Here is a 104826-nt window from a genome sequence, read left to right as displayed (position 1 = left end):
ACGGTGCGCGAAAGCAGCATAAATACCTGCATCAACAAACTGCACGACCTCCAAGACAAAGAGCCAACTCCATGTGGCAGGTAGCCATCCGACGATTCCAAGACGCCCGCGTGCCGATGATGGTCGCACTTTTGTTGACGGCAACGCCCTTGTTTCAGACGGTTGAAGCGGGCGACCGCCCCAATATTCTCTGGCTTTCCGCAGAAGATATCAGTCCCCACATCGGTTGCTATGGTGACCCGCATGCCATCACGCCACGCATCGATCAACTCGCCAAGGAAGGCATTCGATACTCCAACGCGTTCACCACCGCCGGCGTTTGTGCCCCGTGTCGCAGCGGGATCATCACCGGGATGTATCAAACGACTCTTGGGACGCAGCACATGCGTTGCCAAGCGAAGCTTCCGAAGAGCATCCAGCCGTTCTCAACCTATTTGCGTGAGTCGGGATACTTTTGCACCAACAACTCCAAGCAGGATTATCAATTCGCGACTCCGGAAGGTTCGTGGGACCAGTCGTCCAACAAGGCTCACTGGCGGAATCGACCGGACCAGGACACGCCCTTTTTTGCTGTTTTCAACTTCACGGGCTGCCATGAATCTGGAATCGAGAATGATTGGAAATATAAGTCCGTCACCGAAGGCCTTTCCGAAAGTGAACGGCAGAACGCTTCCGAGCTCTCGACGTTCCCGCCGTACTATCCGGACACGCCAGCCACTCGTGAAGACTGGAAGCGAAACTATGAGCTGATCACGGCGCTCGATCATTGGGTGGCCGGGTTGCTCGACCAAATCCATGCTGACGGATTGGACGAAGACACCATCGTGTTCTTCTGGTCCGACCATGGCGTTGGGCTCCCGCGAGCGAAGCGTTGGCTCTACGACTCTGGCACGCACATCCCGTTGGTCATTCGTATCCCGGCCAAGTTTCGATCCAACGGCAAGGCCGCCGGGGTCGTCGATGAACGATTGGTGAGTTCGATCGACTTTGGCCCCACCGTCTTGAATCTAGCGGGGCTGGATGTTCCAGAACCCATGCAAGGCAAGCCGTTCCTGACCAGTCCTTTGAGCAAGCTGGAGGCCGTCGACCGAGACTACGTTTACGGTGCTCGCGATCGGATGGACGAACGTTATGACATCATTCGAATGGTGCGTGATCAGCGATACAAATACATCCGCAATTACGAACCGTTGAAGCCATACTTTCAATACATGAACACGCCCGAGAAAGGGCAGACGATGCGGTCGATTCGCGAGGCTGAGCAGGCCGGAACGTTGCCACAAGCAGCCATGCCTTTCTTCCGCGGAACGAAACCCACCGAAGAACTTTACGACCTTGAGAATGATCCTCATGAGATCCATAATCTCGCGTCGTCTTCTGACCACACGGAGGTGCTCCATCGCATGCGTGCGGCCCACGAGCAGTGGGTGACCCGCACCAAGGACTTGGGGCTCATCCCAGAGCCGATCCTCGCCGAACGTGCGAGCGAACTCGGAAGTCAGTACGCCGTCTTGCGGCAATCGGACGACAGCGAGCTCGCGAATCGTGTCGCCGCATCGGCTCTCGCCGCGTCCGAGGGCGCTGCAGCTCTTCCTAAAATGCGAGCCGCACTCGACGACAGAGATTCTGCGGTGCGTTATTGGGGCGCGACTGGGATCGGGAATGTTTTCGCTCGCGGCGAGATCGATAAGCTGCCGTATTTGTTGGATCTGCAAGAACGACTTGCCGACGAATCCGCGACGGTACGAGTCGCAGCGGCACGGGCGCTTTGCCATTCCGGCAATCCCGAAGCCACGAGCAAGGCCCTGTCAGTCCTGGCGGAGACATTGGCGGATGGAGCGCAGTGGGAGCGACTGCAAGCCGCCATCGTGCTCGACGAGATCGATGAGAAAGCGTTGCCGGTCATCGATTCGATGCAAGAAGCACTCAAGCCAAGGCGAAAGTTATACGCCGATGGCAAGTACACCGTCCGCGTGATCAACCGCGCTCTCAACGAACTGAACGGCACCAGCCACACGGTCAAATAACCGGCGTGATCGAAGGGCGGGGCGGGGCAAAAAATCGTTCTCGGGGCTTCCACCCCGAGCTACTGGTGCCGGCCCTGTCCGGGGCGAACGTTCCTGCATGGCTCCGGAGGAGTCCGCGTTCATAGCTCGGGGCGGAAAGCCCCGAGAGGACAATCAACAACCATCCAGCCGCCCCGGACGGGGCCGTCGAAATGTATTTCACGTCATTTCGGTTGTGGTCTCGTTGCTCCCGCGAGACTTCCGCCCAGGTAGCCCATTGGCAAGTACGCTCCGACCAAGTCCAGAACGATGAACCAGAGTGGGCCTCCGAAGCTCGCAGCCATCGTGATGCCGCCCAGCAAAAAGAACGCTCCAATGCCAAGTGCGAACTTCATCTTGTGGCTCGCAGCGATTTTGGCGGCAACGAATGCGCCGACGAGCGTGCCCAGTGCATGAGCCAGCCAAGGTGCGAAGAAGTTCGCTGGTTTGAGCAGTTTGAGGTCCTCGGCGAATTGGTCCATGTTCGACATGTCCACCCCGTCGGGGAGCGGAATCACCATCGGGCCGACGGTGACAATCGCCATGTTGAGCACGCTTCCCAGGAAGAGACCCGCGACGACAGCCAGGATGTTTCTCAGAATCGTGGGCACTCAGCGGCTCCGTCGATGCACTGGGCTGGGGCGATGTTCTGTTAACGCATGGCTTTCTGAAAAATGGCTTTCTGAAAACAAGTGTAATGCCTCGACCGAATCCCTATGACATGGTGGAGCCGCCCCGATCGATTGGCGCGGGCTCTCTCGGAGTCATCCCAGCACGTTCGTCCCGGGTGGGGCTGGCGTCAGCAACTGGTGGCGGAAGCCCCGAGGCGACTAATTCAAGTCCAAGGTCCCGTCGGGAAATCCGAGGAGGCCACCGTTGTCTTCTTCGGTATCCAGTGACAACGGGTCCCAAGCATAGTTCGCCAACGCCAAATCCGTCACATCAGCGAAGTGAGTTTCGCTACTAAGATTGCGGATCCAACCGGTGCGAAACAAGCCGTTTGAGTCAGTTGTTCCCTGGAAGGCTTCTCCGGCGAAGATGACCGTGACAGTGACGCCAGTAAGCACCGAGTCGTCTTGCGCACTTCGGATCTGAACGACCGACCGCCAGTCTCGCCCACGCCGTCTTGATTCGAAGTCGATCGAAGACACGTACATCGCAGTCTCCAACTGTTCCTGATCAACCACCACCGATGTGACCGCGGTTGCGGAGTCAGTGAATCCATCGTTAATCGATAGGCTGACGTTGAAACTGTCGATTGACGAGTAGGAGTGGTCGACCGTTGCGTCAGTGGTTGTCATCACAACGCCGTCACCAAAGTCCCACGTGTACGTGAGTTCTTGGTCATTGGTGGTGGTTCCATCGACATTGTCAAAGTCAACTGAAGCAGAAGCATCGAAGGAGATGGGGGCATCGATATAACCTTGGTACGGTCCGCCTGCGTTTGCTACGGGAGCGTCATTGACCTCGGCGACATCCGCTGATGTCGAATCGTTTGCCTGACCGCCGCGGTCGTCGGTGACCGTTAGCGACACACTGAAGCTACCACCATGTAGATAGATGTGTGAAATGGTTGGACTGGTCGTCTGCGCCGTATGTCCGTCGCCAAAGTCCCAAACAAAAGTCAGCGATCCACCGTCTGGATCGTACGAAGCGGATGCATCAAAGACGATCTCAGAGTCTTCGATGCCAGATTGCGAGATCCCAGCATCGGCGATTGGTAATTCATTGGGAACGCCGCCTTCGGCCCAACCAAGATTTTCAACGTGATTGTCGGGGCTGTCGGGATTGGGTGTTGGTGGGCTCGGCAATTGCAGTCCCTCCGGACTGGTCCAAGCTTTTCCTCCGTCAATCATTGCCTGACGGATCGCATAAACTCCGGCAGCGTCCTCAGCTGGACCGTTTGCGGCAATGTAAAGTGCAGCAAGACCGGCGGCATGCGGCGTTGCCATGCTGGTGCCACTGCTGAGAGCGTAGCCGCCATCTTTGTAGGTGGAATAAATATCAACACCGGGCAACATCAAATCGATTCCAAGACCCGGCGAATCGACCACATTGTTTGAGTCGTACCAAGACGAATAGTTTGGTGCGCCTTGATCATTACTGAAATTACTGAAGTCCGCGAATTCGTCGTCGGCGTAATTGCCAAAGTAGTCTGCGTATTGGGTTGACGGCCCGTGGCCACCAGGCATGCCATCCGTATCAGCGATTGCACTGATCGCAGCAACCTCCGGGTAGGCTGCGGGGATGGTGTCGTCGAACGTTCCAAATTGGAAGTCGGTTCCCAGAATGTCGCGATATTCATTTCCACTCGCGACAACGTAGACAACACCCTCGGAGACACTGTTTTTGATCGCCTGATGATAGGCCTGGCTTACGCCTTGGCCGCCCAGGCTCATGTTGGCGACATGGATGTCGTTGGTCGGATCGGGGTCGGTTCGCGTTGATGTAACCCAATCAATCCCTTTGATGATGTCCGACAGGTAACCTGATCCGCTCGCGTCAAGCACTTTGACGCCAAACAAATTTGCTCCCGGCGCGACCCCGACGACTCCGATGTTGTTGTCTAGTGCGGCTGCGGTTCCAGCGACATGAGTGCCGTGTCCATTGTCGTCGTTGAAATTGTTGTCCTGAAAGCTTCCCCGGTTTTGGCGACGACCTGAGGTCACCGTATAGAAATGAGTGCCTCCCGCAACGTTCAAGTCAGGATGAGATGTGTCGATGCCTGAGTCGATAATAGCGATGTTCACATCGACTCGATCGTCAACATTATCAATGTTGGCTAGTAAGCTGACATCAGCATCGATCCGATCAATTCCTGTCGGAGTGACTTGCGCAAATGCCTGCATGACCAGGTCTGCTTCAACCCGCTCGATTCGCGGGTTTCTAGCCAACGCGTCTCGCGCGGCTTGAGGGAGTTGAGCTGAAAATCCTTTCAATGCATTTTCGTAGACATGACCAAGCTGTCCGCCGTGCGCCTTTACCAGTCCTTTAGCGACCGCATTTGGGTTCGCCACCTCAGGAGCGAAAGTGACAATCACAGATTCCATGGCGGGAACAGGACGATCGTCGATGGGACCCGCCGCATCCAGCACAACTCTTTGTTCCAAGGTTTCGATCAACCAGCGCCGTTTGTTTTTCATCTTGCCAAGCTCAGAAAGGCTTTGAAATGGATTGGCTGATTGTAGGTGATGCACCCAGTTCAGGGTAGTTGAGTTCCCCTCTGTGCTTGGCGGGCAGTCATGCCGCTGGTGGTCGGCGTTGATCGAATCAAGCGTGACGAGCCAAATCGCCGAGTTTCAAAAGAGTCTGCAGGTCTTCCCGAAGGCGATGAAAACGCGGTTGAAGGAAATTGACTGTCTTCGAAGGACATCGCTCGAAATTAGATTGGGCAATTAAAGCTACATGTCCTAAACAACGGCAATTCATGCTAGGAACTGCGTGAAAGAACGATTGTTCAAGGTGTCATTCGCTCGGCGTGGTTGGATCAACGAGGAGTCAATACTTGCTGGCATATCGGCCACGAATTGAATTCTTTTTTGCTCTTGGAATCGTGCCATTTCCGATCACGAGCAACCGAATCAACCAAGATCAAGTTTTCCAGGCTTGCTATAGGTAAACTTGAACGCTAGCCTTCGCAGGGGGTCTGGTTGCACTCTTTGTGGTGGCCGGCTGGCTGGTGAGATTCGGTCGGTTGAACTTTACCTCTCGCGGTCACGCCGTTCCAAAACGCGACTGAACATACGAGGAGTCTGTTTTGGAGAGAGTGCTGGCCCACGAAAACTTTCACCGAAGTCACTTCATCATCTTTGAGATCTCCGCCATGAAATCTTTAGTGCAAGCGTTACCAACGATTTGTTTTGCGTTGCTTTTGGTTGGGGGCATGGCTTCCAAGGCCAAAGCTCAAACGCTCAGCGGAGCTGATGGGGAGGTCATTCGTGGGACACCGATCGTGCTGGGCAAGCAACTCTCAGGCTCCGTGACCTTCGCTGAAGATCTCAGCAATTGGATCTATCTTCGGGACGTTTGCAAGTTGAACACGGTACGTCTGTGTTGGGTTGACCCCTGGTACGAAATCGACGCTCAGTGGACGGTGGAGGAAGTGCTTCCTCACATCGACGTTTGTGTCGCCAACGCAACGCTTTCGGGGATGAACATCATCATCAACTACCACAATATCGATGAGCAAGGTGGTGGTCAGAACTTGGACTTTGCCCAATGCCGGGCGTTTTGGGAAGCTGTGGCACCACGCTATCAAGACAACCCGTTGGTGATCTATGAGATTTCCAATGAGCCGACCTTCAATATGAACGACTACTTGGAGACGTCATTCAAGTCCGCTTATCTCGATCTGTATAACGATGTACGCGACGCTGCACCGTTTCGACAAATCATCTTGTTCAGTTTCAGCACGATTGGGTACCCGCTCGACGAAGTGGTGCGAGGCTACGAGAACGAACTCGATTGGGAGTTCACTTCCATCGCATATCACATGTACGGAGGCAAGCGTGTTCGGACCAGCGACAACGTGACTGCGATGATGCGTGACGGGCATCGTGTGATTTGCACGGAGTGGAATTATCCGGGGACGTTCCGGTACGTCAGCAGCGTCGACGGTTATGAAGTCAATTCAGAAACTCTCGAGGCTTTAGGAAACGCTTGGGTCGACTGGCGAGATTGGGACGACACGACTCTGGACGAAATTGAGGAGATCTTAATTCCTGACGCGATGCTCAAGGGATATTGGTGGGGCGACAGCAGCGACTGCGAATCCACTGACGCGGTGGTTGGATCCATCTCGATTGCCATCCAAGGAACGGGACGTGGCGCGAAGCGAGCCGAGGCGACGGTTCTGATTTTGGACGGGTGCGGAGATCCTATCGCTAATGCGTTGGTAGAAGGCGAATTCCGCGGGTTCTTGCAAGGGCAACATTCGGTGATCACTGATGCTCAAGGGAGTATAACGTTGAATACCGAAAGCTTTAAAGGGAAGCTCGAGACGTTCGAATTCTGCGTGACCAATGTGACTGCGGACGGTTATCAGTTCGACGGTCAAGAGGTCAGCCAAACCTATTGAAGACGTCGTTCTCGCTGAAGTGTGCTTGCGCAAATCAATGTCTTCATCGAGAGGACACATGGATTTCGTCACTGAAAAATCCTGGGGAGATTGACCTCTACTCTCGACGAATCTCTGCGTTTGATCGCGAATGGATTTGCGAAGGCTCCGAACCGTGTATTTCATTCAGCGAGTTGCGTATGAAATTTCGTCGCGGCTTGAATTTCACAATAAGACGATTGGTAATCCGTTCGAAAAGCGAAGCGGGCTATGCGGAGGGCAGAGTGTTGCCATCCGTTTTCAGGTAGCGATTGTTCGCCGTGCGAGCAGTCGGGGCAGCTCTGGAATCAAAACGTTTTCGGGAAGAGGTTCTTCGACCCTCTCAGGTTCAGGCTTGTAATTTAATTCTTGATCCGAGGTAGCGTTCCCGAACACTGGCTACTGTCTTCTACCGCTCCGCGGTGGCTTCGTTGTGCCGACCAAAAGAAGTCGTGGGGGGGAACCGTGGGGCGCGCAGCGAACCTGAGGATCGGTTGGCCAAGCCTCGGGCCGGGGGTGGACCTGGCCAACTTGGGGCAGGTGATCCCCGACGGTCTCGTCTGGGACGAATGAGTCTGGCTCGCTCAGGAGGAGTCTGCGTCGATTGTTTCGGGTTGGGACCCCCGAAGAGGCTCATGGTGGGAAAGGGCAGGGCGGCCGCATCGCAGAGCTGGTGGATGACCAGACGTGTCACGGGGTGGGGCGATGATGGATGGGTTATCTTGCGCCCGCCGGGAAGAAAAGGAGCTCACACGTTATGTTGTCTGATTCATCGATGCCCGATCTGGGCGAATCAACTTTGCACTTCCCTCCTTTTGCCGCCGCACCCGTGCCCGCAGACTCGTCCGAACCAACCCAGAACGAATTGTTCGAAACCGATCCTCCCCCGTGGGAATTGACGGTCGGCGAAGACGTTCAGCTCGCGTCGATCGTGTTCGCTCGATCGCCACACGGGCCCTACGACTACCGAATCCCGGACGAATTGCTGGATGTCCTCCGCCCTGGGATGCGTGTGGGCGTGCCGCTGGGGCATCGGAAAAAGCCCACTCCGGGTTGGTGTGTGTCGATCAAGACCGGCAACGCGGCACAGCAAAAACTTCGCGACGTGGCCGAAGTCATCGACGACGAACCGCTGTGCGATGCGGCCCTGGTTCGCTTGGTGATGTTTATCGCTCACTACTACCAAGTTCCGGCAGGACAAGTCTTCGACACGTTGATTCCCGCCAGTGTTCGCGACAACGCGGGCACGCGAAAGACAACTTACTTTCGACCGGCACCGGGGCTGACCGAAGAACAGATTGCCAAACTGCCATCCAAGCAGCAGTCGGCGATGCGGTTTCTGATTGCTCAAGATCGGCCGATGACCGCGGCCGAAATCGCGATCATGGCTGAATGCACCGAAGACCCGATTCGGCGGTTGCGAAAGAAAGAGCTCTTGATCCCCGAAGTGCGACGAGAGCTCAGCCAAAACATCCGCATTCGGGCTCAGTCCAACGATGGCGAAGCCAGAAAAACGCATGAGCTGACGGCGCAACAAGAGAACGCGTTGTCTCGGATCAATTCAGCGGTCGACAGCGGCCGCGGGCGGACGTTGTTGCTGCACGGCGTGACCGGCAGTGGCAAAACGGAGGTCTACATTCAGGCGATCGAGCATGTTGTCAAACAAGCGGGATCGGCGATCGTGTTGGTGCCCGAGATCAGCCTCACGCCACAAACCCGTGGGCGATTCGAAGATCGTTTCCAGAACGTCGCGGTGTTGCACAGCCAAATGTCCGCATCGGAACGTCACTTCCATTGGCAGCGGATTCGTCGAGGAGAAGTCCAAGTCGTTATCGGGCCTCGCAGCGCCGTGTTTGCGCCGCTGCCGAACTTGGGACTAATCGTGATCGACGAGGAACACGACACCTCGTTCAAACAAGACAAGCAGCCTCGCTATCACGCTCGCAAGGTGGCTCACGCCCGAGCGATGGCACTGGGCATTCCATTGGTGCTGGGATCCGCGACGCCGTCGATGGAAGCTTGGCATGCGACGCAAACCGGGCACGCGGAACTGGTCACGATGTCGGAGCGGGTCGGCAATCGTCCGATGCCCGATGTTCAACTGGTGGACTTGCGAGTCAAAGAGGAACGCGGCAAGGGCGGCGCGATCAGCCGACCCTTGCACGCGGCGGTTTTGGAAACGTTGAAAGAAAATGGCCAAGCGATTCTGCTGCTCAACCGACGTGGTTACGCGACGACGATCCAGTGTCCCGCTTGCGGCACCGTGTGTGCGTGTCCCGATTGTGACATGCCGCTGACTCATCACCGTGACGGCGGCAAGGCAATGTGCCACTACTGCGACTACACGATCCCGACGCCGCCCTGGTGTCCGGCGTGTCGTTTCGATGGGATTCGCTACGGAGGTTTGGGCACGCAGAAATTGGAAATGGAAGCCAAGGCTCGCTTCCCCGATGCCCGCATTGCTCGGATGGACAGCGACACGATGAAGCGGGCTGGCAGTCACCAACGGGTGCTGTCGGAGTTTCGTGCCGGCGAGATCGATGTGTTGCTCGGCACGCAGATGATCGCGAAAGGTTTGGACTTTCCCAACGTGTTGTTGGTTGGCGTGATCAACGCGGACTCAGCGTTGCACTTCCCTGACTTCCGCGCCGCCGAACGAACGTTCCAGTTGGTCACCCAGGTCGCTGGGCGAACTGGCCGTGGCGATCGTGGCGGCCGAGTGATCGTGCAGACGTTCACGCCGGAGCACCCAGCGATTCAAGCCGCGGCGAGGCACGACTATTTGAAATTCGTCGAAGACGAAATGGTGAACCGCAAGAAGTTCAATTACCCGCCGCTGGGCAGCGTGGCGCGGATCATCATTCGCGGTCCACTGGAAGACAAAACCGAATCCGTGGCCGACGCAATTGTGGATCGCTTGGAGAAGGCTCGCGATTTACTCAATGCGGAGGTCCGTATTCTTGGTCCGGCACCACCACCGATCGTCAAGATCAGCGGCAAGTATCGTTTTCATTTGTTGCTTCAGGCCACGGAAGCAGCGGTCGTTGGCGAAGTCATCCGGCGAGGTTTGGCGGATTTTAAGGTCGATCCCAAAGAGGAAATTGAGTTCTTGGTCGATATTGATCCCGTCAATTTGATGTGATGTTGGTGTTAGCAGATTGGCTTTTTGATTTTTGAACCACGCAATCGTTGGTGCTTTGTTGCGATCACGGCTTCGATATGGTCTTTGCGGCTGGCCGTATGCGCAAATTGGCGCTTTCTAATTTTCACATTGCTTGACGTTTCCAAGGGGTGCTACTGACGAAGGTTGTTGAACTTCCTTCAGATGAGGGAGGGAATCTGCAACTCTCCTGCATAATTTGGAATCGACACATGGATGTGTTGCATTGTTTTGGGACAGCCGATCCGCTGTTCGATGTGGTCCAAGAAATTCGTCGTGATGGGTCCGAGCAAACCCTCTATCACTACGACGAATACAGCAACCATTACATCTTGATGTGGCAAGGTCATCCGCTCGGCACATTGACAATGTTGGCCGCCGCGAATGGTCGGTTGGATTGCGAAGACCATTACCCAACGGTCCTGTTGGATCATCATGGCGATGAATTATTCGCGTCGTGCAAATTGCGGATTCGACGTGGACCGAGCACGCCCATTGCAGCACTTCGAACGTTGGTGCGAGGTTCTTGGGCGCATCAATTGGCAAATGGGAATCGGATCTCAATCGCGAATGCTGATGTTCGTATGAAAGCCTTTTATCGACGGATGGGATTCACTTATCTGCCGGGCTTTGATTTCGTTCATCCAGAGTTGAAAACGCAGAGCATTGTGTTGTTGATGGCGGCCGATGCGAGGGGACGTTCGTATTGCCAGGACATGTTTGCCGAGCTCGCCAAACAATCGGATCAGCCCGCACTCGTTCAGATGTGTTGCGATTCGTTTGGTGAAACTGGTTCGCTATCAAGAGCCGACTCACTCGGATTGGCGGCGGTAGCATGAACGGCAAAATCCTTTCCTACTCGGCCGGTTCCACCTCGTTGGACCCTTTCAAGTTTCGTGTCATCGACGCACTGAAACCAACGGACAAGATGTCGCGTCTGGCGACCATCTTCCCAGACCTTCAGCCGTTCTTTGTTGATCCGTCTCAATCGTTGGTGGTCGATGCGTATCCGGCTGCTTTGGGTGGCATGGACGCGATGACTCGTGTCATCACATACCTGCATCCGCCCACCTGTATTCGTGCCTTGCGGTTGGCGACAGCAGAGAAGCGGCGGGTGGTGTTCATCGCTCAGCCTTTGGCGGGAGCAGATTTGTTGCTGCAGGCGATGGATACTCAAATGGATTGGCCAAGCGAATTGCTATGGGCGACAGGCGGCTACCCTCTGCCGGCCTCTTTGCAAAGTAGCATCGAAGCTTGGTTGGCCGAACGTGGTTGCCGGCTCACGGTTTTGCAGGCTTACGGAGTGGCCGAGTTGGATCACACGCTGATGGCGTCGATGCATCGTGATTCTGAGTCGCGTCCTATCTATCAATTAATCGATCCGCGATTGGAATTGGACGCGCGGGATGATGGCTGTTCGTTGAACAAGCACATTCGATTCCAAGGGACAAGAACAGCCAACCATGATCGCATCGAATCATGCGGAGGCGGCTATCGAATTCATGGCAATCCGTCGCTGTATTGTGACGGTGCTCTACGATGGCTCGATCAATGGCAACCGGGCGACTGGCGGAATTACACCGGCTATCTGAGCGATCGCGACGGAGTCGTTGCGTTGCAACAGCGTCGCGGTCGAGCCTCAAATACTGAGGTGGCGATCAACTGTTTGAGTTTGCCGGCGATGGCAGCTTTGCCACGCGGAGTGGCATGCATGCCGGTTGAGCACTTTGACTTTATGTCACAAGACGGCATGTCTTGGATGGAAAAGCCAAAGTGGAATCCGAGCTCGTTCAAGCAGCTTGTCGAGAGAACGAATACTCCGCAGGTCGCTGCAGCCGCTTGACCATCGACAAGAGGTTTCGAATCATTCGCCGGCGAAGGCCAGCCTTGTCGACGGATTTGATCAACATTGCGAAGTGCTTGAACGTCGCCCAGTTGGAGTATTCTTCTTTACCCAGAATTCGTGGGTCTTCGCCGAACCAATAGATCGGATAGCTGAATTCGGGTTCCTTAGTGGGTTCTGGGATGAAGCCGATCGTTCCGAGTCTTCGTTCGTTCAACGGACTGGCGGAAAACGAAACCATCTCGAAGTCGGATTGGTTGGGTGACTCCGCCAACGATGCGACTTGGTTGAACGTGATGAGGCTGAGCGACTTGGTGACTTGGTACCAGGGCCGGCGACACTGCTTGGTAAACTCGGTGACCGAATCGAGAAGCAAGTACTGAGATTGATCCGCCAAGTCGTCCGCTGAAATATCGAGCCACGCCAATTTTCCATCGCGAAATGCGTGGAAGGATTCGGCCGTCAGCGGCAGCACAATGCTGACTCCGCCGACCGTGTCTTCGAAGCGATCCAAGCGAATGCAACCTGGGTTTCGACGCCACAGGTCGACGTACCGTTGTTCGTAACGGAAGTAGACCTCGTCGATCGCTGAGTTCTTCTGCAACGCTTGTTGTTGATCTTGGGTCGTGCCCCACTTCTGAATTTGAACGCTGAAGTTTTCTCGCAGTTGTCGGACAACGTCGACGACGTCGGCTTCGTTGCGGCACATGCTGCCTTCGTCAAAGTTGCGATTGGTTCGGAATTTGTCCGCGACGGACCAGGGAAGTTCAGCGAAACCATCTTGGCCGGTGCCGGGATCGATTCGAACCAATTGGTCGGCCTGCATGCCCAATGCACCTGCGATTCGCCGCATCGTTCCGGTCGAAACATTTTGACCGGATTCGGCGAATTGGACCGTCCGAGATGAGACACCTGCCCGCATCGCAAGCTGCAACTGCGACAACCCTAAACTTTGGCGAGCTTGCTTGAGTTGAGCGTTGGCCTGAGCCATTCCAAAACCTATTTTCTTGTTGAAAAAACGAAGCCGTTTGCGCCCACTTTGCGCATCAGGAATTCTGCCGGCAGCTAACGTTTGATTACCAGTCGCTCCATCCGAGGCGAATCGTCATTCGCAATGCGATTACGGGGCATCGTCTCGCATGTGAGCGACTGGTTTTCAGAACTCCCTGCGAACTGGCCAGTAGAGGGGGGGCAACGGCCGTCGCGGGTCCATCAGTGTAACTTGGCTGACCGGCGAATCGAAGCCTATTCAAATGCTCTCGCGTCTTCAACGCTCCAATTGATCTCTGGCTGAGCCCAATTTTCGGGCTGGTGCGGAATTTTCTACGGCCACTATCTTTGGGTTGAGCTGTCTCGACAGGCTCCGCAGAGACGAAGGCATCATCTGCCTGACGCTTTTCATCGGCCCGTTGCAACGCAAGTGGACGCCGGCAACGAGGACACCGCAACGATCGGTGGATTTATGTTTCGAGCCGGAGTAACCTCCGCCCGAAACGTCGCGGTGAGTCCAACCGAACGACGTTCCGTTTCAGTCGTGTGGGACGGTTTGCTATTTGAATCAAACAACGCGCATCGGAAGTTGATTTTGTTCGTCAAGAAAATGCTCTTCCTCGCAATTGCCTTGGCAGCGTTTGCCTCTGTGTTGCGCCCGCCGAGTGTGCAATCTCAAGAACAAACAACCAGTTCAACGATCCGGCTGAGGGTTCTGAGCTACAACATTCACCACGGTCGGGGAACGGACGGGAAAATCGATCTGGATCGTTTGGCGAACGTCATCCGATCGGTGGATCCTGATTTGGTGGCGGTCCAAGAAGTGGATCAGAACACCCATCGAAACGGGATGGTCAAGCAAGTCGAAATACTTGCGGCTCGAACCGGTCTGCACGGAAAATTCGCGAAGCAGATTGACTACGACGGCGGCGAGTACGGGCAAGCGGTTCTGTCAAAGTATCCCATCAAATCGCTCGAAGTGCATTGGTTGCCCGGTGATCCTATTCGGGAACGCCGGATCGTCGGGGTGGCAGAAATTCAGCCCCACGAAACTCCGTTGCGTTTCGCGACGACGCATCTGCATCACGCGCGAGCCGACCTACGGGAGAAGCAAGCCACTGAACTCAATCGACTCTTGGCCAACGGAAATGCCCCGGTCATTGTTGCGGGTGACTTCAATGCGAAACCGGCTTCAATCGCCATGCAAACACTGCAAACGAAGTGGCGGATCGCGACATCCGATACGATGCTGACTTTCCCCGCTCGCTTGCCCAACCGACAACTCGACTATGTTGCGATGTATCCCGCAAACTCGTGGCGAATCGTCGAGTCTGAGGTCCTGAATGAGCCTGTCGCTTCGGATCACCGACCATTGCTGGTCGAGATTGAATTGGAAACGCATTCTGAGCCAATTCCCGAATAAAGGGCGTTCAATCGGGGGCAAGATGATGGAGTGCGATCGCGGGCAATTGAAAATTCCATCGCAACGCTGTTCCTGCGCGGTTTTGCTAGGATATCCGCCTCGGTACGTCAGCCACCCTGAAGGGATGAATTCACGATGCCCGCGTTTCATATTCAACGTTCCCAAACGATCGACGCTGATACACGCGATGTTTATGACGCGGTCAGAAACTATTCGACTTGGACCCGCTGGTCGCCTTGGTTGCAAGTCGATCCTGATGCGGAGGTAACCGTCAGCGATCCGTCAAATGAATTGGGAGCGACGTATCACTGGAAGGGTGAGTTGGTTGGCGAGGGGTCGATGACCCATCGCGGACTTCAGGCTCCGCAGAGTCGATCAGCAAACTCATCGGTGCAAGCCGACTTGGCGTTCATCAAGCCGTTTAAGTCGCAGTCCAAGGTGGAGTTCGAAATCCATCCCGTGATGACGGATGGTCTACCAGGCTCCAAAATCACCTGGCACATGCGAGGCAAGTTGCCGTGGTTTCTGTTTTGGATGCGATCGATGATGGAAACGTTCGTGGGCATGGACTACGAACGCGGGTTGCGGATGTTCAAACAGTTCGTCGAAACCGGTGAGGTGCTTTCAGAGCTTGAAATCAAAGGCGTTGTCAACGAACCCGATCGCATGATCATCGGCCAACGTGGTGGTTGCACGATGGACGACATCGGTTGTCACATGACTGAAACGTTGGAACGAGTCAAACCACACTACAACGCGGATGACGAACGCGTTCATGAATGGGCCAGCCTGTATCACACGACATCGGACCTTCGCAAACGATGGTTCGACTACACCGCGGGTTATTTGGCCGATGCTGGCACGCCCGTGCCGGAGGGCTGTGTTGCGGACACTGTTCCGGCCGGCAAGTTTCTATTGGTCCGGCACGTCGGTGACTACGCTCATCTTGGCAACGCGTGGTCGGGCGGGATTCAATACATCCGCTACAAAAAACTGAAGATGGCCAAAGCGATCGGGTGTGAGGTCTATCGCAACGATCCGGAAACAACCGAAACCAAAGATCTCATCACGGATGTTTACATCGCTTTGAAGTGATCGAGTAGCTTCGGGATTTCGACGCTGGCCGCACCACGAATCGTTTCGTCGAACGCACTCGAGGCGGGCGTGTCGTCCAAGTTGACTTCGATGCGGCGGCAGTGCGGGGGCGTTTGAGCCACGATGCCGGCGGCAGGATAGACGACGCCAGATGTTCCGATGGCGATGAACAGATCGGCTGTTGTTGCGGCCTTCTCTATTTGTGTCAGTCCGATTGGCATCTCGCCAAACCAGACAACATTGGGACGCAAGCAACCTCGCATGGCGTCGTTGTCGGGATCTTCCGGATGCGGTGTGTCGACGCTCAGGTCGCCGGTCCATTCGAAGATCTCTTCGGAATAAAAACAGCGAGCCTGCAGCAGTTGACCATGCATTGCCAGCACGTTTTGGCTGCCGGCACGTTGGTGGAGGTTGTCGATATTCTGAGTCACCAAGAGGAAATCGCCGCGACCATTGTCTAGATGGTCGCGTTCAAATTCGGCCAGAGCGACGTGCGCCGGGTTGGGTTGGATCTCAGGGTTCAGCAACGCTCGGCGTCGCTGGTTGTAGAACTCATGCACCAAATCGGGATTGCGTGCGAATCCTTGAGGCGTGGCGACTTCTTCAACGGCGTGCCCTTCCCACAATCCGTTGGCGTCGCGGAAGGTTGGGATGCCGGATTCAGCAGAGATTCCGGCGCCGGTGAGGATGAGAACGTTCATGGCAACGATAGAAAAGAATCAAAACCCGTGGCACGGTGGACCCCATCGTGAAATCAAGCCTTCGGTCGTTTCGCGACGATAAGCCTCTGATCTACCGACGACGTCGCTTCTTCTTTTCGCGTCGATCGGACTTCTTTTGATGTCTCAGAGGTGACTTCTTTGACTTTTTGCCAGACGTGCCTCGCTGGTCATCTTTCGCCGCGGAGTGGTTCTTGACGACTTCGAGGTACAGCTGTCGGTCTTGCAGATCGACCTTGCCGATTCGGACCGTCAGATGGTCACCCAGTCGGAACCGGTTGCCTGATTTGAAGCCCGTTAAACTTTGCCCGCGACGTTCGAATCGATATTGATCGCTGGGCAGTTCCGTGACCGGGATGAAACCGTCGACGGGAAGCTTCAGACAGCGAGCGTGAATGCCGTCGGCAAAGACGCGACTGATCACTGCCTCGAGCGTTTCGCCTTGTTTCTTTTTCAAGAAGTGAAGCAACTTCAGTTGGATCAATTCGCGTTCGGCTTGAGCGGCGTTGCGTTCGGCGTCGCTGCATTCGTGACCGAGTTTGACCAACTCCGCGAAGGATTCATCTGGTGTCGATTTCTTCTCAATCAGACGCTGCACCAAGCGGTGGACGCTGAGGTCGGGGTACCGGCGGATGGGGCTGGTGAAGTGACAGTAGTGTTCTTTGTCGAGCGCGTAGTGTCCTTCACGGTGTGGGCCGTAAACCGCTTTGCTCATGCTTTTCAGCACAGCGAAGTTGACGGCGTTTTCAAGCGTGGTGCCGGCGACCTTGTCCAAGACCGCTTGGATTTCAAAGCGGCTTTCGACGTTGTCAAAACCCAGCCCGAGGTCTTTGACAAAGCTGGTCAGTTGTCGCAGTTTGCGGCGTTCAGGCGGTGCGTGAATGCGGTGCAGGAAATTGAGTTCTTGATCATCCAGCCAAGTCGCAACGGCTTCGTTGCCCAGCAGCATGAACTCTTCGATGATCTGATGGCTTTCGGTGTTCTCGGTTTGGTAAGCACCTTTGACCTTGCCCGTTCGATCCAGTTCGAGCTTGATGTCCGGCATGTCCATCGACAGTGCGCCGTCTTTGAATCGACGCTTGCGAATTTGCATCGCGAGCGTGTGCATGTGCGTCAGCAGTTCGCAAATTGGATCTCCCCAGTCCTTCTGAAAGGCTTCGGGGGAGGCGAGGAACTGGTCGATTTGCTCGTAGTTGAATCGCTTGTCGCTGCGGATGGCAGCGTTGTGAACTTCGCTGTGAGTGATGGTCAGATCATCCAGCATTTCGATCTCGACCGTCTTCACCAAACGCATGCGTTCGGGCTGCAGTGAGGCGAGGTGGTTGCTGATGATTTCCGGGATCATCGGGATCACACGGTCGGGCAGATAGACGCTCGTTCCACGACGACGCGCTTCGACATCCAGTTTTCCACCAGGCGGAACAAAGTGGCTGACGTCGGCGATGTGCACCCACAGTCGCCATCGACCTTTTTCACGTTGTAGTGAGATCGCATCGTCGAAGTCACGTGCATCGAACGGGTCGATCGTGATCGTCAACATGTCGGTCAGGTCATTGCGGTCTGCCGGCACGACGTCGTCATCGAACGCATCGGCTTGCTCACGAGCTTCGTCCAAGACCTCTTCTGGGAATTCATCGGGCAGCGCGTATTGCCGCATGATCGTCAGGGTGTCGATCGCGGGGTTCTTGCTGCTTCCCAAGCGTTCGAGAATGACTGCTTCGCCACCGCCAGATTCTTCATCGGGGAAGTCGACAATCTCGACAAAGATCTTGTCGCCGTCTTGCAACGGCAACCCTCGCACGTCGCCGACGCTAACCGGAGCTTCGTAGTGCACACCGTCCAGATAGACGACGGGACCTTCGATCGTGTCGGACCCAGGTTGGTCGGGCAGGGGGGAGGAAAAGAACGTTCCGGTGAATTGACGACGTGCTCGCTGCAGCACCTCGACTACCTTGCCTTCAATCCCGCCTCGGCGACTCGGTTCGATCGTCACGGCGACCAGGTCACCTTCCAAGGCACCGGCGGTCATTCCCGGGGGAACGAAGACATCTTCGGGAACATCCGCGTCCGCATTGCCACCGCCGCTGGAGGGACGAACGAAACCGAAGCCGCCGCCCATGGCGCGTCGAAATGTCCCGCGAATTTGGTCGGTGGGACCACCAACGGCGGCTGCCGCGACGACCAAGTGGTTTCCGCCGTAGATCAATCGTCCTTCGAGGACCAATTGTTTGATCACCCGGCGGACTTCGCGATAGCCATCCGCGTCCAGTTCGAGAAGGGCGGCGATTTGTTTGGGTTTGCTGGGACGGTATTCCGCCGCGTGAACGAGTCGCAGAACGCGATCGATCAATTCTTGTGAGACTTGCATGGCCCCAGAATAGTCGACCGGGGCTCGTGCGGGGTAGGACGTGTTGTTCGCGGGTGTGGCTGATTTGATCTGAGGTTTTCAGCGTTCCGATTGGCGAGGTTCGTTTGAATCCAGCAAAGGAAGCTCGTCTTCCGAGCGTTGGTAGATCGCTTCTTTGAAATGAAGACGACAAACCGTTTGGTACCGTTCGTTGCCCCCAATTTGAACCTGCTCACCGTCACGAATGACCTGGCCGGATTCGCTCACTCGCAGCACCATGGTGGCTTTGCGACCGCAGTGGCAAATCGTTTTGAGTTCCGTCAGGGTGTCGGCCCAGGCCAGCAGGTGTTCGCTGCCTTCGAACAGATTGCCTTGGAAATCCGTTCGCAATCCATACGCCAGCACCGGAATGTCCAGGTCGTCGCAAACATCGCTGAGCTGTCGCACTTGGGTTCGAGTCAAAAACTGAGCCTCGTCGACCAGAACGCAGTGAAGCGGATTGGTGCGTGTTTCGTTACGAACCAGGTTCAGTAAGTTGTCGGACGTGTTGAATGAAACGGACTCCGATTCGATGCCAATTCGCGAGGCGACTTTGCCGCTGCCAAAACGGGTGTCGATCTCGGGAGACAGGATCAGCGTGTTCATCCCGCGTTCGCGATAGTTGTAGCTGGACTGCAGCAATACCGTGGATTTACCGGCATTCATCGTGGAATAGTAGAAATACAGCTTCGCCATGGCAGTGCGTTGAAATTCAGGGGCGAGAATCGAAGGCGGAGGGTCTTTGCCGAATGATTCGACAGTTTGCTAAAGTGCTGGCATGAGCATCACCAAACTTGCGCCGGCCGCTTTTGATTTGCATCAACCGTTCCCGCCATCGGGGGACCAACCAGCCGCGATCGCCAAATTGATCGAAGGCATCCAAAGCGGCAAGACCGCTCAAACGTTGCTGGGAGCCACCGGGACGGGGAAAACGTACACGATGGCCAACGTGATCGCGTCGGTCCAGCGACCCGCGTTGATTCTTAGCCACAACAAAACGTTGGCCGCTCAATTGTACGGGGAATTCAAAGAGTTCTTTCCCAACAACGCCGTCCACTATTTCGTCAGCTACTACGACTACTACCAACCCGAAGCCTACATTCCGCAGCGTGATGTTTACATCGAGAAAGATTCCTCGATCAACGAGGAAATCGATCGGCTGCGATTGGCAACCACCAGTTCCCTGGTCAGCCGTCGTGACGTCGTCATCGTGGCCTCAGTCAGCAGCATCTACGGCTTGGGATCCCCGGACGATTACCGGCAACTGGTCGTCGACCTTCATCAAGGCGAGCAAACCCGCCGCGATCACTTGCTGTTGAAATTTGTCGATCTGCAATATCAACGCAACGACATCCAATTCGAACGCGGCAAATTTCGTGTTCGCGGGGACTCGATCGAACTATGGCCCAGCTACGAAGAATTCGCTTATCGGATTGAGATGTGGGGCGACGAGATCGAAAAGATCTCACTGATCAAACCAACATCCGGCGAGACGATCAAAACGGTCGAGCATCTCTACATCTATCCGTGCAAGCACTTCGTGATGCCGGAAGATCGCATTCAGCGCGCGATCCGAATTCTTCGTGAAGAGTTGACTCAGCAATTGGAGATCTTTCAGTCGCAGGGGAAGTTGCTGGAGGCTCAGCGGTTATCGGCGCGGACCAAGTTCGACTTGGAAATGCTGGCCGAAGTCGGGCATTGTCCTGGCATCGAAAACTATTCCCGCCCGCTGTCTGGCAAAGAACCTGGGGCGACCCCAGACACGCTCTATGACTTCTTCCCCAAAGACTTCATCACGTTCGTTGATGAGTCGCACGTGACCGTGCCTCAAGTTCGCGCGATGTACGCGGGTGACCGGAGTCGGAAGATCACCTTGGTCGAACACGGGTTTCGTCTTCCGTGTGCACTCGATAACCGGCCATTGAAATTTGACGAATGGGAAGAACGAACCGGACAAATCTGCTTCGTCAGTGCGACGCCCAGCGACTACGAGTTGGAACGCACGGGCGGCGAAGTGGTGGAACAAATCATTCGGCCAACGGGATTGCTCGACCCGGAAGTCGAGATCGTTTCGGCTCGCGGACAAGTCACGCATTTGCTGGAGCAGGTTCGCATCCGTGCTGAGCGAGACGAACGTGTTCTGGTCACGGCGCTCACAAAGCGTTTGGCAGAGGATTTGGCAACCTATTTTCAAGAGCAAGGCGTCAAGTGCCGTTGGCTGCACAGCGAACTGAACGCTTTTGAACGAGTGGATTTGTTGCAGGAACTACGGGCCGGCCAGTTTGATTGTTTGGTTGGTGTGAACCTGCTTCGAGAAGGCTTGGACCTTCCCGAGGTTTCTTTGGTCGCGATTTTGGACGCGGACAAAGAAGGCTTCTTGCGGAGCGAAACGAGTTTGATCCAAACGATCGGCCGTGCGGCTCGGAACGCGAACTCACGTGTGATTCTGTACGCCGACAAAGTCACCGATTCCATGCAAATGGCGATGGACGAAACCGAACGTCGTCGCGTGATTCAGATGGAATACAACGCCAAGCATGGGATCGTGCCCAAGACGGTTCGCAAGTCGATCCGCAAAGGCATCGACACCGAGGCGGCCAGCCACAAGGAGTCGACTCGCAAGGCTCAGGACAGCGGCGAAGCGATTTACATCACGATCGAGTACGTCGACAAACTCGAGCAAGAGATGTTGGCCGCGGCGGAGGACCTGGAGTTCGAGCGAGCGGCGAGGCTGCGTGATCGTGTGTTGCAGCTGAAGGAGCACATCGGCAAACCACTATCCGAAGTGGAAATCGTCGACGAAAATCAGCGGGCAAATCAGGCGGCCGAGGACGCGGGCGCCGCGGTGCGAAGAAAAAGGGAGCCAGCAAAGGCACCAAAATCCCGCGGCCAAAACGCGGCTGAGTGCTCTCTGGGGCGAGGGATTCGCCTCGATTTCGATGTGCATTATTTCCAGCTGAAACCGAAGTTTTGGCGTCGCATCCGGTCGGTGACCGAACGTGTCACAGCCTTCCCTATCACTACAGGTGTTCAACTTTGACACCTGCAGAAAGGGAACACGATGTCCACTGCGATTTTGCCAGCGATCTCATCCGAGCCGTCCTCCAACTTGGATTTGGATGGATTTGCGATTCAACCCCGCCCGTATCAACACCGCATCATCCGGCGAACACTCAACGCGTTTGGGTGTGGCAAACCTGAGACTTGTTCTGAGTTCGACGGGGCAGGGCAGGGCGGTTCACGCCCAGCCAGCGTTCTGATTGAAAGTCCCACCGGAAGCGGTAAGACGGTGATGGGATTGGCCATCGCTGCGATCATGCAGCGTACATTCGGTATTCGAGTCGGTTGGGTCGCGATGCGGAGAAATCTGTTGGCCCAAGCTCAAGCGGAAAACGTTCGTCGACAGTTTGGACTCGACATGCATTTGATCAGCATGTTTGACAAGGAACCGCCGGATGTGGATTTGTTGGTGATCGACGAGGCACAACATGATGCGGCGACAAGCATGGCCAACTTGCATGGGCAAATTCAACCGCGATGGACGCTGGGATTGTCCGCGACGCCATATCGAACCGACCGTGTCAAACTGTGTTTCGAAAATGTGATTCGAGATGCGGGCATTGCTCACTTGATCGCGGATGGGTTTTTGAGCGCCTATCACCACTACACGATTGAGGAGTACACGCCACAGTCATTGGCTGACTTGTTGATCGATGAACCAGAGCGATGGGGGAAGTCGCTGGTGTTCTTTCACAAACAAACGGAGTGTGACGAACTGAAGTCGCGGTTGGACGAAGCGGGTATTCGCAGCGATGTGGTGACCGCGAAAACGAATCGCGATCGTCAGTTAGCCGACTTCATCGAAGGTCATACCGACGTGCTGATCAACATGGCGATCCTCACCGAAGGTTTTGATTGTCCGACGTTGAAGACCGTGTTCTGTCGGCCGAGCGGTCAGGGAACCACGATTCAAATGGCCGGACGTGGTCTTCGCAAATGCGAATCGGAACCGATCAAGCAGGTCGTTCAGTGTCGGCATACACGGCACCCAATGATGCGAACGGCGATCCCCGCCGAGCAGTATTTGTGGACCGAATACGGTTGGCGAAGCATCGCTGGCAACCGCCAGTTGGACGCGATGGCCATGGCTGCTCGTCAGCGAGTCGCAAAGGCCAACGTGAGTCTGCCGAAACTCATTGCCGCTCATCGGCCGCGTCGTCGTATGCACCGGTTGGCTCGCTAGCACCGGACTCGCAGTTCACGCATTCAATCGAATTTTTGACCCCATTCACGGAAACCAATCATGTCGACTTCATCAACGATCTCAAGCGAATCCCAAACCTCTCCTCGTTTCAGTTATGCACTGGCCAGCGTTGGCGACATCCAAGTCGGGGCTGTGCATCGTTCTCCCGGTGGCCGGATCAGTCTGCGTGAACTGGAAATTGATGGGCAGCCGGTTGTCGCCACTCGTCGGTTCTGGCGATCGTTCTTCACTCGGTTCGGAATCGCGGAAAACGTGTTCCGCTATTTCCGTCCTGACGAAGTCTTTTCGCGGATTCAGTCACAGCGAGACGATGTGACATTTCGCTACTGCATCGCTCGATCACCGAGTTCTTCGTCGAAGCGATCGGACCAATTGTTGGCCGTGACCAATCCCAATCGACCGATCATCCGCTACGACGACATTCGCAGTTTGCTAGATGGCAATGGAGGCGACGACATTCGGTACCACAACGGAGTTGTGACCAGTACGCATGCACCCCGCGGTGGCAGTCGTCAATTCGCGATCGGTGGTGATCAGTTCCGCGACCGGTTTTGTTTGGAGACTCCGGTCGATGGCTATGGGCATCCCCGACTGTTTCTGTCGATGCTGCGGTTGGTGTGCAGCAACGGAATGATCGGGCACGCCAAGGCATTCCGCAGCGATGTGCCGGTCGGCAAGAACATGGAACACTGCATTGTCCGGGCGATTGAATCGTTTGACAACGGCGACGGCTATGCGGCCCTGCGACAGCGATTCGAATCAAGTCAGACTTCATGGGCGTCGGTGCACGAGTGTCTTCGACTGAACGAGTTGCTAGAGTCCCTGCGTCGGGACAAGCAACTGACGCAGGATGGTTTGATTGGTCGGTTTCGTTCGCTCGCAGGAGACCTGAACGAGCTTTACGGCCTAGCAAATCTGGACGCGCTGAGTGACAAACGCCGCCGGATCTTACCTAGCAAGGCTCGGGTTTATGATTTGATCAATTACGCCAGTGAAGTGGCGACTCACCATTCGCACGCGGACGGTGCCAATCGGATCCAAGCTTGGTTGGGGTCGCTGGTGTCCGAAGAATACGACTTGGAGGGGACCGCCAATTCAGGGGGTGACTTTGACGCGTTCTTTGTCCCCAGCGACGACGGGCTGCCGGCGCAGAGCCGAAATTGATTCCAGAATGTGCGACTTCGACCGCCAACGCTGACTTCTTGCGATTGACGGCGGGATTCGAGAGTTAGTATCGAACGTTCATGAAATTTTCGTGTTCGATTCATTCTGTCGATTTGAGATCCCCCGTGACGAGATTATCGAACACCTGCCAGTTCGGTGAAATCTCGGAGGACGCCGGTGTGGTTTCGCATCGTTGCGTTTCGGATGCTCCTGACAACGTGCGTCTGATTCGCACGCTTGGGCACGGACGAGCTGCCACGGCCGAGTTGGTCGAGGCTTCGTGGGATGACGGCCGGAGTCAGTGTTTCGTCGAAAAGGTCTTCGCACCTGGCTTATTGACTCGCTGCATCTACCGATTGGCCTTTGCCGCACCCTTCGCTTATCAATCGAATCAGCACGCGATTTTGGCCTGTTTCTATCGCCGGCGAGTGGTCTCGCGGATGCTAGAGGCATCCGCAACTTGCGATGAACGCGAAAGTTCGGTTGATGTCGCGCTGCCTGCATACGTCCGCTACGATCGCAATCGCGATGCCTACGTTCTCGCCGCGAGTTTTGTCGAAGGTCGTGGTCCAATCCCAACCTGTGCCAATTCCAACCTGGTGGCTGCGGAAAACGAGATGGCTGGTTTGGTCGCCGAGATGAGGCGGGTTGAACGGCAATTGATCGATTTTGGGTTGGTGGGCTCCGGTTGGCAGGTTTCGCCGGGAGCCATGGTGTCGACCGCAAACCTATTGCTCTCGGAGCATCCGGGGCTGCGTGTTGTTCATTCAGATGGACCGGAAGCCGATTCGCCAAGAAGTCTTCGCCATACCATCATCGACTTGGAGTCCGGGATACCGGCAATTTTGGTCTGGCGGTATCTGTGGCAAAGCTGGCGTCGAGGGGCAGTCTTTCCCTTTGATGATTTGGATTCGCGGAAACTTCGAGCTTCCTGTGCCGAGTTGTGTGACCGGCTTGTTCTGAGAGGTGAACGGGATCTGGCCGCTGAACTGTCCGCTGATGTGGAAGCTTTGGTTGCCGTGGATGAGCAATGGAAAGCAGGAGAGATTGCACCAACTCGTCGGCCATGGACCTGGTTGTCAGCTCAACGACGAGCCCACTATCGGCGAACTTGCATTGATCGATGGCAGCAACAACGCGTGGTCGATCCAGAAAACGCGTCGGGCTTGGAGACCAGCTTTTGGTTTTTCGCATTGATGTGGATGCTGGGCCTGTGTCCGCCGAGCGTGTTGGGCCGATGGCTCCAGTCCTGCCTTGCAAACCAATCTCATCAGGAACGGGTCCGTCGATTTGCAACGGAAAGCCGTGTTCGATCCGCCTTCTGGACGAAATACCGACGCCGGCAGGTGAAAGCTCTGTGTGAACAGCAACGATGTTCCAGGCGAACCAGACCTACGTCGAGTTTAGGGTTCATCGGACACCGCTTGCTTCGTTATTCAACCACGGCAGGCGTGCATCGCTATTTGGTCGATCCAAGTCGACGTGCCCGCCGAAATTGTCAGATACGAGCTTTGCTGTTCCGCGGGAGCTATCAAATTGCCGTTGGACGCAAGGCGTTCCGAGCGACGACCCGACGCTGGCAGTCCCGCAAATGGTTGACTGAAGAAGAAGCAAAGAGCCTTCATTCCCAGTTCAGTGGGCCCCAACTAGCAGTCTATTCACGCGGTTTGGGAATGCACCTGGCCATCAAGTTTCTCTACCCGTTGATCACCCCTTTGAAGGTCGGCGGAATCGCGATGGCTTTGACTGGCGGTAGTGTCTGGTTTGCCGTGTTGCCGATCATGATCCTGCCTGCGGCGAGAACTCTTGTCACGCTTTTTAGTTTGCTAGCAAATCGATCTCATGATGTCCCGCATCGGCATGCCCTTTGTGTTGGGGCGATTCCCGTGGTTGGTTCGGCTGCGTTCATCGTCCAGATGTGGACCGCAAACCCCGCCGTCTCAAGATTTTTGTTACGGGACTTTGCGTCCCGGTTTGCAAGGAAAATCCCAATCTACGGTGGCCCCGACTCTCGCACCGAGCATGCCGTGCTCGCAATCGGAGAGCGGTTGCTTCGTTTGGTCGCCCAATTCCATCCAACCTCGAATGAAGTATCCGCATCAATGGCAATGAAGAACGATTCGGACGATGTTCAAACATCACTCGTCAAAGAGCAATCGCGTTGGATGCGGTGGCCATACCAAAAGGTGATACGAGATTCGCTGTTGGTGACCGGCGTTGGCTGTGGTGGCTTGTGGGCGACGAACTACCTGCTGAGTGATTCGCTACCGGAGCAATGGTTGACCGGCGAAAATGGGGCTCTTGAGTCTGCTCAGTTGATGGTGCTGATCTGTACGGCAATCGCCGGTTGTTTGGCGTTGCTTCGGGTGAAATCTTCAAGCTGGCAAAGTATCGCGGTCGCCCTGGTTTGCGTCGCGGTTGCGGGAGCGGCTCGAGAAGTTCCATCTGCTGTGAGCCAGGCAAGCCTGTCCGATGGTGCCCATCAAACCGCTGATAGCGTGGGCTTCGCGATTTCCGCTACCTGGAAGCATGGGGTCATTGCCGTTGCAGTTTGCATTTGGCTGTCGCGTGTCGCATACGCCTGGCTCAAATTCCCAGAGGATCGCAAATTGTGGTTCTCGCCGACGTTCGTTTGGCCCGCCATTCCATTTGCGGCTTGCTTCGTTTTGGCCGAATTGTTTGAGCGATCGAAGTGGGTGACTGCGGAGGAAACCGTTGAGGTGTTTGGTTACACCATGATGATGACTGTCGCGATTTGGATGATCCGAAATGCGGATACCCTTCAAAACTGGCTTTCCGAAGAAGCGGTTTGCGAGGCACTGTCACCTGTTGTGCCCACTTTGAGAGAAACGGAATGCTTAGATGAAGGAATGAAACGTGCAGCATAGAGGGCAGATTTCGGTCTGGATTCTGATTTGCTAGTTGAGTATGGTCCGGCGGACACTTGGAAGGGGAACCGCCCCCCAACTCAACCCAATCATGGATGGCGAAATCACATGGCGACCGTTGTCTGCACCCGTTGGTTGGACGCGTTCCCAGCATCGTATGTCACAGTGTTGAGGAACGCCGTAGCGGCTAATTTGAACCGTCCTCACCGTTTTGTCTGCGTCACCGACAACGTGGTTGGATTGACCGACGGTGTCGAAGGAATCCAAATGCCGGATCTGGGAATCCCATTGCAACGCCGGCGAAAAGGTTGCTGGCCCAAGCTGTCGATTCTGGCACCGGGCGTTCTACCCGCAGATGAGCCAACGCTGTATTTAGATCTCGACGTGGTGGTTAACCAGAACCTCGACGGGTTCTTTGATCGTTTGGAGGCTGAGCGAGGCTTTCATGCATTGCGAGAGTGGAATCCGACGCTATGGAATCTGGCTCCATTGAGGATGCGACCCGATCGAGGCGTTCAAGGGTCAATCCTGGGTTTTTATCCCGGTGAACAAGCCGAGCTGTTCCATCGATTCAACGAGAATCAATCCGAATGCTTCGAGCGTTTTCCACTGGACCAAGACTTCTTAACCGAGCACGTCGACGATGTTCGCTATTGGCCGTTTGAATGGACCGCTAGCTTCAAATGGCATTGCCTGAAGTACTACCCATTCAATCAGATTTTTCCTGAGATCAAGCGTCCGGCAAAAGCGAAGGTCGTGGTATTCCACGGCAATCCTCGGCCAATCGATGTGGTGCCTCAAGGCGATTACTACTGGGGAACCAAACGCAAATTCGGTCGTGGTCCCGTCGATTGGGTTCGTGACTATTGGTTGCGGCACGATGTCAGTTGCGTGGAGAATCGTTGGTGGCAAAAGTCATCGCAACATCACCAGACAGAGTCTCAGGCTGTTCTGTGAAGGATTCGGCTGGCCAAATGCCTGGCTGCGTTCAGGTTCGAGGCGTCGTTCCGCGAATGTCTCGTGTGATGATTCACATCGAGTAGCACGAACGATCATTCAAAGAGAATGCAACACAGGTATGTGCTCCGCGTCGGGGTGGTATCGCCGGTGCCCATTGTGAAAGCTAGACGGAACGATTGTTCTTCCAGGGCGATGTTCTACGTTTGGGCCTGGCTTACTTTCGGTTTGGAAGGTAGCTAAAACAGCAGGATTGAATTGCACCTCGTAGAGAAACAACATGATCGGACAAATGATCGCTGACTCGGGTCGGCTTTGTATGGGATACACCAAACGACTGATGACCGGAGTGACTCAGGAGCAGTTCGCTCGTTTCGCCGTGGTTGGCGACACTGTCATCGAGTCCAATCATCCAGCGTTCATCCTTGGGCATTTATCGCAGTATCCTTGGCAAGTGGTTGAGCAAGTCGGTGCCGACGCCTCGGCGGTGAAGCCTTCTGACAAATACGATGCATTGTTCTCGAAGAATGCAAAGTGTTTGGACGATCCCAACGGCACCCTGTATCCGCCGATGGAAGAAGTTGTGGAGAAGTTCTTTGCGTCGCACGAAGCTGCGATCGAGGCATTGCTGAATGCTGACGATGCGGTTTTTTCGTCGCCGAACCCGACCGAGCATCTTCGCGAGAAGTTCAGCACCGTTGGATCGCTGCATGGTTTCTATCTAAGCGGCCACATGATGCTTCATATCGGACAGTTCAGCGCATGGCGACGTGCGATGGGGCTCGGGCCAGCATAGGTTGGGCCTGGCATAGGTTTGTCCCGGTAACTCACGCTCATTAAACAAAAAGGGGCTCGGTGGTTTCTCATCGAGCCCTTTTTGTTTGGAATGATCAGATTGGCATTACGACAGTGGTCGCACGTCCCAAATGTCGTCCGCGTATTGCTGGATCGTTCGGTCGCTGCTGAACCACCCGCTGCCTGCGGTATTCAGGATGCTCATCTGATTCCAGTGATCAACATCTTGGTAGGCCTTGCCTACTTCGCCTTGAGCGTCGATGTACGCACGAAGGTCGGCGATGGTGACCCAAGGATCCTGAGGGTTACGCAATCCGCTGGTCAACAAATCAAACAAGCCTGGATTGTCAGGGTTGAAGTGTCCGCTTTCCAACAGGTTCATGATGCGAACGATGTCCTCATCAGCAGCAATGATTTCGTTGGGACGATAGTCCTTCTTCAATTCGGCGACTTCGGATGCGTCCAAGCCGAACAAGAAAAAGTTCTCGGCACCCGCGTTTTCGCGGATTTCGATGTTGGCTCCATCGAGCGTGCCGATCGTCAACGCACCGTTCATCATGAACTTCATGTTGCCCGTGCCAGAAGCTTCTTTACCGGCGGTTGAAATTTGCTCCGACAACTCGGTTGCCGGGCAGATCACTTCCATCGACGAAACGCGGTAGTTCGGGAAGAACACCACTTTCAACAGGTCGTTGGCTGCGGGGTGATTGTTGACCTTTTTGGCAACATCGTTGATCAGCTTCACGATCAACTTCGCAACGTGGTAGCCGGGGGCTGCTTTCCCACCGATCAAGACACAGCGTGGAACCATGCCCGCGGTTTCACCACGCAGAATGCGATCGTACAGGTGCACGATATGCAGCACGTTCAACAGTTGACGCTTGTACTCGTGAATTCGTTTGACTTGAACGTCGAACATGAACGACGTATCGAAACGAACGCCGGTTTCGGCGACGACCAAATCAGACAAGCGAGCTTTGTTTTGTTGCTTGACTTCAATCCACTTCTTGCGGAAGTCGGCGTCGGCTGCATGCGGAGCCAACTCTTTGATCTTGGTCAGGTCTTTCTGCCAACCTTCGCCGATGGTTTCGTTGAGAAGATCACGCAGGCCTGGGTTGCAGTGCGACAACCAACGACGTTGGGTCACGCCGTTTGTTTTATTGTTGAACTTGCGAGGCCACAGCGTGTTGAAGTGTTTGAACAGCCCTGATTCCAACAATTGCGTGTGCAAACCAGCAACACCGTTGACCGAGAAACTTCCGACGATGGCCAAGTACGCCATTCGGATGTGTGGGTTGTCGCCTTCTTCAATCAGTGACATTTCGCGACGCATTGCAACGTCACCAGGCCACTGCTGGTCGACCAGTTTCAAGAACCGAGCGTTGATCTCGTAAATGATATCGAGCAGACGTGGCAGCAGGCGGCTGAACAAACCGACCGACCATCGTTCCAAGGCTTCCGGAAGCAATGTGTGGTTGGTGTACGCCATGCAGCGTGTGACCACGTCCCAAGCGTCGTCCCATTCCAGTCCATGCTCATCCATCAACAATCGCATGAGTTCAGGAACGGCACAGGCGGGGTGCGTGTCATTGAGCTGGAAGCAGTTCTTGCGTCCAAAGTCGCTGAAGTCTTCGCCGTGCTGTTCCACCCAACGAGCGATCACGTCTTGCAAGGAAGACGAAACGAGGAAGTACTGTTGTTTCAGACGCAGCTCCTTGCCGTTTTCGCTGGCGTCGTTGGGGTACAACACCATGGAGATTTGCTCGGCGTCGTTCTTGGCCGCGACGGCTTCGGGGTACGAGCCCGCGTTGAACTCGCTGAGGTTGAAGACGTCGGTCGTCGATGCTTTCCACAGACGCAGCGTGTTGACCGTGTCGTTGCGATACCCAGGGACGGGCATGTCGAATGGGACGGCAAGAACATCGTGCGAGTCAACCAAGCGAGGACGCAGCGTTCCGTGTTCGTCGTAGTAGTTCTCGGTGCGACCGTAGAAGCGAACGCGACGCGTGTCTTCGGGGCGTTTGATTTCCCATGGGTTGCCGTCACGCAACCAACGGTCGGGATCCTCGACTTGTCGTCCGTCTTCGATGTGTTGGTGGAACATCCCGTATTCGTAACGGATGCCGTAGCCAACCACTGGAAGCTGCAGGTTCGCACAACTGTCCAGGAAACATGCGGCCAAACGACCGAGGCCACCGTTGCCCAACCCAGCATCAAGTTCCTTGTCAGCGACTTCTTCCATCCCGACGCTGTAGGCTCGCAAAGCTTTGCGGACGTCTTCGTCCAAGTCGAGGTTTTCGACGGCGTTGGTGAGTGACCGGCCGATCAAGAATTCAAGTGACAGATAGTAAACCTTGCGATCGTCGCTCTGGCAGGTTTTCTTCCAGGTCTCCAGCCAGATCGGTACCAAGCGATCACGTACCGTGATCGCCAGAGCTTGGTAAAGGTATTCGCTGTTTTGTTTGTCCGTCGAGTCGCCTGTGAAGTCGTGTCCTAGCGTGATTGTCAGGTGACGAGCTAGTTCCGATGACAAATCAAGGTGTGGAAACGAGGTGTCGGTCGGAGAAGCATTCGGCGGAGCGGAAAGCGTGTTGGACATCGATTTTCAACGTTTCAAGGACGAGACTAGAAGCCGGGAGTATATCGGTGCGATAAGGGAGAGCCAATCTAGATCGGCACCTTGTACGCTGCACTTGAATCACGCCGTTGCATGCTCCTTACTCGCTAAAATAGGCGAGATGGGGTGTGTCTAAGGCCTTAGAGGAGCGGATCATTCCCCAGGGTTCCTGCAATGTCTTTCGCGTCGACAGCGGAAACCACATCTCGCGACGTGATTTTTAGTCAGATTGGAGCCAAAGTTTTTTTGACTTTTCGAGATTCCGCTGAAAAATCATCGCCCAGTTTGCTCGTCACTTTCGAAATCAAGACGTCCCGCTCGGAGGCGAAGCTGTTCGTCGGCTCGTCCGCGTGCGCATCGGTGGTGCGCAAATCCGGCCAAGAAACAGAGCTACGTCCGTCTTACGATTTGCGACGACGCATGTGAGGCAACCGGCGGCCTTGCGTTTGGGCTGTCGCGAGTTGCGTTTTGAGTTCGTCCAGAGTCAGTGGGCTGACGGGAATGGTCATCAATTCTTGCGGGTCGATCTCGCTGATCAGATTCCGTTTCCCGATCTTTTCCACTTCGTCTTCCAGAGCACTCAACCAAGGCGGAAGATCGAGTCCAACGCCAACGGGAGTACGCGAAAGTTCGTTGGCTTCTGCTTCGAGTTGTTCGAACGCGGCGCTAAAGCGGTCCGCTTCCGCATCGCTCATGGCGGGTTCGACAAGTGATCGCATTCGGTCGATCGTCATCGGTTGGACGAATCGTTCTTCGATACGATCGGCGATGGTTGGCATTCGCATGGAATGCCGACGTTGCAATTCGCGAAGCTTTTGGACGTAGAGTTCGGCTTCAGCTGCAATGCGTTCGTTGAGGCTTTCACGCCAACCCAAAGACGTTTGATCGAGGCCCATTCGCACGAGGACTTCGTGGGTCCACATGATCGGTTTCAAATTCCAAGCGACGCGTTCGTATCGAGTCCGCAGACGCAAGAAATCGAGGAACGTGTAGATCAGTTCGCCGCGATCGCTCTGTGTCGTTGTGCTGTTGTAGTCTTGGTATTCCGCGTGGTGATCAAGCAACGATTCGAAGACCAGCGTGATCCAACGCGAGGCTTCGTTGATCTTGATCTTGCCAATTTCGAGATCGCGAAAAAGTTGGGTGTCTTCCAGCAGGTCATCACCATCGGTCATCGCTCGTTCCAGCCAGGACGAGACATCTTGGTGCAGCACCGCGCGAACGTTGCTCAGTTGCAAGAAACCTTGGGTGAAGATTGGGTCGCCGTAAAGCTTGATGAACTCGACCAAACGTTCCCATTTCGCTGGATCACTGACGGCTTCGAGCGGTGACAGGCGAAGCGTTTGGCTGTGCGCGAGCCAACTGCCAAGCATCGTTTCGGTCAGTCGTTCCAACAACGGAATCAACCGATCAGCAATCGCGTCTTGGTCCGTGACGCTGAGTTCTCGCGTGGCGGATTGAGGTTCGGCCGGAGCAGGGGAGGGCGGTTCGCCGGCCGTGGCATGCAGAACGGCTTCGGCGATCGAGCCAACCAACGATCGATACCCGGCACGATACAAACCGTCAAACTCAGTGACAGCACCGGCACCGATTGGATGCCGTTGTTCCATTTGGCGAGCGGTTTCAATCAGCCGGCAGGTTTCTGCGAACAAGCCGCGACGTGGCAACCAGTGCAGCAGGTGCCGGAGCACTCGTTCTCGCAACCGGGTCACATAAATCTTGACCGGGTCACCGCCACGAGAAAGCGGGATGTAAAGCAAGCTGCGATTGAGGACCGCTTCGATGAAGGTCGGGAACCGCTCACGGGCTCGTTCGGAGTCGCCAGCGATGAGAGCGGAGAACAACTCAATCGCGCCAGCGTCATCTTCGGCAAATTCTTCGCCCACGTCCTCAGGCAGTTTGCCTTGCAGAGCTCCGAGAGCACTGGCGATCAATCGTCTCGCGTCCGCCATTTCCACCGCGGTGGTGATGACTCGTTCCATCAGGCTGTCGCGAAGAACTCGGCGGCGATCGTAGATTCGCATGGAATCTTTGTCTGTGCCAGCCGGTTTGATTTTGTAGGCTCGGACATCGCCAAGCAATTCGAGCAATCCGATTCGGTTGGCAACTGCTCGGCGAGCCCATGCGGACAACGCTTCGATCTGTTGTTGTCGGCGCTGGGGGGCGGGCGAGTCGGCTGGATCGGTCGACTCCGTCGCGGCGTGAATTTCGGTGAGTGCGACGTCGGCACCAACCGCCCACATGCGAGCCAACGACTGCAGGAAGTCGAGACGGCTGGCCAGTCGTTTCACTTCGGCTTCGAGTTCATCGACACTGCTGCTGTCGCTGCTGGTGTCAAAGATCGAACCTTCGTTTCCGTCATCGGTCGTGTCGCGATAGCTGACGTTTTCATACGCCGCATCAAACAGTCCCGCTTCTTCATCTTCTTCTGGTGATCCGAATGGATCTTCGTTGGCTTCGGCCAACTCTTGTTCCCAGTTGTCGCGATGTCGATCACGGGGTTCATCGTCGCCAACTTCGAAGCGTGGTGCAGACCAAAACGATTCCGCGTTGGCTTCGAGGTAGTCAAAGAATTTGTTGACGCGTGGCCAGAGCTCGTAAGAGTCCTCTCGCATGTGATCGCGAAGTTGCAGCAACCAGCGTTCGGTCAGACGAGGCAACGAGTTCGCTCCGCTGCGAAGTCCAACTCGATCGGCTTGGCACAACCAGTGGATCAACAGAGCTTGAGCGGGAATGAAGTCTTTGCGTTCCAGCAGTGCCGAGATCACCAGCATGTAAGCTCGTGGTGAATCGAACAAATCCGCGTGAGGTGCCCAGAACGCGATATCGCCTCGTTGGGCACCGCCACGATGCCACAACCGCAAGGCTTGTGCGACCAAACGAGCGGACTCGTATGATTCCCAAGGATCTGTTGCTTCGACGGATTCGACCGTGTGTGCCGCGAAAGTTCGCCACCACTGGGCGACTTCACGGTACTGACGGTCCATTCGTTCGTAGGCGGCTTCGTCATCGCGAGCGGCCGCTTCGCTCCACACGCGAGCGATGTAACCAAACAGGTTTTCGATGATGTACAGCAACTCATCGAGTCGGCTGTCGTGGATCGAATTTTCAATCCCCGGATACAGACTGAAATTGCCGGTGAAGCCCAGGATGTCCCACGGGTCCATCAATGCACCGCACTCGATCGCGCGGCGGATCAAATCAAACGTTTGCTCGGGAACTTCCACAGCGTCGGGGAAGCGATCCGTACGCAGGGCACGCAGACCCAATGTCATCCCGCAGTCGATGCGGCACATCAAGCGGGCGGAGGTGGCCGGAACCACGTCGGCTTGCTTGGTCGCCGAATCGGGATATCCCAAGCGAGCGTAGATGCGAGCGAGTTGAACGTGTTGCAACTGGATGGCACGACGGCGTGCCAGAGCGGCGTTCAAATTTTGACGAGCGGCACCGAAGGCTTGATGTCGCGTTTTCACTTCGTCGAGCAAGCGTTGGCCGTGCTCGCCACCAATCTGAGATATCCGCCAGTTGTAAAACTCATCGCGGAAGTTGGCGATCGGAACCATCAGCGATCGAAGCGTCACATCGCTGCTGTAACAACCGGGCCCCCAACCGGAGATGCCCGATGCCATCAACATCGTGCCGGCCAAGACCGAAGCGGCTTCTTCAAGCAGTTCGTCACGCGGGAGTTCTGGCGTTTCATTGACTCGTGCGAGCAACGAATCCAGGGTCACGCTGCGAAGGATGAACCGGTCGTAGCGTCCATCGGCATCGATCGCATGTTCATCCCATCCGCCGAAGTGATAGTTCGGTCGGCGATTGACCGGATGGTCAAAGTCATACGCTCGTGGGTCCAAGCAAAGCTCACGCAGTTGGTTTGGATCCATTGCCGCAGAACGCAGGATGTCCTCGGGAGCTTCTTCGATCGCTCGCACCGCACGCTCGATCAATTCGCGATACGGTCCGGCGGTGATGCCAGCACCTTGGACCATTTGCGGGATCGGTCGAACGAATTCGTGAGCGTAAGGTTGGCACGCACGATTTTCGAGGACTGCGACTGGGCGGTAGCCGACATAGTCGTTCAGCGTGCCGATGATTTGACGCAAGCGAGCGGATTCGTCGTCCACGCTGCCGATGGATTCGTCTTCACCGATTTGCTGCACCATGACTTCGGCACAACGTCCCAGGAAGAAACCGTTGAAGAGCAGTTCCGGAGGTTGGTGGAACAGCAGGTCGCGATGGAAATCCAAGTAGGCCGGCAAGAGTCCCGACCAAAGGAGATTGATCAAACCGAGGGCGCGATCAACGTTTGCAAACGCGGGCGAGCTTTTCTGCAGCGACTGGGCGGCTTCTTCCAACCAGTCTCGCATGATCAAGAATGGAGGCGGCCCATTGAGGACATCTCCGCCGGAAGCTTCGTCATGAACTTGGTTCCAGGCTGAGAACACCGCGGTCGGTGCGGGGCCGGACGAGAAGTTCAGGTATCCGATGAGGGCTTGGAGTGCCGTGCGGACGTCTTGCGAAGGCGGCGACCAGGCTGCGGCGGCCAATTGATGGTCGGGCAGGTTGCCGTTGGGTTCGCGGGACGGTGAGGCAGGCATCAAGGGAACCGAAGATAGTTGGAAGGCGGGACGCTTGGCGGGGGCGACGTCATTGTGGAGGACGTGCCGGTTATGTCGAGGGGCACGGGAAAACGCTTGGCTTTCCCGGCCACTCCCCAAAACGCATTCAGCTCTTCTTTTTTGCCTTCTTAGCCGATTTCTTGACCGACTTTTTCGCGGTCTTTTTGACAGACTTCTTGACCGATTTTTTTGGTCGGCTTTTTTGACTGCCTTCTTGGTCGTTGCTTTGGCTTTGACAGCCTTTTTAACGCTCTTCTTGGCCGCTTTCTTCACCGACTTCTTAGCGGATTTCTTCTTGGATTGAGCGGGCTGAGTCTTGGCTTTCTTGCTGGCCTTTTTAGCTGCCTTCTTGGTTGTTTTCTTTGCGGTCTTTTTCGAGGCGGGAGTTCCGCCACCGAAAGCGGCTTCAAAGCCCTCGGCGTACTTTTCGTTGGTGCCTGTGCGCAGAATCGTCATGAATTTGAAAAGGTGGAAAGGAAACAGATGGGTGAATGAATTGAGATCCTCCGCGAGTGTCGCGGAGGTAGCGATCGCGAGGCTGGATCAGCCCGCGTGAATGCTCTTGTATCGGGATTTAGGCGAATCGTCGTCGGCGTCTTCGCCCATGCGTTCACGACGATTGCGTTCGTAGGTGTCAAAGTTGCCTTCGCACCAAACCACTTTGCCGTCGCCTTCGAAAGCAAGGATATGGGTTGCAAGGCGATCGAGGAACCAGCGGTCGTGCGACGTCACAACAACGCAACCCGCAAAGTTCGCGATTGCTTCTTCGAGAGCACGCAATGTGTCGACGTCGAGGTCGTTCGTTGGTTCGTCCAGCAGCAACACATTGCAGCCTTTGCGAAGCAGCGACGCCAAGTGAACTCGGTTGCGTTCACCACCGGAGAGCACACCGACTTTCTTTTCTTGGTCGGGGCCTTTGAAGTTGAATCGCGAAACGTAGGTGCGAGCGTGCATGACACGGCCGCCCATTTCGAACGAATCGTGACCGCCACTGATCTCTTGATAGATCGTTTTGTTCGGATCCAGTTTGTCGCGAGATTGATCGACGTAACCGAGGTCGACGGTTTCACCGATTTTGATTTCGCCGCTGTCGACTGGTTCTTGTCCGGTCAGCATCTTGAACAAAGTCGTCTTGCCCGCACCGTTGGGGCCGATGATGCCGACGATCCCGCCGGGCGGCAAACGGAAGTTCATGTCGGTCATCAGTGTCTTTTCGCCAAACGCTTTGTTGACGTGCTGAGCTTCGATGACCAACGAGCCGAGGTGTTTGCCCGATGGGATTTGGATTTCCAAATCGTCGGGACGATCCTCGAACTGTTCGGCCGACATTTGTTCGTAGGATTTGATCCGGGCCTTCGATTTGGCTTGGCGAGCCTTGGGGCTCATCCGGATCCATTCCAATTCGCGAGCCAAGTTCTTTTCGCGAGCCTTTTGTTGGCGTTCTTCCAGAGCCATTCGTTTGGCACGGTTTTCCAACCACGCGCTGTAGTTGCCTTCGAACGGGATGCCGCGGCCGCGATCGACTTCGAGGATCCACTGGGCCACGTTGTCCAGGAAGTAACGATCGTGAGTGACCGCCACAACGGTGCCTTGGTAGTTGGCCAAGTGTTGTTCCAACCACGAAACGGATTCGGCATCGAGGTGGTTGGTCGGTTCGTCGAGCAGCAGCAAGTCGGGTTGGCGAATGAGCAACTGGCAAAGTGCGACGCGGCGTTTTTCGCCACCGGACAGGTTGGTGATCTCAGCGTCTTTGGGTGGCAAGTTCATGACCGCCATCGACATTTCGACGAAGCGATCAAGTTCCCACAGGTTGTTGGCGTCGATGATGTCTTGCAACGTCGCCATCTCATCGCAGAGTTTTTGCATCTCGTCGTCGTCGGTGACTTCACCGAGCAAACCGCTGATTTCGTTGTAGCGGTCCACAATGGCTTGGCGTTCCGCGACGGCCTCTTGAACGTTTTCAAAAACGGTCTTGGTCGGATCGAGCGGTGGCTCTTGTTCGAGGTAGCCGACCGTGAAGCCTTTGCCCAATCGGGCGGTGCCTTCGAACTCGGTGTCCATGCCCGCCATGATTTTCAGCAGGGTGGATTTACCGGCACCGTTGGGGCCGAGCACACCGATCTTTGCACCGGGGTAAAAGGCGAGGTTGACGTTCTCGAGGATCTTGCGTTGACCGTGTTTTTTGGTCAGGTCGATGATTTGGTAAATGAATTGACCGGCCATGTTTTCGCTTGGAGGGCTGAAGGTGGAGGCGGAGAATACGGTTGCAGTTGTTTGAATTGCAAAGTGAATGAATGCGAGTGGATGCCGTGGCGGGCATCACTCCCATTCGATCGTCGCTGGCGGTTTGCTGCTGATGTCGTAGCAGACTCGGTTGACGCCTTTGACTTCGTTGATGATTCGGGTGCTGATGCGAGCCAGCAGTTCGTAGGGCAGGTGACTCCAGTCCGCGGTCATGAAGTCGTCTGTGTTGACGCAGCGAACCGCGACGGCGTTGTCGTAGGTGCGGGCATCGCCCATCACACCGACGCTTTGCACCGGCAGCAAAACCGCGAACGCTTGGCTGGTGTCTCGGTACAGTCCCGCGTTTTCGATTTCTTCGACCACGATCGCATCGGCTTCTCGAAGCACCGCCAATTTGTCTCGGGTGATTTCACCCAGGCAACGCACGGCCAATCCGGGGCCGGGGAAAGGGTGACGCCAAACGAGTTGTTCGGGCAGGCCCAGTTCCAAACCAAGGCGACGCACTTCGTCTTTGAATAAGTCTCGCAGAGGTTCGATCAATTCAAACCCCAATTCTTCAGGAAGTCCGCCGACATTGTGGTGCAGCTTGATCGTGGCGGCCGGGCCGTCTTTGTCGGCACCGCTTTCGATCACGTCGGGGTACAGCGTTCCTTGAGCCAAGAAGTGTGCGTCTTCGATTCTCGCGGCTTCGTCTTTGAAGCATTCGATGAAGGCGTGGCCAATGCGGCGACGTTTCTCTTGCGGTTCATCGATGCCCGCCAGGTCGGCCAGGAATCGGTCTTCGGCTTCGACGACGTGCAGGTCGGTCTTGAAGTGGTTGCTGAACTCTTCCAAGACGATCTGTTGTTCGTTCTTACGAAGCAGACCGTTGTCGACCAAGATGCAAGACAGTTGTGGCCCGATGGCTTTGTAGAGCAACGCGGCGACGACCGATGAGTCGACTCCGCCGGACAGGCCGCAGATGACGCGTTTGTCGCCGACTTGTTTTCGAATGGATTCGATTGCTGCATCGGCGAAGTCGCCGAGTTTCCAACTGCCATCGCAACCGCAGACGTCGATGACAAAGTTGCGAAGGATTTGGCCACCGTGTGGCGTGTGCGTGACTTCCGGGTGGAATTGCATTCCAAACACGGGACGTTCGTTGTGGCGAATCGCGGCGTAGGGGCAAGTCGATGTCTTGGCCATCGCGGTGAACTGATCGGCGATCTGTGAGACCTGGTCACCGTGGCTCATCCAGACTTGTTCGGATTCTTGCATGCCGCGGAAGATTGAATCGCGATCGACGAAGTCGCACATCGCTCGGCCATACTCGCGGCTGGGGGTGTTGTCGACTTTGCCGCCGAGGGCTTGGCAGGCGAGCTGCATCCCGTAGCAGATGCCGAGGACGGGGATACCCAGGTCGAACAATCCTTCGTCGCACTTCGGGGCACCTTCTTCGTAAACGCTGTTGGGGCCGCCCGAGAGGATGATGCCCTTGGGAGCCAGTTCCGCGATGCGTTCGGCGGAGATGTCATGGCGAACGATTTGGCAATACACATTTTGTTCGCGAACGCGGCGGGCGATCAGTTGCGCGTATTGCGATCCAAAATCGAGGACCAAGATGCGTTGGTCGGTCAGCCAAGTGGTTTCAGCGATGGCGGGCGAGGTGGTGTTCGCAGAAGAGGTCATCGTGTTCTTGCCGGATATTGCGGGAAAGGCCAATGCGGCAGTGTAAAAGAGCAAGGGGGAAACGGGGAAGGGCCAAGCGAGCCGGCAGTCGCGTTCGAGTGCGAAGATTGCGGCGGAGCAGGGCAGGGGAGGCCCGGATGGCGAGGGCGGCGTGATGCCGGTTGCGAGTGTTCGTTGAGGCAACGACCGCACGGCGAGTGAGTCTTTTTCGGGAAGAACTGCGTTTGTGGTCTATGATGGAGTGATTGGCAGATACTCGAACAAAGATGTTGGTGACGATGATTCAGGTCGTTTCAAAGGGGATTTCGATCGTTTCAAAGTGGAACGTTCGCCGCCCGGCCCTCCGCGCTTTCGCGGCGGTGACGTTGCTTGCTGGGACGGCACTGGTGTCCTTTTCCGGTGGAATCGCTCCGGCTGTTGGGCAAGAAACCAATCCGCGAAGGGTCGCCAAACCGCTGGATGCGAGATCGCGAACGATTGTTCAGTCGGTCGATATGCAGGTGAAGCGAGCCGGTGCCGCGTATGCCGGCGGCGACTACGAGACGTCGGGTGAGGCACTTCGAAAAGCGATCAAGCAGATCGAGGTAGCCGGCAATGCCGAGTCATCCGAGCTGCACGATGCATTGCTGCCGATGATGCGCCGAATCGTCAACGCTCGCGCGATGCTGGAACTGGAAGGAGTCACGCTGCCGCCATTCCGAATTCCGCAACGACCCAAGGCGACGACCGAGCCAATGGCCGAATCATCGTCGGATCCGTCGGATCAGCCCAGTACCGATGGCGTCAGTTTTGTCTCGGAGGTCGCACCGATTTTGGTCGACAAATGTGGCAGCTGTCACATTCGCGGCAGCAAAGGTGGATTCGCGATGCCGACGTTTGCCAAGTTGATGGAAGGGCCCCCCGAGGGAGTCGTAGTTTTTCCCGGTGATGTGATTGCCAGTCGATTGATTGAAACGATCGAAACCGGCGACATGCCTCGCGGCGGAGGAAAAGTCAGCAAGGAACAATTGGACACGTTGAAGCAGTGGGTCACGCAAGGTGCCAAGTTTGATGGCCCTGATCCCACCGCGATGCTGACCAGCTTGAAAAGCGGCGAGGCAACTCCCGACACGCCAGCGACACCAGAACCCGATCAGCCGACGATGGTCGGCAAGCCAACCGGCAATGAAACCGTTTCGTTCTCGAAGGACGTGGCACCGCTGTTGGTGGAGAACTGTACCGGGTGTCACTTGGACGCGATGCAGACTCGCGGCGGTTTACGAATGGACACGCTCGCTCAAATGCTTCGAGGCGGCGACAGCGGATCCGTGATGAAACCTGGTGATGGCGAAGCAAGCCTGCTCGTTCAAAAACTTCGCGGCAGCGCTGGCGATCGAATGCCCGCAGGTGGACGTCCGCCTCTTTCTGACAATGACATCCAACTGATTTCGACGTGGATCAGCGAAGGTGCCAAGGTGGATGAAGCTCTCGTGCAAACGCCGATGAAGGTTGTCACCGCTCAGGCTTGGTTGTCCGCGGCGGCATCCTCCGAGGTCAGTCAGCGGCGAGCGGAGATTGCGGAAGATGAATTCCGGTTGGCGGGGGCTGATGTCAATCGATTGCAAAATCACCAAAGCGACCACTTCGCAGTTTGGGGGGAAGTCTCGCCGGCGACGCTCGAAACGGTAGCGGAGTCGGCAGAAGCCGCTCTCCAACAGGCTCGCAAGTTTTTGCCCAAGGCCGATGGCTCGCCGGAGGATTTCTTCCATGGCAAAGCTTCGATCTATGTTTTGCCAAAGCGGTATGACTACAGCGAGTTTGCGAAAATGGTCGAGGGCCGTAGCGTGCCCGCCGAGTGGCTGTCTCATTGGAAGTACGACGGCATCCGTGCTTACGTCGCGGTCGTCGCATCGGAACGTGCGAGCGAAGAAGAAATTGCCGAGCGGGTTGTGGCTCCGGTTGCCAGCCTTGCGGTGGTCAGTCGCGGCGAAGGTGTGCCACGATGGTTTGCTCAAGGACTCGGGACCGCGATTTCGGGTGGGGAGTCCAAACGCGATCGAAATGCGAACATGCGACGGCAGGCCGAATTGGTCACCGCGGTGGGCAGCTTGAAGTCAGGCAAGGATTTCCTCAATGGAAAGTTGCCGCCCGAGCGAGCCGACCGGATGGCGGTTGCGATCGCGGAGTCCTTGCTGTCTCGGCAGAATCGACGGGGCTTTGACGCCGTGCTGCGAAACCTGCAATCGGGCCAGCCATTCCCGCAGGCTTTTCAGGCGGGGATGAACATGACTCCGATTGCCTACGTGGATGCTTGGCTGCAATGGGTCAAATGAATTGGTAAGTTTTCGGCCATGACCGAATCACACGCTTCTTCCGTTTCAACCGAATTGCCCGCCGAGGCTGGTGCCGCTGATTTACCGGTGGCCGTCGCGGCACTGTATTGCTTCACTCCATTGCCGCAATTTGAATCGCTGCGGGAGCCGTTCCGTCAGCGAATGTCGGACGAGGGTATTCGTGGCTCGTTGTTGCTCGCCGGCGAAGGTATCAACGGAACGATCGCGGGGCCTCGGAAGTTGATGGAGCCATTCGTTGAGTGGCTTCGGTCGATGGAGCTTGATGACAAAGCCACTCCTTTTCGAGGAATGGATGTCAAATGGTCGTACTGCGAAGAGATCCCGTTTCGCAAAACCAAGGTTCGGCTGAAACGCGAGATCGTGACGATGGGCGTGTCGAGCATCGATCCGCTGCGATCGGTTGGCACCTACATCGAGCCCCAGGATTGGAATGCGTTGGTCGATGATCCCGATGTCACGCTGATCGATACGCGAAACGATTACGAAATCGAGATCGGCACGTTCGAGGGTGCTGTCAACCCTCACACGGAATCCTTTCGCGAATTCCCCAAGTTTGTCGAAGAGAACTTGGATCCGAAGAAGCACCCCAAAGTCGCGATGTTTTGCACCGGGGGGATCCGGTGCGAAAAGTCGACCGCATATTTGAAGGAACGCGGATTCGAAGAGGTGTACCACCTGCGCGGCGGGATTCTGAATTATTTGGAAAAGATGCCCGAAGAGGAATCTCGTTGGCAGGGCGAATGTTTTGTGTTCGACAATCGCGTCGCGGTCGATCACCAGTTGCAGGCCGGGGCGTATGAGTTGTGCCACGGATGTGGATGGCCATTGACCCCGGAAATGAAGCAGCATTCCGATTACGAACGTGGCGTGGCTTGTTCACGTTGTGCCGCGGAAGTGACCGACGAACAACGAAAACGTCGACGGATGCGTCAACAACAGCTCGACCAGGGCGTATAATCAGTCGGCCGATCCGGCTCCGTGGTTCTGCTGTTTGGTTGGCAGGTGCATTGGGGTTGGTCGCCGAAGGTGAAATCTGCCGGTGAATCGGCTCTTCTCATTTCTCTTGATTCTTCTGAGTTCATTTTGTCGCGTTCACTCATTGGCTCGATTGCCGCTTTGGTTTTGGCCGTTCCCGCTTCGGCACACCCAGGGCATGGCAGCACGGAAGGTTTGACTCACTACGCCGCGGAACCCGCTCACGTCGTTCCGATGTTGGCCTCGTTTGCCGCCAGCGGATTGCTGTTGGCAGCCGGATGGTTTGCGATCGGGCGGTTGAATCAGTCACAAACCGGCACCGCGGCACAGCCAATTCGCGTGGAAGACCAGTCGCCACGTCGTGCTAGCCGCACGCGATGAGCCAGTCTGAAGCGATGAATGCTGACGCGAAAGGTGCTTCGTCATGGGCCGCGATCGATGAGTCCGCAGCCTTGGATCGCTTTCTCGAACTGACCCGAATTTCCGGCAAGAGTGGCGATGAAGCCGCCATTTCGTCCGCGATTCAGAAAATGTTGGTTCGCGCGGGAGTGGATCCGGACTGGATTCAGTCCGATGACGCTGGGACGAAGACCCGTTTGGATGGCAACGCGGGCAATTTGATTGTCACGTTGCCGGGCGACGATTCGTTGCCGCGGACGTTGCTTTCCGCACACATGGACACTGTTCCAATTTGTGTCGGATCCAACCCTCTGATTCGCGATGACGACGAATTAGGCCGAATTGTCGTGGCTGATGGGCCAACGGGCTTGGGTGCCGATGACCGCAGCGGTTGTGCGGTGATTCTCAGTGCGATCGTCGAGCGATTGTCGCGTCAGGCAAAGAATCCCAATTTAAGACTGGCTCCGGCCGCGATCACGTTCTTGATTCAGGAAGAGGTTGGTTTGGAAGGTGCGCGTCATTTGGACGTGTCTAAAGTCGGCCGTGTTGACCGAGCCTTCAACTTCGACGGCGGAGCACTCGACAAAATTCGTCATGGAGCAATCGGTGGCGAACGGATTCAGGTGACCATCCACGGGCATGCCGCTCATGCCGGTGTGGCTCCCGAGAAAGGCGTCAGCGCCATTGTGATTGCATCCGAAGCGATCAGCAGTCTGCATCGCAACGGCTGGTTGGGGCTGGTTGAAAAGGACGGGCGTCGCGGGACCGCGAATGTCGGTGTGTTTCAGGGTGGCGATGCGACAAATGTGATCACGCCAGAAGTTCAGTTGCGGGCCGAGGCTCGCAGCCACGATGCCGAGTTTCGTGCCGAAATCGTGTCTCAGATGCGAGCTGCGATCGAAAATGCGGTTCAGTCGGTGAAGGACGTCCAGGGCCGGGCAGGCAGCTTTGAGTTCAGCAGCCGAGTCGATTATGAGGCGTTTCGATTGGCGGAGGATCACCCGTCTGTGCTGGCGGCGACGGACCTGATCTCGCAGTTGGGGCGTTCTCCACAGTGTGAAGTCGCCAATGGCGGTTTGGACGCGAATTGGTTGATGCTGCACGGCATCGAAGCGGTCACATTGGGGTGTGGTCAGGCGTCCATCCATACGGTGGATGAGTACTTGATGGTGGATGAGTTCTTGGACGCTTGTCGATTGGCAGCTGAGTTGATCGCTCCTGTTTGAGGAATGCGTTGATCGCTTTTTTTATTCAAACGACCGTGTGACGTCCATTCGAAGGTGAAGCTATCAAAATCGTGGCGTCAGAGCCTTCAATGCACTAGGTTCAACACACGTGGCGACTTACAATTCGTCAAGTAGTCTGTAAGAGGCGTTTAAGTTCGTCGGTCGGATGTGTTCTCGGTTACAAGTTCTCGGTCACAAATCGTTTGTCAGGTTCATGGCGCCCCGGAGTGAAGTTCGCTGAGCAGACCCATGTCGGGATGCGACGTGCGAACAATCAAGATTCATCGGCGGTTTTAATCGCTGAGTCCGCCGAACGTCTGAACCAACGTGGGCACCTGTTCGTCGTCGCTGACGGAATGGGAGCCCACGCGGCCGGTGAGTTGGCATCGCAGATTGCCAGTGAACGCATTTCGATGCACTACTACCAATCGCGAGAAGAGGCTCCTGAGCACGCGATTTCTGAGGCCGTGCATCTGGCCAATGCCGCGATTTACGAACGCGGACAAAGTAATCCTGAGTTCCTGAACATGGGAACGACCGCCAGTTCGCTGGTTCTGGTCAACGGTGCCGCTTATGTGGCACACGTCGGAGATTCGCGAGTTTATCGCCTGCGGCGAGGCGTGCTGGAGCAGTTGACGTTTGATCACTCGCTGGTTTGGGAGATGCAAGCCAGCGGAAAAGTTCACAGCGACAGTGTCTTCAGCAAGTCGATTCCCAAGAATGTGATCACTCGGTCGTTGGGGCCCTCTCCTGAGGTGTTGGTTGATTTGGAGGGGCCGTTTGATCTGGAGGTCGGCGATCGCTTCATGGTGTGCAGCGATGGGCTGACTGGGCAAATCGAAGACGACGAATTGGCCGTTCTGCTGGATTCGCTCGATGTCGATAAAGCGGCACGGGTGATGATCGATCTGGCCAATCTGCGGGGCGGTCCAGACAACATCACTTTGATCGTTGTCGAAGTTGATGATGAGCATTTAACTCAGAACAATGGAGCACCTCGAAAGTCCCGCTCTCTGGGAGCGGATGAGGTTTCCTCGCGGGCGTTGATTGCGACCACCGCGTTCTGTTGGACGGGAGCGGTCGGTTTTGGATTGGCGGCAGCTTTGGTCAGTCCGCGGTTCGTGGGCTCGGCAATCGTCGCATTCATACTGGGGTCGATCTCAGCCGCGGTATGGGCGAGCGGTGTGTTCAAGCCGAATGAACGCAGGCGGCCACTGAAAACGCGTCGTGTTCGAGACCGGAGTTCGGCAGGTGGCTCGTCACCTGTTCCTGGGATGCCCGGCATGCCTGGGGCAGGGCAGGGTGGTTCAGGCGATCCGGCGGGGAGCGGTGGTCCTTGGGATTCGGGTGAATCGCTCGATATCGGAAGCGGAGAAACCGCGTTGGGGACCGGGCCTTACCGCCGATTCAGGGCCAATTCGCATGAAGCGTTCTTGCTTCGCATGGACGATGTGATCACCCAGCTTCGCCAGACTTCTGAAGAGCGAAATTGGATGTTGGATTGGCAGGATGTCGACCAGTTGTTGCAACAAGCCCGCCAGGCCACAAAGGAACAGGCCTGGGGGACAGCCGTGTCATCGTATTGCGATGCGACTTTGGCAGCGATGGAGCAGTTGCGGAAGCATCAAGACGATTCGGCAAGCGACACGGTTGTCGATCTGTAGCCGGTTGGGTTCGTATCCAATGGCCGTCCGAGCGTCGTTCCGTTTAGTTGGTAGCTGAGCCGGATTTTTTGATATCCGCGCGTCTCTCTCATTTGCAAGGCTTTCTGATGAAAGTGCTTGCGTATCGATTGGCAGCGGTGGTTTCCGCCCGGCACTCGCAGGGTTCTGGGATCGAATCTTTGTCGGGAGTCCTACTCGTGACGCTTCACTTCTTGGAAGAAGTGTTTCCCAGGACTGGTGGTACCAAAAACGTGCCGTCTTGAGAGGCGGGAGCCGTGCGTGTCGCCGCTTTGGATGACAGGCTTTGGTCGGGAGCGTCGTCGCGGAAGCAGTTTTCGACGTCCAGCGCACTCGTCATCGGCTCGACACCGGAGGTGTCGAGTTCGGACAATTGTTCAACGAAACCGAGGATGTCCGTGATTTGCGGACCAAAATCGGTTTGCTCCTGCTCCGTAAGCTGAAGTCGAGCCAGTCGAGCCAATTTTTGGATGTCGACCGAACCACCGCTGCCGTTGCCGGAACTGGACATCAGGACTTTTTGCTGCCGCTGACGTCAAATGGTTTGGTTTTCACCGTTTTGCGAACGACACCGCTGCGGATGCACTGCGTGCAAACTCGCATCGATTTATTGGTGCCGTTTGGCAATGTCACGTGAACTTTTTGCAAGTTGGGGACAAATTTACGGCGGGTACAGCCGGTGATCTTGGTACCGACACCGCCCAAGTACTTCGCTTTACCCCGGGTTTCGATACGGTTGCCCATTTGGACTTTTTTGCCGCACGCTTCGCACTGTCGTGCCATCTGATTCTCCGCCACCGCTCGCGGTGATTGTCATGAATGTGGTTTGAGACGGTCAAAATCCCTGGTTTCAGGGAGAAGCCCCGCAGGATAGCGGGTGGAACGTTTTATTGAAAGCAGGATTTTCAGATGCGGGGCGTGTTCGGAGTGGGAAGCGTCAAAGTTTGCCCAGCTGGAACGTTGAGAGCGACCCGCAGATGAGGATCAATAGGCGCGTTGCGCACCTCGCGGGCGGTTTCTAAGTCGTTTTGTGCACCGGTTGAGGACAGATCCCGCTAACCCACCGATGAATTCTCCCGACGACATGATGGATTGCTTTCAACTCACTCGAAATTTCTCGAGGTGATTGATTCGAATTCCGAAGCGATTGCCTGAAAGTTTCGATGTGCCATCGGCGGCAGGCAGCGTGTGCGTTGAAAGAGCGATGGACTGCGTTTGTTTCATCGTTGAGAGCGAGAGATCGGCCCTCCCTAATTGTGGGGGCACAGCTTCCCGTTCGAACAGCATCCATTTTGAATCTTGGTGACACGAAACGACCCAATTGGATTGGGATATCAACGGAGAAAGCAATGAAGCTTAGTAAACTAGCTCTGATCGCAGCGGTTGCATGCGGCGTTAATGCCACGAACCTGACCGGCGCTTCAGCAAATGATATTGGATTGGTCTCTTGCACCTCATCGCTTTGCGATTGTGGTGAGCCCGTGTGTGGTTGTGAGCCTGTTGGCGGCTGCGACACCGGTTGCGAGAACGAAGTGACTTGCGGTTGCGAAACCATTGGTTGCTTGGGTGATTGTGGATGCGACTCAGGCTGCGACAGCGGTTGTGATTCGCTCTGCGGCGGTGGCCTCGGAAGCTGCTTGCCCGGTATGGGCGACTGCTGCTTGGACGACCCTTACACACTGTTCGGCGACGTCTGCGGCATCGAAGTCGGCGGATGGGCGTCGATCGGCTACCACACAAAGGCATTGCCTTTGTTCAACAGCCGTCCCGACAACGTTCAGTTGCAACAAGCATGGTTGTACGCTGAAAAAGCCATCGACACTTCGTGTGGATTCGACATCGGTGGACGTATTGATTACGTCTACGGTACCGACGGACCCGACACGCAAGCGTTCGGAATCGACAACGGTCACTGGGACAACGACTGGGACAACGGCGGCGACTACGGTCACGCAATCCCTCAGTTGTATACTGAAATGGGCTACGGCGACCTGTCGGTCAAAGTGGGTAAATTTTTCACGACCATTGGTTTTGAAGTCGTTGCCGCTCCGGACAACTTCTTCTACAGCCACGCTTACACGATGTACAACAGCGAGCCCTTCACCCACACCGGTGCTTTGGCAACGTACGACGTTTCGGATGACCTGAGCGTATTCGGTGGATACACGGTGGGTTGGGACAGCGGTTTTGAAGACAACGGCGACAGCTACCTCGGTGGTTTCTCGGCTGGTTTGACGGATGACTTGACCCTGACCTACGCCACGACCGTTGGTCGATTCAACGAGCGTCAAGGCGTTGCTGGCGGAGCCGAACGAGGATACATGCACTCGATCGTTGCTGATTACGCTGTGAGCGACAACTTGCAGTACATCATTCAGTCGGACGTACTGGATAGCGAAGATGCTGCTGGTGCAACCGTTCGCGACACGTTCGGCATCAACCAGTACTTGATCTACAACATCAATGACTGCTTGTCCTTGGGTGGCCGCTTCGAGTGGTACCAAAACGAAGGCGTCTTCGATGACGGCAACAACACCGGGAGCGACGTTTACGCTCTGACGACCGGTATCAACTACCGTCCTCACGCCAACGTCTTGATTCGTCCCGAAGTTCGTTGGGACTGGGTCGATGGCGACACCACCGGAATCTTGGAAAATGATGACGACGATCAAACCACCTTCGGTTTCGATACGATCTTCACCTTCTAAGCTGCCCCGAACGAAGATTTCGTGAGATCCAAGAGGCCGGTTCACCGCAGAAATGCGATGAGCCGGCTTTTTTTCGTTTGCGTTCAAGATTTCAAAGAGCATGACCGACGGCTTCAGACTCGCCGGATCAACCTCCTAACCCGCAAAGTTTAACGCGGGGCCGGATTTTCCGGTGATTCGGGTTGGGGTTTCTATGGCGTTGGTCTCAATTACAACGCGCCGCGGCGACGATACATCCCAGCAAGGAATCGCCTCTACTTGGCGGTCGACACGGTTGACTGGTTTGCTGCCATGGAAGGTGGCAGTCACTGTGGACGCGGCGAATCCATTTGAAATCGATCAGGGACGAGCAAGATGAAATCGAAACGAGCTGCTTTGTGGTTGGCCCTCGGTGGCTTGGTTGGATTGGGAAGCCTCAATGGCGTTTCTGCCGCCGACCGATTCGTGGCTGACGCAAGCTATCAAGGTGGAATGGCCACCAGTCAGTCCGAAGTTGTCCCCGTGGGGCACTTCAACGCCAGTTGTGATGAATCGTGTGACACGTTTCCCGAAATGGAATGTGGTTGCGGCGAACTGACCTGCGATGGTGGTTGTGGGGACATGGGAGGCGGCCTGTTCGACGATGGTGGCTGCGGCATGTTCGATTGCGATCTCGGCGATCCGTTCACCCTGTTCGGCGAAGCCTGTGGCTACACCGTCGGCGGCTGGGTTCAAATGGGCTACCACAGCAAAGCGTTGCCTTTGTTCAACAACCGCCCCGACGAAGCCAACTTGCATCAAGCTTGGTTCTACGCCGAAAAAGCGATCGACACCTCGGACGGGTTCGATTTCGGCGGACGCATTGACTACGTCTACGGCATCGATGCTCAGGACACGCAAGCGTTCGGCATCGACAATGGTCACTGGGACACCGGTTGGGATCGCGGCGAGTATGGCAGTGCGTTGCCACAGGTCTACGGCGAAGTGGGCTACGGAGACCTGTCGGTGAAGTTTGGCCGCTTCTTCACGATCATTGGTTACGAAGTCGTTGCCGCTCCAGACAACTTCTTCTACAGCCACGCTTACACGATGTACAACAGCGAGCCCTTCACCCACACCGGTGCATTGGCGACTTACAACGCTGGCGAAGACCTGACTCTCTACGGTGGTTACACCTTGGGCTGGGACAGCGGATTCGAAGACAACGGCGACTCGTTCTTGGGCGGTGTTTCGTTGGCCATGAGTGACGACGTCACCGTGACCTACGCAACGGTTGCGGGACGTTTTGCAGATGAGCCAGCCGGCACCACATCGCAAGGCTACATGCACTCGATCGTCACCGACATCGCGTTGACCGATCAACTGCAGTATGTCCTGCAGTCAGATTACTTGGACGCCGAAGACGGCAACGGTGGCAACTTCAAAGAGACCTACGGTCTGAACAACTACCTGATCTACACGGTCAGCGATTGTTTGGCCTTGGGCAGCCGCTTTGAGTGGTATGACGCCGACGCGGGTGTGTTCGATGGTGGCAACGTTGACGTCTACGCGTTGACCTTGGGTGCCAACGTCAAACCGCACGCCAACGTCTTGATCCGTCCCGAAATTCGCTGGGATTGGGCAGACGGAGCCGACGTGACCGGTATCTTGGAAAACGACGAAGACGAACAAACCACGTTCGGTATCGACACGATCTTCTTGTTCTAAGAAACGGACTATTCAAGAGAGAAGCTTGATCTCGCCGGTGCCATGCGAACCGGCGAGATCTTTGCGTTGACAGGCAGTTGCTCGTTGAAATCAGACTGTGACTTCGACGCTCAAGCTGTCGCTGCCAGAGTATCGCTGGCGGATGGGAGCAATGATCGCTTCCATGAACTCGTCGACCTGTTGGGGAGCTCGCCCCACGTAAGCGTGCGGATCAATCGCAGCTTCCAAGTCGATGCCGGCGAAGTTCTCGTCGCCTTTGAGACGTTCCAGCAGATCGTTGTCGCCAGCGTTCTGTTTGACTTCCAGTGCCGCGGCTTGGCTGTGCACGCGAATTTGCTCGTGCAAATCTTGACGGTCACCGCCCGCAGCGACCGCTTGCATCAAGATGTTCTCGGTCGCCATGAACGGCAGTTCGGCGCCCAAGTTTTTCGCGATCGTGGCTGGGTAGACGACCATCCCGTCGGCAACGTTTTGCATCAACACGAGTGCCGCGTCGATCGCCAAGAACGCTTGCGGGATGACCAAGCGGCGGTTGGCGCTGTCGTCGAGCGTACGTTCCATCCACTGAGTCGCCGCGGTCATCGCGGGGCTGCTTTGCAGGCTCATGACAAACCGACCGAGAGCGCAGATTCGCTCGCTCCGCATCGGGTTGCGTTTGTAGGCCATCGCCGAGCTGCCGATTTGCTTCTTCTCAAACGGCTCTTCGACTTCTTTGCGGCCGGCTAGCAAGCGGATGTCGGTGGCGATCTTGTGCAGGCTTTGCCCGATTCCGGACAGGGCGTCGAGCAATTGAGCGTCGACTTTGCGAGGGTAGGTTTGTCCGGTGACGGCGTAGACAGAATCGAACGAGAGCTTTTCTGCGATACGTTTTTCGAGAGCTCGAACTTTGTCTTGATCGCCAGAGAACAACTCGAGGAAGCTGGCTTGGGTTCCCGTGGTGCCCTTGGCCGAGCGGGCTCGCAGCGTTTCGAGACGATGTTCGATCGCTTCGAGATCAAGAACCAGGTCGTAGATCCACAAGCATGCTCGCTTTCCGACCGTGGTGGGCTGAGCCGGTTGAAAGTGGGTGAAGGCGAGGCAGGGCAGGTCGCGGTGCTCGGCAGCGAATTTTGCCATTTGGTCGATCGTGGCCGCCAAGCGTTTGGCCGTGAGCTCAAGAGCTTCGCGAATTAGCAGCAGGTCGGCGTTGTCGGTCACAAAGCAACTGGTCGCGCCGAGGTGGATGATCCCACGGGCGTCCGGGCATTGGTCCCCGTATGCGTGCACATGAGCCATCACATCGTGGCGAAGTTCGCGTTCGTATTTGGCCGCCGCATCCAGATTTAAATTATTTTCGAACGACTTCAGCTGTTCGATTTGGGCATCGGTGATCGCGATTCCGAGTTCTTGTTCGGCCTCCGCGAGTGCAATCCAGACCTTTCGCCAGGATGCGAATCGCCGCTGGGGGCCCCAGTGAAACGCCATTTCTCGTGACGCGTAACGCTCAATCAGGGGGTTTTGGTACGGAGTTTCCTGCGTTTCGGTCATTTTGGTCTCTTGCAAGGGCACAAATCAGGCGATGGATGGTGACATCGGCATTTCGGCCCGAAATGGAAGGGTTTACGATATCGGCCGGCTGAGCCAGTCGCGCAGAGACGCGGGCTCGGATGGATTCCGATGATTTCAGACGGATCTTGAATGAATTTTCAACGGGTGCAAGTGGCGGACAAACGAGTGATCAATCCCACGCGAATATATTTTTCCAACTTCGACGGTCGAACACAGGCTCGCCGCGTCGCGGTGCTCCATGTGATGACAGCCGTTCTGGCCGTGTGTTTGATTGGATCACATTTGGTCGCTCAAGATGCGGCACCCGCAAAGGAAGCTGGGCCCGCAAAGAAAGCTGGAGCAGAGCAGGGCGATGCCAAACCAGTTTTGATGACGGCGTTGAAGTTGTTGCCCGATACAGCGGCCGGCGTGGTGCGTATTCCCAACCTGACTGTGCTGTGTGATTCGTGGAAGAAGACAACACTGTCTGGCATCACGGATGACCCTTCGATGAAGCCATTGATCGATGCCAATTTTGGCAGCCAAGGTGCCGTGTGGGAAAAGCTCGGCGACAAGGTCGGCTTGCGTCCAAAAGAACTGTACGAGATCGCGACTGGAGAAGTGATTGCGGTTTGGTTGCCCTTTGAAAACGACAACCGTCGACCTTCTTCGGTTTGTGTTGTGGCCGACATTCGCGGAAAGCACGCGGAAGCGGAAGATGTCTTGAAGCGAGTTGATCAAGATCTGAAAGCCGACGGCGCAACCCGCACCGATGTCACTCATGCGGGCGAGACCGTTCGCGTTTACCGACCAAAGACGCGACCTGGGCAACTGAAGATCGAACAAGTTGTTGTCTCGCTCACCAAAGATCGCGTGATCGCATCGGATCGTGATTCGGTGGTGTTGGAGATCCTGGACGCGATTGCAAACGATGGCCGCGAAGATTCCTTGGACAAGGCACCTTTGCTGCGAACCGTTTGGAAGCAGGCTCTGTCGCGTAGTGAAATCGAAACGGAAGGTTCGCAGGTTGAATGGTTCGTTAAACCGTTGACGATGGGCCGGATCATTCGCGACGTTGCCAAAGTGGATCGTGGCAACAAGGTTCGCATTTTGAATCTATTGGAAAACCAAGGGTTCGATGCCTTGCAAGCGGCCGGTGGTATCGCGGTCGTGGGTCAGGGCAAGTTCGACTTGCTGCATCGTGGTTACGTGCATGCTCCACCCGTGACCGACAAACCCAGTCGCTATCGTTTGGCGGCTCGGATGCTGCAATTTCCTAACACTCCGCTGGATGAGATTCCGGCATGGGTTCCCGCGAACACAGCCAGCCTCACGCGAGTGAACTGGAAGATCGAAGAAGCGTTTTGGGCGGTGGAGACTTTGGTCGACGAAGCCTTCGACAACGAAATTTTTCGGCCCAGCATTGAAGGCATCCGCGACGACGAGGAAGGGCCGCAAATTGATATTGAGAACAATGTTCTGCCAAACCTTTCCGAACACCTGTTGTTGCTGACTGACAACACGTTGCCCGCGACGGTGGATTCGGAACGCGTCTTGGTGGCGATCGAAGTCCGTGATGCGGATGCAATTGGAACGGCGGTTCGCAAAGCGATGGAAGTCGAACCGGATGTTTTCAAAGTCGACACGGTTCCAGGGATTGAGATTTGGCAAGTCAAACACGGCAGCGGCGACGATGAACTGGATGATGAGTTTTTCGATGATCTCGGCTTCGAGGAAGAGATCGATGAACAACAGACTCCGCTGTTGAACACATGGGCCATCGCGATGGTCCCTGCGGGCAAGGGTTCCAAGAAGCCACACCTGGTGTTTAGTAGCCACGTGGAGTGGTTGGTCGATGTCGCGAAGCGAATGCAAACTGGACAGGGCGACAAGCTCGCAGACCTGGATGAAGTCAAAGAACTGCTGGAAATGACCAGCGAGATGGGAGCCGATGAAGTGGCTTTTCAACGCGTGGTGCGTCTGCGTCAGTCGTTGCGAGCGAAGTACGAACTTCAACGCCAAGGTGAGTTGAAGAACAGTGATTCGGTTCTTGCTTCTTTGGTCCGGCGAATGCTCGAAGGCGACGAGCCCAAAGCGGACGAACCCATCGAGCGTTTGAACGTCAGCAAATGGCCAGCGTTCAGCGAGGTCGAGAAGTACTTCCGCAACGCGTTCGGATTTGTCGAAACCACCGAAACCGGTTGGAACCTCAACGGGTTCCTGCTGAAGTGAGCTAACCCTTCGGGGTGCGAGAGTAGAACAGTTGTCCTCAACTGTTCCGTCGGGCAGGCCTCAACGGCCAAGCGTCATCGCAACCAAGTCCACATCAACCGGATCGTTGTCTCAGCCGATGGCGGGATCGGCGATTTCGTTTTCTGCGAAACCTTTCGCTCTCAGCAGGCACGCGTCGCATTGGCCGCAGGGACGCATCTCGTCGCTGCTGCCTTGTGGATCGTAACAGGACAGCGTTTGGGAGTAGTCCACTCCGAGCTCGATGCCGCGCTGGATGATCTCGGCTTTCGTCCAGTGCAACAGAGGCGTGTGAATGGTGAGCGAGTGCGCGTCTTCCACACCTGCTTTGGTGGCCAAGCGTGCCATCGTTTGAAATGCGTCAATGAACTCTGGACGGCAATCCGGGTAGCCGCTGTAGTCGAGCGCGTTGACGCCGATGAAGATGTCTCGTGAGCCCAACGTTTCTGCAACCGCTAAGGCGTAGGACAGAAAGATTGTGTTGCGTGCTGGGACGTAGGTCACCGGAATGTCGCCCGCAATTTTGTCAACGTGATCCGATTTGGGGACGGCGATGGACGAGTCCACCAGGGCGGACCCGCCAAGCTGCGCCAAGTCGATGTCGATCACGCGGTGTGACACCACGCCCATCAAACTGGCTTGCTTCGCCGCGCGGTCGAGTTCGCCGTCATGGCGTTGGCCGTACCGAAAACTGATCGCGTGGACTTCGAATCCTTTGTCGCGGGCGATGGCGACGCAGGTGGCGCTGTCCAGTCCACCGGACAGCAACACAACCGCTTTGCCAGCGTCTTGCGAGGTGGAATTGGATTGAGGTTGTGAGGTCGAATTCACGAGTCGCCCTTCCAGAGTTTGCGTCCGATCGATGGGGTGTAGTTGGTCCAGTTACCATCCGCGGCGATGTCGGAATCAATGATCGAAGAGTACGAGGCAAGCTTGGCATCGAGGTTGTCGATGTGATGCAACGCAACCGCTTCGAGCGTGACCGGAATCTTGGGACTGCCGTATTCCAGCACGCCGTGGTGACTGACGATCAAGTGTTCCAATTGATGCCGCAGTCCGGTGGAAAACTTTTGGCCGGTGGTGGCTTCGGTTTCCGCGATCTTTTCGCCCAAGCGTTGGACGCCGATGACGATGTGCCCAACGAGTTGCCCCCGATCGGTGTAGCTGATCTCGCCGCTGGCTCGAAGTTCGTCGATCTTCCCCAGATCGTGCAGGAAGGCTCCCATCAACAACAGGTCCGTGTCGACCTTGGCATATCGCGGTGAGATCAGTCGGACCAATTCCATCATGTTGACGGTGTGTTCGAGCAGTCCGCCTGGATAAGCGTGATGGTTGGAGACCGCTGCGGCGGCTTGTCGAAACGATTGAACGAACGATTCGTCGTTCAGGTAAGACTGGGCCAACGCATGCAGGGCGGGCTGGGAGATCGTGGCCAGCAATTCTCTCAGACGCGTGAAGTTGTTGTCGGCTTGGGTCGCGTCGAACCGATCAAAATCACTTTGGTCCACTTCTGCGGGATCCATGCGTTGGATCTCGGTCAGGATGACTTGCAGCGATCCGTTGTGGATTTGGGTGCGGCCGGTGCAGTGGATGTAGTCCCCGCGGTCGAACGTGTCGAAGGTGGTTTCGTCCGCGTTCCACATCATTCCGACGATCGTGCCGGATCGGTCGGACAACTTCAGCAGGATGTACTTGCCACCCTGACGATTGACTCGCAGTTGTTTGTCAGCAGCTTGGAACGGCTGGGCCAACGTCATTCCGTCGGCGAGATCATGGATAGCGGTTCGTGACACGGGCTCGTCGCGGGTAGAAGGCGATTAGATGTTCAGAGCGGGTAGATGTTCAGGGCAGGGCGGTGGTCTTCGCCCAATCCAGCGGCCAATCGTATCAAGACCCGGAATGGATTCCATGGGGACAGATTTCCGTGGCGGAAGAGTTGTTGGGCGATGGGCCAGTGTTTACCCTGCAGGGTTGGATTCTGCCGAACGAGTCGGGCGGGGCGGCCTGCCAGCCGGTCAAACGCATCGACGACAGGTGGAATGCATTGGATTCCCATCGCAACCCGGCATTTCATGACCGATTCACCGCCCGCACCTGATTCACCCCCTGAGTTTTTGGATCCCCCAGAAGCAGCTGGCGAATTGGGCCGATTGGGGCCGTATCGTGTGATCAAGTTGCTCGGTCAGGGCGGCATGGGGCATGTCTACCGAGCGCAAGACACTCGGTTGCAACGCACCGTGGCTCTCAAGGTGATGAACGAGCGATTCGCGAAATCGCCGAACAGTCGCAAGCGGATCGTCGAGGAAGCTCGCTCGATGGCCGCGGTTCATCATGACAATGTCGCGACGCTGTTCGAGGTTGGCCAACGCAATGGCACACCTTTCTTGGCGATGGAGTTGTTGCAGGGAGGAACGTTGGAGGAGCTGCTGCAATCCGGTCGCCAATTCAGCTCAGAGGAAGTGATCGCGATCGCAGATCAAGTCGCCTTGGGTTTGGAAGCCGCTCACGATCGAGGGATCATTCACCGAGACATCAAACCGGCAAACCTGTGGATTCAATCGCCTTCCGAACGCGTCAAGATTTTGGACTTTGGTTTGGCGGTCGCTGGATCGGCGGTGCAAGGTTTGGCTCGCGGTGACAGCGTCGTCGGCACACCGGGTTACTTGTCGCCCGAACAAGCTCGCAACGAAACGGTCGATGAACGCACCGATCTCTATTCGCTCGGTGTTGTGATGTATGAGATGTGTGCGGGGAAGGTTCCGTTGCTGGCGTCCAACACGCCCTCACAACTCGTCAACATTCTCTGCCGTGAACCGTTGACTCTTTCCCAACGAAAGCAAAACGGTGAACCAGTCGATGTGCCCGAACCGCTCGAACGACTGATCATGAGGTTGTTGTCCAAGGAACCCGGGCAGCGATACGAAACAGCGGGGCACTTTCGCAAAGCACTGATGGCAGTGTCGGAGCAAATTCAACAATCCAAACAAGCAGGCTTGGCGATCGAAGTCGATCCGACGTCGAGCAACGGTTCGTCGGTGGCAGAGGGCTCTCAGTCGACTGCGACGACGAAGACGACCAGCGGTGGAGGAAACAAGGCATTGTTTGCCGTCGCCGGGTTGGCCGTTGTCGCACTGATTGCCGGCGGAGTGTGGTGGGGGCTAAGCGACAAAGCTTCGAAGAGCACGCCGATGGAATCAGTGAAGTCGGCTTCGACGGCTGACGCTGCACCCTCGGTACTGGCTGCTGAACTGGGAGCGTTGCAGCTAACGGGAAAGGTCATTGCTGATTCCGAGATTCCCGTTGGCGAAATGGCCAGGTTTCGGTTGCAGTTGACCAACCAAGCCGACTCGCGTGAAAACGATCCGCGAGTTCGTTATTCGCAAGCGGGGCAGGTCGCTCGCATCACGACCTATTTGCAACAAGAAGGGCAGCTCAAGCGCAAGGCTCCCGCGTTTCCCCGATCCTTTTCGCCAAGGCAGTTGCCGGCGCCGGGCGAGACCCAATCGATCGAGGTTCAGTTCTTGACCAACAACTTGGCCCAGGAGCGTTTTGATGTGATCTTCGAACTGCAATCGCCGGCGGGGGCACACGTTGACTCGATGACATCTCAATTCGAAGTCACCGAAAATTTGCAGTCCGGCGATCTGTTGGGGTTTGAAACCATTCGAACGCGTGCCGGAAAAGGTGCGGACACATATGTTCGCAAAGGAAGCGAGGAGGACTTTGGAAAGCAGCCCGCCGTCGTTGCTCATCGAGATGGAGCGAACGGCAAAGATGTGTTGGCGATCGCTTTTCTGAGGTTTGATCTGACGCAGTTGGCTCCGCCGTCTGGGGCCGGGGATGATTCGGCAAGCTCTGTTCTGCAGCGAATCGATCGTTCCGCTTTGTTGCTGAGCATGGCTCCGAATTCGCACCCCGGTGCGGGACAGATTTTGGTCCACGGTTGGCCATCGGATTTGAGGACCCCCGGTGGCATCGGCCCGCTGGATTGGAGCGAAACCGGAGAAGGGGCTCTCTCGTTTGAGGCCAGTCCCGTGGCAAATGGCCTGAGCGATTTGGTCCCGCTCGGTAAGTTGCAGTTCGATAATTCGGGGGAAGGTTTGAAGGACCAGCCCGACGGAATCCGCTTCGTTTCCAGAGCGTTGGATGATTTTTTGCGATCGTCTCCCGGTGTCGTCACGCTGGTGTTGTCGCAGGAAGGATGGTTGGGAAATAGCACCCGCTTCAACTCCCGAGACCGTTCGCCTGAATTGGCCCCCGGTTTGGCGGTTCGCTGGAAAACAGATTGAGCGGAAGCCGTTTTCCCGAAAGTGGATATGTCCTTGGCAGCCGAATTTAGCGACAAGATGCGGGGTTTCGGGGGTCTGTGAGGCTACTTGGTGACATGGCTGAGTTAGAATGCGGGGATGAATCCTCCGGCCGTTTCCCATCCCAACACTTCGACCGACGCTGATGCTTCGGCTCGCGAAGAGCTATCGAAGTCAGCGAATGCGGGCGATCTGGCAGCATCATCGCTGACCGGCTCATCGGAGGTGCGGCTCAGCCGATCTCGGCAGACATGGACCGGAGCGGGCAGCGCCGCCGGGTTTGTGCTGCGTTATTTGCCGCCGATGCGTCGGTTGCTGACGGATGTATTGGGCAGTGAATCGGATGCGGATCGGGCGTTGGCTATTCTGATTTCGCATTTGGTCAAAGCCGGGTATTCCGGTCACGCGAAGGGCCGATTGCGGGACTTTTTGATTCTCGGGCTCCGCTCGGCCGCGAAAGCTCGGGTAACCGAGATCGAGGCCAAGGCGAAAAAAGCCGGCGAATCGGTCGCTCCGCGTGAATTGGATCTGGATTCCGCGAAAACAGAATCACGCAAGTGGCTCAGTTATTGGCGAGAAGGATTGCTGCAGAGGACTTGGCGGGCTCTCGAGCGTGAGCAGCATCGTGAAAGAACGCGGGCTCACCGAATTGAATCAGGTGAAGTCGATTCGGGCGATGCTGGTGTGGTCGCTATCGAGCCAGTCAACGACTTGGTTCACGACGTGATGCGAATGGTCGCGGACCATTCTGGTGAATCGTCCGAGGTGATTGCTGGTCGGGTCGCTGAGTTGGCTGAACGCAGCGTATCCGCCTCCGAGGTGAAGCGGCAGTTGCCGATCGCTCGGTCTCTGTTTGCTCAATTGTTGGCCGATGAGATCTCGTTGACGCTCGAAAACGCTGATGCGAAAGCAATCCAAGCCGAAATCGGCAAACTCGGACTGCAAAAGGCGTTTTCTGGTTTGCAGGTGAAGGCCTGAAGCCGGTCTGGTTCGGCGTTCACATGTGAAAGTCCGTGCGTTGGAAATGTCGCCGCTTTCTCGGTCGATCATCCTCCTAACTTGAGTCGAATTCTTCACTTTCGACGAAAAAGAAGTTTTGATACCGTCGGGCTTGGGGAGCACCGGGAAGGTGCTGCCATGAGATGAGTACGCTCGAGCCCGAAGGAACGACCGGCGATGCAGTTATTGATGCGCTACCGAGATTTGGTGTTGCCGATTGGCATCATCATGTGTTTGGTGGTGATTCTCGTGCCGCTGCCGCCGTTCCTGATGGACTTGCTGTTGGCAACCAACATCACCGTGGGTGTGATCGTGTTGCTGACGACAGTGTACGTCTCCACTCCGCTGGATTTCAGCATTTTCCCGTCGTTGTTGTTGGCCACGACGCTCGCCCGTTTGGTGCTGAACGTCGCCACAACGCGATTGATTTTGACCAGTACCGAGTCCGGCAGTGGCGGTGCCGCTGGCGGTGTGATCCAAGGTTTCGGTGAATTTGTCGCCGGGGACAGGATCGAAATCGGGATCATTATCTTTGTGATCATCGTGTTGATTCAGTTCATCGTGATCACCAAGGGTGCGACTCGGATCAGTGAAGTTGCCGCCCGATTCGCGTTGGACGGGATGCCAGGTCGCCAGATGGCGATCGATGCCGACATGAACGCGGGTTTGATTGACGAAAAGGAAGCCCAGCGTCGCCGTGAAGAGATCGCCAACCAAGCCGACTTTTACGGGGCGATGGATGGTGCCAGTAAGTTTGTTCGCGGGGATGCCATCGCTGGCATCGTGATCACGTTGGTCAACGTGGCCGGTGGTCTGTACATCGGCGTCATGCGGTACGGAATGACCGTTTCCGAAGCTGCGGAGCTATTTACCAAACTGACCATCGGTGACGGTTTGGTCAGTCAGGTGCCCGCGCTGTTGATCTCGTTGGCCGCGGGTTTGTTGGTCACCCGGAGTGCTCGCAAAGCCAGTTTGCCTGAGCAGTTCTTGCAGCAGTTGTTCAGCAATCCAAAAGCACTCGCTGTTGCCGGCGGCTTTCTTTCGTTGTTGATTTTGACCAGCTTGCCAGCACTGCCGATGGCGACACTGGGAGCCAGTTGCATCGGTTTGGCCGTGGTCATGAACCGGCAAAACAAACAAGACGAACAAGACGAGTTGGACGCCGAAGAGGCCGAACAGGCTGCCGCGTCCGCACCGGCCGAAAAGCGGGTCGAGGATTACTTGAACGTGGACCCGATGGAATTGGCCATCGGTCTGGGATTGTTGTCGTTGGCTGACCCGAACCGTGGCGGCGATCTGATGCAGCGGATCACGGGTGTCCGACATTCAATCGCGGGCGACATCGGTGTGGTGCTGCCCAAGGTGCGGATTCGCGACGACATGAATCTGCACGATTACGAATACGAAATCCGAATCGCCGGAAACCCACTGACCAAACAACGTGTCCTGCCGGATCGCTTGTTGGCAATCGACAGCGGACACACGACGGGTGTGATTGATGGGGAACCGACGAAAGATCCAACGTTTGGCGAACCAGCGGTTTGGATCGATCCGATCCGCCGCGAACAAGCCGCGATTTATGGTTACACAACGGTCGAGCCCGGTGCGGTCTTGGCAACTCACTTGCAAGAGTTGGCTCGCCGTCATGCGGACGAATTGTTGACCCGCGATGCAACGAAGCATTTGATCGACGAATTGAAAGACGCGGCTCCGGCTGTCGTGGAGGAATTGATTCCAGGCATGCTGAAGATCAGCGATGTCCAACAAGTCCTGCAGACGTTGCTTCGCGAAGATGTGCCGATTCGACAATTGGCCATCATCTTGGAGACTCTGGGCGATCATGCGGGGCGGACGAAGGATCCGATTTGGCTCAGCGAATATGTTCGTCACCGTTTGGCGAGAACGATCAGCACACGCTACCGCGACGAATTGGGCCAACTGCATGTGGTGGCGCTCGACCCAGCGATGGAAGACCGCATTGCGGCAGGAATCGAACATACCGAGCGAGGACTTTTTGTTCGGATGAGTCCTCAAGCAGTGGACTCGACTTGCGACAAAATCTCCCAAGCCGTTAAGAAACTAATCACGTTGGGACATACCCCGATCATTTTGGTCAGTCCTCGGATTCGTCCGGGACTTCGCCAGATCATCGCAGGATCGATGCCCCGCGTTCGTGTGTTGTCGTACAACGAGATCACACAAGACACAAAAATCCAGTCACACGGCGTGGTGAGTGATTGATGCATATCCGAACTTTTCGAGCAGCGAATCTGCAAGCAGCCCTTGCAGACATCCGAGAGCAAATGGGCCCGGAAGCTTCCGTGCTTCATACGCGGCAGGTCCGCAATGGCTGGATGGGCTGGCTTGGCCGGACTCATGTGGAAGTCACTGCGGGATTGCACAGTGGTCCTGCGGATGGAACTTCGCACGATGCTTCCGGCAGTCGCGTTCCAGCAAACTACGCGGACGAACCGCTACAGCCCGCTGATGTCCGTTCGGTCAATTCCGTGGCGGCATCCTCCGGTTATGGCACGTCGCCAACGGGGACACCTAATCTCAACGCCGGCACAATCAATCCCGGCGGAGTACCCGTTTCCCCGGGGCAGAATCCTGTTGACGCGGCGTATCACAACTATGACCCGTCACACCAACTGTCGTCAGGCACCGGGAATTCTGGTCCTGCCAACGCAAGCCATGGGGCAGGGCAGGGCGGTTTCTATGGTGCGGGCTACGCATCTGGAGAGCTGAGTCCTGCGGATTCGCTTTCGTTGCGGTTACTTCAAGCTGGAGTGGAAGAAGCCACCGCTCGCAGATGGATGGCTTCGGCGTCCAGCTTTGCAGCGGGAATCGCGAATTCTGAATCTGCGGTGCAGTCGGACCAGCGTTGGATGGAACATCTGCAGCGAGCAGTGGCACGAGAGCTGAACTTGTGTGGACCAATTCGAACTCAGCCTGGCGACCGTCATGTGGTCGCGTTGGTTGGACCGACAGGCGTTGGCAAGACCACCACGGTAGCCAAGCTGGCGGCAGGTTTCCGCATCGAAGCTCGTCGGCGGGTTGGTTTGCTAACGATTGACACATACCGAATCGCGGCGGTCCAGCAGCTGAAGGCTTACGCCGAGATCATGGACTTGCCAATGCAAGTTGTTGAGAAACCCGAACAGATGGAAACGGCGCTGAGTGCACTGGGGGATGTCGATCTGGTTTTGATCGATACCGCCGGCCGCAGCCCGCGAAGTGATGCCCGCATCGAACAGCTCTCTGAGTTTCTGCGAGCGGCACATCCAGACGAAACACACTTGGTTCTCAGTGCGACCAGTTCGGGTGAAAACATTCGAACGACGCTAGAAGGTTTCGCCCCAGTGCGAGCCAACGCGGTCACGCTGACCAAGCTTGATGAGACACCTTGTATGGCATCTGTGTTGGCTGCGTTGACGGGGCGTGATCGCATCGTCGCGCCGCCGCTGAGCTATCTGACCAATGGTCAGCAAGTCCCCGATGACATCGCCGTGGCTGACGCTTCGGGTCTGGTGGCACAATTGTTGCCGCACATGCCTACGGCTGGATTGGGGGAGATGGGATTTGAAACAATGGACGGGTACGAATCTTTGCACTACGGCGAGGCGGCCTAATTTCGAAAAGTTTGACTGAAGTATCAACGGGAAGCTGACCGATACTCTGAACTGCGACGGCACGTGATCGACGAAAGTCACTTGAGACTTTTTTTGAAGTGTCCGTTTAACGAGTTTGGGATAGAAGAATTCGACCCGTTTTTATTTTCTGGCCTGCCTCCACTGTTTGGACGGTGACGTGACCCGATCATTGGCTCTATCGCTTGGATCATTCGCCATGGGACTGGTTGTCCTTCGCGGAATCTGGCATGGAGAGATGGCCGGAGATGTTGCTTCGGAAGCGATCGGGACTCTGATCGTTTTCATGGGCATCGGAGGTTTGGCAGGTGCCATTGCGGATCAGTTGATCCGAGACGGAGTGGAAGACTTGTATCGCAAACGAGTGAAGTGGTTTCAGGAAGGTGTCGCCGAAACGGCATCGGAAGAAACCGAAAACCAAACCAAGTGACGGCGGACTGTTGACGGCACGGATGCTGATTGACTCGCACGTTCAAACACACCAAGACTTATTTCATTGCTAGTGACGGACACGCAGCGGATTTCCGATGCGGACATGAAGTTAGCAATCAGTGATCATCACGGAGGATTCTATGCCGGCTACCGCAACTGCTGACGACCCGATCTTGAAGGTATGGACTTCTTTCAAATCCACCACGAAAGATGCGCCTGATTACGAGCCGCTGCGGAATCAGTTGGTCGAACGTTACATGCAATTGGTTCGCTACAACGGCGAACGCATTTGGCAACGTCTGCCCGACGGCGTGGAGCTGGATGACTTGATCAGTGCCGGCATGTTCGGCCTGATGGACGCCATCGACGCCTACGACACTGAACGCGGCGTGAAGTTCGAAACGTTCTGCGTGCCCCGTATTCGTGGGGCGATGCTCGATGAGCTTCGTAAAATGGACTGGGTGCCACGTCTGGTCCGCAGTAAAGCCAGCAAGCTGGCCACCGCGACGAAGACCTTGGAAGCTCGTTTTGGTCGTGCACCAACCGTCCAAGAATTGTCGGCTCACATGGAGATCGACATCAAAGAAGTTGAAAAGATGCAGAGCGAAGCCAACGCCGTCGGCGTCGTCTCGCTGAACAAGAAGTGGTACGAAACGGACAGCTACAAAGACGTCCGTGAGATCGATATCCTGGAAGACAAGAAGGGTGAAGACCCCACTCGTCGCGTCCAGAAAAACGATCTGATGCGTTTGGTCACCAAAGGGTTGAACCGCAACGAGCGTCTGATCATCATTCTGTACTACTACGAAGAACTGACGATGAAAGAGATCGGGGCCACGTTGGACCTGTCAGAATCTCGCGTCAGCCAAATGCACACCGCTATCGTTAATCGTTTGCAACAGCAACTCGGCGTTCGTCGCCTAGAGTTCGGGGCTTAAGACCTTTCATGCGTATCGCCCATGTGATCACCCGAATGATCATTGGCGGTGCGCAAGAAAACACGCTGCACAACTGCCAGGACCTCGTTCACCTTCATGGGGACGAGGTCTTGCTCGTTACCGGGCCCGCTGTTGGACCGGAAGGAGACTTGCTCTCCAAACGTGTTCGCACCAACGAGGATGACATTGATGATTCGGCGAACGAAGCGAAGGGCAGGGCAGGGCGGTTCGATCTGGACGGACTGCCAATTGAATTGATTGATTCGCTGCGTCGGGCAATTCATCCGGTTCATGACTGGAATGCCTCGCGTGATCTGCGGCGGACTCTGCTGGACTTTGATCCGGATGTCGTTCACACGCACAGTGCAAAAGGTGGGCTGCTAGGCCGGCATGTGGGATGGGGGCTGAAGCGAACCTCCACTGGCAAACGTCCCGTTGTCGTCCACACGGTTCACGGTGCGCCGTTTCATAAGTACCAATACAAGATGGCTCATGACTTCTTTGTCCGTTGTGAACGATGGGCCGCTTCGCGTTGCCACAAGCTGATTTCCGTTGCCGACGCGATGACGGATCTGATGGTGGATGCGGGCGTCGCACCTCGCGAAAAGTTTGTGACGATTCACAGCGGAATGAATGTCGATCCATTCGTTCATGCGGTGGATCACCGCGAGGCTGTTCGACAAAGATACGGTCTGCGAGACGAGCATGTTGTGGTGGGCAAGATTGCTCGACTGTTTCATTTGAAAGGTCACGCTGACTTGGTTCCTGCAGCCAAGTTGGTTGCGGATCGGCATCCCAACGTTCGGTTTCTGTTGGTCGGAGATGGGATCCTGAGAGCAGAGCTGGAACAGCAAATCGAGTCGCTGGGATTGAAGGAACACTTCATCTTCACCGGCTTGGTTCCTCCGACAGAGGTTCCTGCCATGATTGGTGCGATGGACATCCTGGTTCACGCGTCCTACCGAGAAGGACTGGCTCGAGCGTTGCCTCAGGCATTGATCGCTGGGCGGCCGGCGATCAGCTATGACATCGATGGAGCTCGAGAAGTCGTGATCGATGACCAAACGGGGTATTTGGTTGGGGCAGGGCAGGTCGCTGATTTGGCGGACCGAATGATCCGTTTGGTTGGCGATCAAGAGCTTCGCCAGCGAATGGGCCAGGAAGGGCGATCTCGATTCACCGACCTGTTCCGGCACGAAACGATGACTCGACGGATCCGCGAGCTGTATGCGGATCTGATCTCTACCCACTGAGTGGGGCTTTGCCTCGAGCGGTCCCGCATTGGACGCTGGGTTGGTGAACCGATAGGAGGGCAGGGTAGTGGCGAGTTGAGACGCCGTTTCCCATGGCGGTATCCCGCCTCCCGCCAGGCGATTTACGGGGCCGGGCACACGTCTTTCGGCTGTGGGGGCGGTTGGACTATCATGCGAGGCCACAAAATCGTTTTGATCGTTCAACTCGATCGTCCCGTTTCCGACAAAGCCCCAGCCGCTCGATGTCTAAATCACGCGACTTTCTAGGTCCTTACCGACTTGCTCGTCTGATCCGTATTGGATCGACCGCCGAAGTTTGGGAAGCGATTGATGAAGGGGATCAAAAGCGATATGCGCTGAAGATTTTGCGGCAGTCGATGTCGAACGATAAAGCTGAGCTGGCATCGCTCAAACACGAGTACAACGTTGGCAAAACGCTTAACAGCCCTCGGATCATCAAGATGATCGATCACCGTGTCGAAAACGGCCGCCCGTTTTTGGTGTTGGAATTGTTCAGTGAAATGAACATGAAGCAGGCGCTTCGCAAGGGCCCGGAATCGCTGGCCTACATGCTCGACAAAATCGTCGAGCAAGCTGCCGAGGGCCTCTACTACATGCACACGAAGAATTGGATCCACCGCGATATCAAACCAGACAATTATCTGGTTTCTCATACCGGTGAGACCAAGCTGATTGACTTCACAATCACCGAACCGAAGCGAACCGGTTTGAGCAAGATGTTCTACAAGGCAAAGAACATCCAGGGCACACGCAGTTACATGGCTCCCGAGCAAATTCGCGGGAAGCTTTGCGACGAACGCAGTGACATTTATTCGTTCGGTTGCGTGCTGTTCGAAGCCTGCACAGGCAAGCCACCATACACCGGACAGACTCCCAACGATCTGCTGTCGAAACACTTGTCGGCATCGATCCCAAGTCCAATCGTCCACAACGACAACGTGACCAAGGATTTTGCGGACTTGGTCAAAAGCATGATGGCGAAGTCGCCCGACGCTCGGCCGCCATCGGTTTGGGAATTCTTAAAAGTCTTCCGCAACATCGAAGTTTGGCGGAAACGTCCTCGTCGACCGGAAGTGACCATCTTTGATGATGACACCTCCATGAAGTCGCCTGAGGACATGATTAAACGCCCCGAACCTACCAGCGACGAAGAAGAGGAAAATTAAGCGATGGCCGGACCCGGATTAGAATTCGAAAATGAGATCGCGGATCTGGAGGAGCAAATCGCTTCGCTGGAACGGAACACTGATCGCAGTGAAGAAATTGACTCAGCGATTCGATCGTTGCGTTTGGCGCGTGTTGCCAAACTGAAAGAGACGTACTCATCGTTGGACCCTTGGCAAACGGTCCAAGTGGCTCGTCATAAAAACCGTCCTTACACGCGTGATTACCTCAACTTAGCGTTTGACGAATTTGTCGAATTGCACGGTGACAAGCACTTTGGCGACGACCGCGCGATGCTGTCGGGCTTCGCGAAACTGGATCGATTCAAGGTCATGGTGATCGGTCACCAAAAAGGTAGGACCTACAAGGAACGTGCGGCTTGTCACTTTGGTTGCGCTCATCCGGAAGGTTATCGCAAGGCCATGGTGAAAATGAAAATGGCCGAGAAATATCGCTTGCCGGTCATTTGTTTCATTGACACGCCGGGAGCGTATCCAGGGATCGGTGCCGAGGAACGTGGGCAGGCGCAAGTGATCGCCGAAAGCATGTTCATGATGAGTGATCTGAAAACGCCGGTCATCTGCGTCGTGATTGGCGAAGGCGGGTCTGGTGGTGCTCTCGGGATCGGTGTCGGCGATCGAGTCGCGGTTTTGCAGCACGCTTACTACAGCGTCATCAGCCCGGAAGGCTGTGCCGGCATTCTGTGGAAGAGTCACGAACACGCGCCCAAAGCGGCCGCCGCTCTTCGGTTCACGAGCGACCATTTGTTGCGTCTCGGTGTCGTCGATGATGTCCTCGAAGAACCGCTCGGTGGCGCTCATCGTGACCACCATCAAATGGCGACTCGGATGAAGACTTATCTGTCGCGGCAGCTGTCTGAATTGGAAGAGATGCCGGTCGATCAAATGCTCGAGCAACGCTACGAAAAATTCCGCCGGCTCGGAGTCTTCTTGGAAGAAAGCTGAGGCCGACACGAGTGGAAGTTTCGGTCGCCGAGAGAACATCTCGGTGACCGGATGTTGGCTGGGACGGTCGGATGCAAATGGGACTCGCACGGCGAATCAGGGCGGATTTCGACCGCCCCGCAACGTCCGATAATGCCCCTTATGTTGTATTCGAGGTGCGTAAAACACGTGTTTCAGGCGTTTTCTGCGTCTGGGCTTTGGTTTCGTGACGCTCGGGATCGCTGGGTGCTGGCAATCTGAAGGATGCCCCGCCCCGATCGTTCGCCGTCTTCGCGAATCCGAGATCGCGATCGTTTCACTGACGCTCGGTCGTCGCCAAGCGGAAGATCAGCGGGCGGTCAGCGACGCGGCGTTTGCCACTGCGGCGTCGCGGATTGACGCCATGTCGGAGCCTGCTGTTGTGAGCCCGCGGCGGAGTTGAAATCCGGGTTGGACGTCGGTGTTGGGCTTCCGCCAAAGCCACTAAATGGCGGCTGTGATCGCGCGGCATTTTGGGCTTGTTCAAAGCCGTTTTGCGGCGCGAAATTGTTCGCCGGTTGAACGTTCGAATGCGACCAATTTGGATTTGCGTTCGGTGCGACCTGAGATTGCGAGAGCCAGGATCCTTCCGAGCCCGATGGCTCGCCCAGTTCTTCGTCGCTGAACTGATCCAGATACGGGCGAACGACGCTGTCCAGTTCTGGTGGCATGATCGAATTGGACTCGGCGAGGACACGAGCGATCAGGCGGCCGCTTTCGCTGGCGACGATCGCTCGCTGAGTTCTTTCACCAAAAAGTGTGACCGCGAAGAGCGTGATGATCGTGCACAAGAGTGCTCCTTTGGCGAGTCCAAACAGAGCTCCGATCTGGCGGTCGAATTCTTTCAGTCGCATTCGGTCGATCATTCCGCTGACCATTCGCAGCGCGACCCAGATGACGAACGACGTCCCGACGAACAGGATGAACATTGCCAGGAATTGATTCCAAGGCGGCGCAGCATGAATGTTCTGACTGAATGGTTCGCGATAGTGGTACGCGACGCAATAGCTGACAACGATGGAAGCGATCGAGGCGAGTTGCCATGCAAATCCGCGAATCGCGCCCAACAAGGTTGCGCCGACCAGGATGACCGTCATCAGAATGTCGTAAGTCTGCATGAGCGCAATTTCACCGCTGCAACGGATTCGGACCGTTTTGACGCTTGTAGCAAAATGGAAGGGGCAGGGCGAACAGCAATTTTTTTGGGGAGCCGGTGGCGGGCATCCGGCGATGGGGCCTCGTCTGGGGCAGGGGCTCGATTGGCGGATCAAAAATTTCCGGTGGCGGGCGGGGGCCTGAATTTGGTAACGCCAATGGTTCTCGGTGCGCGACCGCCCTGCTCCGCCCTCGTAGTTTGGGGCCTTTGTGGTTTGGCGGTTGGTGTCTCGGGAAAATTTTGTCGGACCGCCCTTCCCCGCCCGTCGCCTCCTTCCCGTTCGCGTTTCATTGGCTGGCTTCAAAACCCATATCTCGACGAGCACCGTTGTCGGATGCGCCTATGGATATTGGGGCGTGTTCGACCAAGGCATGTCGATGGAGAGTGCGCTGCTGGCCGGTGGGCTGTGCAGCGTTTCGGGGATGTTGCCGGATTTGGACAGCGATTCTGGCGTGCCGCTTCGCGAAACGAGTCTGTTTTTGGCGGCGGTCGTACCGATGCTGATGATCGATCGTTGGCGAGACTTGGGGCTGTCACACGAAGCGATGGCGCTGGCGGCGATGATCGTTTACATCGCGATTCGATTTGTTGCCGTGGAGGGATTCCGCAAGTTCACGGTTCACCGAGGCATGTGGCACAGCATCCCCGCGGCGCTGGTCGCGGGACTGATCGCATACATGGCGATGCCATGCGCCAGCGAAGCGGTTCGGGTCTACAAATCCTGCGCTGTGCTGGTTGGTTTCTTGACCCATTTGATCTTGGATGAGATTTGGTCCTTGGATTTCAGCCGTGGCTCGATGCGAGTGAAGAAATCGTTTGGCACGGCGTTGAAATTCTTTGGCAGCAGTCCGCTGGCCAACATCTTCGTTTGGGGTCAGCTCGGGCTGTTCACGTATTTGGCCTGGGGCGATCACGAAATTTTGGACCGGCTTCGCCAGCGTGTGCGAATGGATCGCGATCGCTATGCGGTTCCCAGCCAGGATGAGATCAATCCGGACTACACCAATCCGTCGTTGTTCGCACCGTGGGAATCTCGTGAGCCGCCACAGTGGCAACCGCGAGTGACATCACCGCAGGAGTCGCCTTCCAACTTTGGTTTGCCGTCACAGGTTCAACCTGGCGCGACGCAGCCCGGCGCGCTTCAGCCGGGAATGGGGCAAAGAGTTGCTCGACCGAATTGGCCCCCTGCCCTGCCCCAGCGATAATCGCCTCTCACCTCTAAACGTGCGTCACAGTTCCAAGATGATTGTGACCGGACCATCGTTTGTCAGCGACACCGCCATGTCAGCGGCGAAGATTCCGCATGGGACCGACAATCCCGTTTTGCGAAGTTCACTGACATAGTGCTCGTAAAGCTCGTTCGCACGATCCGGTGGCGCGGCGTCAGTGAACGCGGGCCGGCGTCCTTTCCGGCAATCGGCCAACAACGTGAACTGGCTGATCGCGAGCACGTCACCACCGGCATCGATTACATTGCGATTCATCTTGCCGTTTTCGTCCGCAAAGATCCGAAGTCCAGCGGTCTTGTCGGCCAAGGCGGACGCGGTTGCTTCCGTGTCTTCGTGACCGATGCCAATCAAAGCCACCAATCCTCGCTCGATCTGACCAACGATTTTGCCATCCACAGAAACGCTGGCTTGTCGGCTGCGTTGCAAAACAATTTTCATGGGCCGGTTCGTGATCCAGGTCGTGACGAGATGGGCTAAATTGGTGGCTGGACGCACACGCGGTGCATCACTGATTTGATGGAAAGGATCGTATGACGTTTCTGTTCACTTGCCCACACTGCCAATCGCAAACCGAGGTGGAAGATGAATACAGCGGTCGCACGGGCGACTGTGTCGTATGCGGTCGCGAAATCACGATGCCCGAGTTCGCTGGCTCGCGGCGGATGGGAAATCGGCCTGGCAAACGCAACAAATCGGCGATTTGGTTTGTCGCGGCCGGATTGGCGTTGCTGCTGGTCGGAGCCGGTTTGATCGCGGCGATCCAGGTTGGCAGCCGGACGGCCAAGAAAATACGCACGGGCCGCCAGCGTTTAAGCAGCATCAAAAACCTGGAGACGATCGCGACGGCACTGAATGCGTACGCTGCCGATCATGGCGTCTACCCTGCCCCGTACACGGTGGATGCCGCAGGGCGGAAGCTGCACTCGTGGCGGGTGACCATTCTGCCGTATCTGGGTGAGGACGGTTTGTACAACCAGATCGACAAGGATGTTCCCTGGAATGAGGGCGAAAACCAAATGCTTCTCTACAGCCAAACGCCGTCGGTCTATCGGCATCCGGAGAGCAACAGTTGGGGCACGGGCACGGTCTATCACTTGGTGACTGGTGCCGGGACGTTATTCCCTAGTACCGGACCGTTGGGACCTCGGCAGGTGACCGATGGCGCGACGAAGACGATCCTGCTGGCCGAGGGCCAGATGAACAGCATGACCGAATCGTGGATGGAGCCCTATGACTTGGATGTTGGGTCGATCGGCGGCCTCATCAACCCGCCTTCGGGAAAGGGACTCGGGGGAGCAACCGATGGTGGCGTCTGTGTCGCGACGGTGGAAGGCAGCGGGTACTTTTTGCCGGATACAACGCCACCGTTGACCGTCCAAGCGTTGATCACTCCGTCGGGAGGTGAGCCCCTATCGGACGATGTGCTGGACGAATGGGCGTCCACTCAACCTTGAGACGAGCGTTTGAGAGCTGGCACGCGTCCATAAAAAAACGGCGAGGTTTGAACCTCGCCGTGATGTTGAATTGGCAACGACTCGAGTTGTTGCCTTGTGAATCGTCGATGCGAATCAGAACTTGCGTGGTGACACGCGGCCTTGGACTCGCGAAGGCAAGCCTTGGATTCGCAGGAAGCCTTCGGCGTCGTCTTGGTTGTACGAGCCGCCGCCTTCCATGGTCGCGATTTCTTCGTCGTACAAGCTGTTCGGGCTGGTTCGCGAAGACACCATGATGTTGCCTTTGTAGAGTTGCAACGTGACTTCGCCGGTGACGGGACGTTGAGCCGTTTCGATGAACGACATCAGTGCGTCCATCTTGGGCGTGTACCAGAAACCGTAGTAAACCAATTCAGCGACTTCGGGAGCCATGCGGTCGCGAAGGTGCATCAGGTCGCGGTCCATGGTGAGTTGCTCGATGTACATCAACGCGTCGTACAACACGGTCATGCCGGGCGACTCGTAGACACCACGGCTCTTCATGCCGACGAAACGATTTTCCACCATGTCGATGCGACCGACACCGTTGCGTCCAGCGATGTCGTTGAGTTGTTCGACCATTTCCAAAGCGTTGACGGCTTTTCCGTTCAACGTCTTGGGCACACCGGACTCAAAGCCGATCGTGACTTCTTCTGGTTTGTCGGGAGCGTCTTGTGGTGACACGCCCATTCCGAATTCGACCAGCTCCACGCCGTTGACGTCGAGTTCTTCGAGCTTGCCTGCTTCGTAGGAAATGTGCAGGACGTTTTCATCGCTGCTGTATGGCTTCGCAGTCGAGGCTTTGACTGGAATTCGCTTCACGTCGCAGTACTCGATCAATTCCGTTCGGCCTGGGAAAGCGTCGCGGAAAGATTTGATTCGCCAAGGAGCGATCATTTCGATGTTGGGATCAAGAGCTTCGGCAGCCAATTGGAAACGGCATTGGTCGTTGCCCTTGCCGGTTGCTCCGTGAGCGTAGGCGGTTGCACCGACTTCGCGAGCGACTTCCAGGCAAACCTTGCTGATCAACGGGCGAGCAATCGAGGTTCCCAGCAGATAGATTTGTTCGTACTTGGCTTGCCACGCCAACACGGGGAAAGCAAAATCGCGGCAGAGTTCTTCACGAACGTCCACCAAACGAGAGGACTTGGCCCCGCAGGTACGAGCCTTCTCCATGATGGCATCGCGATCCTCACAAGGCTGCCCAAGGTCCACGTAGACGCAGTGAACTTCGTAGCCTTGGTCCTGGAGCCAGCCCAGAATGACGGACGTATCGAGACCACCGGAATAGGCCAGCACACAACTTTTCATCTCAGATCTGCATCCAAATGCGGGGGAATCGGCTATGTTTGAAGGCCTCGCATTTAAGTTGTCCGGTGCGAAACACGCAAGGACGGTCAGAAGGATCCTGGCCGGAAAGTCAAGCAGAACGCTATGAACCAACCCTCCAATCAACCCCCCTCCCCAGCCCTGCTGCAGATTCTGCAGGACCTCGCTTCGGGGCAAACCGACGTGGAAGCCGCGGCGGAATCTATCCAGGCCAGCTCGATCGGGGCGGGTACGGACATGCAAACGATTCCCGGTGCAACGGTCGATTTGGGGCGTCTTACCCGCTGTGGATTTGGCGAAGTGATCTACGGTGAGGGGAAATCGACCGATCTGATGACCCAGATCGTGCAAACTCAGGTCGCTGTCGGCCAAGGGTGTTTGATCACGCGAATCGACGCGACCGCGGCGGCTCAGTTGCGGCGAGTTTTCGATAACACTCGGTACAACCCCTCCGCCCGCACGCTGAGAATTGGCTGCGGGGATGAAAATTTGGACCCAATCGGTATCGAAGGCCACTCCACTCATGTTGCCGTCGTCACTGCGGGCAGCACCGATGCTCACGTGGCGGAAGAAGCCGCTGAGACCTTGTCCTGGATGGGGGTCGCTTGCGAACGCATCGACGACATCGGAGTCGCCGGGCCTCAACGTTTGTTGGCCGCGGTTCCTCGATTGCGAGCGGCCGCCGCCATTGTGGTGGTCGCAGGAATGGAAGGCGCTCTGCCGGCGGCGTTGGCCGGACACGTGGCCACTCCCGTGATCGCCGTTCCCGCCAGCACCGGTTACGGAGCCAATTTTGCCGGCCTGACCCCATTGATGGGCATGCTGACGTCGTGTGCCGCGAATGTTGCGGTGGTCAACATCGATGCGGGATTCAAAGGCGGCTACTTCGCTGGTTTGATCGCCAGCGGAATTGCCAATGCGAAAACAGAGGCGGCTTCGTCAGAAGAAGCCTGATGGCGGTTCGCGATCAGCCTTTGACGCCACGATAGAGAATCTCTTGTCGTTGGACTTTGTGGGCCAAGCACAACTCGGCGATGTCGTTTTGGTGACCGACCACAATGACGATGTCGTTGGCTTCCAAAATCAAGTTGCCGCTGGGATTCATCTGGATTGGATCCTCGCCACGCTTCACACCGACAATGAGAAAACCTCGATTGCCGCGAACTTGAATATCGGCAAGCGGTTTGCCAACCAGTGGGGAGCTTCGGGTTAGTCGCAGTTCTTCCAAGTTCAATCCGATCGCGGAAAGCTCTTCGCTGATCCCATGCGACAGGCCATAGGATTCCAAAACAGCGGACGCGGTGGGGCGAACAAGCAACTGAGTGACTCGCATTGCGCCGATGGTTGCTGCCATCACGACGTGGTTGGCGCCGCAGCGAATCAGTTTCTTTTGAGCGGAATGGTTTTCGGCTCGCGAAACGATTTCGACTTTTTCGGCCAGGTCTCTCGCCGTGACACAGATGAAAGCGTTGGCGGCATCGTCGGGCAGCAATGTTGCTAAGCCGCGAGCGTGTTGGATTCCGGCCGCCAGTAGAACGTCTTCGTCGGTGGCGTTGCCGACCATGGCCAGCATTCCCGCCTGTTGAGCTTCCTCGACTCGTGCCGTGTTTTCATCGATCACCACAAACGGTTGCCCAAGCTCCTGAAGTTCTTCGGCCACGCGGACTCCCATTCGTCCATATCCACAAACGATCGTGTGTGCGCGAAGTTTGGCAATGCCTTGGCTCATTTTTCGATTCCTCAACAGGCTCTGTAGTTCGCCATCGACTAAAAATTGAATGAATCCACCGACGGTGTAAATCGCAGCTCCATAACCCAACACGATGATCGCGATCGTCAGCGTTCTCAGTGCCGGTGTATCGACGGGTTTGACTTCGCCATAGCCGACACCAAAGATCGTGATCACAACCATGTAGATTGCGTCGCTAGCGGACCATCCCATTTGGATATAAGCGACGATCGCGATCGCACAAATCAGCGAAAACACGCCCAAGCCGAGCAGAATTCGACGGAGCGGAGTGGGCTGCATAACAAACGAAAGTTGCGACGAGACAAACGTTGAGTTGAGTGGTTCGTGAAGCCACGCGACTCATGAATCTGGATCCAGTTTAGCGTCGCGAAATTTGCGCGCCGTTTGCATTTTATCTGCTTTGATTGATACGTTGATCGTGACGTGAGGAACGTTCGGTAAACCGACTTCGCGGTCACTGCCAGTGCGACAATCAATCAACCTGCGAGCTTGAAATGCCATCCATTGAGACACAGTCTACCAGCCCGCCGCCGCTGCGGATTCCGCATCGCGAATCGTCGGCTCACAAAGGCAATTTTGGTCGCGTTCTGTTGATCGGCGGCTCTCGTGGTATGGCGGGATCGATCGCATTGTCATCGATCGCGGCGTTGCACACTGGATCAGGCTTGGTGGCGGCAGCGGTTCCCGATTGCATTTTGGATTGTGTCGCCGGTTTCCATCCGGCGCTGATGACAATTGGGCTGCGAGATGACGGCGAGAAGCTCGCCGATTCTGCGTGGCAATCGCTGGAGGATCGACTATCAGCCCAAGCAGCCATTGGTTGTGGACCTGGAATGACCACGGGATCAGGTGGTGCAACGATCGTGGAGGGGCTGCTCACGAAAAAGGATTTGCCATTGGTTCTGGATGCGGACGCGTTGAACATCATCGCTCAAAACAATTGGTTTTCGGACGGTCGGTTCGAAAGGGGCGAAGACGATGCCGCTTGCGTGTTGACGCCTCACCCTGGTGAGTTGCAGCGTTTGACCGGAGCACCCGCGAAAGATGTCGACGCTCAAGTGGAAGCCGCTGCCGAGTTAGCGTGTCGGTTGGGTTTGACCATCGTTGTGAAAGGTGGACCGTCACACGTCGCGTATCAAAGTGGGAACGGAGCCAAGCAGGTTTGGCAGAACACGACGGGCAATCCAGGAATGGCCACGGCGGGCTGTGGTGACGTGCTGACCGGCATCGTGACGTCGTTGCTCGGGCAAGGCTTGAGCGGTCCCGATGCGGCGAGGTTGGGGGTATGGATTCATGGTCGCTGTGGTGATGAGGCGGCAGCCCGATTCAGTCATGCGGGCATGACTTCGCTGCACGCATTGGAGGCGTTGGCCTCGGTCGCGGATGAGATGACTCAGCCCGCGAACGGAAGCCACTGAATCAAAGATTGCCCACCACCATGGGATCTGACGAAATCGAGGTGAATCAGGCATACTGAGCAAAATCAGCCCGTTTCCTTTTGTCTCTCCCCAGCCCTGCTCCGTTTGAATGACTTCCCTGATCCACTTGAGCGACCTTGCGGGCGACTCCGACCTGCATCAATCGCTTCAGGGTGGCGCGGTCAGTATCGGCAACTTTGACGGGGTTCATTTGGGACACCGTGCTTTGCTCGAACGTGTCCGGTGGCACGCTCAGCGGGTTGGCGGCAAAGCAATCGCGATCGTGATGGACCCGCACCCGGCGTCGGTGCTGCGGCCGCACGGGGCGCCTCCTAGTTTGACCAGCCTGGCTCGTCGAGCTGAGCTGATGTCCAGTTCCGGGATCGATCATTTGCTGGTTTGCGAGGCCACTCGCGATTTTTTGAATCAAACCGCTGAAGAGTTCTTTCAGCGTTTGATCGTGGAACAGTTGTCAGCCAAGGCCATCATCGAAGGCCCAAATTTCTTCTTTGGCCGCGATCGAGCCGGCAACACAACGCGCTTGAAAGAGTTGGCTGCGGAGCGTCAGATTGACGTCGAGATTGTGGTTCCATCGGTTCGCGACGAACGCATGGTCAGCAGTTCACGCATCCGGGAAGCGATCGCATCAGGCGATATCGTTTTGGCGAACCAAATGCTCGGCAGCCGTTATCGTTTGACCGGAGTGGTGACGACCGGTGAACAGCGCGGCCGCACGTTGGGATTTCCCACCGCGAATTTGGGCGGTGTGAAGACGTTGCTTCCCGAGCACGGTGTTTATGCGGCTCTGACATGTGGGGAAGGATGTGAAGGCCCGACCAATCATCCCACGGCAGTTCACATTGGCCCGAACCCAACGTTCAACGATCACCAGGAGACAAAGATCGAAGCTCACCTGCTCGACTATGATGGCGATCTTTATGGAAAGTCGTTGTCGCTGACTTTGGTGAGTCAAGTTCGGGGCGTGATTAAGTTCGCCGATGCGTCCGCCTTGAAACAACAACTGCAAATCGATTTACAAACCGTTCGTGAAACGGTTTCATCTCTTCAATCTCGTTCTTGAAAGAAAGACCCGCTCGTGGGAGTTAACTGGAAAGCATTTGTTGATCAAATTCAACATTACCAATCGTTCGTTTTGGTCAGCCACATTCGTCCCGATTGCGATGCACTGGGCAGCGAACTAGGAATGGCGGAAGTCCTGCGAGCGATTGGCAAGGATGTTCGTATCATCAATGCTCACAGGACTCCTCAGGCTTTGTCGTTTTTGGATCCCGCTGGCAACATCGAAGTGCTGGGTGATTCGGTTGAGGCCGAAGACGTGAAAGCGGACTGCATTATGATTCTTGACACCAGCGCCTGGGCTCAGCTTGGTGACATGGGCGACGTCATCCGTGCGTCGCGAGCCGACAAAATGGTGCTCGATCACCATGTTGGTGAAGATGAATTGGGCGCGCGGATGTACAAGGATTATCAGTCCGAAGCGACAGGTCATTTGGTCGTTCAAGCCGCCGATGCGCTGAATGTTCCACTGACGCGAACGATGGCGACGCCTTTGTTTGCTGCCATTGCGACTGACACCGGATGGTTCCGGTTCCCAAGTGTTACTTCGGACACGTATCGAACGATTGCTCGGTTGATCGATGCGGGGGTTGTTCCCAGCGAGGTGTACGGCGATCTGTATGAGCGTGACACGCTCGGCCGATTAAAACTTCGCGGATTGATCCTTTCTCGAACGATCACCGAGATGGATGGAGCGTTGGTTTACACATCCGTCAACAAAGAGGATTTCGAGTTGTGCGGCGCTCAACCGAATGACACCGAAGACGCAATTAATTTGACGCTGGCCATTCGCGGCACCCAAGCCGCCGTGATCTTCGTCGGACAAGTGCGGGGTGGTTTCAAATTGAGCTTTCGAAGTCGTTGCGGCTTGGATTGCAACGAGGTTGCTCGCCAATTTGGCGGCGGTGGGCACAAAGCCGCCGCGGGAGCGTTTTTGGAAGGCACCTTGGATGATGTCCAAGGTCGAGTTCTACCAGTCGTTCGAGACGCACTCGCCGCCGCGCTGGGGTAAACTGGCATCCGGGCCGATCCAACTGTCGCATCACTGTCGAAGAACGGTTGGGAGAAAGTGTCAGGTGCCTTTTGCCGGAGCGGCCTGCTGCGTGCTTTGCATAAGAGGCATGTGACACTTTTTTTTGCTCATTGCCGGGTGATGAACCGCGGGAGTTTCGATGACCGGACGTCGGATAGTGTGTCCTCGCTGCAAAACAACGTTGCAGATTCCTGCGACGATGGACGCGGGAAAAGTGAAGTGCCCGAAGTGTGAGTTGATGCTCGCTGTTCGAGCCCCGGCCGGTTCCACAGTCCCGATCAACGTGCCTCCGGAAAACCTGTTCGACAGCTTGCCTGGCTATGGCGCGTCTCAGGCAACGCCACCGGCTTCGGTCTTTCGACCCTCGGGACCGGTCACCGTTTATGAGCCGCCGAAGCCTTCCAGAAAATCAAAGGGGGGCGGTTCAAACGCTGCTCTCAAAATCATCGGGACCTTGGTTGGACTCGGTGTGTTGAGCATCGTTCTGTGTGCCGGCGGGATCTTTGCCGTTGGGTACCTGGGATCGCGTCACAGCGGTTGGACGACCGTGAGTTACAAAGGCTACACCGTTAACATGCCGGCTGGCGAAGACCGGAGAGACAAGTCGCAACAGTTCCCCGGCACGACGGTTCACGAGCTCACCGGCCGGCGGAAAGAAACCGGTTCTCAGTACTCGTTGGTGGTGGCTGATTTGCCGGCGGCAATCGATCCAAGCATTCCGATTGCAGAATTGTTGCGAGACATGAGAATCCGTCTTTCGAATTCTCGTCCCGTTACCCGGTCCGGAGTGGATGGAATGGCGGGGACCATGCAATCAGGCGTGGGCGGTATCGAAGGGTCGGACTGCGAAATCTTTGTTCACAATCGAAATCTCGTGGTCGTGATGTATTCGCCGTACTCCGAGATCCAAGATTTAGTTGGCGGCAAACGCGAGCCGCGGTCCCACGAAAGTGAACTCGACAAGCCGTCGGAGTTCTTTGACTCGTTGCAGTTCAAGTGACTTCCCGCTCAAGTGAATCCTCGCGTGAGTCGGGAATTTCGATTTGCAAAACATGAGAGAAGGCATCTCCGCGAGAGCCTTAAGCTTGCGTCTCGCTGCGTGATAGCTCGCTAATATCAGTTCCGGTGGCCGGTAAGATCATTCGGAAACGAGCTCCGCCACTTGCCGCGTCATCGACGGTCAACGTGCCTCCATGCTCACGCAGCACTTTTGCACTGACGGGCAATCCGAGGCCGGTTCCACGAGCACCTTTTTTGGACTCAAACAGCGAGAAGATCTGTTCGCGGTCTTCTTCGGGAACGCCTTCGCCGTCGTCTTCCACGTCGACGATCCAGCCCTGGGCCGCATCGTAAAACGTTTTCACTAGCACCGTCTTGGTGGCGGCATCGATCGCGTTGGTGACCAAGTTCAGCACGGCTCGGTGAATCGCTTCGCTATCAAAGGTGGCGATCGGCAACGTCGAATCTAGGTCAGAAGCGAGTTCAATTTCGCTCTGCCCTGCCCTGCTCTGCATGAGTTCGACCACGTCGCTCACAACTTCGTTAAGGTTGCCATCTTGTAGTTCCGGTTCGCGTTCTTTTGAGAACGTCAGCATGTCAAGCACAAGGTTGCTGATTCGTTCTTGGTTGCGATCAACGATGGACCAACCTCGACGGATCGCATCGGTGTCATCTTTCTGCAGTCCCGATTCGATCAGATAGCTTCCGCCTCGGACGCCTTGCAGGATGTTTTTGATGTGGTGTGAAAGCGTGGCGATCGTTTGGCCCATCGCAGCCAAACGTTCGCCCTGCAACAGAGCCGAGTAGTAGAACGTGTCTTCAATAGCGAGTGCGGCTTGGTGTCCAACAGCGGTAATCAATCGAAGGTGTTCGTCATGGAATCGTGTCGCGCCACCTTTCCGAACCAGTTCTCCAGGTGTGGTGTAGGTGTCGACGTAAAGCATGCCAACGATTTCGTATCGACCCTGCAACGGAACGCAGAGGGCTTCGCGAACTCCGCCTTGAACAATCGACGCGGCGGAATCAAACCGTTCGTCATCAAGTGCGTCGTTTGTGCGAACGCCCTGTTTGTGTTGCAGCACGTAATCCAAAATCGTATGGCTGATTTGGATACGGTCTTGCGGTTTGGACGAAGGTTTTTGTTTCGTTGCATCAGTCGCCGATTCCCGATCGCAGCGTGCGGCCGGCGTCAGTCGTTTGGATTCCGGGTCGCGAAGCATGATGCATCCGCGATCAGCCTCGACCCAGTCAAAGACCAACTTGAGGACGCGATCCAAAACCTCGTCTAGGTCGTCAGTCCGTCCGACCGCGATCGCGGTCAAATACATGACTTCCAGCGAGCGGTCTGCATCGAGTCGACCGATGACCGGCGGCCCGTGGAATTGACCATGTGTATCCGAATCCGATGCCGAGGAATCGACCTCCTGGTCGCGAGACGGCGCTGGTTGATTCTCGATGGGTGGCGGGATTGGTGGCGGCAGAGTCGTCGGCGAGGTCGCGGGTTTATCGGTTGATGGGCTGTTGGATGAAGAGCCACCCGGTGTGTATGGCGAGACGACGCCTTCGCGAGACAGCGAAGAAACGATGTTGCTGGCATCGCCTCCGCGGACTTGGCGAACGATGTCGACGCCGTGAGCCGCATCGAGAGCAGACACGTTGCCGGTGCCGGTAAAAATCAGCAGCGTCGAACCGATTTCCACCCGATCGCCACTGGTCAGAACGTGGCGTGTGATCTTGCGATTGTTGACGAGTGTGCCGTTGCTGCTGCCCAGGTCGACCAGTTCGTAACGACGTCCGGTGCCGTCACCGCGAATTTCGGCGTGGCTTCGCGAAGCCTCGTTGTCGAGCAACTGCACATTGTTGCTGGATTCACGTCCCAGTCGCGTGACCGTCGGTGCGAGCTGGAAGTGTTTTCCTTGGTCACGTCCTCGAATGACGAACAACGAAGCCATACAAAAAATCAACGCGGGGCGAGAACGAGTTTCACGGACAGATTCTAAGTCTAGTTCACACAAGATAACTTGCCGCGAGACGTTCTGTTTGGCTACCGTCCGCTTCAGGTCCCTTTCTGCGGGGATCGGTTTTTGTTCGAAAGGAAGCTTTTTCACCGCATGCTAGGCTCGGCGATTCCCATCGAGCGACGCTGGCCCTCACCTTGGGTGTCTCGAGGTGCTTGGTTAGGGGTGTGCGCGTGCTGGATCTTGCTGGCGGGTTGTAAAACCACCGCTCCGGTCCACGTTTGGCAACCGCCACAGTTGGCTGCCGAACCGGCTGGAGTCGCTTTCATGGGCATCTCTGGGCCTGATGAGTGGGCTGATCCGATCGAGGAGGCTCTGTTAGCGGAACAACCCTTGCGTTGGCGATTGATCGCGGCGGAGCAATTGGAAAGCCCATCGAACATTCGGCTCGTTTCGGGTTTCGAAGAAGAACCCAACGATGTGGCGGTCAGTGCAGCCGCTCGACGCGAAGGATTGCGTTATCTGTTGCACGGTGAAATTTTGCAGGCAACCGGACATGAGGATCGCGACGACAAAGTCAGCCTGTCATGGCGATTGACTGGATTGCATCCCGATGCGGAATCGGCCGGGATGCCGGTTTCAGTCGACGAGGCACTGATTTCGCAACGGTACCCGCATCTATTGAACATTCCCGATGTGGCCGAACGAACACGCCGCGCGGTGGTGCTGGAAACAAAACGGCTGCTCACCGCCAGCGTCGATCGACAACAAGTGACTTTGGCTTCGCCAAGGTTGTCTCCGGGCAGTCGAGCGATTCGACGTGGCAACGAGTTGGCTCGATCAGGCAATTGGCCGGCTGCGGAACAGCGTTGGCAGCAGGTTTTAGAATCGCATCCACGCAGTGCAGCAGCACTCATCAACGCGTCGATCGCCGCAGCGGCACGGCAAGACTTCACTGTGGCAAAGGAGCGAGTGACCGAAGCGGTTCGCTGGTCGGCGTTCTCGCCCATGAACAAGTCGCTCGCAGAAGAGACGTTGTTTTGGATCGAGATGCGTCAGCGGGACTATCACAACGCGTTTGATCTGCCACCGCCGCCGGAAGGTTGGCTGATTTCCCGGGGCGATTAGGGCATCGCGAACTGTCGCTCGGTGGTTCTCTAATGAGATGGGTGGATTCACGTTGGAGACCAACGTGCTGCAGGTTGACATGTCACGGTTGCGGAATTCACTCGACTCGTTTGGCGACTCGGAGTTTGGCGCTGCGGCTGCGTGGGTTTGCTTGGACTTCTTCGTCAGTTGGTCGCAGCGGTTTCTTCGTCAGGATTTCCCATCGGTGATCTTCTCGGAAAGCATTTTTGACAATGCGATCTTCCAAAGAGTGAAAGCTGATCACCGCGACTCGGCCACCGGGTGCGATCCACTCGGGAGCGGATTGCAAGGTCCGTGTCAGTCCACCGAGCTCGTCGTTGACCGCGATCCGCAATGCCTGAAACGTTCGCGTCGCGGGATGAATGTCGTGATTGCGTGAACGAGGCACACAGCGACGACAGATCTCCACCAACTCACCAACCTTGGTCACCGGATTGCGTTCGCGGGCTCGCAAGAAGATCTGTTTGGCGATGCGGCGGCTGAATCGTTCTTCGCCAAATTGATAGATCGCGTCGGCGATTTCTTTTTCGCTGTGTTGTTGCAGCCACCGGTACGCTGGCACTCCGTTTTCCGGATCGAACCGAAGGTCCAGCTCCGCGTCATCAATCGTGAATGTGAAGCCACGATTCCGATCGGCGAGCTGATCACTGGACAGACCGAGGTCCAGTACCAACGCATCAGCGTGCGTCAGATCCAGTGCGTCAAGCGCCTTGGGCGAGCTTTCATAGCTGCCAAGAAACAGCTCGATTCGTGGATCGTTTTTGATCCAAGATTTTTGCTCGTCACGACGAACGACGGCGGGGTCACGATCAATCGCGATCACACGCGGCGTGTCGGAAGTGGAGCCCGCGTCGGCCAAAACCTCGGCCAACAAACGTGTGTGCCCACCGCCACCGTAGGTGCCATCGATGATCGTGGTCGGGTTGATTTCTCGAACCCATTGCACGATCTCATTCGGCATCACGCTGACGTGTTCTGTCTCCGCGGCGGATGAACCGGCGGAGGCTGACTCAGAGTCTTGGTTGGTTTGGTCCAGTGGTTGCGACGCCGTCACGCGGTCTCCGCCTTGATTTGTGATAGCGATTTTGAGCAATGCAAGGCGGTTTCAATTTGGCCGTGAATCTTCTTCAGTCGTTCCGCGTCGCCACCGCCGACTTCCGCCGCGACCCAGCCTTCAAACTTGATCTCAGCGAGTGCCTTTCGGACGCTCGCCCAATCGATATCGCCTTCGGTAACGTCGGTGAAGCGACCCTTTTCACGCGAAAAGCCTTTGATGTCCAGCTTGCCGATGCGATGTCCCAAAGTCTTCACCCACTCGGCCACATCGCCGTACTTCCAGTGGTTGCCAAGATCGAATTGGACACCGATCCAAGATGTGTTGAACGAGTCGACGAAATCTGCCAGTGGTTGAGCCGATTGCTTTTCGTCTCCACCGTGATCGTAGAGGAAGTGGTTCCAAACATTCTCGATCAAGATTTTGACGCCGAGCTTTTCGGCGAGCGGAACGGCGCGATCAAGAGCTTCGAAAGCTCGTTGGCGGACTTCTTCGGCCGTGCCGTCTTTGCCATGCCCCGGAACGATTAGGAAAGTGTTGGCGCCCAAGTCGGCGGTCTGCTGCAGCGACTCTTCGAGTAACTGTTGAGCTTTCTTGCGAGTTGCTGCATCGGGACTCGTGTGTGTTGTTCCCCAGTGATAGCCACCGACGGTTCCGTCGATCGTCAAACCGGTTTCCGCCGACGCGGCGACCATCGCTTTGACGTCCATACCAGGTGACGTGTTGGGTTCGACGCCTTCGAAGCCGGCGTCTTTGGCGATTCGAAACCGTTCGATCCAAGGGTTGGCTGCGTCGGACTTACCGGCCCGGATCATGCCGGCTTTCAGAGACTGCTTCAGGTAGCCGCCGCTGGTTTCCGATGTTGCTTCGCTCGTTTCGGCTGCCCAAAGTGCCCTGCCCTTCCCCAGCAATCCATTGGCGTCGGTGCTCAGTGGCGAGGGGCTGACTTGGTGGGCCAAGTACGCGGCGTAACCAACGGCGGAAGTGATTCCGAGGCGGCGGAGGAATTGGCGGCGGTTGCTGAGCGATCGGGTAGGTTGGTCAGGACGCATTGGGAGGGCACCAGGAAGGAAAGAGTCAAAGAGCTTCAAGTCAACAATGCTTCGGGAACACGTTGCAATCGACCGTTCTGATCTATCACCGCCAATGTCACGGTCGCTTGCACGAGCACCTCGTCGCCGCGGCGAATCTCATATTCATGGATGATTTTGGCCGCGGTGATTTTGGCGATTTTCGTCACGATATCGATTTCATCATCATAACGTGCGGAGGCACGATAGCGACAATCGATGTGGACCACCACGACATACAGGCCCGCTTCTTCCACTTCGCGGTACCGGCCCCCCGATGATCGAAGGAACTCCGTCCGTCCGATTTCGAAATATCGCAAGTAATTTGAATGGTGAACCAGGCCCATCGGATCACATTCGTCGTAGCGAACTCGCAAACGGAACACATGTTGCGGCAAATCAGTCGTCATTGCAGGCGTCTTTGGGTTGCGGCGGAATGCCGTAAAGAAATCGTTGTCAAAACAGGCGGTTGCAAGTTGCCAAAGTTTAGCCGTCAATGGTTGATCGGCGAACCTCGTGTCTTCGATCTTCGTTTCCGCAGAATCTCTTGTTAAGGATCGTGTCTTGAATCAGCCCGACTCAACCTTGTCGTCAACATCGAAGGGGTTTGACCCCGAGCAGGATGCCGCCGCCGCGATTGAGATGGCGGCTGATCTCTTGCGAGAGTCGCGGGCATTGCAGACACCACAGGAACGTCGCCAGCAATCTGAACTGGACCGGATGATCGGCCACGATGCCGACAAAGCCACTTTGGTTGAGATGACCGATCAAGCGTTCCGGACACACACGCCGGCCCGTGTGGCGGACCAGATGACCCACTTGTTGGATCTGCAGGGTATTCCGCGATTCTTCAGTCCTGTTGAACAGGCCATGCTGAAAGGGTTCCAATCCTTTGGCGAGTATCTACCCGGCGTGGCGGTGCCGTTGGTCAAAGAAAAGATGCGTCGTGAAACGGCCAATGTGATTCTGCCGGCGGAACCAGATCTATTGACTCCGCACTTGGCATCGCGTCAGCGTCACGGCGTCGCGATGAATGTCAACTTGCTCGGCGAAGCATTGCTGGGTGACGACGAAACACGAAGGCGGATGCAGTCGTTCTATGAATTGCTCCGCATGCCCGAGGTGCGATGTATCTCGGTCAAGCTCACCACGCTTTACAGCCAAGTGTCTCCGCTGGCACGAGAGCACACGATTCGGATGGTCGCCGACCGTTTGGAACGGCTCTATCGCAACGCCAACCACATGGACGATGGATCCAAGGCGAAAGACAAATTCGTGTACTTGGACATGGAAGAGTACAGCGATTTGTATCTGACCGCGGACGTGCTTCGCGAGACTCTAGAACGCGACGATTTGGAATCCGTTCAAGCCGGGATTGCGTTGCAAGCCTACGTCCCGGATTCCTGTTTGGTGATGCGAGACCTGATTGAATGGTCGACCAAGCGAGTCGCCGGTGGTGGTGCTCCATTGACGATCCGATTGGTCAAAGGCGCAAACCTTGAAATGGAACGCGTGCATGCTTCGGTTGGTGGATGGCCGCTGGCTCCGTACACGAACAAGCATGACACGGATGCGAACTTCAAACGCATGCTATGGGAGCTGATCACAGCCGCAGCAGATGGAAACATTCGCGTCGGGGTCGCCTCGCACAACTTGTTCGATGTGGCGCTCGCCATGATTTGGACCCAGCGATCAGGAGCATCCGACTCGGTCCAGTTTGAAATGCTGGAAGGCATGGCGAATCATCAGCGTCGCGCATTGACCGAACGCGATGCGGCGATGTTGTTGTACGCACCGGCGTGTACAAAATCCGATTTCTTGCACGCGATCACTTATCTGATTCGCCGCTTGGATGAAAACACCGGTGCCGAGAACTTCCTGCGTCACGCGTATCGCTTGCAGCCGGACACACCTGACTTTGAATTGTTGGCGGGGCGATTCAAGGATGCGTTGATGGATTGCAAAACGGTTTCGGTGCAGCCTCGACGAACACAGAACCGGTACCAAACTCCCGTGCAGCCACCCGCGGCGGAACACTGGACGAAGTTCGTCAACGAACCCGACACCGATTGGTCGTTGCCCCACAATTCGAAGTGGGCACAGGAAACACTGGATCGTTGGAAACCACTTTGCGACGAGCAGGCAACTTGCGTGACGCCGGTGCTGGTCGGTTTGCCCGATGCGGAATCGCTCGATGGAGATGATCGCGTTTCAGCAGAATGGTTCACCACCGACGATGTTTCGCGTCCTGGCGTTGTGACTTGTCGGTACAAGAAGGCAACTTCGCCCGCGGTTGAATCAGCCGTCAAAGCATCCAGTGAATCGACCTGGGCGGCGGATCTATCGGTTGATGAGCGTTTTGCCATCCTGCGGTCGGTGGCGCAATTGGCTCGCGAAAGACGTGGGGATTGGATCGGCAGCATGGTGGCCGGAGCAGGCAAAACGGTTGCTGAGGCGGATCCAGAAGTCAGCGAAGCGATTGACTTCCTGGAGTTCTATCCGCTGACCATGAAGGCTTGGGACGAGTGCGATGGGATCCGGTGTGAACCACGCGGTGTCGTCGCCGTCATCACGCCATGGAACTTCCCTTTGGCGATCGCATGTGGCGGAATTGCAGCCGCGATCGCTGCGGGCAACCCGGTGGTCGTCAAGCCATCGATGCAAACGTTGTTGCCGGCTTGGTTGATGTGCCAAGCGTTTTGGGACGCGGGAGTTCCACGCGACGCATTGCAGTTTGTCATCTGTGACGATGAAGTTGCCGAAGAATGGTTGGTCAAGAATCCGATCGTTGACACCGTCATTTTGACCGGTGGCACATCAACCGCAAAACGAATGCTGGACGTGCGACCGGATCTTCACTTGCTGGCCGAAACGGGCGGCAAGAACGTGACGGTCGTGACCGCGATGGCGGATCGCGACTTGGCGATCAAGCATGTGTTGCACTCGGCGTTTGGACACAGCGGCCAAAAGTGCAGTGCCACGTCGCTGTTGTTGCTCGAGAACGAAGTGTTCGATGATCCGGAATTCCGAGAAATCTTGGCCGACGCGGTTCGAAGCCTACCGGTCGGTTCCGCTTGGGATTTGCATACACGCGTGACGCCTTTGGTGGATCCACCAACGGACAAGCTGCGACGTGGTTTGCAAGAACTCGAGGGTGGCGAATCTTGGTTGGTGATGTCCGAGCACGTCGATGGCAATCCAACGTTGTACCGTCCGGGCGTCAAATGGGACGTGCAACCAGGCAGCTTCACTCACACGACCGAGTTGTTTGGTCCGGTGATGGGCGTGATGCGATTTGGTCGGCTGGAAGAAGCGATCGAGATCGTGCGTTCAACCGGGTATGGACTGACGAGCGGACTGGAAAGCTTGGACGATCGAGAAATCAAACTGTGGCGAGAATCCATTCCGGCCGGCAACCTTTACATCAACCGTCCGACAACCGGTGCGATCGTGTTGCGACAACCGTTTGGTGGAGTTGGTTTGTCCGCTTACGGACCCGGCATCAAAGCCGGTGGTCCCAACTACGTGCTCGCTCTCTCTCGCGTCACGCACGTCAACGACTGGCAACCGCCGACGGATGAGGTGGAGGCTTCGCACGATCAGCTCGATCGCATGCGAGATTGGATCGAGCGTGGTCGTTACTCTGACGAGATGTTGGGCGATGGTCAGAAGTTCCGGATCGAACGAGCGATCACGTCGCAAGAGATCGCCAACGCAACTGATTTCGCGTTGGAGCACGACACCTATCAATTGATCGGTCAAGACAACATTCGTCGTTATCGATCCGTCGATGGCATGACGATTCGAATCGAGAAGGGTGACGACATCGCCGACGCGATCGTGGCGATTTCAGCCGCGGTTTGTGTGGGCACTCAGTTCACTCTTTCTCTGTCGCCCGAGCTGGATCGGTCCAAGTCGGCGATGCTGGAAACCACCGCCGATTGGTTGCCAGGATTGATTGATCCGATCGAAGAATCTGTTGAGCAGTTGGTCGAGCGAATCGAAGGCGGCGGTGTCAGCCGGATGCGTACGCTGACTCCCGCGAAAGAATCGATTCGTCGAGCTTGCGGGCGAAACTTCATCACGGTCATTGATGAACCGGTTGTGGATCATGGTCGCATCGAATGTCTGCGGTACTTGAACGAGCAATCGATCTCGCACGACTACCACCGCTATGGCAACTTGGGGCGTCGCTCCGCAGCGTTGTCGAAACCCGCGGAGGAATGAAAAGCGGATGAGTGGATCAAGCGTCGCACTGGACCGACAGTGCGAAGGATTGACATGGAAGTTTCGCGTGCGGGTGACTCCCAAAGCCAAGAAGGCTTCGGTGGGTGGGCTGCATGACGGAGCGTTGAAAGTGTCGGTCCACGCGGTTCCGGAAGGCGGCAAGGCAAACAAAGCGGTCATCGCATCGCTCGCGAAATGGTTGGGCGTTAGCAAGAACCGTGTCGCCATCACCGCCGGCGACACGTCTCGGTTGAAGATGGTCCAAGTCGAGTTCAATTCGACGGGCGAGATGGATGATGCCGAGGCGAAGTTAAAAAAAGAGTTGGCCTGATTTCGCGAAGGTGTTTCCTGCCTCGCACTGCACGGAATCGGGGCTCCTGTCCGGTTCTGAATTTTTCTAGGCTGGTTTCTCGCTAGTACCTGTAGCCGACGGAGGCTCTCCGTCGGCACGAACGCAACCAATCGCAGCAAGCGATTGTGCTCCCCAGCAGGGACGAGACAATGAGCTTGTCGATGTCTGTTATCCGTGACTTGCCAGCGTCTTTCTGCTCGGATGGGATTGCTGTGTCGACCCTTCGGGCTTCGGTGAGCGGAACGATGCTGATTGACGCCATGACACCTTGGCTCTTTCGTCCTTTAGCCGCGGCGGCTAATGATGATCACGGGGCAGTCGGACTCGAGAGCGACCTTGCGGGTGAAGTCACCGAACAGTTTTCGGCGGGGGCCCAGTCGCTGAGCCCCGAGAATGATCAGTCCCGCTGAGCCGGCTCGATCGACGATTGTTTTGATTGGATCATTGCTCAGCACCACTTCGCGTTCACAAACTCTGCCAGCGTTGACGCGCGAGGTTCGATCCAGCTCTTTGCGGATGCGTTTTTGATCGGCACGAAGCGTATCGGTGGGGATCACTCGCAGAAACTTGACTTGCCTTTGTTGCTCACGAGAGAGACTGCTGAGCAATCGTGTGAGCAAGTAGTCGTGGCCGCCGCGTCCACCAACGGGTACGAGGATTTGCTGGCTTTGGTCGAGCTGCCAATCTTTGGGAGCACGAAGCACAACGACGTCACTGGATAGTTGGCCGAGCAAGCCTTCCAGCGGCGTGTCGCGTGCTTCTGGAGTGATTTCGCTCAAGCCCAACAGCACCGATTGGCATTGATGCAATTTGGCGACGCGGGCGATTTCCATCATCGGTTCCGCGGAAACTGTGGTTAGCGTCTCGCAGCGAATACCGAGACTTGCCGAAGCGTGCAGAACCTCGTTCATCACCGAATGAAGCTGTGCCGAGGGGCGGTGATTGACAACCGGATCCCAGTCATGAGGTGCGACGACGACGGTTTGCACCAGCACGCGCCCGAGTGCGGCGGGAACCAAAGTATCCGCTAGCGCAATCATGGCGCGTGCGTTGTTGGGATTCGCGATCGGTACGAGAACCAATGGCGAATTGCCACGCAGTCGCGAAAGTTCGGGATTGCTGGCGATGTTGGACACATCGGTCAGGCGTGCTCGGCGAGCAAACAAGGACAGGAACAGAACGCCGCCTATCGCGATCCACATGACCGCGATGATTCCGGCTTCGGGCACCGCGATGCCTTGGAAAATCGCCAAGGCCAAACAAGCCAAACCGCCAACGACAGGAACGGCTGGGTAACCGGGGACTCGGAACGGTGGCGGTGTCAGCTCGCTGCGTTGACGAACCAAAATCGCCAACCAATGAGCAATCGCGAATGTCACCAAAAAGATCAAGCTCGATGCCGCACCCGCCGCCGCGATGTCCGGCAGAAGCTGAATCAGCAAGCACACCAAACCGGTCGTTACCAAGACCGAGATCCAAGGGGAACCGGATCCGGCGGCCAAGCGACTCAGTGCGTTTGGAAGTGTGTTGTCCCGCGACATCGCGAGAGCAATTCTCGATGCAGCAAACAGGTTGGCTTGCAGAGCCGAGAACATCGAGAGGACCGCCGCGATCAACACCAACCAGTAACCTGACGTGCCGAGGTAATGCCGCGCGGCCAAAGCGACCACGGCTTCGGGATCCGATGCAGCCAATTCGCGAATGCTTTGGGACTCATCGGTACCGACGGTGGAAAGCACAAACAGGAGTGGTAAATAAATCAGCAACGCGATGATCAGCGACAACAACATTGCTCGTGGGATGTTCTTGCTCGGCTCGCGAACTTCACCGCCGACCGCCGCAATCAAGTCGAATCCTTGCAAAGCGATGAAACTGTATCCCATCGCTTGTACCAAGCCGCCCCAACCAGATCCGAGAAACGGACGTAGCTCAGCGGTGGTTTTGGAAACGGGTTGCCCGGTCAGCACCCAAAATCCGCCGATGATCAAAACCGAGAAGACAGCCACTTTGGCGACGTTGATCCAAGCTCCTCCGCCGGACGTTCGAAACGTCATCAGGCCGCCGATGCCGACGGTCGTCGCAAGCGAAACGACCGGGACGCTCCAAGGTTCGCCAAGCCAATGCGGGACCGAACCTTGAGTCGCGAACAATTCGCTCAGCAGCAGCGTCGCGAAACTTCCGAAGCCGATCGCGTAAAGAACGGAGGCAACGATCGATGCAAACCAAACGACCCAGCCCACCGTGAAGGCGGATTCAACCGAAAGGACTTTGCGGCTGAAGGTGTAAGTCCCGCCAGACTCGGGGAACTTGGATGCCATCTCGGCGAAGCTGAGAGCGGTCAGAATCGCGATGACGCCATTGAGACCAAACGCCAAGATTGCGGATGGACCCGTCGTCGCAAACGCGACTCCGGCCAGTGCGAGGATACCGCCACCCACGATCGCACCGACGCCGACGCTGGTGGCTCCAAACAAACCGAGGTGGCGATTAGCGGCGATGATGCGATCCGTCGATGGAAAAGAGATTCAATCGGCGAGGTCCGACAGCAGTGAACGCACGACCGCCCTGCCCTGCTCTGACCTCGCTCCAACCAACGTTTGTAGCAAGAATTGGTTGGCGAACCAACGAGGTGAGCTGGGCAAATGGATCGATGCGAGTCCGCGATCAGGTTTTGGCGGAGACCGTTCGCAGGTGCAGTTCGTTGAGTTGATCCGCATCCACTTCGCCAGGAGCACCCGTCATCATGTCGGCGGCCTTTTGCGTTTTGGGGAACGCAATGACTTCGCGGATGTTCTCGAGGCCAGCGAACAGCATCACCCAGCGATCGACGCCCAACGCGATCCCGCCGTGTGGAGGTGCACCGAAACGCAATGCGTCGAGCAAGAACCCAAAGCGATCGCGAGCGGTTTCTTCGTCCATGCCGAGCAGTTCAAACACTTGCGATTGAACCTTGCTGTCATGAATCCGAATCGTTCCACCACCAGCTTCCGATCCGTTGATGACCAAGTCATAGGCTTGGGCACGGCACTTCTCAGGCGACTCTTTCAGAAGTGGCAAGTCTTCTTCGAGTGGAGCGGTGAAGGGGTGGTGCATGGCGACATAGCGACCGGCTTCTTCGTCCTTTTCGAACATTGGGAACTCGGTCACCCAACTGCAGTTCAGCTCACCTTCTTCGTAGAGCTTCAGTTCCACAGCCAAACGTTTACGAAGTCCGGAAAGGCCTTTGCAGGTGACTTCCCAGGTGTCGGCCAAGAACATCAGCAAGTCTCCAGGTTCGCCGCCCATCAGTTCTTTGATTTCAGCCAAGTGTTCCGGCTCAAAGTTCTTCGCGATCGGGCTCCACAGTGTTCCGTCATCTTCGACGCGGAACCAAGCCAAGCCCTTGGCACCGAAGTCTTGTTGCACAAACGCGGTCAACTCATCGATCTGCCGTCGCGAGAACTTGAGGGCGGCGTCTTTGACGTTGATGCCACGGACGAAGTTGCCAGCGTCTGCGGTTCCGCGGAAGACTCGGAAGTCGGTCTTCGCAGCCACCGAAGTGACGTCGACGATTTCCAAACCAAAACGCAAATCGGGAGCATCGGAACCAAAGCGACGCATGGCTTCTTCGTAGGTCATGCGAGGCAGTGGCAGTGAAATGTCTTTGCCCAAAACTTGTTTGGCTGTTTTGGCGACCAAGCCATCGATCAATCCGATGATGTCTTCCGAGTCGACAAAAGACATTTCCAAATCGAGTTGCGTGAACTCGGGCTGGCGGTCGGCTCGCAAGTCTTCGTCGCGGAAACACTTGGCGACTTGGACGTAGCGGTCAAAACCGGCGACCATCAAGATTTGTTTGTAAAGCTGCGGCGACTGAGGCAACGCGTAGAAGTTGCTCGGATGCACGCGGCTGGGGACCAGGTAATCGCGAGCTCCTTCGGGTGTGCTGCGGCCGAGGATGGGCGTTTCGACGTCGATGAAATCGTGCTCGGCGAAGTAGTCTCGCATGCACTTGATGATTTCGCTGCGACGGATCAGGGCCTGCTGCATTTCTTTGCGGCGAAGGTCCAGGAAGCGATACTTCAGACGCAAGTCTTCGCCGGGCAGATCGGATTGGCCGGGCGTGAAGGGAGGCGTTTCGGAGGCCGAAAGGATCTCGAAGTGTTCGCTGCGAACTTCGATTTCACCGGTTTCCAGTTTCGCGTTGGTTTTGCCTTCCAATCGATCCGCCACCACGCCGCGGATCAAGATCACGCTTTCATTGGGCACGTGGCCGGCTTGTTTGATCAGCGATTCGTTGGCTTCGGGTGGCCCGATGACGACCTGGGTCAGTCCGTAACGATCCCGCAAATCGATGAAAACGGCTCCGCCATGGTCTCGTTTGCTGTCCACCCATCCGCACAGGGTCACGGGGGAGCCGACGTCAGATTTGCGAAGCGCGCCGCAGGTGTGGGTTCGTAACACGGGTCGAAATCAAAGGGTTCGAGGGGAAGAAAGCTACGGGACGATCCATCAGGGGTTGGTGGAAGGTTCCGAATTTCGCGAAAACGAACCGCAAAGGATACGCGATCGTCGCTCATTCGTAAGTGGGACGATTTTCCATCCAACCCCAAATTGCCAGGCGGGATCGCCAATCGGCGATGAATTCGTTTTCTCGGCCGCTATCGCAGGTGGCGGTTGAGGTGCTGGCACGCCATGGAGTTGAGCAGCAGGGCGAGTTCTGGGTCATAGCGATGCCCCTCGTCTCGCATGAAAGCATGCTCGCCGTTGAACTCGTGCCAGGAAAAACTGACGCCGGCCGCGGTCATCGCGTCGTAAATCATTCGCCGTCCTTCGGCGGGAATGTGTGGGTCTTGCCGGCCCCAGATCATCAGCATCTCGGCCTCAATCTCAGGTATGCGATCGAGACTGTTGTCGTTCATCCCTTTGCCGAGACTTCGTTTGTGAATGTCGGTCGCATAGAAGCAGACTCCGGCATCGACTTCCTCATTCATCGCCGCACGAAATGCCAAGTGCCCGCCCAGGCAGATGCCGACCGTGCCGACTTTTCCGGTGCAGCCTTCGTCACCGCCGAAGAAGTCGATGACGGATCGAGCGTCGGCATCGTAGGCGGTAATTTCCTTTTCGATCTTCAAGCGGTTGCCGCGGTCGGTGCCCTCTTTGTCGTAGGCGAACGACTCGCCCAGTTCGGTGAACTCGTGATAGACATCCGGAACGGCGACCAGCAAACCGTGTCCCGCCAGCACGGCTGCGGTACGGGCGATCGGAGCCGTCATTTGGTAGATCTCGCTGTAGAGAATCACACCGGGATAACGGCCGGAGCCGTCCGGACGAAACAAATGCGTCCGCATCGGACCGGTGGGCGTTTCGAGATCGACGAAGGAGGGAGCTTGGATTCGCATGCTGAGTCGGGACGGTGTCAAATCAGTGAGTGGCACAGCGAAGGGTTCGCCGAAAACCAGGATTGCGACACGTTTTACCAGCTCGATGAAGACGAAGGGAATCGCTTGTTGCGCCCGATTGGCATCGAGCGGTGCCGTGACGAAGCAGACGCCGGAAAATTAGGCATGACGATTGCATCACGCTGCTTATCGGGCGATTCGGTTTTCGGTTCAAATTCTCTATCAGGAGTGATGCGGTGCGTGGTTGGTTGATGTTTGGATGTTTGTTGTTTGTCGGTCCGTTGGTGGCTCAAGAGGGATCGACGGCGGTCTCCGTTGAGTCGGAAAGCGATAGCGAAATGGTTGCGGAAGTGGAAAACGCAATCGTCAAGCAAATCAACGACTACCGCAAAAAGAAGGAGCTCAGTCAACTGGAAGTGAACGACGAGCTGCAGGCGACCGCGAAGAAATTCGCGGAGTTTATGGCGGAGTCGGGCAAGTATGGCCACCGCGCGGATGGCAACACGCCCGCCGAGCGTGCGAAGGCGGCTGGATACGAGTACTGCGTCGTTCGAGAGAACATTGCTTATCGTACTAACACCGGCGAAGTCACCGCGAAGAGTTTGATTGACATCTTCGTTCAGGGATGGATCGATTCACCGCCGCACCATGAGAACATCGTGGCCAAACACATCACGCAAACAGGGGCCGCTGTCGCGACGGCCGATCAAACGACCTATTACGCCGTCCATTTATTTGGCCGTCCCAAATCGGCTCAGATCGAAATTTCGGTGTTGAACCGATCAGGCAAGGTCCAGACTCTTTCGATCGAAACCAATGAAAGTGTCGATGAAATCGAGATGCCGCCTCGAACCACCGTCAGCATGAAACGCTGTTTTCCAACCACGTTTCGAGTCGATGGTCTGGAAGCGAAAAAAGTGGATGAATCAGTGGAATTGATTCTGACCAAGAAAGGCTGGGAAGTGGCCGATTGAACCACCGCCCTGCCCTGCCCGGATACGGCTTCAAGCAATCGGCTCAGTCGCCCTCATCGCGTTGCGGTCGTCGAGTCGCGTGACGCGAACGGTTTGGCAGCTGTTGTGTCGGTAGGACCTGTATCCGACGGAGGCTCTCCGTCGGCATGATCGCAATCCGGGGCGGTCGCCCGGCGGCTGATACGGAGAGTGCCACTCCCATCAGCCGGAACTCGCTACGTCTGGTTTTGAATCGCGGGTCCTGAGCCTGCTAGCGGCGTTTCTTGTTGCCGGGCTTCTTCGACGGTGGCCGTTTGCGGTCTTTGGGCAGCGGGGCGGCTTCTTCTTCCGGCGTTCCCAATCGCTCGCGGAGTCGATCCGCCATCGTTTTGGGTTTGCCGTCGGAGCTTTTCTTTCCATTGGCACCCGCCGAATTGTTGACTTTGCCATCGACGGTTCCGCCCCCCGCGGCTGCGCCCTGCAGGGTTGCGGGGTCGAAGTGAGGTTTGGACGGCAGCGTTTTCTTGACCAAGATCCGCTCGCCGATTCCCCACAGACTGCTGGTGATGAAGTAGATGCACAGACCAGCTGGCACTCGGAAGAAGAACAGACCCATGACCAAGGTCATGTAGTTCATCATCTTCTGCGTCATCGCGGTTTGCTCGTCCGTTGCCGGTGGCATGAACATCTTTTGTTGAGCCAGGAACAACGAGACCACGATCATTGGCAGGATGTTGAAGTACGGGCCCAACCAACCGGTGCCGCGGCCTCCCAAGTAGTCCCACATCCAGTCGCCCCAGTAATACATCATGTCGGGAGCGGCCAGGTTTGACGCCCAAGTCGTCCAGGATGCAAACGCGGCTTGTCGCAGTTCGATGTCGACCGACAGAGTTCGGTACAGGCCGATGAAGATCGGCAACTGCAGGAACATGGGGGCACAGCCAGCCATCGGATTGAACCCGACGCGCTGTTGCAGTTCCCGCTGGGCTCGGACACGAGCTTCCATGTCGTCTTTGTGCTTCTCGGCGATCTTCTTCAGTTCAGGGGCCAACTCTTGCATGCGTTGAGCGTTGATCGCCGCTTTTCGCGAAAGCGGGAACATCAGGCCACGAACGCACAGCGTCAGCAGCACGATTGCCAACGCGTAGTTGCCGACGTTGGAGAACAGGTGCAACAACCCGCCCAGAGGTTTGGCGACGAACGAGAACCAACCGTAGTAGATGCAATCGCCCAAACCGTAGGCTTCCATCACGTCGGGCTGTTTGGGGCCAGCGAACAATCGGAGTGATTGTTTGAGCGACGATCCCGGGGGCACGTCGGCGATGGCACTGTCGAGATAGAAGCTGGCGTTGACCGCGCGTTCTTTGTTGTCGGGAACCGCAGTTGGGTCAGCGATAATATTCGCGGCGGCACGACGGAATGTCTTGAGTGACTCTTGGCCTTCCGGTGGCAACATCGCGACGGTGAAGTATTGAGCGTCGACACCGATGTAACTCAGGTTGCGAGCCGGCGGTGCGGAATCGGGAGCGAACAGTGTTTGGTCATCCGCTTCGGATTCGTTCTTCGCCCGTTTCAGCAAAGCGTAACCGGAGACCAGTTCGTGACCTTCGGCGGTGGTCTTGTAGACGATGTCGCGAGCGGCCGAGCCACCCCAGTTGGGACTGATCTTGTTGCTGTACCACCAGCCTTCCAGGGTGATGCCATTGGCACCTTCAATGCGATATGCGAGTTCCTGTGCTTCCTCGGCCCGGTTGTCGATCTGCACATCCATGTCCAGCGAGTAGCTGTCTGGTTTCAGCGAGTAGGTCCGTTGCAGTCCAACTGATTTACCCGATACCGGCTTCATCTCAGAGTCGGACAACTGCAGTTGATAGGAAACCTTGTCTGCTTCTTGTGACGCATCCCAAATCAGATCGCCCGTGTCGACCATGCCTTCGATGGTCTTCTCGCCAGATTGAATTTCGCGGCGACCGACACGTCCAACCGTCAAAAGACATGACAGTCGCGAGAGGTTGCCTTCGACTTCATCGTCGCCACCGTGTTCGGCCAATCGAACCAAATCCAGCGGATGTTCGGTCAGCGTGGTCTTGAAGTCGATCGATTTTTCGTTCCGCAGAACCGTGACGGTTGCGGATTCGCCTGGTTTGGTTTCCAGCATCGATTCGCGAAGCATGGACAGGTTGTTGACGTTGGTATCGTTGAACCCGGTGATGATGTCGCCAGGTTTCAGTCCGCCTTGTACACCGGCGGCGGTTGCTAAATCCGCGGGCGTTCCCGGTCCGACCACGTTGACCCGGATCCCGAGGTCCGTCGCGGTCGGGTTGGCGGCCAAGTACCCGAGGTAGCCGGAGCGAACGTCGACGCGCCGGTATTTCAGACGCCCGTTCTCTTTGCGTTCGGTCAGTTCAATTCGCTCAATGCCACCGCCGCGACTGTTCAGCGTCACCAGCATCACGTAGCCGCTGGTCGGGTCCATCGAGCCGAGGGTCGACCAAGTTGGCGAGCTGGGACGCTCAACCGCATCTGTTTCTTTGGAGGTCGCTTCCCCGTCACCTTCGCCGGCCTCGGGCGCATCCGTGTCGGCAACCAGGTCCTCGGCTGGTTCAGCGGTTTCGCCGTCGACTTCCGCGACCGCGTCTTCCTCCGGTGGCAGTGGTGGCGCGAACATGGTCCGAAGGGACATGTAGATCAGGAAAAACGCCATCGACGAGAGGATGAACGAAAATAGTCGGCGTTCCACTGAACTGTCGGCCAATCAGAAGGGAGGCGGGTGGGGAAGCCCGCTATTCTTGCCGCGCAACGCGTTCTTGAAAAGCCAAACTCAATGTGCGGGATAGCCTGGAGGCCCAAAAACGCAAGCTCAAGCCGTCAAAGGCAGGGGCGTTTCGCACAATCGTTTCAAATACGCCTGAAGATCCGCCTCGGAAACGCCCTGTTCAGAGCGATCCAGGACAATCCAGGGCCGAGCCTTGCGGATCACGCCTTTTTCTAGGAATTCGCCGAAGAGACGCAGTTGCAGGTGCCCTTCTCGACGCAAATCGGTTGTGAACGGTGCGTCAGTGGGTGCCAGCAGCACGGCGATGGAGCCGGTTTCGCCGTGTAATTGAACGGTTGAAATCGGCGGGCTGCCGTCGCCCAACGTGTCGCCCTGGTCGAAGATCACGCCGCAATCACCCAAGGCGGTGAGGTCCAGCGTTGGATGCGTGTCGAGCAGCAACGTCTGAATCGACAGCGTGGGTTCGATGACCAGTCGAGTTTCCGTGGCTTCCACCACTCGCAAAGCCAGTCGCAATGAGTACTGGCTGTCGGCCTGAGGAAGGGTCACGTTCCAAACGTCGCCCCGGACGGATTGTTCCGTGGCGACGGGAAGCGTGTCGTCGCCAACTGGCAACAAGTTCACGTGCAAGGAACCATCGGGATCGCCGAAGCTGATTCCCTTGCTACCGCCCGCGGTGTGGCAAACCCAGTCGTGCCCATCCGCATTCCAGTGCGCGGTGAAGCACTGGCCTGCGGTTTGGTCACAAGCGGAGCCGGGAGCCGACGCCGCGAAATCTTGAAATTGCCACATGGGGATCAGCTCGATTGCTTGCTTAGCTTTTGTATTCGGCGCCGAAGAACTCTTTGCTGCCTTCCACGTCCGCTTTGATTGTACGCGAGCCTTCCTGCCAGTTGGCTGGGCAGACTTCGCCATTGGTTTCAAAGTACTGGAGGGCTTTGACCATTCGCAGTGCTTCGTCGACGCTGCGGCCCAGTGGCAAGTCGTTGACGACTTGGTGACGCACAACGCCTTCTTGGTCGATCAAGAACAAACCACGCAGAGCCACGCCGCCGTCGAGCAGCACGTCGTAGTCACGCGAAATTTGCTTGTTCAAGTCGGCGACCAATGGGTATTCGGTTTTGCCGATGCCGCCTTCGTTGCGCGCCGTGTTGGTCCATGCCAAGTGCGTGAAGTGGCTGTCGATCGAGACGCCGACGATTTCCACGCCGAGGTCTTGGAATTCCTTGGCTCGGTCGCTGAAGGCGATGATTTCGGTTGGGCAAACGAACGTGAAGTCGAGAGGCCAGAAGAACAACAGGACGTACTTGCCCTTGTAGTCCGACAACTTGAAGTCGTCTTTGAATGTGCCGTCGGGCATGACAGCGGTGGCGGTGAAATCAGGGGCTTTTTGGGTGACCAAAACACTCATTGTGATATTTGCTTTTAAAAGAGAGTGAAACGTGGTTGTGAAAGTTGAACGAGATCAGTCGCGAAGATTCGAATCGAACACGCGAACTTCGGCCCAATTGGGTTTTTGACGCTCGATGAATTCCAGGTGACGAGGTGCTGTTTGATAAGCGTCATGGGCGGCGCGGTCTTCGAAGACCGTGTGCAGCACCACATCGAAGTCCATGTTGACCGGGCGGTCGTAGTCGGGCTCGCAGCGTCCCACGGCGAAGCCCACCAAACCGGGATGGTCGTTCAAGTAGGTTTGGCAATCATCCAGCAACGCGTTGATGGTTTCGTCGCTACGGTCTTTGGTCGTGAAGAAGACTTGGTGGGCGAGTCGAGGCATGGTGCTCACGAAGGATCGAAAAGGGGGCAGAAACACCGCTTCGTAGACAGGCGACGAAGCCGGTGTGGCCGGAATCAAGATGGCTCGTCGGTGATTCTAGCCGCCGCATCAATTGGCTTGAACCGGTCGCCCGCCCGCCGTCGAAGGTCGCCGCGGCGTGTACAAGCAGCAATCCTGCGGGCAGACATCGTGCCAGGGGCCCAGTTCGCCCAAGGCGGGTTTTTCGTTTGATTTCCCGAGCCGTTCTTGGACCAATCCGCAGATCATTTCGACGAAATCCGGGTGTGTTCCCGCCGACGAGGCTCGTGCCATTTTGATCCCGCGTTCTTGGCAAAGCTGGGCGGCTTCCTCGTCCAAGTCAAACAGGACCTCCATGTGGTCGCTGACAAATCCGATCGGCAGGATCACCAGCGATTCCAATTTCTTAGCGTCGTCCATCTCCGCGATTGCGTCCAACACGTCCGGTTCCAGCCAAGGCTGCGATGGTGGGCCGCTGCGACTTTGGTAAACCAGATCCCAATCCACCGCACCGCAAGCATCAGCCACCAAACGGCACGACTCTCGGAGTTGCTTTTCGTAGTCGCAATTGTCGGCCATGCCCATCGGGATGCTGTGAGCGGTGAATAGCACCTTGGTTTCGGCTGGCGATGCGTCGATGGTTTGGGCCGCTTTAGTAACGTTGTCCGCCATCGCGGCGATGAAACCAGGATGGTTGAATCCCATACGGACTTTCTCGACCAGCGGTGCTCCCTCGCCAACTTCTTCACGAGCCTGAATGATATTTTCGCGATACTGGCGACATCCGCTGTAGCAGCTGAACATGCTGGTGAAAAATGCCAGCGATCGCTTCTTGCCATCCGTCTTCATTTGACGAAGCGTGTCGGTAAAGTATGGATCCCAGTTCCGATTGCCCCAATAGATCGGCAAGTCGATTCCGTTGGCGTCAAATCGTTTTTGCAGTGCCGCGATGAGCTGACGGTTTTGCTCGTTGATGGGGCTGACGCCGCCGAAGTGTTTGTAGTGCTCGGCGACTTCCAGCATCCGCTCACGCGGCACGTTCTTGCCTCGCAAAACGTTTTCGAGGAACGGCATCACATCGTCCTGCCCCTCTGGACCACCAAAGGAAACCAGCAAAAACGAATCGTAAGGAGGCAGTTCACTCATGGCGGGAAGTCAAGAAGGCGGCGGTTGGATGAGATGTGCGATGTCCTTCCAAGGCTATCGAACCTGATTCAGATGGCCGTAGGAAGTCGCCAGCATAGGTTTCGACGGCCTTGGAAAGCCATCGTACGGAGTGATCAACCATCGTGCGGTTTGGCCTGAGAAGGTAGTACGACTCAGTAGATGTCTTGCGGCGGAAGGTTGTCCGCGTCTAAGTCATCTTCGGTGATGATTCGGAAACCTTTTTCCGTCAACGTTTTCATCGCCAAGTCAATATTCTCGACCATGATCGCGACCGCTGGTTTGCCGTGTGGACGCATGAACAGCGGGTACGCCTGAATGATGTTCAGCTCAGCCTGCAGCAACGCCGTGCAAACTCGAAGCAAAGGTTGGGGACCTTCGGGGAGCTCAACGCCAACCAGATCGGACTCGATGATAGCCAGCCCGGCTCGCTCGAGAATCTCTCGGCCGCGGTCCGCATCGCTGATGAGAAAGCGAACGAACGCACATTCCGCCGCGTCATTGATCGACAGGGCCACAATTCGAATCCCAGTCCCCTCGAATCGCCGAACGACCTCGAGCAATTGCCCGACCCGGTTCTCGAGAAAAATGGTGAATTGACGAATCGCAGGAAAATCGCGACCGCGCATGGTTTCGAATTGCGTGTCTGCACCGGCACCAAAGCTCATGCTCGCAATCTCTTGTTAGCGTCAAAAGGCATAATCGCGGGAGTCTACCGGTCGGTTCAGCACACGGCAAACCGTCTGGCCGCACGATTTGATGCGGGATTCCGCAGGGATGCAAGCATTTTCGGAGACGAATCGGATTGAAATGACGAGGCGTGGTGATCGCTAAGTGACCGCAGTGGTGCGAGATCGGGTGGTGCAGTCGCGTGAGGTCTGCCATGCAGCCTTAAGCGGCGGAGGTGGCGCGCCGTTTGCCTCCGTTGATGGTGTTTTCAACTTCGGTCCGCGGCAGTCGCGGGCGCTCAACAACATCAAACAAAAGGTTCACCCCATGAAATTCCTCCATCGCCAACAACCAATTCTTCGTTCTTTGGTCGCGACCGCTGCTGTCTCGTTCCCGCTTGCCTGTGCGCCTGTTGCCATGGGGCAAACCGGGGACTTTGACGCCGAAGACCGCGGCAGCAAAGTCGAAGACGACGCTTGGTACGACATCTCGGAATGGTTCGACGGCAACGACTACAACCCAACGGACGAGGCAATTGGACGTTGGGATGACGAGGTCTTTTCCTATGAAGATGCTCGCACGAGCAGCGACTCAGACAACGACCAACTGATCATTCCCGCCGATACTTTTTATGGCGAGGACTACAACGAGAGCTATGTGTCGTACGAGGATCGTGATGAAGACGGCACGTACGAGCGATCGACCCGGTACATCGATAGCGACGGTGATTCCCTGAACGACGCCTACGTCACCTACGACGACGAAGATGGCGATGGTTTGTATGAAAACTATGACTACTCAGAGCTGGGCAGCACGTCCAAGAACGCCGTTCCTCCATCCAAGATCGCCCAGTCCGTCAAAGACGGTTTGAGTGGGAAACGCCACGAAGTGAAGGGCACGGTTCGCGATATCAAAACCGTTCAACGAGGCAACGAATACTCGATGATGATGCAGGTCAAATCGCAAGACGGGAAAGACATCTGGATCGATCTCGGCGGACATGCAACAGGAGTTCAGCTCTTCGAAGATGACGAGGCCACCTTCTACGGACCGATGGTAAAACGAGGCGACAAGACAGTGCTGGTGGCGACCGCAATCGATCTGCCGAAGCATGGGATGTACAAGGTGGAACGGTCTGGCAGTCGGTACACCGGTGAAGTTCAGTCAACCAAAACCGCCAAGGTCCGCGGGAAAGAACACTTGGTTGTCAAGTTGAAAACCGAGAGCGACAAGATGATGACCGTCGACATGGGCCTCGCATCGAAGGCGAAAAAGCCGAGTGAGGGCGACGAAGTCACCGTCACCGGGGTTCCGGTCAAAATCGGAGATCGAGTCATCCTGATCGCCGACAAAAAGCAAAGCTGATCGAAAACGTCTTCCGATCGCCGCAGAATAGGTTCACGCCTCTAAGTTGCTGAGTCTGCCTATAGGCCTGTTTTGCGGCGTCATCAACCGGGTTAAGGCCTCAGTGGTAGGTCCGCATGTTTTGATACGCGGCCTACCGCTCTCTCGTGACGCCTCCATTCGTTTTATTCGACTCGGGTGGCGTGGTTGGAATTCAGCGTTTTTCGCGGTGAAAAGCAATCACCGCGGTATCGGCATTCAGGTTGGGATCGTTGTCGGGTTCAATGCGTTGACCTCGGTCAACATCCCAAAAGACTTCTTCGTCGATCACGACGTTCAGTTGGCTCAAGAGGTCGCGAACGTCGGCGATCGTGGGGAAGCGTCGGTTGGGCGTGTTGTGCCAATCGAAGTCAAACTCGCCGGGTGCTTTCGGCGATCGCCCATGTGTCACGTAGTGATCTCTGAGTTGGCGATACGCAAAGTTCGGAAAGCTGATGATGGCGTGTCGGCCGACCCGCAGCATCTCGTTCAGCAGTTCCACCACGTTCTCGACGGCTTGCAAAGTCGCGTTGAGGATCACGTAGTCGAACTGGTCGTCGATGAACGCGGGCAGTCCGTGGTTGAGGTCGTAGTCGATCACGTCGATGCCTCGCATCGCGGTTGCCAGAAGGTTCTCCTGAGCCACCTCGACTCCCATCAGTCGATGCGCCGTTGCTGCCGGCGCTGGTGTGCGATGTCGATCGCGAATTGCGGCAAGCAGTTGTCCGTTGCCGCAACCGAGGTCCAGCACGCTGGATCCGGCGGGAATGATCTCCAAGATTGATTCTTCGTCCACGTTCAGCGTGATGTCCGATGGGACCGCGGGGTGCGTTTCCGTGTCCCTCAATCGTTCACGGATCAAAGGTCCATAAGTCGCAATGTCTTTCGCGATTAAGAATGCGTCGTGGCCAGCGTTGGTGGTGATTT

At 56.3% G+C, this 104826-nt stretch carries 76 protein-coding genes; 42 read left to right on the top strand and 34 right to left on the bottom strand.

Annotated features, from left to right (window positions below; translation table 11 throughout):
* Window positions 1-71 precede the first annotated feature (71 nt).
* Window positions 72-2027 (top strand): sulfatase family protein, encoded by a 1956-nt coding sequence (locus RE6C_RS17685; protein WP_008658689.1) that lies wholly within the window; start codon window positions 72-74, stop codon window positions 2025-2027.
* A 203-nt stretch (window positions 2028-2230) separates the two neighbouring features.
* On the opposite strand, the gene RE6C_RS17680 is transcribed toward RE6C_RS17685, so the two are convergent.
* Together RE6C_RS17680 and RE6C_RS33350 are read right to left on the bottom strand one after the other, a co-directional pair.
* A complete protein-coding gene (locus RE6C_RS17680) occupies window positions 2231-2656 on the bottom strand; it encodes a hypothetical protein (RefSeq protein ID WP_008658688.1) in 426 nt (141 codons plus the stop codon).
* A gap of 219 nt (window positions 2657-2875) precedes the next feature.
* On the bottom strand, window positions 2876-5188 hold the full coding sequence (locus RE6C_RS33350; protein ID WP_315852357.1) for a S8 family serine peptidase: 2313 nt from the start codon (window positions 5186-5188) through the stop codon (window positions 2876-2878).
* 680 nt (window positions 5189-5868) lie between these two features.
* On the opposite strand from RE6C_RS33350, the gene RE6C_RS17670 reads away from it, so the two are divergent.
* The 4 genes from RE6C_RS17670 to RE6C_RS17655 all read left to right on the top strand — a co-directional run bounded on the left by RE6C_RS17670 (window position 5869) and on the right by RE6C_RS17655 (window position 12143).
* On the top strand, window positions 5869-7122 hold the full coding sequence (locus tag RE6C_RS17670; protein WP_236618306.1) for a cellulase family glycosylhydrolase: 1254 nt from the start codon (window positions 5869-5871) through the stop codon (window positions 7120-7122).
* Window positions 7123-7897: 775 nt separating this feature from the next.
* Window positions 7898-10282, top strand: coding sequence for a replication restart helicase PriA (gene priA, locus RE6C_RS17665; protein ID WP_008658679.1), 2385 nt, complete (start codon window positions 7898-7900; stop codon window positions 10280-10282).
* A gap of 230 nt (window positions 10283-10512) precedes the next feature.
* On the top strand, window positions 10513-11139 hold the full coding sequence (locus tag RE6C_RS17660) for a hypothetical protein (protein ID WP_008658677.1): 627 nt from the start codon (window positions 10513-10515) through the stop codon (window positions 11137-11139).
* Window positions 11136-12143 carry a hypothetical protein gene (locus tag RE6C_RS17655; RefSeq protein ID WP_008658674.1) on the top strand — a complete coding sequence of 336 codons (1008 nt, stop codon included), beginning with the start codon at window positions 11136-11138 and terminating at the stop codon, window positions 12141-12143. Before RE6C_RS17660 ends, RE6C_RS17655 begins: the two co-directional genes overlap by 4 nt.
* On the opposite strand, the gene RE6C_RS17650 is transcribed toward RE6C_RS17655, so the two are convergent.
* A complete protein-coding gene (locus RE6C_RS17650) occupies window positions 12091-13134 on the bottom strand; it encodes a helix-turn-helix domain-containing protein (protein WP_008658673.1) in 1044 nt (347 codons plus the stop codon). The genes RE6C_RS17655 and RE6C_RS17650 overlap by 53 nt on opposite strands.
* Before the next feature lie 510 nt (window positions 13135-13644).
* Here RE6C_RS17650 and RE6C_RS17645 point away from each other — a divergent pair.
* Both RE6C_RS17645 and RE6C_RS17640 read left to right on the top strand, forming a co-directional pair.
* On the top strand, window positions 13645-14556 hold the full coding sequence (locus RE6C_RS17645; protein WP_236618305.1) for an endonuclease/exonuclease/phosphatase family protein: 912 nt from the start codon (window positions 13645-13647) through the stop codon (window positions 14554-14556).
* 135 nt (window positions 14557-14691) lie between these two features.
* Window positions 14692-15651, top strand: coding sequence for a GyrI-like domain-containing protein (locus tag RE6C_RS17640; protein WP_008658671.1), 960 nt, complete (start codon window positions 14692-14694; stop codon window positions 15649-15651).
* Here the strand turns inward: RE6C_RS17640 and RE6C_RS17635 are convergent.
* The 3 genes from RE6C_RS17635 to RE6C_RS17625 form a co-directional block, all read right to left on the bottom strand.
* Window positions 15633-16352 carry an SIR2 family NAD-dependent protein deacylase gene (locus RE6C_RS17635; RefSeq protein ID WP_008658669.1) on the bottom strand — a complete coding sequence of 240 codons (720 nt, stop codon included), beginning with the start codon at window positions 16350-16352 and terminating at the stop codon, window positions 15633-15635. The two genes, RE6C_RS17640 and RE6C_RS17635, sit on opposite strands and share 19 nt — an antisense overlap.
* 91 nt (window positions 16353-16443) lie before the next feature.
* Window positions 16444-18738, bottom strand: coding sequence for a ribonuclease R family protein (locus RE6C_RS17630; protein ID WP_008658667.1), 2295 nt, complete (start codon window positions 18736-18738; stop codon window positions 16444-16446).
* A gap of 78 nt (window positions 18739-18816) precedes the next feature.
* Window positions 18817-19452: a thymidine kinase gene (locus RE6C_RS17625; protein ID WP_008658666.1), complete on the bottom strand. Its 636-nt coding sequence runs from the start codon at window positions 19450-19452 to the stop codon at window positions 18817-18819.
* An 82-nt stretch (window positions 19453-19534) separates the two neighbouring features.
* On the opposite strand from RE6C_RS17625, the gene uvrB reads away from it, so the two are divergent.
* The 6 genes from uvrB to RE6C_RS17595 all read left to right on the top strand — a co-directional run bounded on the left by uvrB (window position 19535) and on the right by RE6C_RS17595 (window position 28825).
* Window positions 19535-21796, top strand: a complete 2262-nt coding sequence (gene uvrB / locus RE6C_RS17620) for an excinuclease ABC subunit UvrB (protein ID WP_008658665.1) — start codon at window positions 19535-19537, stop codon at window positions 21794-21796.
* A 21-nt stretch (window positions 21797-21817) separates the two neighbouring features.
* Window positions 21818-22999: a DEAD/DEAH box helicase gene (locus RE6C_RS17615; RefSeq protein ID WP_008658664.1), complete on the top strand. Its 1182-nt coding sequence runs from the start codon at window positions 21818-21820 to the stop codon at window positions 22997-22999.
* A gap of 60 nt (window positions 23000-23059) precedes the next feature.
* Entirely contained in the window at window positions 23060-24184 is a 1125-nt protein-coding gene (locus RE6C_RS17610) for a DUF932 domain-containing protein (protein ID WP_008658663.1), read from the top strand.
* Window positions 24185-24309: 125 nt separating this feature from the next.
* Window positions 24310-27072: a hypothetical protein gene (locus tag RE6C_RS17605; protein WP_236618304.1), complete on the top strand. Its 2763-nt coding sequence runs from the start codon at window positions 24310-24312 to the stop codon at window positions 27070-27072.
* Between the two features lie 108 nt (window positions 27073-27180).
* The gene (locus RE6C_RS17600; protein WP_008658660.1) at window positions 27181-28029 is read left to right on the top strand and encodes a glycosyl transferase; all 849 of its coding nucleotides are present in this window, start codon (window positions 27181-27183) and stop codon (window positions 28027-28029) included.
* Window positions 28030-28309: 280 nt separating this feature from the next.
* Window positions 28310-28825 (top strand): DinB family protein, encoded by a 516-nt coding sequence (locus RE6C_RS17595; RefSeq protein WP_039962391.1) that lies wholly within the window; start codon window positions 28310-28312, stop codon window positions 28823-28825.
* A 105-nt stretch (window positions 28826-28930) separates the two neighbouring features.
* On the opposite strand, the gene RE6C_RS17590 is transcribed toward RE6C_RS17595, so the two are convergent.
* From RE6C_RS17590 to guaA, 4 genes are all read right to left on the bottom strand, one after another.
* Window positions 28931-31423, bottom strand: coding sequence for a glycogen/starch/alpha-glucan phosphorylase (locus tag RE6C_RS17590; protein WP_008658656.1), 2493 nt, complete (start codon window positions 31421-31423; stop codon window positions 28931-28933).
* 419 nt (window positions 31424-31842) lie between these two features.
* Window positions 31843-36039 carry a hypothetical protein gene (locus RE6C_RS17580; protein WP_039962389.1) on the bottom strand — a complete coding sequence of 1399 codons (4197 nt, stop codon included), beginning with the start codon at window positions 36037-36039 and terminating at the stop codon, window positions 31843-31845.
* 564 nt (window positions 36040-36603) lie between these two features.
* A complete protein-coding gene (gene ettA / locus RE6C_RS17570) occupies window positions 36604-38283 on the bottom strand; it encodes an energy-dependent translational throttle protein EttA (RefSeq protein WP_008658651.1) in 1680 nt (559 codons plus the stop codon).
* A gap of 96 nt (window positions 38284-38379) precedes the next feature.
* The gene (guaA, locus tag RE6C_RS17565; protein ID WP_051073327.1) at window positions 38380-39972 is read right to left on the bottom strand and encodes a glutamine-hydrolyzing GMP synthase; all 1593 of its coding nucleotides are present in this window, start codon (window positions 39970-39972) and stop codon (window positions 38380-38382) included.
* Between the two features lie 266 nt (window positions 39973-40238).
* Between guaA and RE6C_RS17560 the strand changes: the two genes are divergently transcribed.
* The 5 genes from RE6C_RS17560 (at window position 40239) to RE6C_RS17540 (ending at window position 46569) form a co-directional block, all read left to right on the top strand.
* Complete coding sequence (locus RE6C_RS17560) at window positions 40239-42284, top strand: c-type cytochrome domain-containing protein (protein WP_008658648.1); 2046 nt, start codon at window positions 40239-40241, stop codon at window positions 42282-42284.
* A gap of 18 nt (window positions 42285-42302) precedes the next feature.
* On the top strand, window positions 42303-43262 hold the full coding sequence (trhO, locus tag RE6C_RS17555; RefSeq protein ID WP_008658647.1) for an oxygen-dependent tRNA uridine(34) hydroxylase TrhO: 960 nt from the start codon (window positions 42303-42305) through the stop codon (window positions 43260-43262).
* A gap of 126 nt (window positions 43263-43388) precedes the next feature.
* The gene (locus RE6C_RS17550) at window positions 43389-43661 is read left to right on the top strand and encodes a hypothetical protein (RefSeq protein ID WP_236618301.1); all 273 of its coding nucleotides are present in this window, start codon (window positions 43389-43391) and stop codon (window positions 43659-43661) included.
* On the top strand, window positions 43658-44905 hold the full coding sequence (locus tag RE6C_RS17545) for a M20/M25/M40 family metallo-hydrolase (RefSeq protein WP_008658645.1): 1248 nt from the start codon (window positions 43658-43660) through the stop codon (window positions 44903-44905). The genes RE6C_RS17550 and RE6C_RS17545 overlap by 4 nt, the downstream gene beginning before the upstream one ends.
* Window positions 44906-45132: 227 nt before the next feature.
* A complete protein-coding gene (locus RE6C_RS17540; RefSeq protein WP_008658643.1) occupies window positions 45133-46569 on the top strand; it encodes a PP2C family protein-serine/threonine phosphatase in 1437 nt (478 codons plus the stop codon).
* Window positions 46570-46774: 205 nt separating this feature from the next.
* Here RE6C_RS17540 and gatC read toward each other — a convergent pair whose 3' ends face one another.
* Window positions 46775-47098: an Asp-tRNA(Asn)/Glu-tRNA(Gln) amidotransferase subunit GatC gene (gene gatC / locus RE6C_RS17535; protein WP_008658642.1), complete on the bottom strand. Its 324-nt coding sequence runs from the start codon at window positions 47096-47098 to the stop codon at window positions 46775-46777.
* Window positions 47098-47370 (bottom strand): 50S ribosomal protein L28, encoded by a 273-nt coding sequence (gene rpmB / locus RE6C_RS17530; protein ID WP_007334954.1) that lies wholly within the window; start codon window positions 47368-47370, stop codon window positions 47098-47100. Before rpmB ends, gatC begins: the two co-directional genes overlap by 1 nt.
* Before the next feature lie 698 nt (window positions 47371-48068).
* On the opposite strand from rpmB, the gene RE6C_RS17520 reads away from it, so the two are divergent.
* Window positions 48069-49295, top strand: a complete 1227-nt coding sequence (locus RE6C_RS17520; protein ID WP_008658640.1) for a porin — start codon at window positions 48069-48071, stop codon at window positions 49293-49295.
* A 354-nt stretch (window positions 49296-49649) separates the two neighbouring features.
* On the top strand, window positions 49650-50981 hold the full coding sequence (locus tag RE6C_RS17510; protein WP_008658638.1) for a porin: 1332 nt from the start codon (window positions 49650-49652) through the stop codon (window positions 50979-50981).
* 90 nt (window positions 50982-51071) lie between these two features.
* On the opposite strand, the gene purB is transcribed toward RE6C_RS17510, so the two are convergent.
* On the bottom strand, window positions 51072-52508 hold the full coding sequence (gene purB, locus RE6C_RS17505) for an adenylosuccinate lyase (RefSeq protein ID WP_008658637.1): 1437 nt from the start codon (window positions 52506-52508) through the stop codon (window positions 51072-51074).
* Window positions 52509-52658: 150 nt separating this feature from the next.
* On the opposite strand from purB, the gene RE6C_RS17500 reads away from it, so the two are divergent.
* The gene (locus RE6C_RS17500; RefSeq protein ID WP_008658636.1) at window positions 52659-54740 is read left to right on the top strand and encodes a hypothetical protein; all 2082 of its coding nucleotides are present in this window, start codon (window positions 52659-52661) and stop codon (window positions 54738-54740) included.
* 111 nt (window positions 54741-54851) lie between these two features.
* Here RE6C_RS17500 and queC read toward each other — a convergent pair whose 3' ends face one another.
* On the bottom strand, window positions 54852-55589 hold the full coding sequence (gene queC, locus RE6C_RS17495) for a 7-cyano-7-deazaguanine synthase QueC (RefSeq protein WP_008658634.1): 738 nt from the start codon (window positions 55587-55589) through the stop codon (window positions 54852-54854).
* Entirely contained in the window at window positions 55586-56551 is a 966-nt protein-coding gene (locus RE6C_RS17490) for a 3'-5' exoribonuclease YhaM family protein (RefSeq protein ID WP_008658633.1), read from the bottom strand. The genes queC and RE6C_RS17490 overlap by 4 nt, the downstream gene beginning before the upstream one ends.
* A gap of 246 nt (window positions 56552-56797) precedes the next feature.
* Between RE6C_RS17490 and RE6C_RS17480 the strand changes: the two genes are divergently transcribed.
* From RE6C_RS17480 to RE6C_RS17440, 9 genes are all read left to right on the top strand, one after another.
* Complete coding sequence (locus tag RE6C_RS17480; RefSeq protein ID WP_236618299.1) at window positions 56798-59047, top strand: serine/threonine-protein kinase; 2250 nt, start codon at window positions 56798-56800, stop codon at window positions 59045-59047.
* Window positions 59048-59164: 117 nt separating this feature from the next.
* Window positions 59165-60043 carry a hypothetical protein gene (locus tag RE6C_RS17475; protein ID WP_008658628.1) on the top strand — a complete coding sequence of 293 codons (879 nt, stop codon included), beginning with the start codon at window positions 59165-59167 and terminating at the stop codon, window positions 60041-60043.
* Between the two features lie 210 nt (window positions 60044-60253).
* On the top strand, window positions 60254-62305 hold the full coding sequence (flhA, locus tag RE6C_RS17470) for a flagellar biosynthesis protein FlhA (RefSeq protein ID WP_008658626.1): 2052 nt from the start codon (window positions 60254-60256) through the stop codon (window positions 62303-62305).
* The gene (flhF, locus tag RE6C_RS17465; protein ID WP_039962385.1) at window positions 62305-63696 is read left to right on the top strand and encodes a flagellar biosynthesis GTPase FlhF; all 1392 of its coding nucleotides are present in this window, start codon (window positions 62305-62307) and stop codon (window positions 63694-63696) included. Before flhA ends, flhF begins: the two co-directional genes overlap by 1 nt.
* 217 nt (window positions 63697-63913) lie before the next feature.
* Window positions 63914-64144, top strand: coding sequence for a hypothetical protein (locus RE6C_RS17460; protein WP_007338662.1), 231 nt, complete (start codon window positions 63914-63916; stop codon window positions 64142-64144).
* 121 nt (window positions 64145-64265) lie between these two features.
* Window positions 64266-65084, top strand: a complete 819-nt coding sequence (locus RE6C_RS17455) for a FliA/WhiG family RNA polymerase sigma factor (protein ID WP_008658619.1) — start codon at window positions 64266-64268, stop codon at window positions 65082-65084.
* A gap of 8 nt (window positions 65085-65092) precedes the next feature.
* Window positions 65093-66337: a glycosyltransferase family 4 protein gene (locus tag RE6C_RS17450; protein WP_039962383.1), complete on the top strand. Its 1245-nt coding sequence runs from the start codon at window positions 65093-65095 to the stop codon at window positions 66335-66337.
* Between the two features lie 242 nt (window positions 66338-66579).
* Window positions 66580-67524, top strand: coding sequence for a serine/threonine-protein kinase (locus tag RE6C_RS17445; protein ID WP_008658616.1), 945 nt, complete (start codon window positions 66580-66582; stop codon window positions 67522-67524).
* Window positions 67525-67527: 3 nt separating this feature from the next.
* A complete protein-coding gene (locus tag RE6C_RS17440) occupies window positions 67528-68487 on the top strand; it encodes an acetyl-CoA carboxylase carboxyltransferase subunit alpha (RefSeq protein WP_007326483.1) in 960 nt (319 codons plus the stop codon).
* Window positions 68488-68825: 338 nt separating this feature from the next.
* Here the strand turns inward: RE6C_RS17440 and RE6C_RS17435 are convergent, their stop codons facing one another.
* The gene (locus RE6C_RS17435; protein ID WP_008658607.1) at window positions 68826-69623 is read right to left on the bottom strand and encodes a CvpA family protein; all 798 of its coding nucleotides are present in this window, start codon (window positions 69621-69623) and stop codon (window positions 68826-68828) included.
* 394 nt (window positions 69624-70017) lie between these two features.
* Between RE6C_RS17435 and RE6C_RS17430 the strand changes: the two genes are divergently transcribed.
* On the top strand, window positions 70018-70866 hold the full coding sequence (locus RE6C_RS17430) for a metal-dependent hydrolase (protein WP_236618298.1): 849 nt from the start codon (window positions 70018-70020) through the stop codon (window positions 70864-70866).
* A 24-nt stretch (window positions 70867-70890) separates the two neighbouring features.
* Here the strand turns inward: RE6C_RS17430 and dtd are convergent, their stop codons facing one another.
* Entirely contained in the window at window positions 70891-71328 is a 438-nt protein-coding gene (dtd, locus tag RE6C_RS17425; RefSeq protein WP_039962395.1) for a D-aminoacyl-tRNA deacylase, read from the bottom strand.
* Window positions 71329-71420: 92 nt separating this feature from the next.
* Here dtd and RE6C_RS17420 point away from each other — a divergent pair, with 92 nt between their 5' ends.
* Window positions 71421-72344: a DUF1559 family PulG-like putative transporter gene (locus tag RE6C_RS17420; RefSeq protein WP_008658601.1), complete on the top strand. Its 924-nt coding sequence runs from the start codon at window positions 71421-71423 to the stop codon at window positions 72342-72344.
* A gap of 114 nt (window positions 72345-72458) precedes the next feature.
* On the opposite strand, the gene RE6C_RS17415 is transcribed toward RE6C_RS17420, so the two are convergent.
* Window positions 72459-73673, bottom strand: a complete 1215-nt coding sequence (locus RE6C_RS17415; RefSeq protein ID WP_008658600.1) for an argininosuccinate synthase — start codon at window positions 73671-73673, stop codon at window positions 72459-72461.
* A 123-nt stretch (window positions 73674-73796) separates the two neighbouring features.
* Between RE6C_RS17415 and larB the strand changes: the two genes are divergently transcribed.
* On the top strand, window positions 73797-74645 hold the full coding sequence (larB, locus tag RE6C_RS17410; RefSeq protein WP_236618297.1) for a nickel pincer cofactor biosynthesis protein LarB: 849 nt from the start codon (window positions 73797-73799) through the stop codon (window positions 74643-74645).
* Window positions 74646-74658: 13 nt separating this feature from the next.
* Here the strand turns inward: larB and RE6C_RS17405 are convergent, their stop codons facing one another.
* On the bottom strand, window positions 74659-75720 hold the full coding sequence (locus RE6C_RS17405; RefSeq protein ID WP_008658598.1) for a potassium channel family protein: 1062 nt from the start codon (window positions 75718-75720) through the stop codon (window positions 74659-74661).
* A 215-nt stretch (window positions 75721-75935) separates the two neighbouring features.
* Here RE6C_RS17405 and RE6C_RS17400 point away from each other — a divergent pair, with 215 nt between their 5' ends.
* From RE6C_RS17400 to RE6C_RS17385, 4 genes are all read left to right on the top strand, one after another.
* Window positions 75936-76859: an NAD(P)H-hydrate dehydratase gene (locus tag RE6C_RS17400; RefSeq protein ID WP_008658595.1), complete on the top strand. Its 924-nt coding sequence runs from the start codon at window positions 75936-75938 to the stop codon at window positions 76857-76859.
* 109 nt (window positions 76860-76968) lie between these two features.
* Window positions 76969-77940, top strand: coding sequence for a bifunctional riboflavin kinase/FAD synthetase (locus tag RE6C_RS17395; RefSeq protein ID WP_008658592.1), 972 nt, complete (start codon window positions 76969-76971; stop codon window positions 77938-77940).
* A gap of 15 nt (window positions 77941-77955) precedes the next feature.
* Entirely contained in the window at window positions 77956-78948 is a 993-nt protein-coding gene (locus RE6C_RS17390) for a DHH family phosphoesterase (protein ID WP_008658590.1), read from the top strand.
* Window positions 78949-79150: 202 nt separating this feature from the next.
* A complete protein-coding gene (locus tag RE6C_RS17385) occupies window positions 79151-79969 on the top strand; it encodes a hypothetical protein (RefSeq protein ID WP_236618296.1) in 819 nt (272 codons plus the stop codon).
* Window positions 79970-80048: 79 nt separating this feature from the next.
* Here RE6C_RS17385 and RE6C_RS17380 read toward each other — a convergent pair whose 3' ends face one another.
* Both RE6C_RS17380 and RE6C_RS32940 read right to left on the bottom strand, forming a co-directional pair.
* Window positions 80049-81920: an ATP-binding protein gene (locus RE6C_RS17380; protein ID WP_008658586.1), complete on the bottom strand. Its 1872-nt coding sequence runs from the start codon at window positions 81918-81920 to the stop codon at window positions 80049-80051.
* A 152-nt stretch (window positions 81921-82072) separates the two neighbouring features.
* Window positions 82073-82255 carry a hypothetical protein gene (locus RE6C_RS32940; protein WP_236618295.1) on the bottom strand — a complete coding sequence of 61 codons (183 nt, stop codon included), beginning with the start codon at window positions 82253-82255 and terminating at the stop codon, window positions 82073-82075.
* On the opposite strand from RE6C_RS32940, the gene RE6C_RS17375 reads away from it, so the two are divergent.
* The gene (locus tag RE6C_RS17375; protein WP_236618294.1) at window positions 82254-83054 is read left to right on the top strand and encodes a hypothetical protein; all 801 of its coding nucleotides are present in this window, start codon (window positions 82254-82256) and stop codon (window positions 83052-83054) included. The two genes, RE6C_RS32940 and RE6C_RS17375, sit on opposite strands and share 2 nt — an antisense overlap.
* A 97-nt stretch (window positions 83055-83151) precedes the next feature.
* Here the strand turns inward: RE6C_RS17375 and rsmH are convergent, their stop codons facing one another.
* From rsmH to RE6C_RS17360, 3 genes are read right to left on the bottom strand one after another with little or no spacing between them, the layout of a single operon-like run.
* Window positions 83152-84129, bottom strand: a complete 978-nt coding sequence (gene rsmH / locus RE6C_RS17370; protein WP_008658584.1) for a 16S rRNA (cytosine(1402)-N(4))-methyltransferase RsmH — start codon at window positions 84127-84129, stop codon at window positions 83152-83154.
* Window positions 84126-85181, bottom strand: coding sequence for a sugar phosphate isomerase/epimerase family protein (locus RE6C_RS17365; RefSeq protein WP_008658583.1), 1056 nt, complete (start codon window positions 85179-85181; stop codon window positions 84126-84128). Before RE6C_RS17365 ends, rsmH begins: the two co-directional genes overlap by 4 nt.
* Before the next feature lie 35 nt (window positions 85182-85216).
* On the bottom strand, window positions 85217-85609 hold the full coding sequence (locus RE6C_RS17360; RefSeq protein WP_039962376.1) for an acyl-CoA thioesterase: 393 nt from the start codon (window positions 85607-85609) through the stop codon (window positions 85217-85219).
* 106 nt (window positions 85610-85715) lie between these two features.
* Here RE6C_RS17360 and RE6C_RS17355 point away from each other — a divergent pair, with 106 nt between their 5' ends.
* On the top strand, window positions 85716-89426 hold the full coding sequence (locus tag RE6C_RS17355; protein ID WP_008658580.1) for a bifunctional proline dehydrogenase/L-glutamate gamma-semialdehyde dehydrogenase: 3711 nt from the start codon (window positions 85716-85718) through the stop codon (window positions 89424-89426).
* Window positions 89427-89433: 7 nt separating this feature from the next.
* Window positions 89434-89757 (top strand): DUF167 domain-containing protein, encoded by a 324-nt coding sequence (locus RE6C_RS17350; RefSeq protein ID WP_008658579.1) that lies wholly within the window; start codon window positions 89434-89436, stop codon window positions 89755-89757.
* A 305-nt stretch (window positions 89758-90062) separates the two neighbouring features.
* Here the strand turns inward: RE6C_RS17350 and RE6C_RS17345 are convergent, their stop codons facing one another.
* The 3 genes from RE6C_RS17345 to RE6C_RS17335 form a co-directional block, all read right to left on the bottom strand.
* Complete coding sequence (locus tag RE6C_RS17345) at window positions 90063-92252, bottom strand: amino acid permease (protein WP_008658578.1); 2190 nt, start codon at window positions 92250-92252, stop codon at window positions 90063-90065.
* 190 nt (window positions 92253-92442) lie between these two features.
* Window positions 92443-94221, bottom strand: a complete 1779-nt coding sequence (aspS, locus tag RE6C_RS17340; RefSeq protein WP_039962375.1) for an aspartate--tRNA ligase — start codon at window positions 94219-94221, stop codon at window positions 92443-92445.
* Window positions 94222-94418: 197 nt separating this feature from the next.
* Window positions 94419-95159: a dienelactone hydrolase family protein gene (locus RE6C_RS17335; protein WP_008658572.1), complete on the bottom strand. Its 741-nt coding sequence runs from the start codon at window positions 95157-95159 to the stop codon at window positions 94419-94421.
* A gap of 236 nt (window positions 95160-95395) precedes the next feature.
* Here RE6C_RS17335 and RE6C_RS17325 point away from each other — a divergent pair, with 236 nt between their 5' ends.
* Window positions 95396-96133 (top strand): CAP domain-containing protein, encoded by a 738-nt coding sequence (locus tag RE6C_RS17325; RefSeq protein ID WP_008658571.1) that lies wholly within the window; start codon window positions 95396-95398, stop codon window positions 96131-96133.
* Window positions 96134-96383: 250 nt separating this feature from the next.
* On the opposite strand, the gene RE6C_RS17320 is transcribed toward RE6C_RS17325, so the two are convergent.
* The 6 genes from RE6C_RS17320 to RE6C_RS17295 form a co-directional block, all read right to left on the bottom strand.
* Window positions 96384-98852 carry a YidC/Oxa1 family insertase periplasmic-domain containing protein gene (locus RE6C_RS17320; protein WP_008658570.1) on the bottom strand — a complete coding sequence of 823 codons (2469 nt, stop codon included), beginning with the start codon at window positions 98850-98852 and terminating at the stop codon, window positions 96384-96386.
* Between the two features lie 120 nt (window positions 98853-98972).
* The gene (locus RE6C_RS17315) at window positions 98973-99680 is read right to left on the bottom strand and encodes a hypothetical protein (RefSeq protein ID WP_008658569.1); all 708 of its coding nucleotides are present in this window, start codon (window positions 99678-99680) and stop codon (window positions 98973-98975) included.
* A 22-nt stretch (window positions 99681-99702) separates the two neighbouring features.
* Window positions 99703-100299 (bottom strand): peroxiredoxin, encoded by a 597-nt coding sequence (locus RE6C_RS17310; protein ID WP_008658568.1) that lies wholly within the window; start codon window positions 100297-100299, stop codon window positions 99703-99705.
* Window positions 100300-100353: 54 nt separating this feature from the next.
* Window positions 100354-100665, bottom strand: coding sequence for a Dabb family protein (locus RE6C_RS17305; protein WP_008658566.1), 312 nt, complete (start codon window positions 100663-100665; stop codon window positions 100354-100356).
* A gap of 108 nt (window positions 100666-100773) precedes the next feature.
* On the bottom strand, window positions 100774-101829 hold the full coding sequence (locus RE6C_RS17300; protein WP_008658565.1) for a ferrochelatase: 1056 nt from the start codon (window positions 101827-101829) through the stop codon (window positions 100774-100776).
* A 173-nt stretch (window positions 101830-102002) separates the two neighbouring features.
* Entirely contained in the window at window positions 102003-102515 is a 513-nt protein-coding gene (locus tag RE6C_RS17295; RefSeq protein WP_008658563.1) for an ACT domain-containing protein, read from the bottom strand.
* A 328-nt stretch (window positions 102516-102843) separates the two neighbouring features.
* Between RE6C_RS17295 and RE6C_RS17290 the strand changes: the two genes are divergently transcribed.
* Window positions 102844-103881 carry a hypothetical protein gene (locus tag RE6C_RS17290; protein ID WP_039962393.1) on the top strand — a complete coding sequence of 346 codons (1038 nt, stop codon included), beginning with the start codon at window positions 102844-102846 and terminating at the stop codon, window positions 103879-103881.
* A gap of 193 nt (window positions 103882-104074) precedes the next feature.
* Here the strand turns inward: RE6C_RS17290 and metW are convergent.
* Window positions 104075-104826: methionine biosynthesis protein MetW (gene metW, locus RE6C_RS17285; protein ID WP_039962374.1), on the bottom strand; the 752-nt coding region annotated here is incomplete at its 5' end.

This window comes from Rhodopirellula europaea 6C, assembly GCF_000338295.1.
Lineage (GTDB): Bacteria > Planctomycetota > Planctomycetia > Pirellulales > Pirellulaceae > Rhodopirellula > Rhodopirellula europaea.
The sequence above is the reverse complement of the archived record's forward strand: the minus strand, read 5'-3'. Positions and strand labels throughout refer to the sequence as shown.

Bases quoted from the DNA above. Each gene is read 5' to 3' on its own strand.
- RE6C_RS17545 (WP_008658645.1), top strand. From the start codon at position 43,658: ATGAGCCAGTCTGAAGCGATGAATGCTGACGCGAAAGGTGCTTCGTCA.
- RE6C_RS17450 (WP_039962383.1), top strand. From the start codon at position 65,093: ATGCGTATCGCCCATGTGATCACCCGAATGATCATTGGCGGTGCGCAA.
- RE6C_RS17670 (WP_236618306.1), top strand. From the start codon at position 5,869: ATGAAATCTTTAGTGCAAGCGTTACCAACGATTTGTTTTGCGTTGCTT.
- RE6C_RS17310 (WP_008658568.1), bottom strand. From the start codon at position 100,299: ATGAGTGTTTTGGTCACCCAAAAAGCCCCTGATTTCACCGCCACCGCT.
- RE6C_RS17405 (WP_008658598.1), bottom strand. From the start codon at position 75,720: ATGCAGCCCACTCCGCTCCGTCGAATTCTGCTCGGCTTGGGCGTGTTT.
- RE6C_RS17560 (WP_008658648.1), top strand. From the start codon at position 40,239: ATGTTGGTGACGATGATTCAGGTCGTTTCAAAGGGGATTTCGATCGTT.
- RE6C_RS17335 (WP_008658572.1), bottom strand. From the start codon at position 95,159: ATGCGAATCCAAGCTCCCTCCTTCGTCGATCTCGAAACGCCCACCGGT.
- RE6C_RS17635 (WP_008658669.1), bottom strand. From the start codon at position 16,352: ATGAACGTTCTCATCCTCACCGGCGCCGGAATCTCTGCTGAATCCGGC.
- RE6C_RS17650 (WP_008658673.1), bottom strand. From the start codon at position 13,134: ATGGCTCAGGCCAACGCTCAACTCAAGCAAGCTCGCCAAAGTTTAGGG.
- RE6C_RS17660 (WP_008658677.1), top strand. From the start codon at position 10,513: ATGGATGTGTTGCATTGTTTTGGGACAGCCGATCCGCTGTTCGATGTG.
- larB (WP_236618297.1), top strand. From the start codon at position 73,797: ATGAACCAACCCTCCAATCAACCCCCCTCCCCAGCCCTGCTGCAGATT.
- trhO (WP_008658647.1), top strand. From the start codon at position 42,303: ATGACCGAATCACACGCTTCTTCCGTTTCAACCGAATTGCCCGCCGAG.
- RE6C_RS17445 (WP_008658616.1), top strand. From the start codon at position 66,580: ATGTCTAAATCACGCGACTTTCTAGGTCCTTACCGACTTGCTCGTCTG.
- RE6C_RS17380 (WP_008658586.1), bottom strand. From the start codon at position 81,920: ATGGCTTCGTTGTTCGTCATTCGAGGACGTGACCAAGGAAAACACTTC.
- RE6C_RS32940 (WP_236618295.1), bottom strand. From the start codon at position 82,255: ATGAAAGCGACTCCAGCCGGTTCGGCAGCCAACTGTGGCGGTTGCCAA.
- RE6C_RS17630 (WP_008658667.1), bottom strand. From the start codon at position 18,738: ATGCAAGTCTCACAAGAATTGATCGATCGCGTTCTGCGACTCGTTCAC.
- RE6C_RS17400 (WP_008658595.1), top strand. From the start codon at position 75,936: ATGCCATCCATTGAGACACAGTCTACCAGCCCGCCGCCGCTGCGGATT.
- ettA (WP_008658651.1), bottom strand. From the start codon at position 38,283: ATGGCCGGTCAATTCATTTACCAAATCATCGACCTGACCAAAAAACAC.
- RE6C_RS17300 (WP_008658565.1), bottom strand. From the start codon at position 101,829: ATGAGTGAACTGCCTCCTTACGATTCGTTTTTGCTGGTTTCCTTTGGT.
- RE6C_RS17305 (WP_008658566.1), bottom strand. From the start codon at position 100,665: ATGCCTCGACTCGCCCACCAAGTCTTCTTCACGACCAAAGACCGTAGC.
- RE6C_RS17655 (WP_008658674.1), top strand. From the start codon at position 11,136: ATGAACGGCAAAATCCTTTCCTACTCGGCCGGTTCCACCTCGTTGGAC.
- flhF (WP_039962385.1), top strand. From the start codon at position 62,305: ATGCATATCCGAACTTTTCGAGCAGCGAATCTGCAAGCAGCCCTTGCA.
- RE6C_RS17640 (WP_008658671.1), top strand. From the start codon at position 14,692: ATGCCCGCGTTTCATATTCAACGTTCCCAAACGATCGACGCTGATACA.
- RE6C_RS17685 (WP_008658689.1), top strand. From the start codon at position 72: ATGTGGCAGGTAGCCATCCGACGATTCCAAGACGCCCGCGTGCCGATG.
- RE6C_RS17615 (WP_008658664.1), top strand. From the start codon at position 21,818: ATGTCCACTGCGATTTTGCCAGCGATCTCATCCGAGCCGTCCTCCAAC.
- RE6C_RS17600 (WP_008658660.1), top strand. From the start codon at position 27,181: ATGGCGACCGTTGTCTGCACCCGTTGGTTGGACGCGTTCCCAGCATCG.
- uvrB (WP_008658665.1), top strand. From the start codon at position 19,535: ATGAGCATCACCAAACTTGCGCCGGCCGCTTTTGATTTGCATCAACCG.
- RE6C_RS17625 (WP_008658666.1), bottom strand. From the start codon at position 19,452: ATGGCGAAGCTGTATTTCTACTATTCCACGATGAATGCCGGTAAATCC.
- RE6C_RS17395 (WP_008658592.1), top strand. From the start codon at position 76,969: ATGACTTCCCTGATCCACTTGAGCGACCTTGCGGGCGACTCCGACCTG.
- RE6C_RS17295 (WP_008658563.1), bottom strand. From the start codon at position 102,515: ATGAGCTTTGGTGCCGGTGCAGACACGCAATTCGAAACCATGCGCGGT.
- RE6C_RS17375 (WP_236618294.1), top strand. From the start codon at position 82,254: ATGGGCATCTCTGGGCCTGATGAGTGGGCTGATCCGATCGAGGAGGCT.
- RE6C_RS17500 (WP_008658636.1), top strand. From the start codon at position 52,659: ATGAATTTTCAACGGGTGCAAGTGGCGGACAAACGAGTGATCAATCCC.
- RE6C_RS17460 (WP_007338662.1), top strand. From the start codon at position 63,914: ATGGGACTGGTTGTCCTTCGCGGAATCTGGCATGGAGAGATGGCCGGA.
- rpmB (WP_007334954.1), bottom strand. From the start codon at position 47,370: ATGGCACGACAGTGCGAAGCGTGCGGCAAAAAAGTCCAAATGGGCAAC.
- RE6C_RS17435 (WP_008658607.1), bottom strand. From the start codon at position 69,623: ATGCAGACTTACGACATTCTGATGACGGTCATCCTGGTCGGCGCAACC.
- RE6C_RS17360 (WP_039962376.1), bottom strand. From the start codon at position 85,609: ATGACGACTGATTTGCCGCAACATGTGTTCCGTTTGCGAGTTCGCTAC.
- guaA (WP_051073327.1), bottom strand. From the start codon at position 39,972: ATGACCTCTTCTGCGAACACCACCTCGCCCGCCATCGCTGAAACCACT.
- RE6C_RS17440 (WP_007326483.1), top strand. From the start codon at position 67,528: ATGGCCGGACCCGGATTAGAATTCGAAAATGAGATCGCGGATCTGGAG.
- RE6C_RS17475 (WP_008658628.1), top strand. From the start codon at position 59,165: ATGAATCCTCCGGCCGTTTCCCATCCCAACACTTCGACCGACGCTGAT.
- RE6C_RS17350 (WP_008658579.1), top strand. From the start codon at position 89,434: ATGAGTGGATCAAGCGTCGCACTGGACCGACAGTGCGAAGGATTGACA.
- RE6C_RS17590 (WP_008658656.1), bottom strand. From the start codon at position 31,423: ATGTCCAACACGCTTTCCGCTCCGCCGAATGCTTCTCCGACCGACACC.
- RE6C_RS17510 (WP_008658638.1), top strand. From the start codon at position 49,650: ATGAAATCGAAACGAGCTGCTTTGTGGTTGGCCCTCGGTGGCTTGGTT.
- RE6C_RS17365 (WP_008658583.1), bottom strand. From the start codon at position 85,181: ATGCGTCCTGACCAACCTACCCGATCGCTCAGCAACCGCCGCCAATTC.
- RE6C_RS17420 (WP_008658601.1), top strand. From the start codon at position 71,421: ATGACGTTTCTGTTCACTTGCCCACACTGCCAATCGCAAACCGAGGTG.
- gatC (WP_008658642.1), bottom strand. From the start codon at position 47,098: ATGTCCAGTTCCGGCAACGGCAGCGGTGGTTCGGTCGACATCCAAAAA.
- priA (WP_008658679.1), top strand. From the start codon at position 7,898: ATGTTGTCTGATTCATCGATGCCCGATCTGGGCGAATCAACTTTGCAC.
- RE6C_RS17595 (WP_039962391.1), top strand. From the start codon at position 28,310: ATGATCGGACAAATGATCGCTGACTCGGGTCGGCTTTGTATGGGATAC.
- RE6C_RS17610 (WP_008658663.1), top strand. From the start codon at position 23,060: ATGTCGACTTCATCAACGATCTCAAGCGAATCCCAAACCTCTCCTCGT.
- flhA (WP_008658626.1), top strand. From the start codon at position 60,254: ATGCGCTACCGAGATTTGGTGTTGCCGATTGGCATCATCATGTGTTTG.
- dtd (WP_039962395.1), bottom strand. From the start codon at position 71,328: ATGAAAATTGTTTTGCAACGCAGCCGACAAGCCAGCGTTTCTGTGGAT.
- RE6C_RS33350 (WP_315852357.1), bottom strand. From the start codon at position 5,188: ATGAAAAACAAACGGCGCTGGTTGATCGAAACCTTGGAACAAAGAGTT.
- RE6C_RS17290 (WP_039962393.1), top strand. From the start codon at position 102,844: ATGAAATTCCTCCATCGCCAACAACCAATTCTTCGTTCTTTGGTCGCG.
- RE6C_RS17480 (WP_236618299.1), top strand. From the start codon at position 56,798: ATGCATTGGATTCCCATCGCAACCCGGCATTTCATGACCGATTCACCG.
- RE6C_RS17415 (WP_008658600.1), bottom strand. From the start codon at position 73,673: ATGAAAAGTTGTGTGCTGGCCTATTCCGGTGGTCTCGATACGTCCGTC.
- RE6C_RS17580 (WP_039962389.1), bottom strand. From the start codon at position 36,039: ATGCCTGCCTCACCGTCCCGCGAACCCAACGGCAACCTGCCCGACCAT.
- RE6C_RS17315 (WP_008658569.1), bottom strand. From the start codon at position 99,680: ATGTGGCAATTTCAAGATTTCGCGGCGTCGGCTCCCGGCTCCGCTTGT.
- purB (WP_008658637.1), bottom strand. From the start codon at position 52,508: ATGACCGAAACGCAGGAAACTCCGTACCAAAACCCCCTGATTGAGCGT.